This is a genomic window from Pseudactinotalea terrae (assembly GCF_009733845.1).
In the GTDB taxonomy this organism is placed as follows: domain Bacteria; phylum Actinomycetota; class Actinomycetes; order Actinomycetales; family Beutenbergiaceae; genus Pseudactinotalea; species Pseudactinotalea terrae.
This window is the reverse complement of record NZ_WNXZ01000002.1, coordinates 113047-228389: the sequence shown is the minus strand read 5'-3', so window position 1 is coordinate 228389 and position 115343 is coordinate 113047. Positions and strand designations below refer to the sequence as shown.

The window sequence follows — 115343 nt, the reverse complement described above, 5'->3', positions numbered from 1 at the left end:
GCACCCGCAGTCCGGGGTCCGGCTCGCTCACAAGCTACTCCTCGGTGTCCTCGCGGCGGATCGGCTCCCAGCGCGGGCGTATCCGCTGCGGGCTCTCGGGCTCGACAGGCTGCTCCCACGGGTTGAGCGGCCGTGGCTCGCCCGCCGGCCGGTGCACCGGGTCCGGGGCCGGCTGGGCGGGCGGGGTCGGCAGGACCGGCGGCGCCAACCGTGCCGGGTCGGGCTCCTGCTCACGAACGGGCTCGGGCTCGGGCTGCGGCATCGGCGCCGGAGTGGGCTCGGGGGTCGGCACCACCGGCTCCGGCGCGGGCGCGGGCGCCGGTTCGGGCTGGGGCAGGGGCCCGGGCTCGGGCTCGGGGATCGGCTCGGGCTGGGGCAGGGCCCCGGGCTCGGGCTCGGGGATCGGCTCGGGCTGGGGCAGGGGCAGGGGCCCGGGCTCGGGGATCGGCTCCGGCTCGGGTTCTGGGGTCGGCAGCGGCTCGGGCTGCGGGGTCGGCTCCGGGACCGGCTGCGGCACCCAGGGCGCAGGCTCCGGGATCGACGCCTGCTCGGGCTCGGCGAGGGCGACCGGCGTGCCGCCGGCGTTCCCGGTGTCGACGCGTGACGTCGAGAGGTCCTCCGCCTCCGGCTCGGCCTCCGCGGGCGCCGGGGCGGGGACCGGTGCGGGCTCCGGCAGTGCCCCACGCTGCTCGTACCAGTCCAGCGCCAGCCACCGCACTCCGTCGCGGTCCGGTGCGGTGTCGGCGAGCACGGCCACCGGACCGCCGCCGAGGCCGGGCAGGAACGCATCGGGGTCCATGTGGGACCACGGCACGAGCACGAACGCCCGCTCGTTGGCGCGGGGGTGCGGCAGGCTCAGCTCCGGATCGGGGCTGGACACCGAGCCATAGGTGATGATGTCGATGTCGAGGGTGCGTTCGCCCCAGCGCTGCTCGCGAACCCGCCCGTGCGCGTTCTCGATCTCGTGCGCGACGGCGAGCACCGCGCGCGGCGAGGCGCTCGTGCGCACGACCACCACGGTGTTGAGGAAGTCGGGCTGCGAGACGGCATCGGGCTGCAGCACGGCGGCGGTCTTCGCGAGCGGGGCCACGTCGACGACCTCGAGGATCGAGGTGGCTGCCAGGTCGTCGATCGCCTGGCGCAGCGTGGCGCGCACGTCGCCGACGTTCCCACCCAGGCCGAGCACGACCTCGACGGGCTCGTCGGGCTCGGCGTCGAGATCGGTCGGCCGGCCCTCCGGCTGCGGTTCGGGCTCGTGCACGGCAGCGACAGCCGCGGGAGCGGCCGGGGCCATGGCGGGCGCGGCTGCCACCACCGGCTCCTGCGCGGCGGGCGCGAGATCGGCCGTGGAGCGGTCGCGCACGATCGTGACCTGCACGTCGTCGAACGGCACGCCCACGGGCGCCTCCGGCTTGTGCACGGTCACCTCGACGCTCTGCACGGCTGCGCGTGCCAGCACGGCGTCGGCGATGCGGGCCGCGAGGGTCTCGACCAGGTTGACCGGCTCACCCTCGACGAGGCCGACCACGTCGGCGGCCACCTCGGCGTAGTTGACCGTCAGGTCGAGGTCGTCGCCCTCGGCAGCAGCGCGGGTGTCGACCGCCATGATGACGTCGACCTTGAACAGCTGGCCCGCGCGGCGCTCCTCGGGCAGCACACCGTGCCGCCCGACCCCGCCCAGACCGATCAGCCTGATGACGTCGTTCATGTCAGCTCTCCTGTCCCCGACCTGCTCGAGTTCGTACCGCCGCCGGAACCGGCACGCGCCGTGCGCACCGCGGTGGCGACCCGCACTGCGTCCACCGAGCCTGCCACGTCATGCACCCGCACCGCCCAGACACCACGCTCAGCCATCAGCGCCGAGACCGCCGCGGTGGCGCCGTCGCGGTACGTCGGCAGTGCCGGGACGCCGTCGTGCGCGAGCAGCTCACCGAGGAACCGCTTGCGGGAGGCACCCACCAGCACCCGGAAGTTCGCCGTCATCAGCGCCTCGACGTGCGCCAGCAGCTGCCAGTTGGCCTGCCCGTTCTTCGCGAACCCCAGCCCCGGGTCGAGCACGATCTGCTCGCGCCGCACGCCGGCGCCGAGGAAGGCGTCCACGCGCGCGGCCAGCTCCCGGGAGACCTCGGCCACGACGTCTCCGTAGGTGGCCCGCTGCCCCATCACGTCCGAGTGGCCGCGCCAGTGGCTGATGATGACGTCGCAGCCCCGCTCGGCGATCAGGCGCGGCATGTCGCGATCGGCGAGCCCGCCGGAGACGTCATTGATGCACCGGGCGCCGGCGTCGAGCACGTGCGCGGCGACCGAGGCCCGCATCGTGTCGACGCTGACCTCGGCACCCTCACCCGCCAGCCCGCGCACCACCGGCAGCACCCTGTCCAGCTCGACCGCCGCCTCGACACGCGTGGCGCCCGGCCGGGTGGACTCGCCACCGACATCGAGCATGTCCGCGCCTTGATCCAGCATGTGGCGCCCGTGCGCGATCGCGAGCTCAGGGTCGAGCCACTGACCGCCGTCGCTGAAGGAGTCCGGCGTGACGTTGACGATCCCCATCACCCTCGTGGCAACAGGGTCGACGGCGCTCACGGGTCAACCCTCTCACGCACGCGTGATCAGGCTCATCGCCTCGGCGCGCGTGGTGGGGTCGCGCAGCGAGCCACGCACGGCCGAGGTCACCGTGCGCGAGCCCGGCTTGCGGACCCCGCGCATCGACATGCACAGGTGCTCGCACTCGATCACGACGATGCCGCCACGGGCACCGAGCTGCTGCATCAGGGCGTCGGCCACCTGGGAGGTCAGGCGTTCCTGGACCTGGGGCCGCTTGGCGTAGACGTCGACGAGGCGCGCCAGCTTGCTCAGCCCGGTCACGCGACCGTCCTCGCCGGGGATGTAGCCCACGTGGGCGACGCCGTGGAACGGCAGCAGGTGGTGCTCGCACGTGGAGTAGACCTCGATGTCACGGACGAGCACGAGCTCGTTGTGCTCGATCTCGAAGAAGGTCTGCAGCACGTCCGCGGGTTCCTGCCCGAGGCCGGAGAACGCCTCCCGGTAGGCGCGCGCCACCCGGCGCGGAGTCTCGAGCAGCCCCTCCCGCTCCGGGTCCTCGCCGAGTGCGACAAGCAGCGCACGGACCGCCGCCATCGCCGCGTCCTCGTCGTACCCCAGCTGCCCGTTGACCTCGGACTCCTCGGACATCGGCGATCAGCCCTGGGAGTCGATCGGCTGGTCGGGCGGGGTCTCGCGCACCTCGGTGGCCGGGCTCTCGTCGTTCCCGGCGGCCGCGGCCTGGTCCTGCGGGAGCATCCGCGGCGCGCCGCTGGCGATCTCCTTCGGCGACTGCACCGGCGGGATCTCGCTCACCGTGCGGTGCACGCTGGAGAGCCAGACCGGCCGCGGTGGCCGCTTCTCGATGGGCCTGAAGACCTCAGCGATCTCCTCCTGGTTGAGCGTCTCTCGCTCCAGCAGCGCGAGCGCGAGGTCGTCGAGGACGTGCCGGTACTCGGTGAGGATCTCCCAGGCCTCGTCGTGGGCGGCGTCGACGAGGCGGCGCACCTCGTCGTCGACGACCCCGGCGACCTCCTCGGAGAACTCGCGCTGGTGCCCCATGTCCCGACCGAGGAACACCTCGCCATCGGCCTGGCCGATGCGCAGCGCACCGATGCGCTCGCTCATGCCGTACTCCTTGACCATCTTGCGCGCGGTCCCGGTGGCCTTCTCGATGTCGTTCGAGGCGCCGGTGCTCGGGTCGTGGAAGACGATCTCCTCGGCCACCCGGCCGCCCATCGCGTACGCGAGCTGGTCGAGCAGCTCGTTGCGGGTCACGGAGTACTTGTCCTCGGCGGGCATCACCATCGTGTAACCGAGCGCACGGCCGCGGGGAAGGATCGTCACCTTGGTGACGGGGTCGGTGTAGCGCAGCGCTGCCGCCACCAGGGCGTGACCGCCCTCGTGGTAGGCGGTGAGCTTGCGCTCCTTCTCGTTCATCACACGGGTGCGCTTCTGCGGACCGGCAATCACGCGGTCGATGGCCTCGTCGAGCGCGTAGTTGTCGATCTGGTCGCGTCCCATGCGGGCGGTCAGCAGCGCGGCCTCGTTGAGCACGTTCGCCAGGTCGGCACCGGTGAACCCCGGCGTGCGCTTGGCGACCATGTGGACGTCGATGTTCGGTGCCATCGGCTTGCCCTTGGCGTGCACCCGCAGGATCTCCTCGCGACCGCGCAGGTCGGGTGCCTCCACCGCCACCTGGCGGTCGAAGCGACCCGGGCGCAGCAGCGCCGGGTCGAGGATGTCGGGGCGGTTGGTGGCCGCGATCATGATGACGTTCTGGTTGCCGCCGAAGCCGTCCATCTCCACGAGGAGCTGGTTCAGCGTCTGCTCGCGCTCGTCGTGACCGCCGCCGAGCCCGGCGCCGCGGTGCCGACCGACGGCGTCGATCTCGTCCACGAAGATGATCGCCGGCGCGTTCGCCTTCGCCTGTTCGAACAGGTCGCGCACCCGGGAGGCACCGACACCGACGAACATCTCCACGAAGTCCGAACCGGAGATCGAGTAGAACGGCGCACCCGCCTCACCGGCGATCGCCTTGGCGAGCAGCGTCTTACCGGTTCCGGGGGGTCCGTACAGCAGCACGCCCTTGGGGATCTTGGCCCCGACGGCCTGGAACTTCGCGGGGTCCGAGAGGAAGTCCTTGATCTCGCCCAGCTCTTCGACCGCCTCGTCGACACCGGCGACGTCGGCGAACGTCACCTTGGGCATCTCCTTGGTGACCTGCTTGGCGCGCGACTTGCCGAAGTTCATCATCCGGTTGCCGCCGCCCTGCACGCGCGACATCAGGAACCAGAACAGACCACCGAGCAGCAGCACCGTCAGCAGCAGCGGCAGGATCGAGGACCAGATCGAGGGCTGCGGGACCACCGAGTTGTAGCCATCGGGCAACCGCTCGTCGGCGCGCGCGTCGGCGACCGCGTCGGCCACGTCGTCGGCCTGCGCAAAGGCGTAGTAGAACTGCACCACCTCGCCCTTGTCGACGTCGTCGACCGTGAGCGGCTCGCTCAGGCTGAGGGTGACCCGCTGGTAGCCGTCGTTGATCTCGACGGCCGTGAGGGTGTCGCCCTCCAGCAGCTCCATTCCGGTGGACGTGTCGATGGTCTGCGGTCCACCGCCGGCGAGCAGCCGAAAGCTGGTGAAGACGACCAGGAGCGCGATCGCCACCCAGATGAGTGGTCCGCGCAGCAGCTTCTTGACGTTCATGTCGATAGCGGCCCGGAGGGCGAGCCGGATCCTTCTTTCCTCGGTACCTAGGCGGTGACGCTATACGACCAACGCACGAACCACCGATTTGGTTCGCATCTGTTCGCCGTGAGCATCAACGCGTGTGTGCCGCGACTGCTCGAACGACGGCTCAGGAGGCGTAGACGTGCGGCGCGAGGGTACCGACGAAGGGGAGGGTCCGGTAGCGCTCGGCGTAGTCGAGGCCGTAGCCGACCACGAACTCGTTCGGGATGTCGAAGCCGACGTACTTGACGTCGACCGACACCTTGGCGGCGTCGGGCTTGCGCAGCATCGCGGCGATCTCGATGCTCTCCGCGCCACGCGAGCGCAGGTTCGAGACCAGCCACGACAGCGTGAGGCCCGAGTCGATGATGTCCTCGACGATCAGCACGTGCTTGCCGAGCAGGTCGGTGTCGAGGTCCTTGAGGATGCGCACGACGCCGGAGGACTTGGTGCCGGACCCGTAGGAGGACACCGCCATCCAGTCCATCTTCACCGACAGCTGGAGCTTGCGGGACAGGTCGGCCATCACCATGACCGCACCCTTGAGGACGCCGACGAGCAGGACCTCGCGGCCGGCGTAGTCGGCATCGATCTGGGCGGCCATCTCCTGCAGCCGGTCCTGGATCTGCTGCTCGGTGTAGAGGACCTTCTCGAGGTCGCTTCCCATCTCGCTGGCGTCCACGCCACGTTCCCCTCGGTTCGATCCGGTTCGCTCTAGCACCCTGCTGGCCCGACGAGCACAAGCCTGCCACAGTCGCGGCGGCCCTCGACCTCGCCCGGGAGCGCGACGGCGCCCTGGCCCCGCCAGCTCGTCACGAGCGCCTCGAGGGCGCGGACATGACTGTGTCGGAGCGCCACCGCGGGGGCTCCCGCCGCCAGCGCGGCGCGCCGCAGCACGCGGGTGCGCAACGCCTCGGGCTCGGCAGCGAGGCGCGCGATGTCCAGCTCGACGGCGGCGCTCGCCCCGGGATCGACGGCGCACCGCTGCCAGGCGTGCTCGGCGAGCGTGTCCAACAGGTCGGCGTCGGCACGCGCGAGGTGCGCCGTGCGCGCCAGCGCGGGCGCGGGGTCCCGCCCGAGCGCCTCCGCCAGTGCCACCAGCACCCGGTCGCGCACGGCGGCCCGAGGCACCGGCCCGCCGTCGGCGCGCTGCCACGGCCCGTCGGCGGCGTTGCTCGGGTCGTCGTCGACGCCCAGCCCGAGCACCCGGCAGGCGGCATGGGTGTCGCGGCGGCGAACGTCGAGCAGCGGCCGCCAGTAGCTGTCACGGACCTTCGCCATGGCGGCGAGCGAACGTGCTCCGCTGCCGCGGCCGGCGGCCAGCAGCACGGTCTCGGCCTGGTCGTCGAGGGTGTGGCCGAGGAGGATCCCAGCGGCTCCGGTCTCCTCGCGCGCGGCCGCGAGCAGGGCATAGCGGGCATCCCGCGCGGCGGTCTCGGTGGCCCGGTCCACGTGCGGCACCCGCCGGACCTGCACCGGGTCGAGCCCGAGGTCCGCGCAGCCGGCGGCGGCACGCTCGGCCACCGCGGCGCTGTCCGGGCGCAGCCCGTGGTCCACCACGACCGCACCGGCGCGCAGGGCCAGCCGCGGCGCCACGAACGCGGTCTGGCTCGCGAGCGCCACCGAGTCCGGGCCCCCGGAGCAGGCGACCAGCACGAGGTCACCCGCGGCGAGCGTGCCCTCGGCGAGCAACCGCTCGAGGAGGCCGCGGACCCCGGCACGCACCCGCGCGACGGCTGGATCGGGACCGACCAACGCCGTCCTCCCTAGCCGTGCACCCGGCGCACCCAGGCGGCCGGGTCGGCGATCTCTCCGGCGAGCGGGAGCTGCTCGGGGCCGGTCCAGACGGCGTTGAGACCCTCGTGCCCGACGGCGCCGGTGACGCCGCGCACGAACGCGGCGCCCTGGCGGTACTGCGCGAGCTTGGCATCCATGCCCAGCAGCCGGCGCATGAGGGTGTCGAGCAAGCCGTTGCCGTCTCGGCGGCGCTCGAAGGCACGCCGGATCTTCGCGACGGTCGGCACCACCGCCGGTCCCGCCTCGTCCATGACGACATCGGCGTGCCCCTCGAGCAGCGACATCACCGCGAGCACCCGCTCGAGCTGGACCTGCTCGGCCTCGGTGAGGACCGCGGACATGATCGGCCCGGCGGACGTGGCGTCGACAGGACCGCCCGCGAGCGCACGCGGCAGCGCCTCGAGCAGCGAGCGCAGCCGCCCGGACGCCTCGCTGGTCTGGGACATCGAGGAGGTGAGCGAGCTCATGTGCTCGCGAAGGTGGCCGGGCAGCCAGGGCGCGGCGCTGAACTGCACCGCGTGGGTCTGCTCGTGCAGGCACACCCAGAGCTGGAAGTCGGCGGGGTCGAACCCGAGCTCACGCTGGGTGTGCAGCACGTTGGGGGCGACCACGAGGAGCCGACCACCGCCGTCGGGCGTGGGGGTGAACGGGTCGAACTGGCCGAGCACCCGGCTCGCGAGCAGCGACAGCAGCACGCCGAGCTGCTCGCCTGCGAGCCGCGCCGAGCCGAAGCCGCCGAGCGGGGGCAGGTCGTCACCGATCATCGCGGCGAACATCGCGACGTTCGCCTCGGCCCAGCGTGCGCGGTCCACGACGTACGTCGGCAGCAGGGCAGCCCGCTGCGCAGCCTCGTGCAGGCCGGTGACGTCACCGACGATCGCCGGCGCCCGGCCCGCGGCCGCACGGATCTGCGCGACGAGCGCGGCCGCCTCCGCCCGCTCGACCACCGGCCCCGCCGGCGTCAGCGCAGCCGAGCGCCGGCGCGCGACGTCCCAGTCGATCTCGCCCGCACCCGCACCCGCCCGCTCCGCCACAGCCCCACCCTACGGACCCGCACTCGACACGAAACCGTGCACGTCCGCTCAGCAGCCGCAGGCGGCGATCTCGGCGATCCAGTCGTCGATGGCGTCGCGGGCCCCGACGACGCCGCCGGTCGGCACGTCACCGATGAGCACGGCGAAGGCGAGCAGGCGGCCGTCAGCGGTCGTCACGTAGCCCGAGAGGGAGGCGACCGCACGCAGCGTGCCGGTCTTGGCCGCCACCATGCCGGCGGCGGGAGCCTCCTCGAGGCGGGTCGACAGCGTGCCCTCGAGCCCGGCCACGGGCAGACCGCGCGCGACCGAGCCGAGCTCGGGCCGGCTCGCGATCGTGGTCAAGGTCTCGACGAGGGTGCGTGGCGAGATCCGGTTGGTCGAGGACAGCCCGGAGGTGTCGGCGAGGACGAGTCCGTCGACGGCGATGCCCTCGCCGCCCAGCACGGTCCCGACGGCGACCCCCGCCCCCTGGAAGCTCGGTTCCTCGCCCGCCTCGTGCGCGACGAGCCGTCCGAGCGCCTCGGACAGGATGTTCTCCGAGTGCTGCAGCATGTAGGCGACCAGATCGCTCAGCGGCGCCGAGGAGACCTCGGCGAGCTCGGTGGCGCCCTCGGTCGCGGTGGTGCTCGTCACGTCGCCCTCGACCGTGATCCCCGCCGCGACCAGCGCATCGACGAACGCAGCTGCTGCGGCGCCCGCGGGATCGAGCTCGCGCGCGCGGGCGCCGTCGACGCGGCCGATGTCGATCGCGATCGGCGCCATGTGCATCGCGTCCCCGGCGGCGAGGTCGATGTCGTCCCACCGGGGCGCCATGTCGGGCCCGGCGTAGTAGCTGACGTCGAGACCGACGCTCACCCGGGTGGTGCCCGCCGCCGTCAGCGCGGCCGCGGTGGCCTGGCCGAGGTCGGCGAGGCCCGCGTGCCCGACGATGGCCCCCGGGTCACCCGCGCCGGCGGCCATCGTGAGGTCGCCGCCCGCCACGAGCACGATCTGGCCCTCGCCGGTTGCCACGACGCTGGTGGTGAACCGGTGGTCGGCCCCCGCTGCCGCCACGGCGGCGGCCGCCGTCAGCAGCTTGGTGGTCGACGCGGGGACGTGGCCGGAATCGGCCGCGACCGCGTCGAGATCGGCGCCGGTGAGCACGTCCGTGACCAGCACACCGGCGGTACCCACCGACGGGTTCGCGAGCAGGCTCTCGCGCAGGTCGGCGAGGGCGTCAGGTCCCGGCTGCGGCGCGTCGGGGGTGTCGGCGACCGCCTCGGGAACCGCCGGCTGCGGCACCTGCGGCTGCGGGAACGGCGGGTCCGGCAGCCGCTCCGGCCGCAACGTGACCAGACCCGGGACGACGTCGTAGATGTCGCCGGCCGCGTACCCCCCGCCCAGCAGCACCACCAGCAGGGTCACGGGTAGGAGGACACGCGACCGCCGCCGTCGAGGAGTCTTCGCCACCTGGCGAGTATCACGCACGCTCATCGGTACGTCAGACTAGGGCGCGGAGCCAACAGGCACGACAGATCATGGAGGGCGCACGGTGGAGTTCGACGTCACGATCGAGATCCCGAAGGGGCAGCGCAACAAGTACGAGGTCGACCACGAGACCGGTCGGATCCGCCTCGACAGGATGCTGTTCACCTCGACCAGGTACCCCGACGACTACGGGTACATCGAGGGCACCCTCGGTGAGGACGGCGACCCGCTCGACGCGCTCGTGCTGCTCGAGGAGCCCACGTTCCCCGGTTGTCTGATCCGCTGCCGCGCGCTGGGCATGTTCCGGATGCGCGACGAGGCCGGCGGCGACGACAAGGTGCTGTGCGTGCCCAAGGGCGACCAGCGCGCGTCGTGGCGCTCGGACATCGACGACGTCTCCGAGTTCCACCGGCTCGAGATCCAGCACTTCTTCGAGGTCTACAAGGATCTCGAGCCCGGCAAGTCGGTCGAGGGCGCCCACTGGGTCGGCCGCGACGAGGCCGAGGCCGAGATCAAGCGCTCCTTCCAGCGCGCGATCGACACCGGTTACACCCACCCGCAGCCGCACATCGGCTGATGCGCACCGAGGTCGTCGACGCCTTCAGCGATGACGACCTCGACCGTGCCCGCTGGTCGCCGGCCTATCTGCCGGCCTGGGCCTCGCGCAACGAGAACGCCGCGCGGTACCGGATGACCGGCAGCAGCCTCGTGCTCGAGATCCCGCCCGGCCACGGGCGCTGGTGCCGCGACACCCATGAGCCGCCGCTGCGGACCTCGACGATCGCCTCGGGCGACTGGTCCGGCCCGCTGGGCAGTGACCGCGGGCCGCAGCCGTTCCGCACTGGGCTGCGGGTGCGCGAGGAGCAGCCGCGCTTCAGGGGGTGGCTGCTCGACGGCGGCCATCTCGAGATCCGCTGCCGGATGTCGCTCTCGCCGCGCTCGATGGCCGCGCTCTGGCTCGCGGGCTGGGACGAGGACCCGCAGGACTCCGGTGAGCTGTGCGTCGTCGAGGTGTTCGGCTCCGCGGTCGACCCGGGGCGGTCCGCCGAGATCGGTATCGGGATCAAGGCGCTGCGCGACCCCCGGCTGCGGGAGGACTTCGACGCCCCGCGGCTGGCGATCGATGTCGCAGACTGGCACACCTACCGGGTGGACTGGGATGCAGCCGAGGCCCGCTTCGCCGTCGACGGCACCACGGTGCGCACATGCGCGGACCCGCCGCGCTACCCGATGGTGGTGATGGTCGGGGTCTTCGACTTCCCCGACGGCACCGACACCACCCACACGCCGACCCTTGAGGTCGACCGCATCAGCGGTACGGCGCTCGCGTAGGTCACGGGCGAGCGGCGTAAGGCAGCACGTTGCTCCACCACATCGGCACGAGCTCGACGTTCTTGCCTTCCGACGGCGCGTGCAGCCGCATGCCGTTGCCGGCGTAGATCGCCACGTGGTAGATCCCGCTGGGGCTGCCGTTGTCCGAGTAGAAGATCAGGTCGCCCGGCTTCATCTGGCCGACCGGGACCAGGTCACCTGCGTAGTACTGCGCCCCGCTGGTGCGCGGGATCGAGATTCCGGCGTTCGCGTACGCCATCATCGTCAGCCCGGAGCAGTCGTAGCCGCTGGGGCCTGCGGCGCCCCAGATGTACGGCTTGCCGAGCTGCGTCCTCGCCCAGGCGAGCGCTGCGGCGTTCGCGCTGGTCGACGGCGGGGCGGGCGGCGGCGTGGTCACCGGCGGCTTGGTGGTGGTCGGCGGCGGGGTGGTCGGGGCCGGCGGTGCCGGAGCCTGGGTGGGGGCCGTCGTCGGGGCCGTCGTGGTCGGCGCCTGGGTCGGTGCCTGCGTGGTCGGCGCCTGGGTGGGCGCGGGGGTGGCCGGGGCCTCGGTGGCCTCCGGCGCCGCCGGGGTGTCAGCCGGCGCCTCGACGCCGAGCGCGGCCGCTGCGGCCTCGTTCTCGGCCTGGATCCGCGCGGCCTCGGCGGCCTCCTGGCGCTGCTGCTCCATCTCGACGCTGGTCTGCCGGAGGGCGGCCAGCTCGGCGATCAGGGCTCCTTGCCGGGCCTCGTTGGAACCGAGGATCGCGGCGGCATCGGCGGCGGCCTGGTCGGCGGCTGCGGAGGCCTCCTCGAGCCGGCCGGCGGCTTCCGCGCGTTCGGTCACGGCCTCGGCTGCGCGGTCGTTGGCCACGTCGGAGGCGACGACGGCGTCGGCGTACCGCTGCTCGGCCGCCGCGGTGCTGGTGCCGAGCACCTGGTAGGTGGTCGCCTCGGCGAGCGCGTCCTCGAGGCCGTCGGCCGACAGCAGCGAGCCGAGCTGCGCCAGGTCGCCTCCGGAGCGGTAGCTGGCCATCGCGAGCTCGGCCATCGCGGCGCTGGCGGCGTCGAGCTCGGTCTCGGCTGCGGCAACCTCGGCAGCGGCGTCGGTCTGCTCCCGCTCGGCGTCCTCGAGCGCCACGAGGGCCGCGTTGTAGCTCTCGGCCGCGATCTGCGCCTCGATCGTGGCGGCGTCGTAGGCCGCCCGGTTGGTGGCGAGCTCGGCCTCGAGCGCGGCGATCTGGGAAGCGGCGTCATCGGCAGCAGCATCGACGGCGGCGATGTCGTCGTCGGTAGGAACGGTCGGAGCTGCGAGCGCGCCGGAGGCGAAGAGGCTGAAACCCGCGGTGAGGGCCGCGGCCACACCGAGGGGGCCGAGAAGTCTGCGCCGCACGTCTTCCACCTCACACACATCGATCACGTCTGCACCGGCGTGTCGAGTTGACGCCGTGCATGCGGTCCACACCGTAATGCACAAATCACCCTCGCGACACACCGGTCACAAGATTCACATTCGTCCCACGACGTGCTAGTCGGAATGACACCGATGTCATTCAGCTCCCCACCAATTCCCCCCGAATTCGTGGCTGAGCGGCGAGTTCGGCGGGTATTCCCAGCGAACTCGGCGATCAGGGACGAACTCGGCACGGCGTGGCAGCCGGCTCGGATACGCACCTGAGCCCTGCGGCATCGGTGCGGCCGTCGGGGCGGGTCCCGCCGGCAGTGCCCAGGCGCTCCGTCGTCAGGTCTGCGGAGTCTCACCATGCAAGACATTCCGGTCCACGGGTGGTGAGCACCGCCGTCGAGCCATAACGTCAGCGACATGTTCCTCCGCCGAATGTGCCGCTGACGCGCACGTTCGGCATGCCCTGACGTTCTTCTCCGCGGTCGCGGGGACGTCGCAGCGCACGTGCGCACCGCCCATCAACCGGGTCGGCCAGTCAGCGCTACGTCTGCACTGCCGTCCACCAACCTGCAGGAGACAGACCATGAGCACTCCCTGGAACTTCGAGACCCGCCAGGTCCACGCCGGCCAGGCCCCCGACGCCGAGACCGGCGCGCGCGCCGTGCCGATCTACCAGACCACCTCGTTCGTGTTCAAGAACACCGACGAGGCGGCCGCCCGGTTCGCTCTCGCCGAGCTCGGCCCCATCTACACCCGCATCACCAACCCGACCCAGGCGGTCGTCGAGGACCGCATCGCCTCCCTCGAGGGCGGCGTCGGCGCGCTGCTGGTGTCCTCCGGCCAAGCGGCTGAGACGCTTGCGATCCTCAACATCGCCGAGGCAGGCGACCACGTGGTCGCCTCCCCCTCGCTGTACGGGGGCACCTACAACCTGCTGCACCACACGCTGCCGAAGCTCGGCATCACGACGACGTTCGTCGAGGACCCGAGCGACCCGGAGTCCTGGCGTGCGGCCGTGCAGCCGAACACGAAGCTCTTCTTCGGCGAGGTCATCCCCAACCCCAAGGGCGACATCCTCGACATCGAGGCCGTCGCGGCCGTGGCGCACGACGTCGGCGTGCCGCTGCTCGTCGACAACACGGTCGGCACGCCCTACCTGGTCCGCCCGCTCGAGTGGGGTGCCGACATCGTCATCCACTCCGCGACCAAGTACCTCGGCGGCCACGGCACCTCGATCGCCGGTGTGATCGTCGACGGCGGTTCCTTCGACTTCGCCGCCCACCCGGAGCGCTTCCCGAACTACAACACCCCAGACCCGAGCTACAACGGCCTGGTCTACGCCCGCGACCTCGGCGAGGGTGGCCTGTTCGGCGTCAACCTCTCCTTCATCCTCAAGGCGCGTGTGCAGCTGCTGCGCGACCTGGGCACCGCCGTCGCGCCGTTCAACGCGTTCCTCATCACGCAGGGTCTCGAGACGCTGTCGCTGCGCGTGGAGCGCCACGTAGAGAACGCCAAGAAGGTGGCCGAGTACCTCGAGAACCACCCGCAGGTGACTTCCGTCAACTACGCGAGCCTGCCCTCGAGCCCGTACTACGAGCTCGCGCAGAAGTACACGCCGAAAGGCTCGGGCGCGGTGCTCGCGTTCGAGATCGACGGCGGTCTGAGCGCCGGCAAGGCGTTCGTCGACGGCCTCGAGCTCCACTCGCTGGTGGCCAACATCGGTGACGTCCGCTCGCTCGTGATCCACCCCGCCTCGACCACGCACAGCCAGCTCACCCCGCAGCAGCAGGCCGCCAGCTCGGTGACCCCTGGTCTCGTGCGGCTCTCGGTGGGCATCGAGCACATCGACGACATCATCGCCGACCTCGACAAGGGCTTCGCGGCAGCGACCGCTGCCCTGGCCACGGCGGACTCCTCGACGACGGCAGTCGAGACGGCGTGACATCGTGCGGCCCGAGGTGACTACCGTGAGCTCTGTGAACCCGTCCTGGGACCGGACCCGTACCCCGCGCGCCGTCGTGCGGCCCGTGCGGCTCCCCGCCCGCCCGCGTCAGCCGATGGGGCCGATCCCGGCCTCCGGCGCCTGGCGCGAGGGTGACGAGCCGGGTCGGCGGATGTTCACTCACCTCGGGCCGCTGCATCTCGAGGCGGGCGGTCGGCTGCCGTCGGTCACGATGGCCTACCAGACCTGGGGCCAGCTCAACGCGGCCGGCGACAACGCGGTGCTGGTGCTGCACGCCCTCACCGGCGACAGCCACGTGACCGGCGACGCCGAGCCCGGGCACCCCACGGCCGGCTGGTGGAGCGACCTGGTGGGCCCGGGCCGCCCGATCGACACCCACCGGTACTTCGTGGTCGCTCCCAACGTGCTGGGCGGCTGTCAGGGCACCACCGGCCCCTCCTCGGCCGCCCCCGACGGGTCGCCGTGGGGCTCGCGCTTCCCCTACGTGACCGTGCGTGACCAGGTCGCGGCCGAGGCCGAGCTCGCCGACCGGCTCGGGATCGGCTCGTGGTCGCTCGTGATCGGCGCCTCGATGGGCGGGCACCGCGCGCTCGAGTGGGCCGCCGCGCACCCCTCCCGGGTCCGCAGGCTCGCGGCGATCGCGACGACGGCGCAGACCTCGGGCGACCAGATCGCCTGGGCGCACAGCCAGCTCGGCGCGATCCGCGCCGACGCCCGCTACCGCGGCGGCGACTACTACGGCGCCGCCGACGACGACGGGCCGCACCTCGGTCTCGGCATCGCCCGCCAGATCGCGCACACGACCTACCGCAGCGCCTCCGAGCTCGACGAGCGCTTCGGGCGACTGCCCCAGGGCGGTGAGGAGCCGCTGGGCGGCGGCGGCCGTTTCGCCGTGCAGTCCTACCTCGACCACCACGCCGGCAAGCTGTCGCGCCGCTTCGATGCCAACAGCTACGTGGTGCTCACCGAGTCGATGCTCACCCACGACCTCGGCCGCGATCGCGGCGGCGTCGCCTCCGCGCTCGCCGGCATCACGGCGAAGACCCTCGCTGTCGCCGTCGACAGCGACCGCCTGTTCCTGCCGGAGCAGTCCGAGCGGATCGCCGACGGCGTCCCTGACGGCCGGCTGCACGTGATCCGTTCGGCGTACGGCCACGACGGCTTCCTGATCGAGTTCGACCAGCTCGGTCCGCTCGTCACGGACTTCCTGGCTGAGGACCCGGAGACGGACCTCGATCCGGAGTACGTCATCTGACCGTGCTCGGACCCACCGCCACGATCAGTGGTCGACGAGCGCAACCCCGAGGGTGTCAGCGGCGTGCTGGAGGATCGCCTGCACGGCGAGGGTGTCGTCGAGCGGCATGATCTCCGACTCGGTGAGACCGGCGGCGAGGCAGCGGTTCACCTCGTCGACCTCGAGCGAGTACCCGGCCGAGGCCGGCGGGGCGAGGATCTCCTCCGGCTCCTGCCCGGGGCGGTGGAGCACGATGCGGTCGGGGTGGTGGAACCGCGGCGGGATGTCGATCCAGCCCTCGGTGCCGAGCACGCGAGCCGCGCCCGGGCTCTGGTAGAACGCAGCCCGCAACGTCGCGGAGCGACCGTCGCCGTACGAGAGCAGGTACGAGGACTCGCCATCGACGCCGGTCGAGATCAGCGAGCCGGTCACGAACACCTGGGTGGGGTTGCCGAGCACCATCTGGGCGAGGCTGACCACGTAGACGCCCAGGTCGAGGATCGTGCCGCCACCGAGGTCGAGCGAGAACAGCCGGTCCTCGGGGTCGAAGGGGCGGCCCGCGCCCAGATCTGCCTGCACACCGCGCACCTCCCCGATCGCGCCGTCGGCGATCAGCTCGCGCATCCGCACGATGGCCGGCTGGAAGCGGGTCCACATCGCCTCCATCGCGAACACCCCGCGCTCGCGCGCCAGCGACACGAGCCGCTCCGCGCCGGGCAGGGTCGCGGTGAACGCCTTCTCCATCAGCAGCGCCTTGCCGGCCTCGATCACCGCGGTGCCGTGCGCGAAGTGCCAGGTGTGCGGGGTGGCCACGTAGACGGCGTCCACCTCGTCGTCGGCCAGCAGCTCGGCGTAGGAGCCGTACACCCGCCCGATGCCGTACCGATCGGCGAACTCGCTCGCCCGCGTCAGCGAGCGCGATCCCACGGCGACGAGCTCGCCGTCGACCACGTGCGGGAAGTCCCGCGCCACGCTCTCGGCGATCCGACCAGGTCCCAGCACTGCCCAACGCACCATGATGCGAACCTATCGTTCAGGCGCGTGCGTCATCATGGGCACATGCCGACCCTGGACGCCGTGGTCAACGATCTGCGCGAGCAGTGGGACCTGCTGCGCGCCTGGCTCGAGGAGCTGCCCGATCCGAGGTCGGCCGAGCCCTCGACGTTGCCTCGCTGGAGCATCGCCGATCTGGTCGCGCACCTCGGCCGGGTGATGGACTCGATCAGTGCCCTGCAGCCGCTGCCCCCGGGCGACCACGACCCGCTGAGCCTCTCGGAGTACCTCGCCACCTACGCCGCCGCGGACCCCGGGTACTTCGACCAGATCACGCACGATCTCGCGGCCTCGATCGCCGACGATCCGCTCGAGCACCTCGACCGGATGGCCGAGGCGGCGTTCGCGCACATCGACGAGCTGCGCGAGGGAGCGCCCGACGACGCCCCGGTGCTCGCGCGGCGCGGCGCGATCGAGCTGCCCGACTTCCTCATGAGCCGCCTGATCGAGCTCGTGGTCCACGGCTACGACCTGGCCCCTGCACTGCCGCTTCCCACGCCGGTGGATCCCACCGCTCGCACCCTCGTGGCGGAAGCCCTCATCGAGGTCGCCCGGGAGCGCACCGGGTACGCGATCGAGGTCAACGACCCCACCGCGTGGATCGCGACCGCGACAGGCAGGCTCACCTGGGCGGCCGCCGTCGCCAAGGCAGCGGTGCAGCCGAGCGCGCTCTCCGACGGAACACCCGATCTGGGCCCGTCGTTGCCACTGCTGTGACCGACGACCTGCCACCGCTGCGGCTCCCCCGGGTCAAGAAGCCGAAGCGGCGAGCTCCCGAGAAGCCACTGCCCGAGCCCGAGCCCGAACCCACGCCCGAGCCCGACCTCGAGCAGCCCGAGTCCTCCCCGCCACCGCCCCCACCCGTGGGCCGGTGGGGGCGCGACATCCTCGGCGAGGACTTCCAGGCCCGGACCTTCCCGCAGCCCGACGACGACGAGGGCCCCGTCGTCACGACCCTGATCCGGCACCGCCCGGGAGGCGCCGCGCTGCCCCGCCGGCCCCGCTTCGCGGTGCTGTACGTGCACGGGTGGTCCGACTACTTCATCCAGACCGAGCTCGCCGAGTTCTGGACCGAGCGCGGGGCGGTGTTCTACGCGGTCGACCTGCGCAAGTCCGGCCGCTCGATCCGAGCCCACCAGACCCCCTGCTTCGTCGAGTCCCTCGGGGAGTACGACGGCGATCTCGACCTGGCCACGGACGTGATCCGTCACATCCACGGTGCCTCGGTGCCGATCGTGCTGGTCACGCACTCGCAGGGCGGGCTCACCACCGCGTTGTGGGCGAAGCGGCGGCCGGGCGCGGTCCGCGGGATCGTGATGAACTCGCCGTTCCTGGAGATGCACGGGTCGAGCCTGGCGAGGGCGATCAGCCACCCGGTGGTCACGCAGGTGGCGCGCCGACAGTCGCGGTGGCCGGTCCCGATCGCCGCGCCGGCGTTCTACGACCGCACGGTCAATGAGCACGAGGACGGCGAGTGGTACATCGAGCCCAGCTGGCGGCCGGTGCCCACGCACCCGATCCGCCCTGGCTGGGTCAACGCCGTCATGTCCGGCCACAAGGAGCTGCGGGCGGGGCTCGATCTCGACATCCCGATCCTCGTGCTGACCTCGCACCGCACCGTGATCGGTCCGAAGTGGCGTGAGGAGATGCGCACCGCGGACGTGGTCATCGACGTCAAGCAGGTCCGGCGCCGTGCGCCCGCCCTCAGCAGCACCGTGACGCTGGCGAAGATCCAGGACGCGATCCACGACGTGCTGCTCTCACCCCGCCCGGTGCGCGACCGGGCGTACGACCAGATCGACCACTGGTTCCGCGGCTACATCGAGCCAGATCTCTGAGCGTGGCTACGTGGCTGCGCGCGCCGGGAGGTCGGTGGCCATGAGCAGCTCGGCGAGCGTCACGCCGCTGGTGCCGGCGAGCTGCTCGGCCTGAGTGCGGCAGGAGAAGCCGTCGGCGAGCAGCACGGCGCCCTCGGGCGCCTCCCGCAGCGCGGTCAGCAAGCCGTTCTCGGCCACCGCGACACTGACGTCGTAGTGGCCCTTCTCCATGCCGAAGTTGCCCGCGAGCCCGCAGCAGCCAGAGATCGTGGTCACCGAGGCACCGGTGCGCTCGAGCAGCGCGAGATCGGGGCCGTAGCCCATCACCGCGTGCTGGTGGCAGTGCGGCTGCGCCACGACCGCGACACCCGTGAGGTCCGCCGTCGGGGTCCAGTCCGGCCCCGGTCCCAGCGGCGCCGGTGCGGTCAGCAGCTCGGCGAGCGTGTGCACGTTGCCGGCGAGTGCCCGGGCGCGCGGGTCGTCGCCGAGCAGCTCGACCAGGTCGCCGCGCAGCACCGCCGTGCAGCTCGGCTCGACCCCGACGATCGGGATCCCCCGCTCGACCCACGGCGTGAGGACGTCGAGCGTCTGCCGCAGCTTGGTGCGGGCGCCGTCGAGCTGGCCGGTCGAGATCCAGGTGAGACCGCAGCAGGCCTCCTGATCGGGCACCCGCACCGTGTACCCGGCGTCCTGCAGCAGCCGCACGGTGGCCTCGGCCCCCGCCGGCGACATCGTCTCGCTGAACGAGTCGACCCACAGCATCACCTCGCGCTGCTGCGGCGCGCTCGGCTGCGCGGGCTGGCCGCGGAACCAGCGGGAGAACCGCCGGGTCGCGAACCGCGGCACGCCGCGCCGCGTGTCCATGCCGCCGCCCGCGAGCACCAGCGTGCGCAGCGGCCCGACCGTGAGCAACGCGTTCGCGATCGCGGCAAGCCCGGGCACCGCAGTGACCAGCCTCGACCAGCGGGGCAGCCAGCCGAGCGCGTAGTGCGTGATCGGGCGCACCTTGCCGCTGTAGCGCTGGTGCAGCACCTCGGCCTTGTAGGTGGCCATGTCGACGCCGGCCGGGCAGTCGGCGCTGCACGCCTTGCAGGACAGGCACAGGTCCAACGACTCCTCGACCTCGGCCGAGTCCCAGCCGCTCACGAGCGAGCCGTTCGCGAGCTCCTGCAGCACCCTGGCGCGGCCGCGCGTGGAGTCCTTCTCGTCCTTGGTCGCCTGGAACGAGGGGCACATGAAGGAGCCCGCAGCCGCGCTCACGCGGCACTTGCCCACCCCGACGCACCGGTGCACGGCGGTGGTGAGGTCACCGCCGTCGTGCTCGTAGGCGAACCCGGTGCGGGTGAGCGGCAGCGGCGTGGCGTGCGGGCGGCGCAGGTTGGCCGCGACGCCGGAGGGCCGGACCACGACCTCGGGGTTGAGCGTGTCCGCGGGGTCGAACAGGCCCTTGACCTGCTCGAACAACGCGATCGAGGTGGCCGAGTACATGTACGGCAGCAGCTCGCTGCGCGCACGGCCGTCGCCGTGCTCCCCCGACAGCGAGCCGCCGTGGCTCGCGACCAGTCGAGCGGCGTCGTGCATGAAGTCGCGCAGGATCGTGGTGCCGCCGGGCCGGTGCAGCGGCAGGTCGATGCGCACGTGGATGCAGCCGTCGCCGAAGTGGCCGTACGGCAGCCCGTCGAGCTCGTACCGGTCCAGCAACGCGTTGAAGTCCCGCAGGTAGGCGCCGAGCCGTTCCGGCGGAACGGCAGCGTCCTCCCAGCCCGGCCATGCCTGGGCGCCCGAGGGCGTGCGCCCGGCCAGGCCTGCGCCGTCGGCACGGATCTGCCAGATCCTGGCCGCCTCGGGGCCTGCGGGGATGACCCTGACGGCGGTGGTGCCGGCATCCCTGACCAGCGCCTGAGCGTTGGCGTAGGCCTCCTCCTGGTCGGCACCGCCGACCTCGACCAGCAGCCAGCCGGCGCCCTCGGGCAGGTCCGGGATCGGCGTGGTCGCGTGCTGCCGCACCACGTCGAGGAGCCGGTCGTCCATGCCCTCGATCGCCAGCGGCTTGTGGGCCAGCATGGCGGGCACCGCATCCGCGGCGGATGGCATGTCGGGGTAGCCGAGCGCCACGATCGTGGGCGACCCGGGGATCGGCACGAGGTCGACCGTCGCCTCCAGCACCGTGACCAGGCTGCCCTCGGTGCCGACGAGGAACTTCGCGAGGTCGCGCCCGTTCTCGGGCAGCAGGTGCTCCATCGAGTATCCAGAGACCTGGCGGCCGAACCGGCCGAACTCGGTGCGGATCCCGGCGAGGTTCGCGGTCACGAGCTCGGCGAGGCCGGGGACCGCGGAGAGGTCGCCGCGGCCGGCGGTGAAGCGGCGGCCGGTGCCGTCGACCACCTCGAGGATGCGCGTGTTGTCGGCTGTGCGGCCGTAGGCCACCGCGTGCGGTCCGCACGCGTTGTTGCCGATCATGCCGCCGATCGTGCACCGGTTCTGCGTGGAGGGGTCGGGCCCGAATCGCAGCCCGTACGGCTTGGCCGCGGCCTGCAGCGTGCTCATCACCGTGCCGGGCTGCACGCGCGCCGTCCTGGCCTCGGGGTCGATCTCGAGCACCTTGTTCATGTGCCTCGAGAAGTCGATGACCACGCCCGGCCCGACGGCGTTGCCCGCCACCGAGGTTCCCCCGCCTCGCGAGGTCACCGGGCTCTGGTGGGACCGCGCCACCTCGAGCGCGGCCAGCACATCCTCGGCTGTGCGAGGGAACACGACCACCTCGGGCACCACGCGATAGTTGGAGGCGTCGGTGCTGTACTCGGCCCGCCGTCGGCTCGAGGCGTCGACCTCACCGCGGACGGCGGCCCTCAGATCGGTGAGCAGATCGGGCACGGACCCAACCTACCGAGGTCGGGAGTGCGCTCAGTCCCCCGAGGCCCCGAAGTCCAGGAACTCGTCGGTGACGGCGATGACCGACCAGGTCCCGCCGTCCTCGGAGGTCAGGCGCCAGGTGGGCAGCACGCCCACGGCACCACCGCCCAACGGGTACCCGGCGAGCACGAGGTCTGCGCCGGTGATCGTGTGCGTGGTGACCGCCCACGGCAGGGTGCCGCCCTCGGAGGGGGTCCACGTCCCGTGGTCCTGGCTCACGATCTGGGTGACCTGGCTGGTCACGAACGCACCGAAGCGTGAGTCGCCGAGCCGTGCCACCGCCTCGACCGGCGAGATCACCTCGTAGCTGCCGATCGAGGTCAGCGGCGCGAGCGGACCGGTGGCGGTGCTGACGCCGCCGGCCGTGACGACGACCGACCAGAGGTGCTGGCCCGCGGCGTCGCTGCCTGCCGGGTAGCCGTCGACGACGACCTCCCCGAGCGACGATGCGCCGATCACGAGCTCGAGCGTCTCGCTGTCCACCCCCACACTGGTGAGGAAGTCCCGCGCCGTGGCGATCGGGTCGTCCACGGCCTCGCAGGTGCCGAGGTCGTCGGGGTCCGAGACATCACCGCGGACATCGGCGCACGCGCCGGCGGTAACGGTGGGGTCGCTGTAGCCGAACGTCGCAGCGCCGTCGCCCTCGATCGCGACGCGACGGCCCTCACCATCGGCCACGACCCAGGCCGTGCCCTCCTGCACGGCGGTGCCGACGACGCCGAGGGCGTCGGCGAGCTGCTGCGCCTGCTCGGCCGTTGCCACGCCGGTCGCGTCGTAGGCGAACGCCTCCGCGGCGGTGCGCTCGTCCGTGAGCCCGGACGCCTCGAACGCGACCCTGCCCTCGGGCGCCCCGGCGGGGCCGCTCGAGCCGTCGCTGCCACCCATGACGCCCAGCTCGTCGGTCTGCTCGGTGGCCTCGCCCGCACCGCCGTCGTCGGCGATCCCTGTGTCGGCCTCGTCCCCCTCGGAGGCCACGAACGTGTCGACGTCCTCCGCCGCGCCGCCGGCGCTGTCGCCGCCGCCACCTCCCGCGCCGCCGGCACCGACCAGGTACCCGCTGACGCCCACGATCACCGACGCTGCCGCGCCGGCCACCCAGGACATCCGCCGCGACCGCCGAGCCCTCCGCTCGGCCAGCTCGTCGCGAGGTGCCGGGGTGGCCGGCGCAGAGCGCTCGGGATCCGCCTCCAGGCGGGTGTCGACGGCGCGGCGCAGCGCAGCGAGGTCGGTGGCATGCCCCTGTGCGGGGTCGGCAGCCAGCAACCTGCTGATGCTCTCGTCGTCACTCATCGTCATGTCCCTCCGGGAGCACCGCGGTGCCCGTTCCTTCGGTCATGTGTGGCGCGGCGAACCGTTGTTGCAGTGACATGCGCTACGCCTCCACCCTGTCGTCCCAGCCCTCGCGCAGCCGCGCGCGGGCCCGCGACAGCGCCGCCGCCGCCCCACCCCGACTGATCCCGAGCGCCTGGCCCAGCGCCTCGCCGTCGAGCCCCTCCCAGACGTGCAGGAGCAGCACGTGCCGGTCGCGGGGGCTCAGCTCGGCGAGCACGCGGCGGACAGCCTCGTCCTCGACGACGATGTCGGCCGGGTCGGAGGCGTACTCGCCGTCGGCGTCGTCGGGGAGCTCCTCGACCGGGATCGCGCGGCCCTTGCGGCGATAGTTGGCGAGCACGAAGCCCGCCGTGCGGTACAGCCAGGCGAGCTCGTGACCCTCGGGGAGGTCGTCGCGGCGCCGCCAGGCCGTGGCGAGCACGTCAGCAGCCAGGTCCTCGGCGTCGTCGTGCGGTGCGCGGCGCAGGAAGTAGCGGTGCACGGCCCGGGCGTGCTCGGCGAACAGCGCATCGAACCAGGCCTGGTCGCGGGGACCGGCCGGCACTGCGTCGTCGGCCATCGGCGCTCCGTTCCCAGGGTCCATCGATCTGAGGGCATGACGACGGCGCCCTACTCTGCTCTGTCGTCGCGGCCCCGATCGTTGCACGGGTTCGCCGTGATCCGTGGCTCCCTGAGCGGTTCGGCCAGTCCCCCGCAGAAGCGGTCAGTCCTTCTTGGCGATGTCCCAGTCGTTCTTGGCGTTCTTGGCAGCCGCGCTCGGGCCGCCCCGGTCCTCCGCCTGGTCGGCCTGACCGCGGTCCGCAGAATCGTCGTCGGACAGCTTGTCGACGGCGTCCTCGGCCTTGTCCCGCACCTCGTCGGCCTTGTCCTTGAACTGCTCACCCAGTCCCATCGGTGCCTCCTCGGATCGGTGCACGCGTCACTCGCGTGCGACCTCTCCGACCCTAACCCCGCGCCGTCGACAACGACGGGAAACCGGGGGGAACGACGACGGCCCGGTCCCGCGAAGGGGACCGGGCCGTGATCGAGCCGCCTCGGGGAATCGAACCCCGGACCTATTCATTACGAGTGAATCGCTCTGCCGACTGAGCTAAGGCGGCGCTGCCGGAGGGACCCGGCGACCGCCTACTGTACCCGGGCGGAGCGGGGTGGTCGAATCAGCAGCTCAACCCGTCATCGGGGACCGTTCCCTCCAGGAGGAAGGCGTCCACCGCCTCGTCGATGCAGGAGCCGTAGCCGTAGGCGGTGTGACCGTCGCCGTCGTAGCTGAGGAACACCCCGCTCTCCAGCTGATCGGCCATCGACACGGCCCATTCGTGCGGCGTGGCCGGGTCGCGGGTGGTGCCGATCACGAGGATCGGCGGGGTGCCGGGGGCCGTGATCGGGTCCCGGACGGCGCTGGACTGGAACGGCAGCGTGGCGCAGCCCACCTCGCCGTACCCCATGTAGGGGCCGAACAGGTCGTTGGCTGCCACGAGCGCGTCGGCGTTCGCGGTGATCTCGTCGCGGTCGAGCTCGACCGGGTAGTCGAGGCAGTCGATCAGGCGGAAGGCGCCCTCGTCCTCGGGGTAGTTCCCGTCGTCGTCGAGGTCGGCCGCGATGTCGGCCATCAGCAGCACCTGGCTGCCGTCGCCCTCGAGCGCCAGCCCGATCGCCTCGGTCAGGGTGGACCACCAGCCCGGGCTGTACATCGACGTGATGATCGCGCTCACCAGCTCGCTGTCGCTGACGGGCCGCTCGGCGTCGCCGCTGTCGATCGGGTTGGCGGCGAGCTCGTCCAGCAGCTCCACGGTGCGGTCCCACGCCTCGTCGACCGTGCCGGTGAACGGGCAGCTCGCACCCGCGAGGCAGTCCTCGAGGTAGGAGCGGTACGCGACCTCGAAGCCCTCGTTCTGACCGGCGGTGAGCTCGGCGAAGCTGAGAGCGGGGTCGACCGCGCCGTCGAGCACGAGCCGCCCCACGCGGGTGGGGAAGAGCTCGGCGTAGTGGGCACCCAGGAACGTGCCGTACGAGAAGCCGAAGTAGGTGAGCGTCTCCTGGCCGAGCGCGCCGCGCAGGATGTCGAGGTCCTTCGCCGCGCTCACGGTGTCGAGGAACTCCATCACCGGGCCGGTGTTCTCCAGGCACGCCTCGCCGTAGGCGGTCGCATCCGCGACGTACGCCTCCCAGCCCGCATCCGTGGTGAGGTCGTAGGAGGTCTCGTAGTACTCGTTGAGCTGCTCGGTGGTGTAGCAGCGCACGCCGTGGGACTCGCCTACGCCGCGCGGGTCGAAGCCGACGATGTCGTAGCCGTCGCGCAGCGTCCTGGAGAAGTAGGAGGTGGTGGACGTGACCATCTCGATGCCGGAGCCGCCCGGACCGCCCGGGTTGATGAACATCGTGCCGACGGCCTCGCCGTCGCCGGTGTGGTTGAAGCGCTTGACGGCGATCTCGATGGTCTCGCCGGTCGGGTCCTCGTAGTTCATCGGGACCTCGACCGTGGCGCAGTCGAAGCCGCTGCCGCACTCGGCCCACTCGACCTCTTGGGCGTAGAACTCCTCCAGCCCGGCAGGCGTGCTGCCGTCGAGGCTGACGCTGCCCGGCTGGATCATCGGCGCCGGCGCCGCGCAGCCGGCGATCAACGCCGCCGCGGCCACGAGCACAGCGGCGCCGGCCCCTCTCCTTGATCGCACTCGGCCAGTGTAGGGAGATGCGGGGCCGTTGGCCGACGGCGCAACGAGGGCAGGTCCGTCCGCGTGCCTCATCCTTGGGGCCGGAGGGCGATGAAGAGCGACTCGATCGCGAGCAGCGGTGCGATGGTGCCGAACTCGTCGAAGCGAGCGCGGGTGCGACCGATCGCCTGCATGCGGCGCAGCGACTGCTCGGGCGTGGACTCCGCCGCCAGCTCTCGGATCCGGGGCTCGGCGGCCATGTTGATGAGGTCGACGTCGCTGCCGAGCTGCGTCACGAGCACGTCCCGATAGAAGGACAGCAGGTCCACGAGGGCGCGATCGATCGTGTCGAGGAGCGAGCGGCGCGCCCGGCGCTTCTGGTCCTCCTCGAGCTGACGCACCTGCGAGCGCAGCGAGGGCGGCAGCCTGTCTCCCTCGGTGACGCCCAGGTTGCGCATCAGCTCGACGCGCTCCTCGGCGTCCCGCTCGGCGGTGGCGAGCTTGCTCTGCTCGGTGGCGGCCTCGACCAGCTCGCCCGCCGCGAGCACGGCATCTCCGACGCCGCGGATCCGCGTGGGGATCCCAAGCACCCGGTCGCGGTAGGCGCGGGCCTCGGGGCTGCGGGCCAGCCTGCTGGCGACACCGATGTGGCTCTGAGCGGCGTGCGCGCACTCGAGCGCGAGCCGGGGCTCGACGCCGTCGCGCTGGACCAGCAGGTCGGCGACGGCCTGCGGCTCCGGCACCCGGAGGTTGATCTGCCGGCAGCGGGAGCGGATCGTCGGGAGCATGTCCATCGGGCTCGGCGCGCACAGGAGCCAGACCGTGCGCGGCGGTGGTTCCTCGATCGCCTTGAGCAGCACGTTGGAGGTGCGCTCGGCGATGCGGTCGGCATCCTCGATGATGATGACGCGCCAGCGGCCGCGGGCCGGCGTGCGGTAGGCGGTCTCGACGAGGCTGCGTGCCTCGTCGATCGTGATGATCAGTCGCTCGGTCACGTGCACGGTGACGTCGGCGTGGGTGCCCGTGAACGCGGTACGTGCCTCGTGCGAGGTTCCCTCGGGATCATCTGGTGCCTGCAGCGCGGCCGCGAACGCGCGGGCCGCGACCGAGCGACCGGAGCCGGGCGGCCCGGTGATCAGCCAGGCGTGCGTCATCGTCTCCGGGCGGGCCGCCGCCGAGGTCAGCGTCGCCACCACGTCCTGCTGCCCGACGACGGCGTCCCACAGGCTCATGCGGTGCCTCGCCTTGCGAGGGCGGCGTCGACGTGGGTGCGGATCTCGGCGGCGATCTCCTCCACCGGCGCAGCGGCGTCGATGACCACGAAGCGGTCGGGATGCGCGGCGGCACGCTCGAGGAACGCCGCCCGGGTGCGGGCGTGGAACTCCGCGCCGGCGCGCTCCAGCCGGTCCGGTGCGCCCGTGAGGCGGGCGGGCAGATGAGCGGGATCGAGGTCGAGCAGCACCGTGATCTCCGGGAGGAGACCATCGACAGCCCAGAGGTTGAGCTCCTCGACGCGCTCCGCCGTCAGGCCTCTGCCGCCGCCCTGGTAGGCGACCGAGGAGTCGAGATAGCGATCCGTGAGCACGACGGCGTCACGCGCCAGCGCGGGCCGGATCACCTCGGCCACGTGGTGGGCCCGGTCGGTGGCGTAGAGCAGCGCCTCGGTGCGCTCGTCGACGTCCTCGCCGTGCAGCACGAGGTCGCGAAGCTGGTTCCCGAGCGCGGTGCCGCCGGGCTCCCGGGTGGTGACCACCTCGCGGCCCTGCTCGCGGAACCACTGGGCGAGGCGGGCGAGCTGGGTGGACTTGCCGGCGCCGTCGCCACCTTCGAAGGAGATGAAGAGCCCGGCCACCCGCCACACAGTAGCCGCAGCCGGGGACACCGCCACGGCCAGCCGGAGCGAGTGGGACGAACTCCACGCTCGACGCCGCTCCGACGGCTTCGCAAACGCTTGCGGCTCCATCGAGCGTGGAGTTCGTGCCAGGAGGTGGCCGTTAGGGTCTCGATCATGACGCCTGACCTCGGACCTGACCCCGCTGACGCACCGCCGCTGCGATGGGGCATCCTCGCCGCGGGCGGGATCGCGCGGAAGTTCGCCGCGGACGTGCCGGCGCACACGGCCTCGACCGTGGTGGCGGTCGGGTCGCGCGCGCTCGACCGCGCGGAGGCCTTCGCTGCCGCGAACGCTGTGGGACGCGCGCACGGCAGCTACGAGGAGCTGGTCGCCGACCCCGAGGTCGAGGCGGTCTACGTGGCCTCACCGCACTCCGAGCACCGCGACCACGCGCTGCTCGCGATCGAGGCGGGCAAGCATGTGCTGGTCGAGAAGTCGTTCACGCGCAACGCTGCGGAGGCACGCGAGGTGCTCGATGCCGCCCGCGAGCGCGGCGTGTTCGCGATGGAGGCGATGTGGAGCCGGTTCCTGCCGCACATGGTCGCGTTGCGCGACGTGATCGGCTCGGGCGCGATCGGTGAGCTGGTCGCGATGTACGCGAGCCACAGCCAGGCGATCTCGCACGTGCCGCGGATGGCGCGGCCCGAGCTCGCGGGCGGTGCGCTGCTCGATCTCGGGATCTACCCGGTGGCCTTCGCCTTCGACATCCTCGGCGAGCCGACCTCGGTGCACGCGACCGGCCAGCTGACCGAGGCCGGTGTCGATGCGACGCTCGCGATCACGTTCGGCTACGAGCGCGCTGTCGCGCAGCTGTCCTCGACCATGCTCGCCCGCGGGCACAACATCGCCGAGATCGCTGGCACCGCGGGCCGGATCACGGTCGACGCGACGTTCTTCGCGCCCGGCTCCTTCACGGTGCACCCGCACGAGGGCGAGCCGTGGCGCGTGGCGCCGGAGGTCGCCGGCGGGTTCCAGTACCAGGCCGCCGAGGTCGCGCGGCGGGTGCGCGCCGGCGAGCACGAGTCACCGCTGCGTCCGTGGGCGGAGATCATCGGCACCCAGACGGCGATGGATGAGATCCGCCGTCAGGTCGGGATGGTCCTACCCGGCGAGTGACCCAAAGTCGTGGCCAGATGCGCCGTTCCGGCCGCTGAGTTGCTCCCAGCGCGATCTGGCCACGAGTTTGTGTCAGGTGCGGTACCGCGCGCCCCTCGTGCGCACGCCGGTCAGCTCTTCTTCGTGGTCTTCTTCGCGGTGGTCCGCTTCGCTCCGCGAGCCGGACGCTTCGCCGGCCCCGCGGCGCGCTTCTCCGCGAGGAGCTCGTAGGCGCGCTCCTTGGTGAGGGTCTCCAGCGGGTCGGCCTTGCGGAGCGTGGCGTTGGTGGCGCCGTCGGTCACATAGGGGCCGAAGCGGCCGTCCTTGACGACCACGGGCTTGCCCGAGACCGGGTCCTCGCCGAACTCGGCCAGCGGCGGCCTCGCGGTGCCGGCGCCGCGCCCGCGCTTGGGCTGGGCGTAGATCTCCAGCGCCTGCTCGAGCGTGATGTCGAACAGCTGCTGCTCGGTCTCCAGGCTCCGGGAGTCGGTGCCCTTCTTGAGGTAGGGCCCGTACCGCCCGTTCTGCGCGGTGATCTCGACCTCCTTGGCCTCCTCACCCTCGCCCTCGGTGACGGTCCCGACGACGCGCGGCAGCGACAGCAGCTTCAGCGCGGTCTCGAGCTCGACCGTCTCGACCGACATGTCCTTGAACAACGACGCCGTGCGCGGCTTGGCCTTGGCAGCCTTGCCCTTGCCCTTCTTGGGCTTCTCGTCCTCGGCAGGCTCGGGCAGCACCTCGGTCACGTACGGGCCGAAGCGGCCGTTCTTGACGACGATCTCGTGCCCGGTGGCCGGGTCGGTGCCCAGCTGGCGGCCGTCGTCGCCGGTGGTGGCGGCCTCGGCCATGAGCTCACGTGCACGCTCAGGGGTCAGCTCGTCCGGCGCCAGGTCCTCGGGCACGCTCGCGCGCGCCGGGGTCCCCCCCTCGGCGGCTCCCTCGGGGAGCGGTACCTCCAGGTACGGCCCGTAGCGGCCCACCCGCAGCACGATGCCATCGCCCAGCGGGATCGAGTTGACCTCGCGGGCGTCGATGTCGCCGGCATCAGCGACCATGTCCTTCAGGCCTTCATCACCCTCGCGGCCGAAGTAGAACCCGGTCAGCCACTCGACCCGGTCGCGCTCGCCGTGGGCGATCGAGTCGAGATCGGCCTCCATGCCCGCGGTGAAGTCGTAGTCGACCAACCGGCCGTAGTTCTCCTCGAGCAGCCGGATCACGGCGAACGCCAGCCATGTCGGCACCAGGGCCTGACCGCGCCGGTCCACGTAACCGCGGTCGGTGATGGTCGAGATCGTGGAGGCGTACGTGCTCGGTCGCCCGATCCCCCGCTCCTCGAGAGCCTTCACCAGGCTCGCCTCGGTGTACCGGGGCGGCGGCGAGGTCTCGTGTCCCTCGGCGCTCAGCTCCTCGGCCGTCAGCGGTGCGCCCTCGGCGACATCCGGCAGCCGGGTCTCGGCCTCGGAGGCCTCGCCGTAACGCTCGACGTCGCGGCCCTCCTCGTACGCGGCCAGGAAGCCGCGGAAGGTAATCACGGTGCCCGAGGCGCCGAACTCGGCGTCGCGCCCGTCCGAGGCCGTCGCACCCAGCCGGATCGTCGCCGTCGAGCCCTTGGCATCAGCCATCTGCGAGGCGACGGTGCGCTTCCAGATCAGCTCGTAGAGCCTGAACTGGTCACCGGAGAGCTCGCCCGAGACCTGGCCGGGGGTGCGGAACGAGTCACCCGCGGGGCGGATCGCCTCGTGCGCCTCCTGCGCGCCCTTGGCCGCCTTGCCGTAGACACGCGCCTTCTCCGGGATGAAGTCAGCGCCGTACAGCTCGGTCGCCTGCCGGCGCGCGGCGGCGATCGCCTGGCTCGACAGCGCCGAGGAGTCGGTCCGCATGTACGTGATGTAGCCGTTCTCGTACAGCCCCTGCGCGGTGCGCATCGTCTGGTTCGAGCTCCAGCGCAGCTTGCGGGAGGCCTCCTGCTGCAGCGTGGAGGTGGTGAACGGCGCCGCCGGACGGCGGGTGTAGGGCTTCGTCTCGACCGACCGCACCGCGAACGGCGCGTTCTCCAGCGCAGCCACCAGCGCGGTCGCGGCGGGCTCGTCGAGTGCGACAGCGCCCTTCGCCTTGAGCGTGCCGTCGTCGGCGAAGTCCCGGCCCTGGGCGACCTTGACGCCGTCGAGGGTCATCAGGCGGGCGGGGAACGCAGGCGAGCCCTCGTGGCTGAACTGGCCGCGCAGGTCCCAGTAGGACGCCTTGCGGAACGCCATCCGCTCCCGCTCGCGATCCACGACCAGGCGCGTCGCGACCGACTGCACCCGCCCCGCGGAGAGGCCCTGCCGGACCTTGCGCCAGAGCACCGGGGAGATCTCGTAGCCGTAGAGGCGGTCGAGGATGCGGCGCGTCTCCTGCGCGTCGACGAGCCGGTCGTCGAGCTCGCGGGTGCTCTCCAGCGCCCGCTGGATCGCCTCCCTCGTGATCTCGTGGAACACCATCCGCTTGACCGGCACCTTGGGCTTGAGCGTCTCCAGCAGATGCCAGGCGATCGCCTCGCCCTCGCGGTCCTCATCCGTGGCGAGGTAGAGCTCGTCGGCGTCCTTGAGGAGCTTCTTGAGCTCGGCGACCTTCTTCTTCTTGTCCGGGTAGACGACGTAGTAGGGGTCGAAACCGCTGTCGACATCGACGGCGAACTTCTTGTACGGCCCCTTCTTCATCTCCGCGGGCAGCTCCGAGGGCTGCGGAAGGTCGCGGATGTGGCCGACGCTCGCCTCGACGTCGAAGTCCGACCCCAGGTAGCCGGCGATCGTGCGGGCCTTCGCTGGTGACTCGACGATGACGAGCTTGCGTCCTGCCACGCCCGACCTCCTTCCCGGTGCGCTGTGCGACCGGTGTGGTTGATTCCCGACGGCGGCGCTCCCCTACCGGATGTCGGTTCCGGTGCGCTCTCGGTGCCGGACTGTACCCGAGCCGCAGGGAGTTACCGACTTCCCTCAGAGCGGATCGGCCAGTGGGGGCTGGTGATGGGGGCGCAGCCGCAGCATCAACGCCGAGGTGAAGAAGGCGACCGCGGCGACCCCGAGGATCGACCCGAGGAACGCCACCTGGAAGCCCAGATCGGTGCTGATCGGTGCCCTGACGGCGGTCGCCGCCAGGGCGCCAACCCCCAGCCCCACGCTCAGCCAGCCGAGCGTGCTGAGGATCCGCAGCGGGACCTTCATCAGGGCGCGGGGCGGGTTCCCGGCGGCGGCGATCTCGCCGCTCGCGTGCGCGAGGCCGGCGAGCACGGCCTCGACGAGGAAGTACCAGAGCGTGGCGATCAGCATCGCGGCGACCACGTCGGAGCCGCGGTGCCAGGCGGTGGCCTCGGTCCCGATCATCGTGGAGATGCCGATCGCCGCAGCGAGCAGCGACCCGAGCACCGCGACCGGCGGACGCCACCGGACCGGCAGCACCAGCAGCGCGGTCGCGGCGACGGAGGCCGCCACGGTCGCGTGCCCGGAGGGGAAGGAGTTGAGCGCGACCTCCGAGACGTCGTCGAGCGGCCGGTTCAGCAGCTCCTTGAGCACCTGCGTGGTGAGGTTCGAGCCCACCAGCACCACGATGGCGGCGATCGCGATCGACCACCGCTTCTGGGCGAGCGCGATCAGCACGGCCACGATCACGACGATCACGAGCGCGGGCACCGTGACCACGCTGAGCAGGGTCCCGGTGATCCCCGAGAACGACTCGCGCGCATCCCTGGACCCGATCCGGGCCGCTTCCTCGACCAGCTGGCCGCGCGTGGTGTTGACGAACACCCGCCAGTCGATGACCACGAGGATCAGGCACACGATCGCCGCGAGAGCCGGGGCCAGCACGTGCGGCGGCACCAGGTGCTGCGTCCCGGGCCTGCTCGCCTCGCCACCCGCTCGCTCGACAGCCACGTCGCCCTCGTTCACGCCGACACCGTAACCGGTCCGGGCAGGGTCAGCTGACCGTCGACCAGCAGGTCGCGCACCGCAGGCAGCACGGATGCCCGGACGTCGCCGACAGGGGCGTCGAGCAGCACCGCGACACCGCCGGTGATCTGCCCGAGCGTGAGGTCGCCGTCGCAGGCGCCCACGACCGCGGCCAGCAGCGTGTCGGCCCGGACCACGCGCCCCAAGCCGCCGCCCTGGCGCAGCAGGATCACGCTGGGATCGGGCTCGCCCGGCAGGTGGTGGCGCTCCTCGGTGACATCCGCCGCGACCACCGGCGCCAGGTCGAGAACCGCGTCGTCGTCGAGCCCCGCGAGCAGGTCCATCACCCGCAGCGACTCGGCCACCCGCTCCCCGAGCGCCGGCCCGACCGGGCCGTCGAGCTCCTCGAGCCGGTGGGTACGGGTGCCGCCCGCGGCCCACGGCTTCCTCAGCACCACGTAGCCGAACCCGATGCCCGCGACCCGGCGGTCCTCGAAGTCCGCGAGCCACGCCTCGGCGGCCGCCTCCCACTCGGGCCGGTCGCGGTCGACCGAGATGCCCCCGTCGCGCAGCCAGGTCTCGGCGTAGTGCGCGGGGTCGAGGACCTCGCGCTGGATCACCCAGCCGTCGAGCCCGCTGGCGTCGAGCCAGGCCCGGACCCGTTCGGTCCACTTCTGCCCGCGCCTGATCTCCCAGTTCCCGAGCAGCTGCACCAGCCCGCCCGGGGCGAGCACCGAGGAGACCGAGGTGATGAGATCGCGCACGAGGTCGTCGCCGGAGCGGCCGCCGTCGCGATAGGTGTAGGTCTCCAGCTCGCCCGAGCGCGGCGTGATCACGAACGGCGGGTTCGAGACCACGAGATCGAACTGCTCCCCCGCGACAGGCTCGAGCATCGAGCCCTCGCGCCAGTCGATCTCGGTGCCGTTGAGGGCAGCGTTGAAGCGTGCGTAGGCGAGCGCGCGTGCGGAGATGTCGGTCGCCGTGACGGACCCCGTGTGCGAGGCGAGCGCGAGCGCCTGCACCCCGCAACCGGTACCGAGATCGAGCGCGCGGGAGACCGGTCCGCGGACCGTCAGCTCCGCCAGCGTGCGAGAGGCACCACCGAGCCCGAGGACATGGTCCGGCTCCACCGGCCTGGACGTCGTCGTGGAGTCCTGGTCGGAGGTCAGCCACCACGCTCGGCCACCGATGTCGATCGGGCGCAGGTCGACGGCGGCCCGCACCCGCTCGCCGTCGCTCACCACGAGCCCGAGGCGGGTGGCGCCCGCGACGCGCAGGCTCGGCAGAGCGGCCTCCGCCAGCGCGTGCGGGACCTCGTCGCCGAGCGTGAGCAGCCGCGCGAGGGTCGCCGCGGGATCCTCGCTGCGGCGTGCGGCGAGCAGCGCGGGCAGCCGGTTCTCCCGCTCCAGCGCAGCGACAGCCATCGGGCCGAAGGCCTCGGCGAGATGCTCGACGTCGTAGCGTGCGCTCTCGAGATCGGCTCGCAGCCGCTCGATCAGCGCGGGGTCGGTTCTCGGCGGCTCCACGGGGTCAGCCTAGGAGGCGCGATGTCTCACCGCGTCGCCGCACGGGCGGCCGCGGCGGCTCGCTCGACCCATCTCGGCTCGTCTCCGTAGCGCTGCGGGGGGATCAGGCGACCCGCGGCGGAGTCGGCGATGAACGTGGCGAGGCGATCCGCACGGGTCTGCTCCCGCTTGGCACTGGTGAGCCAGCCGACCACGAGCTTGCGGTACGACGGCGTGGCCTCCTGCCAGAACGCGCTCGCCGCGGGATCGGCCGCGAGCGCGGCCGCCTGCTCGGGCGTGAGCTCGGCAGGGGCGTTCTCGTAGGAGTAGATGCCGGACCGGGCGGCCGATCGCCGCTCGTAGGCCGCGATCCCCGCCGGCCGCATCTTGCCCTCGGCCTGCAGCCGCTCGACGTGAGCGATGTTGATCTTGCTCCAGCTGGAGGTCGGTTTGCGCGGTGTCCAGCGCTGCCGGCGGGAGTTCTCGTCGATGCGCTGGCTGACCGAGTCGATCCAGCCGAAGCACAGCGCCTCCGGCACGGCTTCCTCCCAGGTCAGCCCACGGTCCGGCACGTGCCTGCCGCGCAGACCCATCCAGAGCTCGCTCTCGGTCTCGTGGTTGGCCTCGAGCCACGCGCGGAACTCCTCGGGCCCGCTGAAGAACGTGGCCGGCCGCTCCTGGCTGCCACCGGGCTGCCCGATCGTCGCGCTCATGCGCACGAGGCTACGTGGAGCGTGCGACAGCGGATCGGACCACGTGGCTTCGGGCGTGCTCGACGGCGTCGGGCAGCTCCTCGACGAGGTGCCGGGGGTGTCGCAGCGCCGCGATCATGCCGGCGCGCACCGCGACAGGGAGGTGCCGCGCCTGCACGCCCTTGACCAGGACGGTCACGCCGCGGCGATCGAGGCCCGTGATCATCTCGCCGAGGATCTGCGCGGCAGTGGCGTCGAGCATCTGCAGCTGCGACATCCGCAGGATCACCACCTCGACACCCTCGATCGCCGAGACCCGCTCCAGCAACCGCTCGGCGGTGCCGAAGAACAGCACGCCCTCGATCCGGTACAGGGCGATCCGGTCGTCGCCGTCGACCACGGGGCCTGGCAGCTCCTCGCGGTGGATCCCGCTGGCGCGGCTGAGGTTGCGCAGCGCGAGCACGGCGGCCGCGGCGATCCCGATGACGACGGCGTAGATCAGGTCGACGCTGATGGTCACCACAGCGGTCAGCACGAACACCAGCGCGTCGGAGCGCGAGGTCTTCACGACCTGCCGCACGGTGCGCCAGGCGACCATCCGGGTGGCCGTCACCACCAGCACGCCGGCGAGCGCCGCCAGCGGGATCTGCTCGACGACGCTCGCGCCGACCAGGACGACCAGGAGCAGCAGCACCGCGTGGGTGATGGCGGCGAGCCGGCTGCGTGCACCGGAGCGCACGTTCACGGCGGTGCGCGCGATCGCTCCCGTCGCAGGCATCCCCCCGAACATGCCGGCGGCGATCGAGGCGAGCCCCTGCCCGACCAGCTCGCGGTCGGCGTCGTAAGGGCCCACGTCGGACATCGAGGAGGCCACCCGCGCCGAGAGCAGCGACTCGATCGCGGCCAGCGCGGCGACCGCCACGATCGGACCGGCGATCTCGCGCAGCAGCCCGAGCTCGATCACCGGCAGCACCGGGCTGGGCAGCCCGGCAGGCAGCTCACCGATCCGCGCGAGCGGCACGTCGGTCAGCACCGCCACGACCGTGGCGATGACGATCCCCACGATCGAGGCGGGGAACCTCGGCGCCACCTTGGGCGCCAGCACCATCACGACGGCGACGATCGCCACCATCAGCAGCGCAGCCGCCGTCTCGGGCCAGCCGATCCGTGGCAGGGCGAGCACCGCCGCCGCCACGGCGTTGGTGGACCCGGCGGCCTCCGTGCCGAGCGCGGCGGGAATCTGCTGGCTGAAGATGATCACCGCGATCCCGAGCGTGAAGCCCTCGATCACCGGCCACGGGATCAGCCCCACGGTGCGGCCGAGGCGCAGCACACCGGCGATCGCCACGAGCACGCCGGCCGCCAGGCACACGAGGGGCAGCACGCCCACGCCGTGGGTGGCGAGCAGCGGCGCGAGCACCACGACCATCGCGCCGGTCGGGCCCGAGACCTGCACGTGCGAGCCGCCGAAGATCGCGGCCACGACACCGGCGATGATCGCCGTCACGATCCCGCTCTCGGCACCGGCGCCGGCGCTGATGCCGAACGCGAGCGCGAGCGGGAGCGCCACGATGCCGACCGTCACACCCGCGAGCAGGTCGACGCCCCACGTGGTGCGGATCCCGCGGTAGTCGTCGCGGCCGGGCAGCAGGCTCCTGAGGTGCCCCGCCGCACCCGTGACGCTCATCGGGGCAGCTCGGTCAGGGCCGGGAGCGAGTCGGCCACCTCGAGCCGGTCCCGGTTGTCCTGCAGCACCGCCGCCAGCAACGAGCGAGCCACCCGCAACAGCTCGGCCACCTCGGGGTGGGCGAGGCGGTAGTACACGAGCGAGCCGCGCCGCTCGGCGGTGACCAGCAGGAACCGCCGCAGCACCCCGAGGTGCTGGGACAGGTTGGACGCCTCGAGGCCGGTCTCGGTGAGCAGGCCGGCGACCGAGACCTCCTCCGCGCCGCTCAGTATCTCCAGCACCCGGATGCGAGCCGGGTGCGCGAGGCCCTTGAAGAGGTTGGCCTTGACCTCGTACAGCGGTTTCGACGCGTCGGTGAGCACGCCACCCTTTCCGGACGGTGCTCGACGACAGGCGAGCGGTCTGCTGGTTTGACGGATCCATCATATCGCCAAGCCGCGGCGGTTCGATCCCCGGGCTGGCTTCGCAGCGGTTCTGCTTGGCCGCCGCCGCGGCGCCCCCTACGTTGTCCGCATGAACAACGTGCCGGCCGTGCCCGCGCAGGTCGACGAGATCGCCCCGGTCCCGCGCAAGGTGGTGCGTGCCTGGAGCATCTGGGACTTCGGGCAGCAGTCGTTCAACACCGTGATCCTGACGTTCGTGTTCAGCGTGTACGTGACCGGAACGGTTGCCGACAACGAGCTGCGCGGCACCCAGGTCTTCTCCAACACGCAGGCGTGGGCCGGCCTGGCGATCGCGCTGCTCGCACCAGCGATGGGCACGTTCGCCGACCGGTTGCGCAACTCCCGGCTGCTGCTGACGATCGCCACCCTCGCCACGATCGTGTGCATGGCGGGGCTGTGGTTCGTCAAGCCCGAGGACAGCTACCTGCTGCTCGGCTGCATCCTCATCGCCGTGGCGTCGGTGTTCTCCGAGCTCGCCGGCGTCTTCTACAACAGCATGCTGCTGCACATCTCGACGCCGAAGACCTACGGCCGGATCTCCGGCACCGCCTGGGGCCTGGGCTACATCGGCGGCGTGTTCGCACTGGTGGTGGCGCTGTTCGGGTTCATCCTCGACGGCGGGATGCTCGGCCTGCCCACCGACGGGGCACAGAACGTGCGTGGTGTCGCGCTCATGTGTGCGGGCTGGTTCCTCCTCTTCGGGCTGCCGCTGCTGATCCTGGCCCCGCAGGAGCCGCCCTCGCTCGCGACCGGCCGCTTCAACCTCCTCACCGCCTACCGCGATCTCGGCGTCCGGCTGGTGCACCTGTGGCGCTCCGAGCGCTCGCTGCTGCACTTCTTCCTCGCCTCGGCCGTCTACCGCGACGGCCTCGGCGCCGTGTTCACATTCGCGGGCGTGCTGGCCGCGAACGCCTACGGGTTCAGCCAGACGATGGTGATCATCTTCGGCCTCGCCGCCAACCTGATCGCCGGCATCGGCACCTGGTTCGCCGGCCGGCTCGACGACAAGTTCGGCCCCCGCCCGGTGATCGTGGCCTCGCTCGTCGTCATCCTCGTGATGGGCACGGCGATCATCGCCTCCGACGCCGACATCGTGTTCTGGGTGGGCGGCCTCGTGATCGCGAGCTGCGTGGGCCCGATCCAGTCGGCGTCGCGGTCGATGCTGGCACGCATGACGTCCGCCGAGACGGCGAGCGAGAACTTCGGCCTGTACGCCACCGCGGGCCGTGCCGTCAGCTTCCTGGCACCGGCCGCGTTCGCCTCGTTCGTGGCGATCACCGGGCAGGAGCGCCTCGGCATCATCGGGATCGTGATGGTGCTGGCGCTCGGCCTCGCCCTCTTCCTATCGATGCGGTTCACCGAGCAGGCCGAGGAGCGCCGCCGCGCTCAGGACCCGACGCTCGAACGACCCTGACCGCGCTCAGTCGGACTCCTTCGACGGCGGCGGCTCCTCCGCCACCCGGGCGTGCCTGAAGCCGGCGGCGAGCAGCGACACGGCGGTGATCAGGAACAGCACCGCCGAGACCAGCAGCATCGGCCCGAGCCCCACGCGGTCCGCGAGCAGGCCTGCCACGGGCGAGACGACCACCACGACCGCGCGGTTGAAGGACCGCATCGTGGTGTTGGTCCGCGCTTGCAGGTCGTCGGGCGTGAGCGACTGCCGGTAGGCCATCTCGTGGCTGTTGCTCAGCCCCATCGCGAACCCGTGCAGGGCCTGCCCCACCCCGAGCGCGACCGCCGCCGCGAGCGGGTTCGCGGCCAGCAGCAGCGCTGATGCGATCACCAGCACGCCGGCCACCGAGACGCTGTGCGAGACGATGATCGCGCCGCCTGTGCCGACCCGGATCCCGATCCGCCCGCTGGTCGTTGCCCCGACGAGCGCACCCACGCCCGCGGCGGCGGCGGCCAGGCCGAACGCCACGGTCGAGAGGCCGAGCTCACGGAGCGCGAACGGGGCCAGCACCACCCCGAGCACCGCGTTCGCCGCGAACCACAGGTGGGTCGCCAGCGCCAGCACCCGCAGCCCGGACTCGCGGTACACCCACTGCACACCGACGGCGATGTCCCGCCCCAGCGAGCGCAGCGCCTTCTCGCGGCGCGGGGCGGGCGGCGGCTCCTCGGTCGCCAGGGTCGCCACCGCGATCATCGAGGCGGCGTGCCCGAACGCCGAGACCACGAAGGTCAAGGGCGCACCGAGCAGACGGATGAGCACACCACCCAGCGCCGGTCCGCCGGTCTCGGCGACCGCCGCAGCGCCGTCGAGGCGGGCGTGCGCGGGCTGCAGGTGCTGCCGCGGCACCAGCCTGGTCACGAACGACTGCGAGGCCGCGTCGTTGGCCAGCGACGCCAGCCCATAGCAGGCGACCACCCCGAGCACGAGCGGCAGCGAGAGCGCTCCGGCCGCCCAAGCCGCCGGGATCGCCAGCAGCAGGAGCAGCCGGATCAGGTCCGTGACCACCATGACCGGCCGCCGTCGGACACGGTCGACAAGGGCTCCGACCAGGAGCCCGAAGGCCAGATAGGGCAACCACCGAGCAGAGCTGAGCAGACCGGTCTCGGTCGCTCCGCCGTCGAGATCGAGCACCACCAGGGTCTGCAGCGCAAGACCCGTGATGGCGGCGCCGAGGCCCGTGATCGCCTCACCGGTCCAGAAACGGCGAAAGCCTGGCGGCGGGAACGTCGTCGTGGTCGGCACCGGTCCACCCTGCCGCAACGAGAGCGGCGCCGCCGACCCGAGCGGGTCGACGGCGCCGGTTCGCAGGCGATCAGGCGTCGACGGCGTCCCGCTCGGCCTGCTCCTCGTTCTCGGCATCGGTCTTCGACGCACGCATGCGCGAGGCCACGATCGCCACGACCGCCACCGCGGCGGCGACCAGCGCGATGCCGATCCGCAGCACGTGGTTGCCGTCGATGCTGACAGCCACGATCGCCGGCGCGATCAGCACCGAGACCAGGTTCATCACCTTGATCAGCGGGTTGATCGCGGGGCCGGCCGTGTCCTTGAACGGGTCACCGATCGTGTCGCCGATGACGGCGGCCTCATGGGCGGGCGAGCCCTTGCCGCCGTGGTGGCCATCTTCGACGATCTTCTTCGCGTTGTCCCAGGAGCCACCGGAGTTCGCGAGGAACACGGCCATCAGCACACCGCAGGCGATCGCGCCCGCGAGGAACCCGGCGAGCGGCCCGACGCCGAGGCCGAAGCCGACGGCGATGGGAGCAAACGCGGCCAGCAGCCCCGGGGTGGCGAGCTCGCGGAGCGAGTCCTTCGTGCAGATGTCGACGACCTTGCCGTACTCCGGCCGGGTCTCGCCGGTCATGATGCCGGGGATCTCCCGGAACTGGCGGCGGACCTCGAGCACGATCGCACCGGCGGCGCGGGTCACGGCGTCGACCGCCAGACCCGAGAACAGGAACACCACCGAGGCGCCGATGATCACGCCGACGAGCGTCATCGGGGAGATGATCTCGTAGCTGAACAGAGCAGCGGTCAGGTCGCTCTCGGCGATCCGGTCGGCGGCCGAGCCGAGCGCGGTGATGACCGCATCGGCGTAGGAACCGAACAGCGCCGTGGCGGCAAGCACCGCGGTGGCGATCGCGATGCCCTTGGTGATCGCCTTGGTGGTGTTGCCGACGGCGTCGAGGTCGGTGAGGGTCTGCGCACCCTCCTCGTCGACGTCGCCGCTCATCTCGGCGATGCCCTGGGCGTTGTCGCTCACCGGGCCGAAGGTGTCCATCGCGACGATGACGCCGACCGTGGTGAGCAGCCCGCAGCCCGCGAGCGCGATGAGGAACAGCGAGAGCCACAGGTTGCCGCTGGCGATGAGGAACAGCCCGCACAGCGCGGCGCAGATCACGCCGGCGGTGTAGACGGCCGAGTGGAAGCCGACACCGATGCCCGAGAGCACCACGGTGGCCGCGCCGGTGCGGGTGGAGGCGGCGACCTGGATCGTGGGGCGCTTGTTGGTGTCGGTGAAGTAGCCGGTCAGCCACAGGATGACGCCGGCGAGGACCACGCCGATCAGGACCGCGAGCGCGGCGATGAGGCGGGGGTCGGTGGTCAGGCCGGTGAGGCTGACGATCTCGCTGCCGGGCGTGACGGACTCGAAGCTGCCGGGCAGGTAGACGAACGCGGCGATGCCGGCCAGCACGGCACCGACGATCGCGGAGATGTAGAAGCCGCGGTTGATCGCGGTCAGGCCGGACTCGGCGCCACGGACCTTCGTGATGACCACGCCGAGAACGGCGACCAGCGCGCCGATCGCGGTGACGATCAGCGGGAAGATCAGGCCCTGCTCGCCCATGGTGGCCTTGCCCAGGATGAGGGCGGCGACCAGCGTCACGGCGTAGGACTCGAAGAGGTCCGCGGCCATGCCGGCGCAGTCGCCCACGTTGTCGCCCACGTTGTCGGCGATGGTGGCGGCGTTGCGCGGGTCGTCCTCGGGGATGTGCTGCTCGACCTTGCCCACGAGGTCGGCACCGACGTCGGCGGCCTTGGTGAAGATGCCGCCGCCGACGCGCATGAACATCGCGAGCAGCGCGGCGCCGAAGCCGAAGCCCTCGAGGACCGCGGGGGCCTCGAACCCGAAACCGAGCACCACGGCCGCGGCGCCCAGCAGGCCGAGGCCCACGACGCCCATGCCGACCGCACCGCCGGTGCGGAAGGCGATGCGCGCGCCCTCGACCCGCCCGTTCGGCTTCATCGCGGCAGCGGCGACGCGCAGGTTGGCGCGGGTGGCGAGCCACATGCCCAGGTAGCCGATCGCGGCGGAGAACGCCGCGCCGAACAGGAAGGCGACCGAGCGGCCGATCCTGACCCCGCCGTCACCGGGTAGCAGGAACAGCAGACCGAAGACCAGGACGGCGAAGATCGCCAAGGTCTTGAACTGGCGGGTCAGGAAGGCGGACGCACCTTCCTGGATCGCGCCGGCGATCTCCTGCATCTTCGGGGTTCCGTCGTCGGCCGCGAGGACCTGGCGGCGCAGGATCGCTGCGATCACCAATGACGCGATGGCGATCAGACCAATGACCGCAACAGTGACAAGACTGCTCGTAGCGAGCGAGGGCATCCGTCCTCCATGACGTGTGCGTACCGGTGGCTGTCGGGGTCATCGGGTACGTCCCCCTGCCTGGTTGGGCAGTCTAGGCCAGGGCGGCCCTGGCGCCGACCATCTGTCCGAGCCGCGGGGTCACCGGCGCAGGAAGGCAGGGATGGCACCATGACGGCGTGAGCGGGGGCGTGCAGGAGGCTGTGCTGATCCTCGGCGCGGTCGCGTCGCTCGCCTTCCTGGTGGGCAGCACGATCGACGGTCTGACCCGATCCTCCTACAGCGTCATCCGGCACCCGGTGAGCGCGCTGGCTCTCGGCAGCCGCGGCTGGCTGCAGAACCTCAGCTTCGTGCTGTGCGGCGCCCTGATCGCCACCGGTGGCGCGGGTGTGTGGAGCACGTCGTGGCTGCTGGCTTCCGGGGTGATCGTGCTCGGCCTCGGGCTGCTCGCCTCCGGGATCTACCCGATGGACCCGGCGCGGGGGTACCCGCCCGGCACCCCCGAAGGCGATCCGCCGTCGCCCTCGCAACACCACGTCCGCCACGACCAGGCGGGCGCGGTCGTGTTCTTCACGATGCCGGTGCTCCCGCTGGTGGCTGCCCTGACGGCGGCTCTGCCCATCCCGTTCCGGTGGGCATCCGCCGCGGTCGCGGTGGCCGTCGCCGTCGGGGTCGGCGCGTTCAGCAAGGCGTGGGAGGCAGAGTCCCCGCGCGCGGGTCTGGTGCAGCGGCTGGCGCTCGCGGGCGGGCTCGGCTGGCTCGCCGCGCTGCTGCTCGTCGTTGCCGCCGAGACGCGTTGAGCGTCGCTGCTCAGGCGGGATCGTGGAAGCCGAACGCCAGGTACCCGGTGCCGCTGCCGAGGTGGGTCAGCGCGACGCGCTCGTGGGGCACGGTCGGCTCAGGCAGGTCGGTCAGCGGGAACCAGGCCAGCCCGGAGGCCTTCTCCGGCTCGAGCAGCCGGGGTTCGCCCGACCAGCTGCGAGCGCTGAAGAAGAAGTCGACCCGCTCGTCGATCGGGTCGGCCCCCTGGGTGCGGTGCATCGTCAGCTCGAAGGTGAGGTCGATGTCGGCGAGGCCGAGCTCCTCGGCGGCCTCACGGGCGGCCGCCGCGAACGCATCCTCGCCGCGCTCCACGTGCCCGGCCGCTGCCGCCGCCCAGAACCCGTCCATGTACCCCGTGTCGCGGCGGAGCTGCAGCAGCACCTCGGTCCCGCCTTCGCCCTCGCGGAGCAGGTAGACGTACGAGGCGGGAACGACGACGAACCGATCGAGCACCCGCTGAGCCTAGGCCCGATCGACCGCCCGCAATGCCCTTGGTCAGACCGCTCGGCCAGGCCTACGGTCAGCGCATGCGCACCGAGAAGCTCGACGCCACGGCCGACCGCACCCGATTCTCCGGGGTGGTCGCCGAGCTCGGCGGTGCCTCCGACATGGTGCGGCCCTACGGACTGGCGAACCGGTCGACCGGGACCCCCGTCACCGCCGACACCCGGTTCGCGCTCGCCTCGGGCTCGAAGGGCATGACGGCGCTCGTGATCGCCTCGCTCGTCGAGCAGGGTGCGATCACGCTCGAGACCCGGGCCCGCGAGCTCCTCGGCGAGGACCTGCCGCTGATCGACGACGCCGTCACCGTTCGGCACCTGCTCACGCACACCTCCGGCATCGGGGACTATCTCGACGAGGACACCTGGGAGGCCGCCGACCACGTGCTGGCGCGCCCGGTGCACGAGTACCTGACCACGTCGGACTTCCTGGGCGATCTCGAGGGGCATCAGCAGGCGTTCGCGCCCGGCGACCGGTTCACGTACTGCAACGGCGGCTTCGTGGTGCTGGCTCTGCTCGCCGAACGCGCGAGCGGGACCGGCTATCACGAGCTGGTGCGGACCCGTGTGCTTGAGCCGGCGGGCATGGTCGACTCCGGCTTCTTCCGGTCCGACCGGCTGCCCCAGCGCACCGCGATCGGATATCTCAGCGAGGACGAGGATGCGATCAGCAACGTCTTCCACCTCCCGATCCTCGGCTCCGGTGACGGCGGCATGTACACGACGGTCACCGACATCCACCGGTTCTGGACGGCGCTGCTCGCCGGCGCGATCATCTCGACCGACATGACCGAACAGATGGTCACGACCCAGGTCAAGGTGCCCGATGACGCCGACGACTACGGGTTGGGTTTCTGGCTGCGGCCCAGCGTTGAGGGTGATGTGGACCCCCAGCTGGTGGGCCAGGATGCCGGCGTCTCCTTCCTCAGCCGCCATGACCGCAGCGCCGGCGTGACCCGGACCGTGCTCTGCAGCACGACCGAGGGCGCGTGGGCGATGTGGGACGCGCTGCTGGACTAGTAGAACCAGCTGGGCGCGCCGCTCGGCCGGAAGAACAGCACGTGCGAGCAGCGCTGGCACACCCTCATGGTCAGCACGTGGTTGCTCATTCCCCACCGCGTCTCGATCTTGCCCTCTTCCTCGCTGAAGGTCGTGCCTCGGCACACGGGGCAGACCAGCTCACGGGCGGGCCCCGGATCTGCGGGCTCCGGCTGGTCCCGGTGGGGCTCGGGTGATCCCCACACGGGCATCTCGTCGGTCATGGCGGCCATCCTGCCAAGAGCCGGCACCGAGCCGCGCAGGCTCCACCCAACGATTGACCGCCCCCGGACGTCCTGACAGGTGAACAATCGACCTGTCGAGGAGGTGCTGTGCGCGACGACGACGTGCTCGCCGAGTTCGTCCGCGATCGGGGCGCGGCGCTGCTCAAGCACGCGACGCTGCTCACCGGCAGCCGCCGCGGCGCCGAGGACCTCGTGCAGGATGCGCTCGTCAAGGTGTTCGCGAGCCGTCACGGGCGCGTGCGGGACATCGACAGCCTCGAGGCGTACGTGCGTCGCACGATCCTGACGATCTTTCTCGACTCCTACCGGCGGCACCGCCGCTGGGTGAAGGTCCGCCACCTCCTGGTCGATCCCGACGAGGGCCGTTCCGACGACGAGGTGGCCGCCAGCCTCGACGTCACCGCAGCGCTGCGCACGCTGAGCCCCCGCGAGCGCGCCTGCGTGGTCCTTCGCTTCTACGAGGACCTCACGGTGCCGCAGATCGCCGCCGAGCTCGGGCTGGCGCAGGGCACCGTCAAGCGCTACCTCTCCGATGCCGGCCACGCCCTCGCCGCGGAGCTGCGCCCCTCGCCCACGACGCACGAGACCGAGGTACTGCCATGACCGACCTGCAGGCATTGCTCGCCCAGGCCGCCGACGATCTCGTCCCCGAGCGCGATCCGCTGGGCGGACATCTCGACGGCGTCCGTCGCCTCGTGCGCCGCCGGCGCGCCATCCGGAGGGTGCAGGCGGGTGCGGGTGCCGTGGTCGGCGTCGCCGCGATCGGCACGGCGACGCTGTGGACGCTGCCCGGCCCGGTCACCCCGGCGGTGCCGGCAGCGTGGTGCGGCGAGCCCGCGATCGAGGTGCTCCCGGCGCCGGGCGAGCTCGACGGCTTCGCCACCCTGCAAGTCAGCGATGGCATGTCGCTGACGATGCGGGCACAGCTCGAGAACCTGGGCGACGCCGAGGCCACCACGGCCGGTGAGGTCGTCCTGGTGGTCTCGCTGCAGGGCACGGGTGAGGTGATCGGCTACGCGGCGGTCGCGCCCGAGCCCGTGACGATCGCTCCGGGCACCGCCGGCGACGTGCTCGCGAGCGCGACCCTGGAGAGCTGCGCCCGGGCGGGGGTGACGGCGGGCGGCCCGCTTCCCGACGGCGTGTACGACCTCACCCTGACCGGCACCGCGACCGCCGCCGACGGGACCGAGCTGCCGTGGCGGGCGGCCACCAACGGGATCCGGGTCACCGACGGCCAGGTGGTGGACCCTCAGGCTGACGGCGAGCCCGACGGCGAAGCCACTCCCGCCGCCGCCTTCACCCCGATCTGCGGCGACATGATCCCGGCGGTGGCGGAGAACCCGATGTGGGCCTCGACGGCGGCGTCCGGGGCCGACCCTTTCCATGCGGGCGACCCTGACGAGCCCTACACCGACGGGCTGCCGTTGGACCTGACGATCGGGACCGTCTCGGACGCCCCGCTGTCCGGCGAGCTCAGCGCCGAGGTGGTCACGGTGCTCACCGACCTGAGCGGGAACGTGATCACGTGGTGGCGGGCGTCCGAGCACGGGCGCCCACTCGATCTCGGGCCCGCGCTCGACCTGGCGGCCGGCGGTGAGCAGGTGTTCGAGGGATTCGCCTGGTTCCCCGTGGTCGACTCGTGCGCGGGTGAGCCGACCCCGCTGACCGACGGCGACTACCGGCTGTTCACCTGGGCCGAGGTGGGCGTGCGCGCGGGCGAGGGCGACGCCCTGGAGACGTACCCGATGGTCGGGGCGCCGCTCGACGTCAGCGTCACCGACGGGGCGATGAGCATCGGCTAGCGCACCCGCACGGGGAGATCTGCCCACGCCGTCGGACCATGAAGTATCACCATCCGGACTAGCGTGGCTCACGCCTCGGAACCACGGGATGGGGACCCGGTATGCGGTGCTGCCGGGGGGCCTCACCGCCAGCACGGGTCCGACCGAGGAGATGCGGGAGGCGGTCGCACCAGGTGCGGCCGCCACCCGCTGTCGGTCCGAGCGCGCACAATGGAGATGTGGCAGCTGGAGCGGTGGAGGCGTCGGCCTCGGGGACCCTTGAGGCCCTGCTGACCGGCGAGCGCGAGCGTGACTGCCTCGTGCACCTCGAGCACCTGCCCGCGCGCAAGGCTGTGCCCGGAGCGTGGCCCGCGTGGGCGGATCAAGATCTGGTGGCGGGGTACCGCGCCCGTGGGGTCGGGCTGCCGTGGCGCCATCAGACCGAGGCGGCCGAGCACGCCTGGGCCGGGCGGCACGTGGTGATCGCGACCTCCACCGGGTCGGGCAAGTCGCTGCCGGCGTGGCTCGGCGCCGTGACGGCGATCCGCGCGACCCGGCCGGCAGCTCGGCTCTCGGAGCTGTCGCGGCGACCCACGGCGCTGTACCTGTCCCCCACCAAGGCGCTGGCCGCCGATCAGCTGCACGGGTTGCAGACCCTGCTCGACGCCGCCGCGATCCGCGATGTGCGGGCCACCACGGTCGACGGCGACACGAGCCTCGACGAGCGGGACTGGGCTCGCGACCACGCCGACATCGTGATGAGCAACCCGGACTTCCTGCACTTCTCGATGCTGCCGGGGCACCGCCGGTGGCAGCGGCTGCTGTTCGGGCTGCGGTTCGTGGTGGTCGATGAGTGCCACGCCTACCGCGGCGTGATGGGCGCGCACGTCTCGCTGGTGCTGCGGCGGCTGCTCCGGGTCGCCGAGCACTACGGCGGTCGGCCCACCGTGGTGCTCGCCTCGGCGACCACGGGCGACCCGGCGGCGACGGCGGCGCGGTTGCTCGGCGTGGAGCCGGGCGCGGTCGCGGCGGTCACCGAGGATGGTTCCCCGGCCGGCCGGCGCACGGTGGCGCTGTGGCAGCCGCCGCTCGCCGAGGGCCTCGAGGATCTCGAGGGCACCGACGACGACGCCCCGATCTCCGGCACCCCCGATGCCCCGCGCCGCTCGACCCTGAGCGAGGTCGCGGACCTGCTGGTCGACCTGGTGTCCACACGGCGGCGCACGCTCGCGTTCGTCCGATCGCGGCTCGGTGCGGAGGTGATCGCCGATCACGCGCGGAACCGCTTGCGGCCGCAGTGGCAGCCGCCGGGTTCCGCGTCGACAGCGCTGACGGCGCAGGGCGATGGTGCCCCTGCGGTGCCCGAGGGTGAGCCGCCTGTCGGGCCGCACTCCGTGGCTGCCTATCGCGGCGGCTACCTGCCGGAGGAGCGGCGCGACCTGGAACGCGCGCTGCGCACCGGTGAGCTGCTGGGACTGGCCTCCACCAACGCGCTCGAGCTGGGCGTGGACATCGCCGGGCTCGACGCCGTGCTGATCGCGGGCTGGCCGGGCACCCGGACCTCGTTGTGGCAGCAGATCGGCCGCGCGGGCCGCGCCGGCGCTGAGGGGCTCGCGGTGCTCGTCGCCTCGGACGACCCGCTGGACTCCTACCTGCTGCGGCACCCGGAGGCGATCTTCGGTGCGCCGGTCGAGGCCACGGCGTTCGACCCGGGCAACCCGTACGTGCTGGCCCCGCACCTGTGCGCGGCCGCCGGTGAGCTGCCGATCCGCGCCGAGGACCTGCCTCGCTTCGGGCTCACCGACGAGGTGCTGCTCGACGAGCTGGTCGCGCGCGGGCTGCTGCGCCGCCGCGGCCGCTGCTGGTACTGGAACTACGACCGACCGGAGACCCCGCAGAGCCTCACCGACCTGCGCGGCGGCGCCGACACCGTCATCTCGGTGGTCGAGGAGGACACCGGAAGCGTGGTCGGCACCGTCGACGGCGCACGAGCCGACGCCGTGGTCCACGAGGGCGCGATCTACACCCACCAGGGGCGCACGTTCCGAGTGACGCACTACGGCGACGACGTGGCCCTCGTGGTCGCCGAGCGCCCGCCGTTCCGCACCCGGGCCCGGTCGGAACGGCACGTGCGCATCCTCGGCGCGCAGGACCAGCAGGTGTGGGGCCCGATCACCTGGCACCGGGGATCGATCGAGGTGACCTCGCGCGTGATCGGGTACGACCGCCGTCGGCTGCCCGGGCTCGACCTGATGGGGTCGTACACGCTCGACCTGCCGGAGCGGGTGCTGCGCACGGCCGCGGTGTGGTGGACGGTCGAGACCGACGTGCTCGCCGACTCCGGCATCGGCCCGGACGAGCTGCCCGGCTCGCTGCACGCGGCTGAGCACGCCAGCATCGGGTTGCTGCCGCTCGTCGCCACGTGCGACCGGTGGGACATCGGCGGTCTCTCGACGGCGCTGCACGCGGACACCTTCATGCCCACCGTCTTCGTCTACGACGGCTACCCCGGCGGCGCCGGGTTCTCCGAGCGTGGCTTCGCGGCAGCGAGGTCGTGGATGCGCGCGACCCGCGACGCGGTGGCCTCCTGCCGGTGCCGCGACGGCTGCCCGGCGTGCGTGCAGTCGCCCAAGTGCGGCAACGGCAACAACCCGCTCAGCAAGGCCGGCGCACGCCGAGTCCTCGACCTGCTGCTTGCTCACGCCCCCGCCTGAGAGCCGTCAACACGATTCCGTCCACACCCCGGATTCCACACGATTCCGTACACGCCCAGGTGGTGGCAAGGTCTCGTCCTCGTCTGGTGGCCCAGGGGCAGCCGGGAGCCCCGACACACCGTGGCCGCCGGAGGCACTCATATGACCGGTCCTGCCCGCGACCCTCCCGTGGCGGTCGTGCGCCAACCCGTGAGCGGCACGACGGTGACCGTCGTGATGACGCTGACGAAACCCCCAGCCTCGACCGTGCAGCCAGCCGTCGCGGCCCCGTTGGCGGCGGCGACCCGGGCCGCGACCGCGCAGGGATCACCACCGGCCGGCCGCTGCGCCGCTTCGGCCGCGGCGATGGCGGCGAGGTCAGCCGCAGCCTGCGCTGTTCCGCGGGCGTGAGCCGCCCTGGCCAGCGCCACCACCCCGGTCGCGAGCACGAGCGCGACGACCACGACGGCGAGCAGCAGCACCGTGGCCGAGCCACGCTCGTGATCCGCGGCTGTCCGGGTGACGCTTGACGTGTCCTCTGCACGCACCCGGCACGTGCGCAGGACACGGCAGTGTCGAGAAGAGCTCACGTCTCCCCCGGTTCCACCGGGAGCGTGAACTCGGCCGAGGCCGTCAGCCCGGCACCGCCGAGCCAGCCGTTCGAGATCGTGCGGCTCACGGTCACGCTCACCCACCCGTTCGACTCCTCCACAGCCACCTGGGCCTCCTCGCCGGCGAGATCGGCGGCGATGGCGACCACGGCCGACGTGTCCTCCCCGAGAGCAGCGGCGCGGGCGGCGGCGCGGGCGGCATCGGTGCAGCGCACCTGCGCCACGGCGACCGAGCCGACGAGCAGCACGACCACCAGCGCGAGCACGACCGCCGGGAGACCGAGCGCGAGCTCGGCAGTGACCGAACCGCGGTCTCCGGGGCCGCGCCGCCTCCCAGCGGTCGCCATCTCAGCCGCCCACCGACAGGGCGCTCTGCACGATGCTCAGCAGCATCGAGCGCACCTGCTCGCTGCGCAGGATCACCAGCAGCAGGCCGGCGAAGCCGACCGCCGCGAGCGTGCCGATCGCGTACTCGGCGGTCGCCATCCCCGCCTCTCGACGTTCCTGCAGCACCCGCCACCGGGCACGCAGCCCACGTGCGGTGCGGCTGAGTCGGGTGTCCCTCATGCACAACCTCCTTCGTCCGTGCGGCGCGTGATTCGCACCGCGGGACATCGACCCTCGCGCGGGCGCACTCGGCACCGCCGAGAGGTCGACCCCCTGCTGTGGACACAGGTGCATCGACCCGCACCTGTGGACAACCGACAGCGGCCGCCTCGGTGGACGAGGCTCGTGAGGTGAGCGGGTGAGGGTCAGCGGATGACGAGGTTCGCCATGTCGACCACTGGGCGGTAGCCCAACCGCTCGTAGACGGCGTTCGAGGTGGGGTTCGCCTGGTCGGTGAACAGGCAGGCACGATGACCGTCGGCGAGGATCCGGCGCGAGATCTCGGCCACGGCGGCGCTGGCGTAGCCGCGCCCGCGGTGCTCCTTCGGGGTGTACACCGGAGCGATCCGACGCACGCCGAAGGACGGCGGGTTCACCCCGGTGAGGTGCACGGGCCGGTCGTCGCTGTCGGCCCACACCCACAGGCGCCCGTCGGCGATGCGCTCGAGGATGTCGTCGAGGCCAGGGAGCTCGCCGTGCTCGGTCCCAGGTTCACGGCCGGCCTGCTCATCGGCCTCGACCAGGAAAGCACCGATCCACTCCGCCAGCAGCTGCGCCTCCTCGGGATGAGGCGCCCGCAGCTGCCCGGGCGGTGCCCCGGGGACGTTCAGCTCGGCGAGCTCGAACAACCGGGTGTGCATGACGACGGTCGCATCGCCTCCTGCGAGCCCTGCTGCGGCCTCGGCCGTCAGGCGGGCTGCCGGCAGTGCGCCGTTCACTCCTCTGACCACCTCGCCCCGAGCGTGCAGCTCGCGTGCCAGCTCACGTGCCGCGCCGTCGGGCATCGGCAGCACGAACAGTGCGGCGATCGGCGCGGGGGCGGTCCGCATGGCCGCGCCGCAGACGTGCCCCGCCTCGTCGCGTGCGATCGCCCACCACGGCTCGTAGCCGAGGTCGGGGAGGTCGCCGCGCTCGTCGAGACGGCGGGCCATGCGCTCCGCGATCGTGGCGACCACCGTGTTGATCACGGGGTCCGCGGCGAGGTGCGCCGCTGCCTCCACCACGAACGAGCGTGGATCGGTGAAGAACGCGATCGTGTGTGCGCCGCCTGCCATGAACCGACGGTAGCGACCCGGGGCTCAAGCGGCAGAACGGCACGCACGTCACGCTCGTCGCCGCTCAAGGTTCCCCGCTGACTGCGCACATCCACGGTGAGCGCGCACCGTGCGGAGTGCGCACTCACCGTGGATGTGCGCACTCACGGGCGTGGTGCGTGCGAGGGGGCAGTGACGCCGCGTGAGCGTTGACGGCTATCCACCTCGCCAGCCAGCTCAGCCGCCCCAGAGCTCGAGGCCTGCGGCGAGCAGCACGGGCACCAGCCCGAGCAGCACGAACGCCGGCAGCAGGCACAGGCCGAGCGGCAGCACCAGCCGCACGCCCAGGCGGGCGGCGGCTTCGCGAGCGGTGGCCTGGCGGGTCCGCCGGATCGTCGCAGCGGCATGGGCGAGCAGCGGCTCGGGGTCGACGCCATCGACCCACGCGGGTTCCAGGGCGTCGGGGACCTCCGACCGCACCGGCCACGCAGCGCTCCAGGACGCGCCGAGCCGAAGCGCCCTCGCGGCGCGCAGGTATACCGCACCCTGCTGCGGCTCCAGCGCGCCGCCGACCGCCTCGATCGCGCCGACGACATCGATACCCGAGGACAGCGCTGCGCGCACGAGATCGAGCACGACGGCGCCGTCCACGGGATCACTGGTGGCAGCGCCGCCTCGCCCGTCGTCGCTACGTCGCCCGGAGCCTCCACGCCCAGCGCCGCCATGCCCGTCGGTGGACGCGGGCAGCGCTGCTCTCCGGGAGCTCACCCAGGGCAGTAAGGCAACGACGGCGAGCGCCACCAGCACCAGCAGGTCGCCGAGGTCCAGGTATCTCATCGGCCTGCCCGCTCCGCCCCGGCCACCAGCGCGCGGACCCAGCGGTGCCCGATGAGGAACAGCGCACCGCCACCCACCAGGCACAGCCCACCCACGCCCCCGCCCAGCAGCACCGCCACCGGGTCCGCACCCAGCACGGTGCCGAGCACGATCCCGCCGGCCGGCAACCACGCGAGCAACCGCGCCGTTGCCCGAGGCCCGGCGAGCGCCGTGGTGCGAAGCTCATCCGCTTCAGCTGCTTCCGCGATGCCGGCCACGACGACGTCGATCACCTCGGCCAGCGGCGCACCGGTGCGAGTCGCGAGCCGAGCAGCCGCCACAGCGGCGGCGACATCCCGCCCGCCACGATCATCGCGGCGGCGCCACCGCCGCAGCGCTCCCGCCGGTGCTCGCGGCCACGGGCCGAGGGCCGCGGCTGCCTCGCCCGCACCGGCCGCCCTCATCACCTCGGCCGCCCACGGCGGCGCCGGCTGCGGCAGCGAGCGCCGCCACGCCTCGGCCAGCTGGGTGCCCGCCCGCAACCGGGTGGCGACCTCCACCAGCACCCGGGTCACGTCGGGCCGGGGATGCCGCCGCACCACGGCGCGGCACCGTTCCACCAGCCGCGCCCACCGGCCCGTGCGGATGCGCGGCTGCGGCCGCCCGGACGCCGTGAGCACCCACGCCGCAGCCAGCAGCAGCGCCACGACGAGCAGCCGCATCAGCGCGCCCCTCGGTCGAGCACACCACCCAGCTGGTTCCACGCCGATGCGGTGACCAGCGCGTCGTGGGAACGCCGGAGCGCCGGCTCGCAGCGCATGCCGTCGACGCCGTCGGCGACCAGCACACCCACCTCCGCGAGCACCCGACGACCGCTGGCATCACGGCGCAGGTGGAGCACCGCGTCGATCGCAGCCCGCGCCTGCACGGCGACCGCGGCGGGAGTCAGTCCCGCGAGCGCACCGAGCGCCACCAGCCGCGCCGGCACGTCGTCGGAGGAGTTCGCGTGCACCGTGGCCCAACCGCCGTCGTGCCCGGTGTTGAGGGCTCCGAGCACCTCGCGCACCTCACCGCCGCGGCACTCACCGAGCACCAGCCGGTCCGGGCGCATCCGCATCGCGGTCCGTACGAGCACATCGAGTCCGATGCCGCCCACGCCCTGCACGTTCGGCCGCCGCACCTGCAGGTGCACCACGTGCGGGTGCGTCGGGGTCAGCTCGGCGGCCTCCTCGATGCACACGATCCGCTCGGTCGCCGGCACCAACGACAGCGCGCACGCCAGCAGGGACGTCTTCCCCGACCCGGTCGCCCCGCTCACCAGCACGTTCGCCCGCACCTCGACCAGTCGTTGCAGCACCTGCGCACCCACCTCGTCGAGGAAGCCGAGCCCCCGGAGATCGGCGACCGTGAAGGCCCGACGGCGCAACGTGCGCAGGCTGATGTGCGCCCCCTCGGCCGCCACGGGAGCGAGCACGGCGTGCAGCCGGGAGCCGTCGGGGAGCCGGCCGTCGACCACAGGCACGGCGTCGTCGAGCCGCTGCCCGGACAGCGTGGCCAGCCGCGCGGCGAGCGCTCGGGCATCCTCGACCACCACCTCGGTCCGTTCCAGCCCGGCACCACGGTCGACCCACACGCCGTGCCGCCCGTTGACGAGCACGTCGGTCACGCTCGGGTCCTCCAGCAACGGCTGCAGCGCGCCGGCCCCCATCAGCTCGGCGCGGGCGGCCCGGTCGAGCTGCAACCGGGCTCGGTCGCCCACCACCCCGGCGCCACGCACGGCGCGATCGAGCCCGGGCGTCTCGAGCAGCCGCGCCCGCACCTGCGCCAACGGCTCGGCGCTCACGGCGCCAGCCCGAGCAGCTCGAGGATCCGCCGGCTGGATCGCACCAGCGGGCCACGGCGGTGGTCGCCCGGCGCGACGCCACGCTCGAGTGCCGCCGGTAGCGATCGCTCGGGAGACATCGCGGCCAGCAGCGGCAGCCCGCAGCTGGCCGCCAGATCCTGCGGCTGCAGCCCGCCGGGCGCAGGCCCCCGCACCACGAGCCGCAGATCCAGTCCCGACAGCGAGCGAGCCAGCGCCTGCACGCCGGCGGCCGACTGCACGTCGCACACCGCGAGCGCCAGCACCACGTCGCACCAGCGGCCCGCGAGCCCGCCCGCGCGCGCCGCGGAGCGCGGCAGGTCGAGGACCACCACGTCGTGAGCATCTCCCAGCGCCGTCAGCGTCTCCTCCGAGACCGCCTGGCCCACCGATCGCAGGTCTCCCGAGAGCACCCGCACCCCGGACCAGCTCGGCAACCCGGCCGACAGCTCCTCGGGCGCATAGCCGCCCTGCTCCTGGCCGAGGTCGGCCCAGCGCAGGCCGGCCTCGTGCTCGCTCCCGATCAGCACCTCGAGCCCGCCGTGGTCGAGATCGGCGTCGACGAGCGCGACCGAGAGCCGTGCGTCGGCGCACGTCCGCGCGAGCACGGCCGCGAGACTCGATGCCCCGGCACCACCGCGCGCACCCACCACCCCGATCACGCGCGCCCGGCGGCTCACGCTGACCGCGCGGATCCTGGTGAGCAGCTCCTCAGCGGTATCGGGCAGGACCAGGCACGGTCCGCCGTCGGGCGCCTGCAGCCCGTGCTCCACCGCGACCCAGGCGAACCGCCGGCTGGGGCGGTGCCACTCGGGATCGGCGGCGCCCAGCTCGGCCACGCTGTCCAGCACGAGGCCCGCCTCCGGCAGCGCCGACCCGGGTGGATGCACCACCAACGGCTGCTCCGCCAGCACCGCGACCGAGCGCACCGCCTCGACCACCGCAGGATCCGAGGACCGCAGCGCGACTGCGACTCCTGACATCACCGACCCCTCTCCTCGTCCGACCACGCCAGCATGCGGCGAGCACGACGACGGCGGCGCGCATCACCGGAGGGTGCTGTGGACAGCGGTGCATCGGGGCGCATCTGTGGACAACTCAGATCGCGGCGCCGTTTGCTTCCCAAACCCCGCAAGAAGGAGTACACATGGAGGTACAACTTCATCACCGGCCGTGGGAACCCACGCGCGAACAGTCCACGAATAGGACTGGGCGAACGGCTAGTCCGTAGCGACCCATATCTCGTGCACGCTTGCTAACCCACGCCGGCCGAAGTCGACGACGGCGCCCGTGCGGCGCCGTCGTTGCGTGTACCCACCTACGGCGCGCCACCCGAGCCGCTGAGAGCGCGGCCGATACCGTGAGCGGGATTCCACGAGAGCTGGGAGTAACCGCATGAGCACCGACGAGCAGCGCAACGAGCCCGACGAGCGCTCGCCCCGGACCGGCGAGGCGCCGGTCGAGCACAACCCTGCGGACGAGAGCCCCGCCGTGGCCCAGACCCCGGCCGAGCAGGGGGTCGAGGAGCCGGCCGAGCAGCCCGCACCCCTCGAGTCCGAGGTGGCGCCCGGCACGGCGTACCCCGCCTCCCCCTCCCCCGCGGTCGACGAGACGCACATCGCGATGCCCGCCCACCGCAGCGACGACCCCTTCTCAGAGGTCGACGGCGGCGAGCCCGACGAGCGTGAGGCCGCCACCACGGCGTTCCCCACGCCCGAGGAGGACGCCGCGCTGCGTGACGAGCGTGCGCGCCGCTTCGGTCGCCCGAGCGCCGAGGGCGAGGCCACCCCGGCTGCTGCCGAGGAGGAGCCGACCAGCAGGATGCCGCTCGCCGCGGCCGGACCCGGCGCGGTCGCCGGCGTCGGCGCTGCAGGCGCCGCAGGCGCCGCCAGCACCTCTCGCTCGGGCAGCGAAGGATCCGGCGGCACCCAGACCATGCCGGCCACGACCACCACCACCGAGGGCGACGACGACCCGTTCAGCGAGTTCGACGAGGGCCCCTCCTCACGCGCGGCCGCGCACTGGTGGAGCATCCTCATCTCGCTCGTGTTCGTGCCGGTCGCCTGGTACCTCATCGCCGACGGCGGTGAGCGGATGGACTTCAACCTCACCAACGGTGGCGAGTTCAACTGGGCCGGTCCGGCCGAGCTCGCCGGTGGGGCGCTCTGCCTGTTCTTCGTGCTGCTCGCGGCCCGGTGGTCCTCGGTGGGCGCGATCCTCACGGGCATCATCGGCGCGGCGGCGGGCATCGCGTTCATCGTCTTCAACGCCGAGGCGATGGAGCTGGTCGCGGAGTACCAGGGCACCCTGGTGCAGGCGCTCGAGCAGCTGGGCCAGAACATCGTGGACCACCTCCTCGCCGACGCCCGCTCCGGCCGCCTCGCCATCTACGGCCTCGCCCTGATCATGGTCGGTGTCGTCTCGCACGGCGCCCGCCGTCAGGGCCGCCGTGAGGAGCGCCGCAAGGCGGCGATCGGCGCCTGATCACGAGCTGATGTCCCGCGCCTGACCAAGGCGCGGGACGCCGTCGGGCGTGTCGCCCCAGCACGTCCTAGGGTGGTCCCCGGACCAGCACCGCCGACGTCGTTGGAGTTTCGAGATGACCGACCAGACCTCACCCGCCCTCGAGAACCTGCTTCACGAAGAGCGTCGCTTCCCGCCCAGCGAGGAGTTCGCTGCGCAGGCGAACGCGAGCGCCGAGATCTACGAGGAGGCGGCCGCCGACAGGCTCGAGTTCTGGGCCACGCAGGCCCGCGAGCTGCTCACCTGGTCGACGCCGTTCACGCAGACCCTCGACTGGAGCAACCCGCCGTTCGCGCAGTGGTTCGCCGACGGCACCCTGAACGCCGCGTACAACGCGGTGGACCGGCACGTCGAGGCCGGCAACGGCGACCGGGTGGCCATCCACTTCGAGGGCGAGCCCGGTGACGTCCGCACGATCACCTACGCGGACCTGCAGCGCGAGGTCAGCAAGGCCGCCAACGCCCTCACCTCGCTCGGTATCGAGACCGGCGACCGGGTGGCGATCTACCTCCCGATGATCCCTGAGGCCGCCATCGCGATGCTCGCGTGCGCGCGCATCGGCGCCACCCACTCGGTCGTGTTCGGCGGCTTCTCCGCCGAGGCCCTCTACAGCCGCATCACCGACGCCGACGCCAAGCTCGTCATCACCGCCGATGGTGGCTACCGCCGCGGCAAGCCGAGCGCGCTCAAGCCCGCCGTGGACGAGGCGCTGACCAAGGGTGAGACCCCCGTGGAGCACGTCCTGGTCGTCAAGCGCACCGGTCAGGACGTGGAGTGGCACGAGGGCCGCGACCTCTGGTGGGAGGACGCCCTGGGCGGTGCTGCCGAGGTGCACGAGCCGGTGGGGCTGCCGGCAGAGCACCCGCTGTTCATCCTCTACACCTCCGGCACCACCGGGAAGCCGAAGGGCATCCTGCACACCACCGGCGGCTACCTCGCGCAGTCGGCGTTCACGCATAAGTACGTCTTCGACCTCAAGCCCGAGACCGACGTCTACTGGTGCACCGCCGACGTCGGCTGGGTCACCGGCCACAGCTACATCGTCTACGGCCCGCTGATCAACGGCGCCACCCAGGTCATGTACGAGGGCACGCCCGACACCCCGGACAAGGGCCGCTGGTGGGACATCGTGCAGAAGTACAAGGTCAGCATCCTGTACACGGCACCCACCGCGATCCGCACGGTGATGAAGTGGGGCGATTCGATCCCGGCCGGCTACGACCTGTCCTCGCTGCGCCTGCTCGGGTCCGTGGGTGAGCCCATCAACCCCGAGGCGTGGGTCTGGTACCGGCGCGTGATCGGCGGTGACAGGACCCCGGTCGTGGACACCTGGTGGCAGACCGAGACCGGCGCGATCATGATCTCCCCGCTGCCCGGTGTCACCGCGGCCAAGCCCGGCTCGGCGCAGGTCCCGCTGCCCGGCATCACCGCCGAGGTGTGGGACGACTCCGGCACGGCGGTCGGCCCCGGCGGCGGTGGCTACCTGGTGCTCAACGAGCCGTGGCCCGCGATGCTCCGCGGCATCTGGGGCGACCCGGAGCGGTTCAAGGAGACCTACTGGTCGCGCTTCCCCGGCACCTACTTCGCCGGCGACGGCGCGAAGCTCGACGAGGACGGCGACGTCTGGCTGCTCGGCCGGGTCGACGACGTCATGAACGTCTCGGGCCACCGCCTCTCGACGACGGAGATCGAGTCCGCGCTCGTCTCCCACCCGTACGTGGCCGAGGCCGCGGTGGTGGGCGCCTCCGACGACACCACCGGCCAGGCCGTGGTCGCGTTCGTGATCCTGCGTGGCGAGGTGGTCGAGCAGGCCGACGAGGAGGGCGAGGGCGGCGAGCTGGTCGCCGCGCTCCGCAACCACGTGGCCAAGGAGATCGGGCCGATCGCCAAGCCGCGCTCGATCCTCGTGGTCGCCGAGCTCCCGAAGACCCGCTCCGGCAAGATCATGCGCCGGCTGCTGCGCGACGTCGCCGAGCACCGGCAGGTCGGCGATGTCACCACGCTCGCCGACTCCAGCGTCATGGACCTGATCCAGGCCGGTCTCGCGGGCGGCTCCAGCACCGCGGACTGAACCACCTCGAGAACGAGAGCCCGACGACGGAGCGCACCTTCGCCGTCGGGCTCTCGTCTGCTTTGCTGGACCCGGGTGAGGATCCACCCAACGGATGACGTCCGGGAGATGGCGGGCCGGTAGCGTTGTCGGCCGTGACAGTCGACCCCGCGTTCGTGACGCCGCCCGGCGCATGGACCCACCGGATGGTCGCTGCCAACGGTGGCCGGTTCCACGTGGCCGTCACGGGGCCCGACGACCCCGACGCGCCGCTGGTCGTGCTGCTGCACGGGTTCCCGCAGTTCTGGTGGGCGTGGCGGCACCAGCTGGTGGCCCTCGGCGAGGCGGGGTATCGCGCCGCCGCGATGGACCTGCGCGGCTACGGCGCCTCGGACAAGCCGCCGCGCTCCTACGACCTGCCGGCGCTGGCCGCTGACGTGGCCGGCGTGATCCGCTCGCTCGGCGCCGACACCGCGGTGGTGGCCGGCCTGGGCCTCGGCGGGCAGGTGGCGTGGTCGCTGCCCTCGCTGGCGCCGCACGCCGTGCGAGCGATCGGCGTGCTCGGCGCCCCGCACCCGCACTTCCTCTACAGCCTGCGCCAGCGCGCGGTCCCGGCGGGCACGCTGGCCCGGATCGGGAAGTTCCAGATCCCCTGGTTCCCGGAGCGCTCGATCACGCACGGGGACCTGGTCGCGCGGTTGCTGCGCACCTGGTCGGCGCCGGGGTGGGAGGGCGCCGACATCGACCTCTACACGCAGGCTGCCCGGCTGCCGTTCGCCGCGCACAGCCAGATGGAGCAGCTGCGCTGGCTGGTGCGCTCGCGCCCGCGCCCGGACGGTATGCGGTACCGCGAGGCGCTCGAGCAGCCGGTGCAGGTCCCGGTGCTCTCGCTGCACGGGCGCCTCGACGGCAACCTGCCGCCACGGAGCTGCCGCCGCGACGGCGAGATGGTGCAGGGGCCCTATAGCCGGGTGGTGATCGACGGCGCCGGGCACTTCCTCCCCGAGGAGTCGCCCGAGCGGGTCACCGAGCTCCTGCAGGGCTGGCTGGCGGGACTTCCCGAGGCCTGAACGGCGCGCGCGTCAGAATCGCCTGCGCAGACCTGGCACACTGTGGCTTACCTCACAAGCCGTCCACAAGACAGGAGGCCCTCGGTATGGACGAGGCCGTCATTCGCAGCTCCCCGTTGTTCGCCGAGCTCAACGACGCCGGATATCTGGCGATCCGTGAACGAATGACGGAGCACACCTTCCGCCGTGGCGAGGAGATCTTCCACGAGGGCTCGCCGGGCGACAAGCTGTTCGTCCTCGGCGCCGGCAAGGTGAAGCTCGGTCACACCGCACCCGATGGTCGCGAGCACCTGCTCGCCATCCTCGGCCCCGGCGAGATCCTCGGTGAGGTCTCGCTCTACGACCCGGGCCCACGCACCGCGACCGCCACCGCGCTGGCGAAGACCTCGCTGGTCTCCTTGCAGCACACGGACCTGCTGCGGGTGCTCGATGCCCGCCCGGAGATCTCCCAGCACCTGCTGCGCTCGCTCGCGCAGCGGCTGCGCCGCACCAACGCGGCGATGTCCGACCTGATCTTCTCCGACGTGCCCGGCCGCGTGGCCAAGACGCTCCTCGACCTGGGTCAGCGTTTCGGGCAGCCTGCCGACGGCGGCCTGCGCGTCTCCCACGACCTCACGCAGGAGGAGCTCGCCCAGCTGGTGGGCGCCACCCGCGAGACGGTCAACAAGTCGCTCGCCGAGTTCAGCAACCGGGGCTGGCTCCAGCTCGACGGCCGCTCCGTGATCCTCCTCGACATCGAGAGGCTGCGGCGCCGGGGGCGCTGAGTCTGCTCGTACGACGACGGCGGCAGGGCCAGGCCCTGCCGCCGTCGTCGGTGTGCGGGGTCGCTCAGGCGACCTCGAAGGTGACCTCGACCTCGACGGGTGCGTCGAGCGGGAGGGCTGCCACGCCGACGGCGGAGCGGGCGTGGACGCCGGCGTCGCCGAAGATCTCCTGCAGCAGGTTGGATGCGCCGTTGATCACCGCGGGCTGCCCCGTGAACGTCCGGTCGGAGGCCACGAAGCCGACGACCTTGACCACGCGGGTCAGGTTGTCGACGCCACCCATGAGGGAAGCCGCAGCGGCGACCGCGTTGAGCGCGCACAGGCGCGCCAGACCGGCGGCGTCGGCCGGCGGGACAAGGTCCACGCCTTCCCCGACCTTCCCGGTCGAGGCGAGTGCGCCGTCGGACATCGGGAGCTGACCGGAGGTCATCACGAGGTTCCCCGTACGCACGGCGGGCACGTAGGAGGCGACCGGTGGGACGACGTCGGGAAGGATGATGCCCAGCTCGGCGAGGCGCTCGGAGACGCCCACCTCAGGCCTTCGGGCGCTTGAGGTAGGCGACCAGGCCGTTGCCGTCCGGGCCGGAGACGACCTGAACGAGCTCCCAGCCGTCGGCACCCCAGGTGTCGAGGATGGCCTTGGTGTTGTGGATCATCAGCGGGATCGTCGCGTACTCCCAAGTGGTCATACGGCGATCCTAGGGCGTGCGATCAGTTCACCGACTGCTCGTGGCGCGCCGGCTTGGGAACAGGCCAGCGCTGGGTGATCAGCTCGGTGATGTGGTCGCGGTCGAGATCGGCGAGCGTGGTGCGCCAGGACTCGACCGACGGCGCCCGGCGCAGCAACGCTCGGCGCTCACGTTCGGTCATGCCGCCCCAGACACCGAACTGGATGCGGTTGTCGAGCGCGTCGACCAGGCACTCCAGCCGGACGGGGCATCCGAAGCAGACCTCGCGCGCTTGCCGCTGTGCTGCTCCTTGGACGAACAGCTCGTCCGGGGATCGCCCGGCACAGGCCGCCCTGGCAGTCCAGCTCTCCTCGTACGTTGTCGTCATATCGACCTCCCGAGACGGGACCAGCGCCAGCTGGTCAACGGTGACCGCTTGATCCGAACCTAGACCGAACCACCAGGTTTACGCAAAGCCGACTTCTGGCGGCAGTCACAGAAGCGAGGAGAAACGGCGCAGAATCGAGCCGCCCTCGAGGTTTCGCCAGGTGCGTTCCGTATGATCCCGAGCATGTCTTCGCCCTCACGCGCGTCCGGGCGCTCCGTCAACGTCGCGCAACTCGTCTCGATGTTCCTCGCGTTCCTGCTTGTCGCGGGCGTCGCCGGCGTGCTCTCGGCAGGGTTCCTCATGCCGATGGTGGCTGCCATGGGAGCGACCACGCAGGCCGGCTACGACACCTTCCAGGATCTCGACACCGAGATCGGTGACATGACGATGTCCGAGCGGAGCGTGATCCGCTACAGCAACGGTGCTGTGATGGCGACGTTCTACGCCGAGGACCGCATCGTCGTCCCGCTCGAGGAGATCTCCCCGCACGTGCAGAACGCGGTGGTCGCGGTCGAGGACAAGCGCTTCTTCGAGCACGGCGCGATCGACCCCGAGGGCATGCTGCGCGCCGTGGTGTCCAACCTGAGCGGTGGCGACCTGCAGGGTGCCTCGACGCTCACGCAGCAGTACGTGAAGAACGTGCTGCTCGAGCAGGCCCGGATCGAGCAGGACGCGCAAGGCATGGCCGACGCGACCGCCCCGACGATCGGCCGCAAGCTGCGCGAGGCCAAGCTCGCGATCGCCCTCGAGCAGAGCTACACCAAGAACGAGATCCTCAACGGCTACCTGAACATCGCGCAGTTCGGGCCCTCCCAGTACGGCATCGAGGCCGCCGCGCGGTACTTCTTCTCCAAGAGCGCGATCGACCTCAACATCGGCGAGGCCGCGCTGCTCGCCGGCATCACGCAGTCTCCGGGCAGCTACAACCCGCTGGTCAACCCGGAGAACGCCTTCGACCGCCGCAACACCGTGCTCTACCTGATGGAGGACCAGGGCTACATCACGGCGGAGGAGTACGAGCAGTTCTCGGCGGTCCCGATCGCTGACATGCTCGCCGTCCAGCCGATCCCGCCCACGTGCGCCACCGCGGAGAAGTCGGCCTACTTCTGCGACTACGTGGTCAAGACGATCCTGACCGACCCGACCTTCGGCGAGGAGTACGAGGATCGCCGGCAGCTCCTGCTCCGCGGTGGTCTCGACATCACCACCACGCTCAACCCAGAGCTGCAGGACGAGGGCTTCGCCTCGCTCACGGCCGCGGTGCCGATCGACGACGAGTCGGGGATCTCGAACGCGATCTCCACGGTCGAGCCCGGGACCGGCCGCATCCTTGCGATGGTCCAGAACACGCCCTACGGCGAGGGCGGCGAGGAGGGCGACCCCGCCCGGACCACGAAGGTGAACTTCAACGCCGACGCCGAGTACGGCGGCTCCATCGGCTTCCAGACCGGTTCGACGTTCAAGGCGTTCGTGCTGGCCGCGTGGCTGGAGTCGGGGCGGTCGCTGTACGACATCGTCGACGGCGCACCGGGGCAGTCGTTCCCGAGGTCCAGCTGGAACTACGACGGGTGCACGAACTTCGCGGGGGGCGAGGCCTACGAACCTCGGAACATCGAGGGCATCGGCACCGGGCGCCTGCGGGTGCTCGACGCGACGATCCGGTCGGTCAACACGGCGTTCGTGAACATGGCGAACCAGCTCAACATGTGCGACCTCTACGACCTCACCCAGCGGCTCGGTCTGCACGTCGGCTCCGGCATCCACGCCGACTCCGAGCTGCCGCTCTACCCCTCGCCCTCTATGACGCTCGGGGCGAACAACATCGCTCCGCTGACGATGGCTGCCGCTTTCGCGACCTTCGCGGCCAACGGCACCTTCTGCACTCCGATCGCGATCGACAAGATCCTCGACGCCGATGGCAACGAGGTCGCCGTGCCCACGTCGCAGTGCAGCGAGGCGATCGAGCCCGAGGTCGCGGCGACCGTGACCTTCGCGCTGCAGAACGTCGTCGAGAGCAACGACCGGCAGGCCACGGGCCGGCAGGCGAGGATCTCCGGCTACGAGATCGCCGGCAAGACCGGCACCGCCAACAACGACTACGCGGCCTGGTTCATCGGCTACACCCCGCAGGTGGCCACCGCGGTCTGGAACGGGTTCTCCGAGGGCCAGATCCCGATGATGGACATCACCATCAACGGCCGGTACCACCGGCTGGTCTACGGAGGCGCCTTCGCTGCCCCGATCTGGCAGGGCTACATGAGCCAGGCGGTCGAGACGCTCGGGCTCACCCCCGAGAGCTTCCCGGACCCGAACGACGAGCTGGTCTTCGGCGAGCGCAAGTGGGTGCCGAACGTCGGCGGCATGAGCGTGGAGCAGGCCACGGCCGCGCTCGAGCGCGCCGGCTTCTCCGCGACGGTCGGCAGCTCCGAGGAGCACGACTCGATCCCCGAGGGCTCGGTGATCCGCACCCAGCCCGGCGCCGGCTCGCTGCAGACGCAGGGCAGCACGATCACGCTGATCACCTCCGACGGTCCCCCGCCGCCGCCCGAGCAGCCCTCCACCGAGCCGCCGAGCCCTGAGGATGGCGGAGATGGCGGAGATGGCGGCGGCGGCGGTGGTGGCGGTGGTGGCGGCGACGATGACGACGACGATCGCCCCGGCAACCCCAACCGTCCATGACTGGTCCGGTCACTGGTCGCTGCCTGATCACCGAGGAGTCCCGCTGAGCGCGCGCGGCTGGTTCACAGGGGTAGGTGCGCTCGCCATGGCGGGATCGGCAGGACTCACCTGGGCACTGGTGGAAGCACAGGCGTACACGCTCCGGGAGCTGCGCGTGCCGGTGCTCGCGCCGGGCTCGCGGGACCTGCGGGTGCTGCACATCTCCGACCTGCACCTGATGCCGAGTCAGCACCGCAAGGTGGCGTGGGTGCGGCAGCTCGCGGAGACCGAGCCCGACCTCGTGATCAACACCGGCGACAACCTTTCGCACCCCGCGTCGCTGCCCGTGCTCATGCGCGCACTCGGGCCGTTGCTGGACCTGCCCGGCGTGTTCGCGCTGGGCTCGAACGACTACTTCGGCCCCGAGCCACGCAACCCCGCACGCTACCTGCTGCCCGACGCCCGGGGTGAGGGCTCTCACCAGGGAGCACCGAACCTGCCGGGCCGCGAGCTGCAGGCGGCGTTCGTCGCGCGCGGCTGGTCCGACCTCGCCAACAAGCGGGCCGTGCTCGAGGTGGCGGGGCAGCAGCTGAGCTTCGTCGGAACCGCCGACGCCCACATGGATCGCGACAGGATCCCCCCGGTGCGCGATGGCGACAAGCCGGGCTCCGCCGTCGCCCATCTCGGCGTGACGCACGCGCCCTACCGGCGGGTGCTCGACGGTTTCCGTGCCGACGGCGCCGACATGACCTTCGCCGGCCACACCCACGGCGGCCAGCTGTGCCTGCCGATCGTGGGCGCTTTGACCACGAACTGCGACCTCGACACCGGCCGCGCGAAGGGCCTGCACGGCTGGCCGGGTGCCCGCCCCGACGAGGACTCGAGCTCGATGTGGCTGCACGTCAGCGCCGGTCTCGGCACCAACCCGTACACGCCGGTGCGCTTCTTCTGCCGCCCCGAGGCGACGCTGCTGACTCTCGTGGCCCGCTGATCCGGCGCACTCCGGAAGCGATCGTGGCCCCGGTCACACCTCGGTTTCAGCGTCTGCGAGTTTCCGGCTATCCTTGCCAGGCTGCTCCGGGGTGTGGCGCAGCTTGGTAGCGCGCTTCGTTCGGGACGAAGAGGCCGCAGGTTCAAATCCTGTCACCCCGACCATGCGAAACCGCCGGCTTGCCGGCGGTTTTTGCATGTCGGGTGACAGGGTGCTGGGAGGAGGAACGCCCAGCGAGGAACGAGCTGGTCGTGACGACGGCTCCTGTCACCCAACCGTTGCCGTGTCGTCAGCACGTACCTGGCACGTGTAGAAGACACGGCAGGCTCACCTCAGGGCTGCGGGCAGTGCGGACACCGTTGGCACGCTCCGGTCCAGCCGCGGTGCTGCAGGATCGCGGCGATCCAGGCCGCCGTCTGGCAAGACTGCCGGAACACCAAGCCGTAGGTCACGCGTGCGGTCGGCGCAACGGAGGTGGCGAGCTCGGCCAGGTCCCGAGCAGCGTCGTGGTCACGGGCCTGCTGCGAGCTGTGGAACACGAGGCCCGTCGAGCTCGACCACCAGCGAGTACCGGCCGTATCGCACGTCTTGATGCGTCATGGCGCCGGTGGCACTGGTGCCGTGCTGGGGCGACGGCTGCGGCAGGACGTGCGGGCGCTCTACGTGATCGCGAAAGCCTCGTTCGAGGACGGAGCAGATGCCGTCACGCACATCGGTGAGCATCTGCTCGATGAGCCGCCGCCCGCTGACCCGGCTCCTGGTCTGAAGTGCAGCGAGGATGCGTTCCGCCGTCGTCTCGCGGGACTGGACTACTCGCGCAAGGGCTGCGAACGCTGCCGCGACATCGCCGTCACGGATCCGCACGGACATCACGTCAACGGTTGCGTGCTCGACCCGGATTCGTGGCGATGATCGCTGCCACTGCACGCGCTGCTCCCGGTGCTCGTTCCTTCGCACCCGGACCCCGACGGGAACCTTCACCTTCCGTCCCGGCCCCACAACGATGGAGATCATGCCGACCGTCCCGCCCGGCAGCGCCGACTCGTCGGCGAGCGCAGCGGGCCACGCGGCGAGCACCGCCACCCAGTCGCGCTGGCGGCGCGTCATCGGTCCGGTGTGGTCGATGTAGACGCCGGGATGAACGCGGCGCAGCTCACGCCGCCGGACCATTCGTTCGATGTCGTGCCAGGACGCACCCGCTCGGTAGAGCTGTTGCAGCGTCACGACGCCGTCCTGAGCGCGGCGCAGCTCGCGCGCCGCGGCCCAGTCGAGATCGAACCGATGACTCACGCCGGCAGGGTGCCACCGGGGTCCTCGACCGCGCTCGACGCGGGGAGGGCTGCTTGTGGACAGGACGACACCGGCCCGGGTCTGTGGACAACCGTTGGCATGTCCTCAGCACGCATCAGGTACGTGCTGAGGACATGCCAAGCCCCGATCGCTGAGGCAACGCGTGAAAGTATGACGGGATGCCCATCCCGCCGTTCATCACCCAGCTGCGCGAGAAGGTCGGGACGGACCTGCTCTGGCTCACGGGTGTGACCGCCGTGGTGCTCGACGACGAGGGTCGCGTCCTCCTCGGGCACCGTGCCGACACCGAGAAGTGGGCGCTGGTCTCCGGCATCCTCGAGCCCGGTGAGGAGCCGGCGATCGCGATGGTGCGGGAGATCAAGGAGGAGACGGGCGTGGACGGCGTCGTCGATGCGCTTGCCGCGATCCAGGTGCAGGAGCCGATGGCCTACCCCAACGGGGACCGCGCCCAGTACCTGGACCTGCTTTTCCTCTGCCACGCGACGGGCGGCGAACCGCACGCAGCCGACGACGAGTCGCTCGCCGTCGGCTGGTTCTCCCCCGACGACCTCCCGGAAGGCACCGGGCACTACACGCAGGAGAGGCTTGCCGCTGTCGCCGAGTACCGCGCCAACCCCGCTGCAGGCCCACGCTTCACCCGCCCCGCCGCAACCCCGGAACCGCCCACCTCGTACGCGCAGGCCACCACGGTCCGCACCGCGACGCCCGCGGACGCCGCCACCGTCGGTGGCCTGCTGCACGACTTCAACGTCGAGTTCGAGTCCCCCACCCCGAGCGCCGCTGAGTTCACGCGCAGGTTCACCTCCCTGCTCGAGGGGCCGAACGTCGTCGTGCTGCTCGCCGAGCGTGAGAGCCGCGCCGTCGGCTTCGCCTACCTCACGCTGCGCCCCAGCCCGTACTACGACGGCCCGCTCGCGCAGCTCGAGGAGCTCTACGTGGTCCCCGCGCTGCGCGACCAAGGGATCGGCACCGCCCTGCTCACGACCGCCGTCGAGCGCTTCACCGCACAAGGCGTGGGTGAGATCCACATCAACGTCGACGAGATCGACACCGACACCCGTCGCTTCTACGAGCGGCACGGCTTCACCAACATCCAGCCCGGCGAGGACTACCGGATGCTCTGCTACCTCCGGGAGCTCGGCACGTGACCACCCCGCTCTGGTACGACCTCTTCCTCGACGTCCCCCGCGCCGGATGGCGGCGCTCGGTCGAGTTCTGGGCCGCCGCCACCGGGCTCACGCCGTCACCGGCACGCGGGGAGGGTGGCCAGTTCCTTACCCTGCTTCCCGACGGCGGCACCTCCTGCGTGCGCATGCAGGAGCTCGACGGCGATCCGCGGGTGCACCTCGACGTCGCCTCCCACGACCGCGCCGGGCTGCTGCAGCGTGCCCTGGACCTGGGCGCGACTCAGGCGTGGCAGTACCACGACGTGCCGGTGCTTCGCTCACCCGGCGGGCTGCTGCTGTGCCTCACGCTCGCCGAGCCGGAGCCGCTCCTGGTGCGGACCGGCGCGCCCGTGCTCGACCAGGTCTGCCTCGACATCCCGACGCGGCTGTGGGACGCCGAGGTCGCGTTCTGGCAGCAGCTCACCGCCAGGGACATCACCACCGGCCGCAGCGACCAGTTCGCCCGGCTCGTCGACCCCGACCCCGCCGGCGGGCTGCGGTTCCTGCTGCAGCGCCTGGGCGAGGACCAGCCGACGGTCTCCGCGCACGCCGATTTCGCCGTCGCTGACCGACCCGCCGAGGTGGCGCATCACTGCGCGCTCGGCGCCGAGCAGGTCGCCGAGCACCAGGCCTGGACGATCATGCGCGCGCCCGACGGGCACATCTACTGCCTCACCGACCGCGACCCCGCGACCGGCCACCCGCTCCCCTGAGCGAGGCAGCGATCAGCGCGGCGGCACCTCACGCCGCTCGGGCCCCACGTACTCGCTCAGCGGGCGGATCAGCGCGTTGGCCTCCAGCTGCTCCATGATGTGCGCCGTCCACCCGGTGACCCGGGAGGCGACGAAGAGCGGCGTGAAGGTCGGGGTGTCGAAACCCATCAGGTGGTAGGCGGGACCGGCCGGGTAGTCGAGGTTCGGCTTGATGCCCTTGGCCGACTCCATCGCCGACTCCAGGGCGGTGTACATCTCGCCGAGGTCGGGGCGCTCGTAGTGGGCCACGAGATCGTCGAGCACGGCCTTCATCGTCGGCACCCGGGAGTCCCCGTTCTTGTAGACCCGGTGCCCGAAGCCCATGATCTTCTTCTTGGTCGCGAGCGCGTCCTCGAGCCAGGCCTGCGCCCGATCGGCGGTCTCGATCTCGTCGAACGTGTGCATCACGGCCTCGTTCGCGCCGCCGTGCAGCGGGCCCTTCAGCGCCCCGATCGCGCCGGTCACGGCCGAGTACAGGTCCGACAGCGTGGAGGTGATCACCCGCGCCGTGAAGGTCGAGGCGTTGAAGGAGTGCTCGGCGTACAGGATCATCGAGACGTCGAACGCCTGCTCGACCGCCGCAGCGGGCTCCTCGCCGAACGTCATCCAGAGGAAGTTCGCCGAGTACCCCAGGTCCTCACACGGCTCCACGATCGGCTCGCCGCGGCGGCGCCGCTGGTCGTAGGCCACGATCGCCGGGAGCTGGGCGAACAGGTAGACCGCGCGACCCTCGTTGAGCCTGCGGTCCGTGATCCCGTCGGGCTGCAGCAGGGTGTCGTCGAACGTGCCCAGCTGACTCACGGCCGTGCGCACCACGTCCATCGGATGGGTCGTCGGCGGCAACGAGTCGATCAGCGTCTTCGTGCGGGCGTCGAGCGGCCGCAGCGAGCGCTCGAGGCGTTGCAGCTCGGCGAGCTCCTGCGCCGTCGGGAGCTCGCCGTGCCACAGCAGGTAGGCGACCTCCTCGAACGAGCGCTGCGCCGCGAGATCCTGCACGGGGTAGCCGCGGTACAGCAGCGAGTTGCTCTCGGGGTCGACCTTGCTGATCGCGGTGACGTCGACGACGACGCCCGCCAGCCCCTTCCTGATGTCCTCGCTCATGCTTCGTCTCCCTCCCCCGGCGTCTTCGCCGAGTACGTGAAAATCTCCGAGTCGAACGTGTTGTACCCCGCGTAGTCGATGACCTCGTACAGCCGCGCCCGGGTCTGCATCCGCGGCACCAGCCCCGCCTGGGTGCCGGCGTCCCGGATCTCCTCCAGGCCGCGCTCCACCTCACCCATCGCCAGCCGCAGCAAGGTGACCGGGTAGATGACGATGCGGACGCCGGCTGCGGCTAGCTGGTCAACAGTGAACAGCTCGGACTTGCCGAACTCGGTCATGTTCGCGAGCACCGGCACGTCGACGGCGTTGGCCACCATCTCGAACTCGCGCAGGTCGGCCATGGCCTCGGGGAAGATCGCGTCCGCCCCCGCGTCCACGAGCCGCTTCGCCCTCTCGACGGCGGCGCTCACCCCGTCGACCGCGCGCACGTCGGTGCGGGCCATGACGAGGAAATCGGGATCGCGGCGGGCGTTGACCGCGGCCCGGATGCGCTGCTCGGCGGTGCCGAGGTCGACCACGGCCTTGCCGTCGAGGTGGCCGCAGCGCTTGGGGTTGACCTGGTCCTCGATGTGACAGCCCGCCAGCCCGGCATCCTCGAGCACCTGCACGGTGCGGGCCACGTTCATCGGCTCGCCGAACCCGGTGTCGGCGTCCACGATCGCGGGCAGGTCGGTCACGCGCGCGATCTGCCCGGCGCGGCCCGCCACCTCGGTGAGCGTGGTGAGCCCGATGTCGGGCAGCCCGAGGTCGGCGGAGAGCACGGCCCCGGAGATGTAGACGCCCTCGAACCCCTTGTCCTCGATCAGCTGCGCCGAGAGCGGGTTGATCGCACCCGGGAACCGCAGCAGCTCACCGGAGGCCAGCCGCTCCCGCAGCCGCGCCCTCTTCTGGCTCGCGCTCGCGCCCGCGTGCAGCATCACCGCCCCCTCCTCACCCGCGCTCGTGGAACAAACTCCACGCTCGATGAGCCCAAGCAGACGCGGCAACCGCTTGCACCGCCGTCGAGCGTGGACTTTGTGCCGCCCATCAGAACAGTCCCGCAGGAGTCCGCACGGTCCCGAGCAGTCCTTGGCGCGCGGTGATCGTCAGCCCACCCAGCTCCTCGGGGCCGAGCTCGGGCAGCCGTTGCGCGACGTCGAGGAACCGCTCGATCTCCGCCGGCTCCAGCACCCCCTGCGCCAGCGTGCGGAACTTCTCCACGTACTGGGCCCGGGCGAACGGGCGGGCGCCGAGCGGGTGCGCATCGGCCATCGCGATCTCCTCGGTGATGGTGCGGCCGTCGGTGGTGGTGATCTCGATGCGGCCACCGAACGCCTTCTCGGCCGGGTCGGTCGAGTGGTACCGCCGCGTCCACTCGGGGTCCTCGGCGGTGGTGATCTTGCGCCACAGCTTGACCGTGTCCGGCCGCTGCGCGCGCTCTGGCGCGTAGGAGCGCTCGTGGTGCCACGCGCCGTCCTGCAGCGCCACCGCCACGATGTAGGGGATCGAGTGGTCGAGGGTCTCGCGGGTGGCGCTCGGGTCGTACTTCTGCGGATCGTTCGCGCCGGAACCGATCACGTAGTGGGTGTGGTGGCTGGTGTGGATCACGATCGACTCGATCCGATCCGGATCGGTGAGCTCGGGCCGCGTGCGGTGCAGCCGCCGGGCGAGGTCGATCAGCGCCTGGCTCTGATACTCCGCCGAGTGCTCCTTGGTGTAGGTCTCCAGGATCGCCCGCTTGGGCTCGCCGGGGGCGGGCAGCACGACGTCGTAGCTCGCCTCCGGGCCGTCGAGCAGCCACGCGATGACGCCGTCCTCGCCCTCGTAGATCGGCTCGGGCGAGCTCTGCCCGCGCATGGCCCGGTCGACCGCCTCCACCGCGACCTTGCCGGCGAACGCGGGGGCGTACGCCTTCCATGTCGAGATGCGGCCCTTGCGCGACTGCCGCGTGGCCGTGGTGGTGTGCAACGCCTGCCCGATCGCGGTGAAGATCACCGGCGTCGAGAGCCCCAGCAAGGTCCCGATCCCGGCGGCTGCACTGGGGCCGAGGTGGGCCACGTGGTCGATCTTGTGCTTGTGCAGGCTGATCGCCTTGACGAGGTCGACCTGGATCTCGTAGCCGGTCGCGATGCCGCGCAGCAGGTCCTTTCCGCTGCACGCCCGGTGCTGCGCGACCGCCAGGATCGGCGGGATGTTGTCTCCCGGGTGCGAGTAGTCGGCAGCGAGGAACGTGTCGTGGAAATCCAGCTCGCGCACCGCGACGCCGTTCGCCCACGCCGCCCACTCGGGGCTCACCCGCTGCCCGGGGTTGCGCCCGAACACGGTGGCGCCCGGTGTGTAGGGGTGCGTCAGCGCCTGCGCTCGAGCGGCGACCACCGGCGCCCGCAGCAGCGACGCCGCCGCCACCGCCGCGTTGTCGATGACGCGGTTGACGATCATGTCGACGACGTCGTCCTCCACCTCGACCGGGTCGGTCGCGAGCTCGGCGAGCCTCCACGCCAGCTGGTCGGTCTGCTCGAGGTTCTCCTCGCTGCGGTGCACGCGCAGGTGATGGGTGATCGGCACAGTTCTCCTTCGGTCGCTCCGCCCACCGTATTGCCGCTGCGGGATCTTCGCGGCCCCGTTCGGTCGTAGCCTGGGACCGTGCTCACCCGACGACTCTCGACGACGTTCCTCACCCTGCTCGCGGCCGTGCTCACGACGGCGGGGCTCGGGCTGGTCTGGGCCGGTCCGGCCCAGGCGCACAGCGAGCTGATCTCCTCCACTCCCGGGGACCGTGACGAGCTGTACGAGCCGCCGACACAGGTCGTTCTCGAGTTCAACGAGACCATCCAGGACATCGGCAACGAGATCGTCATCACGGGGCCCGATGGCACCGACATCGCCGAGGGCGACCCCCAGATTGAGGACAGGACGGTCACGCAAGCGCTGGTCGCCCCCGCATCCACCGGCCCGCTGGACATCGGCGGTGACTACACCGTGACGTGGCGGGTGGTGTCCGCCGACGGGCACCCCATCTCCGGCGCGTTCACCTTCGAGGTGCTGCTGAACACGTGGGACGACGTCATCGAGGAAACCACCACCGAGGAGACCACCCCGGAGGCCACCGAGACCTCGGTGGCGCCGTCGAGCATCGATGCCGAGGAGGACGACACCGAGACCGGGATGGGCGCGGCGCTCCCGATCGTCGTCGGCCTGGCGGCGCTCGCGCTCGTGGCGGTCGTCGTGCTCGTGGTCCGGCGCAGGCGCGCACGATGAGCGCCGGCTCGCGCTCCTGGCCGCGCCCACCGTGGGAGCAGCGGTTCCGCGCGGGCCGAGTCAGACTGCCGCGCTGGGCGGTCGACAACCCCGACCGCGCCGTCGTGGTGATGACCGACGAGGGGCGGCTGCAGGCGCACTCCTGGACGCCCTCGACGGGGCGGGCGATCGCCGCGACCGACCGGCCCCAGGGCACGAGCCTCGCCGAGATCGACCCGGCCGGGAACTGGGTGTGGTGGTTCGACGACAGCGACGGCGACGAGTACGGCGTCTGGCGCCGGCAGCCCTACGGGTCCACCCCCGGGTGGCGCGTCGAGACACCGATCGACCTCTCGGCCGCGTACCCGCGCGGGCTGCTGATCGGGCGCGACGGCACCGCCGTCATCGGGCGCGGCGACTCGCGCTACGGCACCCAGATCCACGCCGTCCCGGTGGGGCGGTCCTCGCACGGGACCGACGGCCCCACCCTGATCTATGCGCACGAGAGCTGGGCGGCGGCGCGGGCGCTGAGCCACGACGGGCGGCTGATCGCCGTCGAGCACAGCGAGCACGGCGACTCGCGGCACCCCTCGATCCGGATCTACCGGCGTGACGGCTGGCCGATCGCGGATCTCGACGACGGCGGCGACCGTGGGCTCTGGGCGCTGGGCTTCTCGCCGCGGGCCGGCGACCAGCGGCTGCTGGTCCGGCACGAGCGCAGCAGCTCGCCGCGCCTGCTGGTGTGGGACGTGGACCGGCTGATCCAGCGGCCGGTGGAGATCGGCGTCGAGGGCGAGATCGGCGATGCGTCCTGGTACCCGGACGGGCGGCACCTGCTGGTCGCGGTCGACTTCCACGCGCGCACGCGGCTGTTCCGGGTGGACCTGTTCTCGGGCTCGGTCGTGGGTGTCGGGCCGATGGAAGGCACCGCCGAGGACGCGATCGGGCGCCCCGACGGCGATGCCTGGGTGCTGCACTCCTCCGCCGCTCGGCCGCCGGCGGTGCTGTCGGCGCGGAGCGGCCGTGAGCTGCTGACGCCACCCGGCGGTGGTGCCCCCGCCTCGGTCGCGGTGCGCGACGTGTGGGCCGACGGCCCGGGCGGCCCGATCCACTCGTTGCTGCGGCTGCCGACGACCGGGAGCGCACCGTACCCGGTGGTGGTCAAGGTGCACGGCGGGCCGACCCTGCACGACTCCGACATGTTCTCGCCTGCCGCGGCCGCCTGGGTGGACCAGGGCTGGGCCGTGCTCGAGGTGAACTACCGCGGCTCGACCGGCTACGGGGTGGGCTGGCGTGACGCGCTCGAGGCGAAGGTGGGCTTCACCGAGCTGGCCGACGTGGCCGCCGTGCATGACCACCTGATCGCCGAGGGCACCGTGGACGCCGAGCGCTCGGTGCTGGTGGGCCGCTCCTGGGGCGGCTACCTCACGCTGCTGGGCCTGGGCACGCAGCCCGACCGCTGGGCCGCAGGCGTGGCCGGGGTGCCGATCGCGGACTACGTGGCCGCGTACGAGGACGAGATGGGCTCGCTGCAGGACTTCGACCGGGCGCTGTTCGGGGGCTCGCCGCAGGAGGTGCCCGACCGGTACCGGGAGTCGTCCCCGCTCACGTACGTGGACGCCGTCCAGGTCCCGGTGCTCATCAGCGCCGGCGAGAACGACCCGCGCTGCCCCTACCGGCAGATCCTCAACTACGTGGAAGCACTGCGGGCTCGCGGCGGGACCGTGGAGACGCACATCTACGACGCCGGTCACGCGAGCCAGGTCGACGACGAGCGCGTCACCCAGATGCGGCTCGAGCTCGACTTCGTCCGCCGGCACCTGCCGCTCTGAGGTGCCCACATCCATGAAGCGCGCTCGCGCCGTCATCAGCGTTCGCCGTGGTGAGATCTCCGAGACCCCGATCGAGCTGCCCGACCCGCTCCCGGCCGGGACGCCGCGGGCGCTCGTGCTGCGCGCGATGTGGCGGACCCGCCGGTTCACGCTGCCCGCGGCCGGCTCGGCCGTGGTGCACCAGGTGACCGAGGCGATGGTGCCGGTGATCATGGGCCGGGCGATCGACACTGCCGTGGTCGACGGCGATGTACGGGGCCTGCTGCTGTGGCTGGGTGTGCTCACGGTCAACTTCATCCTGCTCGCGCAGGTGGTCCGGTTCGGCAGCTGGTACGGGCAGATCGGTGCCGAGGCGATGCAGCACCAGCTGCGTACCCGTGTCACGGACCGGCTGCTGCACCCGCGTGCCCGCGCCGATCGGCTCCCCGGCAGCGCGCTGTCGCTCGCGACCAACGACGTGCGGCAGCTGACTCAGGCCACCGCGCTGATGATCTACCCGGTGGGCGAGGCCGCCGCCATCGTGGTCGGTGGCGCCCTGCTGCTGATGCAGTCGGTACCGCTCGGCGTCGCGGTGCTGGTGGGTGCGCCGGTGCTGCTGGTGCTGCTCGATGTGCTGGGCCGGCCGCTGCGACGCCGGGCCGAGAGCGAGGCTGCCGCGGTCGCCGACGCCGCGGGCTCGGCAGCGGACCTGCTGGCCGGGCACCGCGTGCTCGCCGGGGTCCAGGCGCAGGAGGTCGCGGCCGACCGGTACCAGTCGCTCTCGCGGCAGGCACTGCGGGCCACGATGCAGGCGCGTGCCCACCAGTCGGGCCTGACGGCCGGCCTGGGTGCGATCACGGGCCTGTTCATGGTCGGCGTCGCGGTGGCCGCCGGGCTGCTCGCGGTGCGGGGGGAGCTGACGATCGGTGGGCTGATCACGGTCGTGGGGCTCACGCAGCTGTTGCTCATCCCGATCACGGCGTTCGCGCGCAACGTGGCGCCGATCTGGTCCGCGGCGCAGGCGAGCGCCGCGCGACTGCTGGCGGTGCTGACCGACGGCCACACGGCGCGGACCACCGTGGCGCCGCACACGGCCACCGGCGCCCTCGGGGTCAGCATCGTGGGCGTCGACACCGATGGGGGCGGCACGCTCGACCTGGAGATCGCACCGGGTGAGCTCGTGGGCATCGCCGTCGACGGCGCAGCCGCTGTGGCGCTCGCCGAGACGCTCGCCGCGCGCCGACCGCTCGGCGACGGCGCCGCGGTCGTGGTCGGCGACGTCGCCGTGGACCCGGCAGCCCCCGAGGCGGCGCGAGCGCAGATGCTGGTGGCGCCGCACGAGGCGTCGTTGTTCGACGGCACGGTCGCGGCCAACCTGACCCTGCCGGGGCACCGGCCGGAGCTCGTGCAGGCCGCGCTGTCGGCAGCGGCGTGCGACGACGTGCTCCGCGTGCTGCCCGAGGGCCTGGACACCGTGGTCGGTGAGGGCGGGCTGCGGCTGTCGGGCGGGCAGCGGCAACGCGTGGCGCTCGCCCGCGCCCTGGTGATGGACGCCCCGGTGCTCGTGCTGCACGAGCCCACGACCGCCGTCGACTCCGTCACAGAGGCGCTGATCGCGGAGCGGCTGCCGCAGCTGCGGCAGGGCAGGACCACGGTGCTGCTCACGACCTCGCCGGCGCTGCTCGCCGCGTGCGACCGGGTCGTCGGTGCCCCCGCGCACGAGTCCGAGCAGGTGGCGCGGTGAGCGGGACCGAGGCTGTGCGGCCGTCGATCCCGGTCGCGACCGCACGCGAGGTGTGGCGGACCTGCCGCGGGCTGCTGCGCCCGCGCGGCGGGCTGGTGCTGCTGGTCGCGCTCGCCTTCGTGCTCGCCGCTGCGGCCGGGCTGGTGCTGCCGACGGCGCTGGGGCGGATCGTCGATCTCGCCACCTCGCCGGAGAGCACCGAGGCGGACGTCTGGTCGCTGGGTGCCTGGATGGCTGCGGGTGCGCTGGTGCAGGCGATCGCCACCGGTGCCGGGGCGATCGGGGCGGCGGCGCTCGTGGAACGCCTCCTTGCGGACCTGCGTGAACGCATGGTGGGGCGGGCGCTGCGGCTGCCGCGCCACGTCGTCGAGCGGGTGGGCACGGGTGACCTGACCTCGCGGGCGAGCGACGACGTCGCCCAGGTGGCGATCGGGCTGCCCAAGGCGATCCCGACGGTGGCCGCCTCCGCCTTCACGCTCGTGCTGACGGCGATCGCCCTCACGGCCCTGCACCCCCTGTTCGCCGTCGTGGTCCTCACGGTCGTGCCGATCCAGGTGCTGTCGTTGCGCTCGTACCTGCGCACAGCGCCGCCGCTGTACGCGGCCGAGCGTGCGGCGCTCGGGGTGCGCGCGCACCACGTGCTCGCGGCGCTCCGCGGGCTGCCGACCGTGCAGGCGTTCGGGCTCGGAACGCTGCACGCGGCGCGGATCGGTACGTCGTCGTGGGAGGTGGCGCGGATCTCGTTGCGGGCGCGCGCTGTCCTCAACACGTTCTTCGCGCGGCTCAACATGGCCGAGCTGGTCGGGATGGCGACGATCCTGGTGGTCGCGTTCCTGCTGGTGGGGCGCGGTTCGCTGACGATCGGTGGCGCGACCACCGCGATGCTGCTGTTCCTGCAGCTGTTCGGGCCGATGATGGGCCTGCTGCTGCTCATCGACGACCTGCAGTCGGCGCTCGCCTCGCTGGGGCGGATCGTGGGCGTCACGCAGATGGAGGCCGGCGACGACGACCAGCGCCGGGCGGGCGGCTCGGTGCCGGTGTCGGTGGAAGGGGTGGGGTTCGGCTATGACACCGTGCCGGTGCTGCACGAGGTCGATCTGCGGATCCGGTCCGGCGAGCGGGTAGCGGTGGTCGGGACCTCCGGTGCCGGCAAGTCCACGCTGGCGGCCCTCGTGGCCGGCGTGCACGCGCCGTGGTGGGGGCAGGTCGAGGTCAGCGACGGCGCCCGGGAGCGCACCGTGCTGATCAGCCAGGAGGTGCATGTGTTCGCCGGCACGGTGCGCGACAACATCACGCTGGCGCGGCCCGGGGCAGACGACGCCGAGATCAGGGCGGCGCTCGAGGCCGTCGGCGGGGCCGACGTCGTGGCCGGGCTGAGCGACGGGCTGGACACCGAGGTCGGGCCGCACGCGCACACGCTCACCGTCGCGCAGGCGCAGCTGGTGGCACTGGCCCGGGCGTACCTCGCCGACCCGGCGCTCGTGCTCCTCGACGAGGCGACAGCCGAGGCCGGATCGGCCCACGGTGCGATGCTCGACCGCGCCGCCGACGCGGTCATGTCGGACCGGGCGGCGCTGATCATCGCGCACCGGCTCGATCAGGCGGTCCGCGCGGACAGAGTGATCGTGATGGCGGAGGGGCGCGTGGTCGAGGAGGGCACGCACGCCGACCTCGTCACCGCCGGCGGCGCCTACGCCGACCTCTGGTCGGCCTGGCAGCGCCACCGCCCCTAGCGGCCCAGACGCCCTGCGCCCGCCGAGCAGGGGGTTCCGCCCTCCAGCACCCGCCGAGCAGGGGGTTCCGCCCTCCAGCACCCGCCGAGCAGGGGGTTCTGCCCGCTCACAGGGGTGATTGCGGGCAATACATCCTGTTCGGCACTGGCTGAGCGGCGAGTGCCCGGTACCGACGCGCCCGGCCGTGCCTCTGCGCCGTGGCTCAGGAACCCACGATCAACGAGCCACCAGGAGCTCGGCGATCTGGATCGTGTTGAGCGCGGCGCCCTTACGGAGGTTGTCGCTGGAGATGAACAGCGCGAGGCCCTTGCCGCCAGGGACGCCCGGGTCCGTGCGGATCCGACCGACGAAGGTCGGATCGGCGCCGGCGGCCTGCAGCGGCGTGGGCACGTCGGAGAGCTCGACGCCGACTGCCGCAGCCAGCACCTCACGCGCGCGATCCGGTGAGATCGGCCGCGAGAACTCGGCGTTGATCGACAGGCTGTGGCCCGTGAACACCGGGACCCGCACGCAGGTGCCAGAGACCCGAAGGTCGGGCAGGCCCAGGATCTTGCGGGACTCGTTGCGGAGCTTGCGGTCCTCGTCTGTCTCGCCCGAGCCGTCGTCGAGCAGGTTGCCCGCGAGGGGCACCACGTTGAACGCGATCGGGGCGACGTACTTGACGGGCTCGGGGAAGGTGACGGCGCCGCCGTCCTGCGCGAGCGCCTCGATGTCCTGCTCGACGGCGGAGCGCACCTGCCCGGCGAGCTCCTCCACGCCGGCGAGGCCGGACCCGGAGACGGCCTGGTAGGTGGACACGATGATCCGTTCGAGGCCCGCTTCGTCGTGCAGGGCCTTGAGGGCGGGCATCGCGGCCATGGTGGTGCAGTTCGGGTTGGCGATGATGCCCTTGCGGGCCTCGGCCACGGCACCCGGGTTGACCTCGCTCACCACGAGCGGGACGTCGGGGTCCATGCGCCATGCGGACGAGTTGTCGACGACGGTGGCGCCGGCTGCGGCGAACCGTGGCGCGTGCTCCTTCGACGTCCCGCCACCGGCGGAGAACAGGGCGATGTCGATCCCGGACAGGTCCGCCGTGGCGGTGTCCTCGACGACGATCTCGCCATCCTTCCAGGGCAGCGTGGTCCCGGCCGAGCGTGCGGAGGCGAAGAAGCGGACCTGGTCGGCGGGGAAGTTCCGATCGAGCAGGATCTGGCGCATCGCGGCGCCGACCTGACCGGTCGCACCGACGACCGCGAGAGTGATACCCATCGTTCGTTCCCTATCGCCCGGTGCCGCCGTAGACGACCGCCTCGACCTCGGCGGCGTCCAGCTCGAAGGCGGAGTGGATCCGTCGCACGGCCTCGTCGAGGTCCTCGAGACGCAGGATGACCGAGATCCGGATCTCCGACGTCGAGATCATCTCGATGTTGATGCCGGCGTCACGCAGCGCGCCGAAGAGCTTGGCGGAGACGCCCGGGTGCGACCGCATGCCGGCGCCGACCAGCGAGAGCTTGCCGACCGTGTCGTCGTAGAGCACCTCGGCGCCCTGGAGCTCGCCGTTGAGAGCGTTCAGGGCGGCCTTGGCGGCGTTGGCCTGCTCGAGCGGCAGACTGAAGGAGATGTCGGTCAGCCCGGTCTTGGCGGCCGAGACGTTCTGCACGATCATGTCGATGTTGCAGCCGGCAGCGGCGACCGCCTCGAAGATGCGCGCAGCGGTGCCCGGCACGTCGGGGACACCGACGATCGTGATCTTGCCCTGCGAGCGGTCGTGGGCGACGCCGGAGATCAGCGGGTGTTCCATGAAGCCATCCTCTGCTGGCTCGTCGGTGACGAGGGTGCCTTCGTTCGAGCTGAACGAGGAGCGGACGTGTATCGGGACCTTGTAGCGGCGCGCGTACTCGACGGCGCGCAGGTGCAGGATCTTCGCTCCGTGCGCCGCGAGCTCGAGCGTCTCTTCGGTGGTGATCCGGCTGATCTTGCGAGCAGCCGGGACGATGCGAGGGTCGGCGGTGAACAGCCCGTCGACGTCGGAGTAGATCTCGCAGACATCGGCCTTGAGCGCGGCCGCGAGCGCGACCGCCGTGGTGTCGGAGCCGCCACGGCCGAGCGTGGTGACATCGTTCGTGCTGGAGGTGACGCCCTGGAAGCCGGCCACGATCGCCACCGCGCCGTCGGAGAGCGTGGCCTGGATGCGGCTGGGGGTGACGTCGATGATGCGGGCGTTGCCGTGCGCGGTGTCGGTGATGACACCCGCCTGCTGGCCGGTGAACGCCTGGGCGTTGACGCCGAGCGCGTTGATCGCGATCGCGAGCAGCGCCATCGAGATCCGCTCCCCCGCGGTGAGCAGGATGTCGAGCTCACGCTGCGGCGGGGCGTCGGTGATCTGCCCGGCGAGGTCGAGGAGGTCGTCGGTGGTGTCGCCCATCGCGGAGACCACGACGACGACCTGGTGGCCCGCCGCCTTCGTCTCGACGATCCTGCGGGCCACGCGGCGGATGCTCTCGGCGTCAGCGACGCTCGAGCCGCCGAACTTCTGCACGATGAGGGACACGGGACATTTCTCGCAGGTCTGGCCGATAGTGACGTTCGAGTGTAGGTCCCGACCACCAGATGGACACCCTCGCGTCCGTATCTCGGACGCTGTCAGCGCACGCCTTGCAGGGTCACGAACCGGCCACGACATCCCACCCCAGCCGCACGATCAGCGCGGCCACGACCACCAGGAACGCCACGCGGACGAACCGATTCCCCTTCGCCACGGCCATCCGTGCGCCGATGTAGGCGCCCACGAGGTTCGCGCAGCCCACCACGAGGCCCACGCCCCAGACCACGTGCCCGGCCGGCACGAAGAACATCAGCGCACCGAAGTTCGTGGCGAAGTTCACGATCTTCGCGAGCGCCGAGGCGGGCAGGAACGCGTACCCGATGACCCCCACGAGCGCGAGCACGAGGAACGAGCCGGTGCCGGGGCCGAGCAGGCCGTCGTAGAGCCCGATCACCAGCCCCACGCCGGCAGCCGCCCCGTAGTGCCGGTTGCCCTCCCACCGCAGCTCGGTCAGGGCGCCGAGCGTGGGCTTGGCCAGCGTGTAGGCGAGCACGCCCACGAGCACCACGATGATGATCGGCCGTAGCGCCGACTCGGGGATGAACGCGGCGAGCGCCGCGCCGCCGATCGAGGCGATCAGCGCGGCGACCGCCATCGGTGCTGCTGTGCGGAGGTCCGGATGGATGCGCCGGTAGTAGGTCACCGAGCTCACGGACGTACCCATGATCGAGCCCACCTTGTTGGTGGCGATCGCCTGCACCGCCGTCATGTCGGGGAACAGCACGAGCAGCGCCGGCAGCTGGATCAGCCCACCGCCGCCCACGACCGCGTCGATCCATCCCGCCGCGAGCCCGGCCAGCACCAGGAGCAGCAGCAACGAGAGCGTGAGCTCGACGCTCCCGAACCCGGGCAGCGTGAACGATCCGTCGGCGAGCAGCACAACGCTTGTCCTACCACGCGCCCGGGGTCGGGCTCACTCCAGCGAGCTCTGGCCCTGAGGGCTCTCCGGGGTCGACGGCGTGCTCGGGTCCTCGGTCGGCTCCTGGCTGGGCGTCTCGCTCGGTTCCTCGGTGGGGGTCTCGGTGGGCTCCTCCGTGGGGATGTCCGACGGCGTCTCGCTGGGTTCGTCGGTCGGCTCACCCTCCTCGGTGGGCACCTCGGTCGGAGTCTCCGACGGCGACTGCCCGGGATCCTCGGACGCCTCCTCTGTCGGGTCCTCCGCCGGGATCTCGGCGGGTGGCTGGGGCAGCGGCTGCTGCTGCGCTTGGGCGCCCGTGCTGACCTGCGAGATCGTGGTGCCATCGCGCCCCGAGAGCGACTGCCCCGTGGCCAGCTCGAGTGCGGTGATCCCGAGTGCGGCGAGCACGAACATCGCGGCTGCGGCGGCGAGCACCGGCTTCCACCGGGGCCGCCGAGCGGGCAGCACCGGGCGGGCGTCCAGCACCGCCTGCCCGGGCACCCCGGGAGGCACGGCCGCAGCGGTGGGGAGCACCGCCGTCGAGCGCCGCATCACGAGTGTCGGTGACCTGAGCGCCACCGGCGCACGGGCGATCACCTGGCGGCCACGCTGCAGCGAGGCGGTGTAGACCGAGCCGGCCACGCCCGCCACGAGGCTTCCCACGGCGGCGCCGATCACGGTGCCGGAGACGCCGATGCGGCTGCCGATGAGCGCGGAGGTCATCGCCGCGAGGGCACCGGCGACGAGCTGCACGAACGAGAGCTCGATGACGCGGCGCCTGGGTGGCGCGGCGTCGTCGAGCTCGGCCTCGGTCTCGTTCTCGGGGCGGGTGAGGGTCTGCGTCATGGCTGCGGCATCTGTTCGGGGGCGGGGGGTCCGGACGCCGCTGGCCGAGCAGGTTCAACGGTAGGTCGGGGTTCACCATTCCCCCGCCTCGGTGCCGGGTGAGCGCCGCCACAGCAGGCCCGACACGCCGCGGTTTCACGGGATCTCCGCGGCGCACGCCAACCGTCTCCGCAGCTTGTGCGGTCGCCCGGCGCGGGGCGGGGCAGCGTGCCCGTGCGGGTCTGAGCTCGGCTCAGCTGATCTGGTCGCCCGGGTCGCCGCCGTAGAGGGCGTCGAACTCGGCCTCGGAGGCGGTGTCGTCGTCGACGTCGAGGCGCAGGTGCGCGATGAGCGTGAGCAGGGTGCGGGTGGCGCTGGCGGCCCGCTCGCCCCATGCGGACAGGTAGGAGAACTGCCACCACCACAGGGCCTCGGACGCGTGCCCGGCGCGGTGGTGACGCAGCCCGACGCCGAGCGCGTGCGCGATGTCGGCGAGGTCGTTGGACAGCGACCCGGTGGTGACCTCCGGGGAGACCAGCGGGTCGGCGACCTCCTGGTACTCGTCGATGCCGTCGAGGACGTTCGCCAGCGAGGTGCGCAGCGGTTCGGCGTTGTTGTCGGGGCCGTCGTCGGGCTCGAAGCGGTCGGCGGGGACGACGTCGACGATCGCGCCGAGCCGTGCGCCCGCGGCGCTCAGGTCGGAGACGGCGAGCAGCAGCAAGGGAATGGCGGCCTCGGGTGAGCTGCCTGCGGCGACCTCGCGCACAGTGGTGAGGTAGCGCTCGGCGACGGCGGCGGTGGTGGCGCCGAGGAGCGTGAGGTCGGCGTCGAGCTCGGGGGTGTCAGACATCGACGGTCCTTCTTCCTTCGAACGCCCTGCCCAGGGTGACCTCGTCGGCGTACTCGAGGTCGCCGCCGACGGGCAGGCCGGAGGCGAGCCGGGAGACGGTGAGCCCGAGCGGGCGCAGCATCCGGATCAGGTAGGTGGCCGTGGCCTCGCCCTCGACGTTGGGGTCGGTGGCGATGATGACCTCGGTAACCTCGCCGTCGGCGAGCCGGGTCATCAGCTCGCGGATGCGCAGGTCGTCGGGGCCGACGCCGTCGATCGGGTTGATGGCGCCGCCGAGCACGTGGTACCTGCCGCGGAACTCACGGGTGCGCTCGATCGCGACGACGTCCTTGGCTTCCTCGACGACGCAGAGCACGGCGCCGCTGCGGCGCGGGTCGCGGCAGATCCGGCACTGGGTGTCCTCGGAGATGTTGCCGCAGACCTCGCAGAACCGGACCTTCTCCTTGACGATGCGCAGCGCCTCGGAGAGGCGGCTGACATCGGCCGGGTCGGAGGCGAGGATGTGGAACGCGATCCGTTGCGCGCTCTTGGGTCCGACGCCGGGCAGCCGGCCGAGCTCTTCGACGAGGTCTTGCAGTGCACCGTCGAACATCAGGGGCGCTCCTCATCGATGTACTCGTCGATCACGGTCCCGCCCAGCATGCGCGACACGAGCGGGGCGCCCACCAGCCCCGAGTCCTCGAGGTTGGGGTCGGACTCGTGCGGCTCGTCGACGACCTGGCGGTGGCCCGCTGGGCGGGCTGCTGCCTGGGCGGCGGCGATGCGCTCCCGGGCGGAGGGCATGGGCGGCTCGGGCTCATCCGGCGGCTCGGCCGGCGGAGGTTCCTCTGCGGGTGGCGCACCCGCATCGTCCTCCCACGGCGGGCGCCGGTCCGGCCCCGAACGCTGCGGCTCCGGAGCGGTGGGGGCGCCGCTGTCGCGCGGGTTCTGCTGCGCGGGCTCCGGGCGGCGCCGCTCCTGGTGGGCCTCCTGGGGCGGCTCGACGGGGTGCGACGGCGGGGCGGGCTGGGCCTGGGCTGCGGGCTCGGGCTGCCGGGCGGGGCGAGCCCAGTCGGCTGCCGCCTCGGCGGCACGGTCGACCACGGGGGCTGCGCCGGCGCCGCTCGTGGCCCGCACCTCCCCCTCGACGACGGCCTCGATCCGTGCCTGCAGGCCGAGCGTCTCGGCGAGCGCGCGCTGCAGCGGCTCGGTGTGCGGGCCGTTGCGGAAGGTGGAGACCAGGCCGGAGCTGGGGAACCCGATCTTGAGGATCCCGCCGCTGAGCTCGACGACCTGGGCGTTCTGCGCCAGCGCCCAGGTGATGCGGCGGACCTGCGCGAGCGTGCTGAGCACCTCGGGCCAGCGGTGCCGGACCTGCTCGGTGCTGAGACCGTCGGTGGTTGCCGCGGCGGCCGGTGCTGGCTGCTGCGTTGCCGGGCGGGCGGCCTCTGGCGGCGCGGTGGCGGGCTCGGGCCCCTGCTCGGACGCTTCCGCGGAAGCGGCAGGGCGGGTGGGCGGCGCTTCCGCGGAAGCGGCAGGACGAGCGTGGGGCGCTTCCGCGGAAGCGGCAGGACGAGCGAGGGGCGCTTCCGCCGAAGCGGCCGGGTGCGGCTCGGGTGCGCGCACCGGCACGGGCTCGGACACCACGGGCTGGCTGGCAGCGACCGGCTCGGGAGCGGGAACGACGGCGATCGGCCTGCCGATCGCTGGGCCGGCGCCGCCGGCCTCCAAGCGCTCGAGGCGGGCGTTCACGCCGTCGACCCCGTCATCGGCGGCGGGGAGCAGGAGGCGACCGCAGAGGAGCTCGAGCTGCAGTCGCGGCGAGGTGGCGCCGACCATCTCGGTGAGGGCGAGGTTGGTGAGGTCGGCGGCCCGGGAGGCGTTGGCGAGGCCGAGGTGCTCGGCCTGCGTGCGCATGCGCTCGAGCTGGTCGGCGGGCACGGTCCGCAGCACCGAGCTGGCCTGCTCCCCCGCGGCGAGGACGACGATGAGATCGCGCAGCCGCTCGAGCAGGTCCTCGACGAATCGTCGCGGTGCATGGCCGGTGGAGATCACGCGATCGACGACCCGGAACAGGCTCGCGCCGTCGCGGGCTGCGAGAGCTTCGGCGGTGTCGTCGAGAAGGGTGGCGTGGGTGAACCCGAGCAGGGCGACGGCCCGCTCGTAGGTGACGCCCTCGTCGGAGGCGCCGGCGATCAGCTGGTCGAGCACGGACAGCGAGTCGCGGACCGAGCCGCCGCCCGCGCGGACCACGAGCGGGAGCACGCCGGAGGCGATCTGCACGCCCTCGGCCTCGGCGAGCGTGCCGAGGTAGCTGAGCAGCTGCTCGGGCGGCACGAGCCGGAAGGGATAGTGGTGAGTGCGGGAGCGGATCGTCCCGATGACCTTCTCGGGCTCGGTGGTGGCAAACACGAACTTGACGTGCTCGGGGGGCTCCTCGACGAGCTTGAGCAGGGCGTTGAAGCCCTGCGTGGTGACCATGTGGGCCTCGTCGATGATGAAGATCTTGTAGCGGTCGCGAGCCGGTGCGAAGGCCGCGCGCTCGCGGAGCTCACGGGCGTCGTCGACGCCACCGTGGGAGGCGGCGTCGAGCTCGACGACGTCGAGCGAGCCGGTCCCGCCGCGCGCCAGCTCGACGCACGAGTCACACGTGCCGCACGGGGTGTCGGTGGGGCCCTGCGCGCAGTTGAGGCAGCGGGCGAAGATGCGCGCCGAGGTGGTCTTGCCGCAGCCGCGCGGGCCGGAGAACAGGTAGGCGTGGGTGACGCGCCCGCCCTTGAGCGCCGCCATCAGGGGTTCGGTGACGTGCTCCTGCCCGATGACGTCGGCGAAGGAGTCCGGCCGGTAACGGCGGTACAACGCGGTGCTCACCTGGCCACTCTAGGCGGGGACACCGACACCGGTCAGCCGGGGTGGCCGTGGAGTGTGGACGGGCGCGGCCGGAGACGTGAAGACCCCTCGCGCACCCATCAGAGCTCACCTGCCCTTGCTGCCTTCCGGCCCTGGGGGAGTTCAGCGAGATGACGCCGCGCGAGGGGCTGGGAACCAGTCTAGGTGATGCTCGGCGGTGGTGGTCACGTGAGCGACGGGCGCCGCCGGCGCGGCCTGGCGAACCGGTGATGGCAGTCACGGCAAGACCGGTCTGGATCCGCGCTCTGACCATCCGGGTCGACGAACATGACGCATCCACCGAGCACGACCTCGCCCCGCTCGGCGGCCTCGAACAGCTCGGGGCCGGGCATCCCGTAGACGATCTCCACGACGTCGCCGCTCCCGCACTCCGGACACCTCGTGGGCATGCTGTTCCCTCCCGGCGCCGGCCCGCCCGACGCACCCGGTCACTCCACCACGGAGGTCTGACATGGCTCCGACGTCGGCGAGACCCTTCGCCGGCGTCGGGCTGGCGGTCGGTGTCATGCGCCACACACAGCGGCGTCCCAGTGCGCCGCCGCGGTCCGGTATCCTCGTCTGGCCCAGGAGGATTCGCCTAGTGGCCTATGGCGCACGCTTGGAAAGCGTGTTGGGTGCAAGCCCTCGGGGGTTCGAATCCCCCATCCTCCGCCAGCAGTCCTTGAGAACCCTTGAGAATCCGCCTTTTTCGGCTAGATTCCGCGGTTCCTGGACCTTTCCCTGATCAGCACCAGTGGGCACAGATCAGCAGGTTGTGACAGAATTTCTGTCACACAGCTGTCACAGACCGCGCGTGTGACAGCGTTCGCGGAAGGTCCAACGATGGCCACCGGAGCCCTGCCCCGAGGTATCACACGGTACCGAGACCGCTACCGAGTGCGCCTTGACGTCAACGGCGCCACCCACGCCCTGGGCGTCTTCGACACCCTCGGCGACGCCCGTGCCGCGCTCGACATCGCCAAGGGCGAGCGCGCCCGCGGCACCTTCGTGCCACCCGCCCAGATCCGAGCCGAGCAGCGCGCGGCACGGATCAAGGCCGAGACCGACGCCCTCACGCTCGGCGAGTGGGCCGAGCAGTGGCTGGAGGCCCTCGCGGCCAACCCGGACCGCTCCCCCTCGACCGTGATGTCCTACCGGTCGGTACTGCGCACCCACGTGCTGCCCGAGCTGGGCAGCACCCGCCTGGTCGACCTCACCCCGCAGCAGGTCGCCGCCCACCTCGTGGCGCTGCGCGCCAAGCCGTCGAAGCGCCATCCGGGCGCGCGAGCCAACGGTGTGGCACCGAACGCGGCGAGGGTGCTGCGCTCGTGCCTCAATGCCGCAGTCAGACGACCGGACATCGGCCTGGCGTCGTTCACGTTCCCGGAAGCGCCGTCACAGACTCAGGTCCGGCCGGCAGAGGAGGACGGCGACGTGGCGACGCCCGAGCAGGTCGCCGCGATGGCGGCGGCCATGCCGGAGCACCTGCGCGCGGCGGTGCTGCTGGCCGCCTGGTGCGCCCTGCGGCTGGGCGAGGTGCTCGGCCTGGAGCGCCGCGACCTGGAGTACCTGGACGACCCCGATAGAGCCGTGCTGCACGTCCGCCGGCAGTGGAACACCAAGGCCGGGCGACTGACGGACCCGAAGCGCGGCAGCAAGCGCAGCGTCGCGATCCCGGCGTCACTTCTACCGATCCTGAGCGAGCACGTCGAGACCCATGCGGCCCCGGGCCGAGACGGCCCGCTCTTCACTCCCCCAACCCGCCGCGGCCGTCGCATCTCGCAGACCGCGTTCGACAGGTATTGGCGGGACGCGCGGAAGTCGGCCGGCCGTGACTCCTTCCGCTTCCACAGCCTCCGCCACACCGGCCTGACCGAGTACGCCCGCCGGGGCGCCACCCTCGCCGACCTGCTCGAGCGGGGCGGGCACACGGACGTCTCGGTTGCGCTGAAGTACCAGCACGCGTCGGCGCAGCGCGACCGCGAATTGACAGCTCGGCTCGATGGGGTTTTGGTGATCGAGGCATCCGCAGGCGAAGTCTGACGAGGAGCCGCCCGGACACCCCGGCTTGTCGATCCACCTGCCGAGCGGGGCCTTCTGCCTTCCGCCCAGAATGACGCGGCCTCGACCGCCTTCCACTTCGACGGGCCACACAGAGATACGCGGTCTACATGTCGGACGGAATGGTGCGGGCTCCGGCGAGCGTCATCGCGACAACATGCCGCGGAGCGCCCTCGGCGTCGGTCATCTCGACGACCTGCGCCCAGTCGTTCACCGACCCCGCTGGTGTCTTCCTTGGTGTCTTCTTCAAGACGAGCAGGAACCCGACGCGGGGTTCGGCTGCTTGGTAGGTCGCGGCCTGGTTCACGTAGGACGTCTTGTCGGGCACGGGGTCCTCGGTCGAATCCTGCTTGAGTTCGACGTAGAGGTTGAAGCCGGGGAAGGAGAACCGCACGTCGACGCGACCGCCGCCGACGTGGCGGACTTCAGTGTCGACGCCGTGAAGGTAGCCGCTGCCGCGGACGAAGGTGCGCAGGTCGCGGGCAAGGTCTTCCTCGCTGGCGGCCGCGCTGAACAGGTACGGCGCTTCGCTGGGCCCTACTGCGGACCGGTCGAACAGGAACGACATCAGGAGCGCGGCGACGAGATCGACGGCGTCGGCAAGACCGTCTTGGCCGCGGTAGTCGGTCGATCCGTCGAGGTCGCTCCAGATGCGTTCGAGGGCTTGATTGACTGGCAGTGACGCGTTAGCGAGCTTAGTGCGGTGTCGGCGTCGCGCGGCTGACCAGAGGCGGTTCTCGACGTCTATGTCGGCCCTGTCGACCGCGTCGAGGGAGAGGGCGTCCTTGTCAGCCGGCAGCTCGGCGCCGGCCGTTGCTTTTGGGTGGTGCACGAGTGTTCCCGCTGCCAAGCGACGGGCGGCCACGTCGCGGATATCAATGGCTACCGGGAGGTCGGCGACCTCGTCGGCGGTCGCAATCCCGGCGTCGACTGCGGCTTCCATCTCTGCGACTCGTTGCCGCAGGACGTTGAACAGTCCGACCTCGTTGGCGAAACCGTCCTCGATCACCGGTGCAACCAGGACCTGGACGGCGCGGCCATCTTCGTCACGCCGCAGGCCGATGCACGAGCCGCTGGTCCGATATAGGTCCACGAGGTCGGCGATGACCGGAACAGCGTGTAGCCAGGATGGCTCGGCGAAGCTCTGCTGAGCGGCGGCAAGGCGGTCGGCGAGCAGCGTCCAGGCGGCCCGGGTGGCGCCGGTGACCTCGCCGGTCCAGTGCCCGCGGGAGTAACGCAGGTGCAGCAATTCCCGGACACCTTCGGCAAGGTCGGAGACAACCGTCGGATCGACGGTCTGGGTCTCGATGAGCCCCTGAAGGAGCCGGGCAATGTTGGCAGTGACGTGCGCGTCGGGCCGGTCGTCGTGAGTCAGGGCAGCTGCCAAGGCCACGAGGGCCTCGTCGATGTGACGCAGCGCCCTTTCGTGGTCGCCTGCGCGGAGAGCTTGGAGGAGCGCGACTCGCGCGAGCATGACGCCGGTGTCCGACGACGAGAACGACTCACGGTCGTCGCCCAGGTCGGCGATGCGGTGCGCGGTTGGTAGGAGGTAGTCAGCCTCTTGCCACTGCTCGAAGCACGCCTGAACCGCACGCATGGCTGCGCGACTGTACGTGGCCGGCCCCGTGCCATCGTAGGTGGCGAGAAGCGCGAACAGGTCCCAGCGGGAAGCCCAGCCGCCGAGGCGGAGCTGTGTGGCCACCTCGAGCGCGTCGGCGGCCCGAAGCACCTCCAGTCCCGTCGCGCTGGCGCCCGGCGGCGCCGCCTGGGCGAGCACTTCGATGCCAAGACGTTCGCCGGCAGCCTCGAGGAGGTCGGTCGAGGCGAGGAACAACTGGGTGGCGTCGGCGAACAGCACGGGGCTCGCTGTGGCGAGGATGGCGGCGGCCAGCGCGTGCGCCGCGGCGTTGTACTCGGCGGTTCGGGTGAAAGTGGAAGCGGCTGCGAGCTGTGCGGCCGTTGTAGTGACGTCGGGGGTGTTCGCCATCGTCGCAAGGGACGCGGTGAGCGACCCCAGGTCCAAGCCGCCCGCGTCGGGGTGCTCGTCATGGGTCGCCATGTGCGCTCCTCGTGCCCCTTGTGTCCACGTGGGCCCGGTGGTGTGCACCGGCCAGTTGATAGCCAGTCAACCATTCCGTCGCCTTCACCGTGCGGGCCCCGCGCCCGCAGACAGCGTGCCCGTTCTCGCCGGCCAGGCCAGGTGTTCGGCACGCATGCGTGCCCGCGGCGGTAACGTGGCTGTCGCCGCTCGCCTTGTGCAGCTACCAGACGAAGTTCGTGCCGCGTCCCAGTCGGCACCGGTCGTCGCCGAGCAGGGCAACGAGTTCCTCGGTGTGACGGGTCCCGATGAACACCTGGATGTCGGCTGCAGTGGCTTCGCGCTGAAGCGCCTCGAGCATCACGTCGAGGTCTTCGATGGGCACTTCCTCGGCTCCGGGGGAGTCAACGAACAAGAGTCCCGGATGGCGGCCGACGCCGCTGGCATGGCCCTGCTTGATGAGGGCAATGGCCGTCGCGAGCTTGAGGCGCAACTTTTCGCCACGTTCGCATGCCGAGTATGCATTGGTCTGCCCGCCCTGGTGGACCATCATCGTCGCGCCGCCACCCAGCTCGACCTGGGTCAGGTTCGACATGCCGAACTCACGCGCCAGCTGGGTGATGTCCTCGCCCAGGTCGGACAGCCACTGCCGCTGGTCCTCCTGGACCCAGCTCGTGGCAACCTTCTTCGCCGAGTTGAGGACGACGAGGTCCGCGGCGAGCACTTCGACGTGGCGCTGGTCCGGGCCAACCTGCGAGCTGTCTGGTGCGAGCGCAGCAGCCGCCCCCTCAGCGCGGGCAAGGTCGAGCTGGGCCTGCTGCCGTGCCGCGGCAGCCCCGGTCGCGGCACGGTTGGCCTCCAAGACCTGTCGCACTGCCATGCGGCGCTCGTCGAGCACCCCCAGTCGTGTCTCCAGCTCAGCAACGCGCCGCTCCGCCTCGTCGCGCGCTGACGCCAGCGCGTCCAGCGCGTCTGCCGGCCCTTCCGTGTCGCCGAAGTCCTCGTCCTCCTCGTCGTCGCCGCTGTCTGCGCCATCCTCACCGTGCCCTGGAGGAAGTTGGAGGTCGTTGACCAGGTGCTGGCGGTCCGCCTCCGACACGACGGTCGCGACCACGACGCGTTCGCCGTGGGCGGAGATGTCCAACGTCGAGGTGCACACAGAGCACTGATGTTGGTCACGTTCAGCGTCTCGTCGCTCCTTGGTGACCGGCCCGGCGCAACGGGGACACATGTGGGGTTGGAGCTGTTGGAAGAAGAACGACGCGTACGCGTCCTCGGCCTGCTGATTCCGGCGGGCCTGCTCCGTGTTGAACTGGGCGGTCGCCACCGACAAGCCCGACCGGGCGGCGAGCAGCCGGTGGTTGACGGTGGCCGTCTGGTTGTCCAGATTGGCGAGCTCCTCGACGGCCGCCCAGACCGCATCGAGGTCGTAATCAGTCGAGTTGGTCTGCTCAAGGGCCTTCTGTGCATTCGCGACCGCGTCCTCGGCACGCTGATGGGCCTCGTGCAACGCGGTGGCGTGCTTCTTCGTGGCGTCCTCGAGGCCGATGAGCTCGGCCTTCGCGACCGTCACCGCGGACGTCGCCTCGTTGCGGGCCGCAGCCCACTCCGCGCCGACGAACATCGACAGCAGCCGCGCCGGCAACCCAGCGAACTTCTGCTCACCGAGGAGCATGTCGAGGTTGTCGCCGCGGATGAGCAGCGCGCCGGCGTAGGTGGGCCACACGTGCTGGGTGCGACGCCCCTCTTGCGTCGCGGCGATCGCGGGCAGCCGCAACGCGGCCATCATCGCCGCACCCATGACGTCCTCGAACGTGTCGTCGCTGTCGAACGTGCCGATGATGGTGTCGATCCCACCCGAGGTCCTGGTCAGCTGACCGATGGGTCGGTCGGAGTTGGCGTGGTCGACATCGAACTTGACCTGATGGGCGACATTGTCGATTGAGAGCCCGACCTCGACGTGGTCCACCCAAGAGCGCACCTCGTTCTTCAAGTCGCAACGCCCCCTTAGCGCCCACATGAGGATGCGCAGCGTGCTCGACTTCCCGCGCAGGTTCTCGTCGCTCCCCACGCCGTACAGGCCCGTCCCGAGGTCCCAGTTGAACGTGAACGGAACCTCTTCGCGGTAGTCAGTGTCGACCGCGACGCCTGCGCTGGTGACACCGGTCAGGACCTTCGTCCCGCGGAACGCGAGCCTTGTGAACCGGAGGTGCGCGGGCGTCGGCTGTGACGCCGACGTGGACACCTGGTGCTTGACCAACACCGCCTCGACCTCTGCGAGACGGTCCGGGTTGCGGAGGTCGTCGGCGACGGCCTGACCAAGTCTGCTCACTGCTGCTCCAAGGCCTTGTCTGCGTTGCCGCCGGTTGTCTCAGGGGTCCCACTCGCTGCAGGCGAGGTCTGACTCAGCAGCGCGAGTCGTTGGGTGACCTGCTCGCTGATGGATCCGATGGTGGTGCCCCAGACCGCGTCGGCGTACTTATCCTGCAAGTACTGCCGTTCCTTCAGCTTGGTGCCACTGTCCGTGCCGGCTACCTGATGGACGACCTGCGCCTGCTGCGAGTACCAGCTCAACACGTCTGTGGCGGCGAGCTCGTCGGCCTTCTCCGCACCGAGCTCGGTGAGGAAGAACTGGTTGCGTAACGGCTTCGGAGCGAGGCCACGGCGTCGCACCAACCCCAATCCGTACGCCTGGAGGATGGCGAACGCATCGTCGACCTCTTCGTATGCGCCATAGAACCACTTCGGCATCGGGTAGTGGTGCCACGCGGGCTCCGGGTCCGTCAGGAGACCCTCCGCCACGGTTAGGTACCCGGCGTCCAGCATGCCCGCCTCGACTGCCGTCACGAGTTCGTCAGCGAGATAGTCCGGGTTGCGCAACCAGAAGTCGAGCGCCTGCAGGCGCCGCTCGCTGCGGATGACCTGCGCCATGCCTGCCGGGTCGCTGCCCCCCACAGGATCTCCGCACACCCGCAGCAACACCAGCAGCCGGATGGCGTGCTGGGTCCGGGTCGCCGCGTTCGGCGACGGTGGGCCAACGGTCAAGACCCTCCCCCTTCCGGCACCTTTGTGCTGTGCTTGTCGGCTCTCAGTCGACCGCTCAGGCTACGGGTAACACCCGCCGCGAGGCGGGGTTTTGCTCGCGGCGGACCTCCGACGCCGCCCGAAGCCGTCCGAAACCGAACGGGGCAGCACCCCTTCAATGCGTCTAGACCTGCAGGACATCCGAGCAGGGACACGCGCTGTCGAGACGCGGCGAAGATCGATCGCACGTGGCTTGTGCGAATGCCTCGCTGGGTTCGCCTCTACCCTCCTTTCCGTGCTGGCTCATCAACGGTCCGGAGGTTTCGCATGACCAGGTACGGCAGTCGGCCGAGGAATCGCGTCGCCTACGGTCACAAGGACCCGGAGGTGCTGCGGTCGGTTCTCTACGACCTCTGGAACGGCCGCTGCTACTGGTGCCACCGATCCAAGGACTTCACGGACATCCAGACCGACCACATCATCCCGAAGAGTTTGCGCGGACACAACCTGACTAACGCCCTCGACCGGGTCGGCAGGCCGCACTCCTTCGACCGAGACGCGCCCGAGAACCTCGCCCCTATCTGCGGTTTCTGCAACGGGCGAGGCGAGAAGGGCGACAACGACATGACCCACCTGCCGACCTGCGGTAGGGCACTGGACAAGGCCCGTGAGCGCGCCCCCGAGGTTGTGGAGCGCGTCCGCGCGTTCCGCTCACAGAAGGAACTCGCCAAGGCGTTCGTCGGGCTCAAATCCGCCGATCTCGATGACGCCAAGATCAGGACCGCGTTCGAGCAGAACATGCCCGCCGTCCTGCGCCGGCTCTCAGCTCGCGGGCTCGACGACTTTCCGCTCTTCCGGGTCCTCAGCATTGGGAACCGCCACGGCGAACTGTTCAGTGTGCCTCTGGAGTTGGAGGGCGAGTCGAAGCGAGCGGTGACGCTGCTCGAGGGCCTGATCTATCCCGACTATGGCCTCGCAGACGTACTGGACGGACCGCTCCTCGGCCTCTGGGAGCAGGTGCACACACACGCCCATTCGTCCTTTGAGGCGTTCGACGAGGACGGGCTGGGCCCGTGCAACTCGGGCCCGCCCGAGGCCAGCTACTTCAGGGCGGAGCTCCAGCGGGTCTCGTCGGCGAAGTTCGGCAACGGCTCCATCGAGTTCACCCTCGAGGGCGAGTTCGAGGCGCACCTGTCGGCCGGAATCGTGCGGGACGATCCCAGCGGGTGGGAGACCAGCACCGTGGAGGGCCAGGCAGACGGGACGGTAGAGGGCTCGTACTGCTTTACGGTCAGTTGGGACGGCGGCGCGACGAGCGACGACCCGGTGGTGAACTGGGGCGACGAGGACTACTGGTCCGACATCTGACGGTGATGCCCAGCCAGATTGTTCAACCGGCTGCGGGCCGAAGGCCAATCGCCTGCAGCTGGCGGAGTCAGCAGAATCTTGGATAAACCCAGGAACCGTTCCCGTCGCCACGGATGCCGTGCGCCGAAGCACTCCCGACCAGCAGCCGTTTAGCGAATGCGTGCACTTGCCCGCCGCGATCCGCGACCATCACGGGTACAGCGCCACCACGACGTCCTGCACCATGTCGTCAGCCGCCGACCAGCACATCGAGAGAGCCCCAGGGCGCAGCGTCGAGGCCCGAACGGTCAACCACTCGCGAAACGCCAGCGTCAGTCCGGATCGCGTCCTCTCGAGCTCGGTGTTCCACCCTGCGGACAACCCTGGCGCTGGATTGCGATGCGAGAACAGTGGCTGCGCCTCGTCCTGAGACGTCAGGATGCCTGTATGGGCCTGTTGTTTCTCTCTGCGCACGAGGGGCGTCTAGTACGGTTCGGTCGCGTCACGGATCCGACGTGGCGGCCGGTGTCGGGCTCCCTTGAGGACCTTGCCGACGACGCCGACTGGGAGGATGAGATCGAGGACCGTCCAGGTAAGCGCCTCGACCGGCTCCTGGACGAACGGGCCAGGCGAGCCGGTGGGCCGCCCATGTATCTCAACGTGAACAGCACATATTGGCGTTCTCGCACGCAGGCCCGAGTACTGCTGATCGCTTCGGACTCCGGCGTGATGAGCGTTATCGGCGTCGGCAACTGCACCACACAAGTGCGGCGAAGTTGGGCTGGCTCGGCGGTCGTCAAACTGACCGACCGGATTCCCTTTCCGGAGCCGGTGCCGTTGGTCACCATCGTGGAGACGACTACACCAACGATGCGGCATGTCGTGCAGCGCATGTTCAACGAAGAGGAGTCGCGGGTTATACCAGCCAAGAGCCTGCAGGCAATCGTTGACGCACTGCGCCCAATATTACCCGGGGTCGACCAGATCATGGCGGACCTTCCCGCGTTCCCGCGGCGCGGGAAGTTTCCCCTGAACCGGCTGGCTCGCCGCGACGCAAGCCAAACCGCCCTGCGACTCTTCGACCCTGGTTGGCGGAATCTAGAACCTGTGTCGACGCCACCGGCCCCGACGCCCCTCGCTCTTCGACTGGAGTCAGTCGCCAGCGCTCTGCAGCCAACCAGGCCGCCCCGAGAGAACGACGTCATAGCTGCAGAAACCGCTGGCTTCTTGGACTGGGACGCTGCCGGCCATGCGTTCAACGGATGGTTCCTGTTCCGCTCCGGCGAGCGGCAGTTGCTCGTGAAGAACATCAACTTCCAGCCCGAGGAACCGAAGACCGGCGCCGACCTCGTATACGTCCGCTCGGAACCGCACTCCGTGGTTCTCGTCCAGTACAAGCTGCTCCAGAGTGACAAGGGCAGCCACGAGTACTATTTCCGCGACGACGGCAGATTGGCTAGCCAGGTCGACGTGATGCTCAAATTCTCTGAGATGCACGCTGAGGCCTTGGAGATCGACCCCTTGAGGCCGACCGCAGCGGATGAGTACCGCATATCTCCCGACATTGGGTTCGTCAAGTTCGTCGAGCCGGTACAGCCGTCCCAGAACGGCGACCAGATGAGCATGCCCTCGGGCCGATACCACCCGGCACGCGGCGTTCTCCGCATGTTGGCCAACCCGACCAAGGGCCCCGGCGGTGGGGATCGGCATGTCGTGAGTCAGTGGCGCTCGCTGGACGGCGAGACATTCGCCAAACTCGTGCGCGATCAGTGGGTCGGATCGATCGGAGACGTCACGAGGAAGCTCTTCGAGATTCTGGAATTGGAGCCCGGCGGGCCGGTCTACCTCGCCGTTGAGGAGCCGCAGCGCTCGGCGTGAGGTCGCCCGCCGACCTGCCTTCCGGGTCTCCGGAGACGAGGAAACCAAGCCGCGTCGTTTCACCGCTTTGGCTCGGACAAGGGCGCTAGGGCCGGGGACCAGCGGGGATCTCCGGCCTTCAATGTCGCGTGACACGGGAGGGCGTCGGTCGCCGCACGACGACCTGCCCAGTGCCGCGCCCGGGTAGTCGCATAGACGCGACAGGCGAACGGGCCGTCGGCGCAGGGAGCGGCCGCTCCCCACCTTGCCCGCACCTAATCGGGGCCTGGACCGAACCGGCCGCGACCGCGGCAGCGCCTCGCGGCCACGCGCTCCGCTCTCCCCGAAGCTGCACGACCGACCACTTCCGCGTTTGACGACTACTCGAGCGCGACACACCTTTTGCACCACCTGTGAGAGGTCCCGTATCGATATCGACCTGTTCGCGCGGGGCCGTGCGTGTAGTGGGTGTGATGACGATCCACTCCCTGCACGCGGGCAACGGGTATGAGTACCTGACCCGGCAAGTCGCGAGCGGCGACGAGGTGCGGCGCGGGCAGTCGCTGAGCGACTACTACAACGCGCACGGCAACCCGCCGGGGCGGTGGGTCGGGAGCGGTACCCGAGCGATGGAGATCTCGGGGCAGGTCGACGCCCTGCAGATGCGCAGTCTGTTCGCCTTCGGTGCGCACCCGAACGACGAGGCGCGGGTGCTCGGTCGGCCGTTCCTGCGCCGTCGGGAACTGGAGGACGACCCTTACCTGATCGCGCTCGAGCAGGCCTTCACCGCATTCGCTTCTGCCCATGATCGCGCACCTCAGGCCGGCGTCGAGCGGGAGCGTATCCGGTGGCAGGTTGCCACCCAGATGGTGCGTCAGAGCCTCGGCGGGGAGCCGTCCAAGTCCGAGGTCGCCCGCTATCTAGCGCAGCGGTCCCCAGCCACTAGGGAGGGTGTGTCCGGCTTCGATCTCGTCTTCACACCGGCCAAGTCGGTGTCGGTGTTGTGGGCGCTCGCCGACGACGATGTGCGCGAGCAGATCAGTCAGGCGCACGCGCAGGCGTGGCAGCAGACTCTCGCCTGGATCGAGCAGGAAGCGGCCCTCACCCGTACGGGTCGTGGCGGGTTGAAGCAGATCAACACGATGGGGCTGACGGCAGCGGCGTTCGACCATCTGGACTCTCGTGCGGGCGACCCGAACCTGCACACGCATGTCGCGGTCTCGTCGAAGGTCATGGGCGTGGACGGCAAGTGGCGCAGCCTTGACGCTCGCGTGCTGTTCCGGCTGACCGTGGCTGCCTCGGAGCGGTACAACGCCCTGGTCGAGGAGCAGCTCGTGCAGCGTCTCGGCGTGCAGTTCGTGGCTACGCCTCGCCTCGGCAAGAAGGTTCCCGTGCGAGAGATCGACGGCGTCGGCGCCGACCTCGTGTCCTTGTTCTCGCAGCGGCGTGCTGCGATCACGGAGTCGTACGAAACGATGGCCGCCGAGTACCGAGCCACGCACGGACACGAGCCGCCGCGCACCGAGCAGTACCGCCTCGCACAGGCAGCGACCCTGGCGACCCGTACCGCCAAAGAGCCCAGCCGACCCCTGAACGAGAGAGTGCTCGACTGGCGAGCGCGCGCCGTCGAGATGCTCGGATCTTCTGAACGACTGCAGCAGCGACTCGCTTCAGCCCTGCACCGCCAACCGACGGAACCCACCCTCCTGCTGAACGAGCATCAACTCACACAGGAAGTTGCCATGCTGGTGCTACAGCTGCTCGGTCAACGGCGCGCCACCTGGACCCAGTTCCACGTCCTTGCCGAGGCAACGCGGGTGGTGCGCACGCTGCCCGCCGTCCAGCACAGCTCGTGGTCGGTCACCGACGCCGCGCACACGGTGATGGCAGCCTGCATGAAGGCCTCCATCCAGCTCACGCCGTCGGACCCCACACCCACCCCGACGCGCTTGTCCCGGACCAACGGGACCTCGATCTACGAGCAGCACGGGACCACGAAGTACACCTCGCGAGAGGTGCTCGACGCCGAGGCGGCACTCCTGTTTGCTGCACAGACGATCGGTGGTCCCACCGTGCGAGCGAGCACATTCGAGGCTGCAGCTGCTGACGTCCAGATCGACTCCCGACGACGCATGGACACGTACCAGCTCGATCTCGCGCGGCGCTTCGCGTGCAGCGGCCAACAGCTCGTCGCTGGCATCGGACCGGCCGGTGCCGGCAAGACGACGGCGATGCGCGCCTTCGTCGCTGCCGTCCACGGCGAGGGCGGCACGGTTGTCGCGCTGGGACCCTCCGCCGTCGCCGCCCATGTCCTGGGCGACGACCTGCTCGTGCCCGCTGAGACCCTGCACACCTTCATCGCCAGCCACGACCACGGCAACCGCGTACCGGAGCATCTGCACGTCGATGAGCGGACGGTGCTGCTGGTCGACGAGGCCGGGATGGCCGGCACGCTCGACCTGCGGAAGGTGCTGCAGATCGCCCAACGTGAAGGAGCGTCCGTGCGGCTGCTGGGCGACCCGAGCCAGCTGGGCGCCGTCGGAGCCGGCGGCGCGCTGAGGCTTATCGCCAACACCGTCGGGGCTGCCGAGCTTCGCGACGTCCACCGGTTCAGCACGCCCGGTGAGGATGCGGCCGGCCTCCTGGTTCGAGACGGCCGCACCGCGGGTCTGGACTTCTACGTCGATCACGGCCGTGTCCACTCGGGCACCCGCGACGCCGCGCTTGAGGATCTGCACGCTGCCTGGGTCGAGGACCTCGGCGATCGGCGCAGCTCCATCATGGTCGCCGCGACCAACGACGACGTCACCTACCTCAACGAGCGCGCACGTCAGCACCGCATCGCCAACGGTGAGATCGCCGACGACGGCGTCGCACTCGCTGACGGCATCGCTGCCGGGATTGGCGACGTCATCGTCACCCGTCACAACGACCGGCTGCTGCGCCACGGCAGCACCGACTACGTCAAGAATGGCGACCTCTGGACCGTCACCGGCACCCGCGACGACGGCGCACTCACCGTCCAGCACCGCGAACACCACACCCGCACCGTGCTGCCCGCCGCGTACGTGCGCGAGCACGTCCAGCTCGGGTACGCCACCACTGTGCACCGCTGCCAGGGCATGACGGTCGACGTCGCCCGCGTGCTCGTCGACGACTCGATGGCCCGCGAGCAGCTCTACACCGGCATCACGCGCGGCCGGGAGAGCAACCATCTGTACGTCGTCACCGAGGAACTGCTCGACGTCTCGCTGCACCACCAGCCGCAGCCCGATGCCGCGGCGCGCGACGTCCTCGAAGCCGTGCTCGGACGCGGCGACTCCGACGACGCCGCCCTCACGATGGCGGTAGTTGAGCGGGAGGCGTCGGCCTCGCTCGCGACACTCGTGCCCGCGTACGAAGACGCCTATGCGAGCGCGCTCGAGCCCGGGGCCGTCGCCAGGATGGGCGAGGCCATCCGACGCGCCTACCCGTCCGACCAAGCGCGCCGCATCCTGGCCGACGACGCATGGCCACACCTGGCAGGGCTTCTGTACCGCCACCAGCGAACCGGGACCGATGTGTCAGTGCTGCTCGATGAGCACCTCGAGCGCCTCGCCGGGGCGCGCTCACCCGCGGCGCTGCTCGCGTGGCAGCTCGACGAACCCGTGACGGACGGAGAAGGGCTGCCCTCCTGGATCACTCCCCCACCACCTGACGAGAGCCGCCCGCCGGGCGCGAGCGACGCCGTCGAGAATCTGGTGGGAACGACCGGCACACAGGATGCGGCGGTAGCCGCGTGGCTACGCGATCGAGCGCAACGAATCCGCAATCGCCTCGACGAGCTCACCCGACGAGCCGCCGAGCATCCACCGGTGTGGGCCGCGGCGCTCCCAGAGCCACCCGGCATCGACTCCCCGGACCGGCTGGTCTGGGACCACCACGTGCGCCAGATCGTCGCCTACCGCGACCGGTACAGCGTCGATGCCGACTCGCCCCTAGGAAAGCCAGTGCCCGCGGACAGCCCCATGGGTCGTGCGCGGGCATCCGCCGAGTCGGCGCTCACCGCGCTCGGCGCCGTCAATGACGCGCCCGACGTCGCTGAACGAGACCAGCTGCGGGAGATCGAGCGCCAGCAAGCGTTGGAGCAGACCGAGCTCAGCCTCGACGAGCTGCAGCAAGGCGCCCTCGATCCGCTCGAACCGATGCACCAACACTTGAGCATCTTTGGCGACGGTTCGGGGCCGGGGCTCGCCTAGAACGTCTGGTCAGTGCGAATATCAGCATGTTCGTCGCGAACACGTTGATATCGAAGCCGCAGCACGCATGGTGCGTAAATCGGAAGGCGGAGCCCATCCGCCGCCTGTACGCCATCCAGTGGCACGGCTCTCGTGGAGACTGGTTGGCATGCCGGCCGAGCTTCCGAACGCGACGATTCCAGTGATGCGAGCACGAGTCACTATGTACTCCGCTGATCGAGGCGGACGCCGCCTTCCGATCCCCCTTACCGACTCTCAGTACATGCCGCACCTAGTTGCGGAGGGCGGGAACGGCGAGTATCTCGGCGTCGTGTTCTGTGCGGAGGCAGGCATGGAACTCACAGCCGAGACTCCGGCCGAGTGCCGTCTGGGTCTGCTGTACCACCCGCGCGTCGACTACTCGCCACTGCTCCCCGGCCGGGCCTTCAAGATCGTCGAAGGTCCCAAGCCTGTTGGGGAGGGGATAGTCATCGACCCGCCAGCAGTCGGGCTCGCCACTTGCACGAACGCGAGCGCTTAGCGAGGCTCCGACACATTCCGATGCGGAGATGCCCGACGCAGCCCTTGGCTTGCTGCTGTGCGCTCAGGAACGTCGGGTTCCGCGTGATGCGCGAGGTCGCAACGCCGCGCTGGCAGGCCTGTTCTCTCGTTCGACGATCACGACCGGCTATCGACGTGAGTACCACCGATCCGCTCTCCGCGAAGCTGACCGCTCGCGAACATGCTCCGCAACCGCCGCGGGCTCACTCCAGGTGACCTGCGGCGTCAGCGATGGGCACGAGCGCCATGTGCAGTATTGCTCCGACGTCGGAGCAATACTGTCGATCACGGAGATCGGCGATGGCGTCAGATGCTGCGTGTGCGCGAGCGGCGGAGCACCCGGGTCTACTTCCTGGCCTTCTTCGTTGCCGAACCGGAGGGCTCCCTTACCGCCAGGCTGGCCAGCTCGCTACGAGCAACTCTAGAACGGCCCCTCGGGATCCCCGCCCCACGCCCTGTTCCCTCTGAGTTGCCCTCACATCTGCAGCCTGACGCCGCGGAGTGCTACGCAGCAGCCACGATCGGCACGGGCCGAACGCTAGACACGCCAGCTCACGCTCTTTGGCGTGGGCGAAGTGGTCGAGACCCCCGACAGCTCCGCGCGTGCCGAACTCGGCCCTCTGACTCCCTGAGGCGGCAGTATGGGCTGCGTGACGCCGACCCCCTGCACCGACTTGTCTGCGGCCGATTGGCTCACCAACAGCGATCTGCCGTGGGCGCAGTTGGTCACGCTCGGGCCAGCGGGCTTCCCTGCGTATGCGCGACTGCGTTTCATCCCTGACCCGGTATACGCCGGCCAGTCCGAGAACGACGTCGAGCTCGACGGCGATCACCCGTCGGAGCGAACCCCGCTGCATGACGCCCTGGCCCTGCTGACTCCTCACACAACGACGCCCAACGATTGGTACGTCGCCTACTGGGACGGCTGGGGTGCGGAGATGTTCCCTCCGCCGGTACTGAAGGCACCGATAGTGCGTGTACCTAACCGTGACTGCTTCCTGCTGCGCGGCCACGCGGCAAACCTGTTCGCTGCCAAGACCTGGCCCGGGTACCCCCACGTGACAATGCCGGGGCGGCCAGCCTTCGTGTGGCCCGCAGATCGCGCCTGGTGCGTCACGGCTGACGTCGACCCACACTGGGCCGGCATCGGAGCCGACCGCGCCGCGATCAACGAGATTCTGGAAGCCGCCCACCTCGATGCGGTTCCTGCATCGCCCGGCGAGGAGCAGCCGCATTACTGGTGAGCCCGGCTGATGGTGGGGACGTTCGCGCCAACAGCCACGTGCAGCCGCACTGCGCGTATGAACCTCGTGCTGACAGCGGCCGCGTCGAGATGATCACGTTGACCATGACCTCGCACACGGCCCGAACAGCATGCTCGAGCGACGCGTTAGGCCCTCGCGGCCAACACTTCGGGGGCGCTCCTGATCGGGGAGCAGGCCGCTCATCGGCGAGACCCAGCGCATCTCGATGGAGTCGCGGTCAACACCGGTCAGCACGCGTCCAAGCTTGAGCACGTCCCCTCTCGCACCACGCAGCCCCACCGCTGCACGTTCTTTCGGTGCGGCTCACCGCTCACCCCGTCGCGCAGCCCCGCATGTTGCCTTCAACCCTGGATATCCATCCCGACTGCGACACGCGCGACAGCTTCTGTAGGAGCCTGCGGTGCAACAGCCCAGAGCGCCGCTCCGAGCGGATCAGTTCAGGAGACGGCACGCCGGACCAGCTCGGGCTGGTGCAGGGTGACAGGCCAGCTGGCCTGCGCTTGCGCTTGCGCTTGCGCTTGCGCTTGCGCCGATCGCAGCATGCCCCGGGTAGCGGCTCAGGGCACTTCCGCGCCCTGCTGGCGGGCGACGTGGAGCAGGAGCCACCCCTGCGGCACCTGGCGCTCGACGTCGCCGTAAACGGCGCTGTAGTCCTCGCCGCTGCCCAGCAGCTCGGTCCGCTCGCCGTTGCCGGCGTCGTCGATCGGAGTGCCGGCGATCCCACGTAGACGGACCAAGGTGCTCACGTTCTTGATCGTCCCACTATGCCCGGACAGACGCCGGTGTCGACCCTCCCACAGTCCTCGTACTCATCTTCGAATGGGCCGGTGACAGGAGAGGTTAGACACCCCGACCGGGTGCCCATGCGTGAGGACGCTCTCACGCTACCTCTGGCTGCGCATGGGCTCCCGAACACCCGGCTTGATACCCCGATCCCGGTGCGAGTATGGGTCCCACGCGCTGGACTCGGGTGGGTGCAGCTGGCTCGACGGCCGGGCGACCGCCTACACGCCCGTCCCCGCGTCGGTGGAGTACGTCGACGAGACCGGCCGCACGGGCCAGGTCTGGGTGTGGGCCGGTGCCGTCACCCGAACGCCGGTCGGTGCCAGTCCGTGCAGGTCGAGCACCGTGTGGCTATCGGCCGGGCTGTCTAGACGCCTCGCTCATCGTGACCGTTTCCGGCTGGTCCGCCTTGGTCACGGGGCGATGTCGCGATCACTTAGATGGGTCATCAGGTCGACTGTTGCGAGGTACCACCAGAAGAGCCAGTCGAGGTAGGCGTCGTCGTAGTCGGAGCGCTGATCCGCGTTCTTGTGTCGAATGTCGAATTGGTTGGCGATCTGGAAGAGCGCACCCTCGTCCTTCGACAGCAGGTGCTCCTTGACCAGGGCGCGCTGATCTTCCAGTACCCGCGCCAGCATGGTGACGGCCGAGCGCTTATGGGTACGCGTCGCGCCACGATTTCGGAACGTCGCGATCGCGTGACTCACCTCGTCGACGGTCCCCTCTTTGGGCGCCACGGCCAGCTTGCCGAGCAGTTCCTCCCGTGGATCGTCGGTCGATCGCACGAGCCTGCCTACGTCCTCTCCGGAAGCGGCGAAGCGAAGACCAAGGCGCGTTCGTGCTAGCACCTCGTCGACTCGGTGCCGATAGATGGCCTGTCCGGTTGCAGTGATGTATTGACCGAAGTGCCTGCCGCACCCCGCGTAGAGGTGAACGCTCTCGACGACGCGCGGGCGTGCGATCAGGTCGTGAAGGACTTCGACGATCGACAGGAAGAGGGCGTCGCTATGGGTCAACCATTCGGCGGCGTCGAGGGGGTCTGCGCGTATCCCCAGCCGATCCTCGATCAAGTCAGCGGGCCTGTCGTAGTCCCGAGGGGCATCTACGCAGTCCCGTCCCCAGGCGTGGTCGAAGTAGCCGCGCTCCTCGAAATCGATCACGAGAGCGGCTATCCGTCGCTTCGCCCCGGACCAGTCCGGACCCTGATCGACCGGCGCAGCTGGGCCCAGACGCTGCATGTAATAGGCCGGAGCTGCTCCTTCCTCACGCAACTCGTCGGCCCGCCGCAGCAGCTCCCGCATCGTGGCGGCTTTCCTGGACTTCACGTGGAGTGGAGTGCTACCAACGAAGGCCTCCTCTAGCAGCAGCTCGACGGGTGTCACGTCGCCCGACAAATACCCTCGCGGGGACCGGCTGAGGGCCGTCGCCTCCGCGACGAATGCCGCCCTCGGCCAAGCCAGCGCATAGTCGCGGCTGGTCAGGTCGAGTGTGTTGCTGGTGCCCAGATCGAATAGGTCGTCATCCACGCCGTGGTGATGGGGCTCGAACCCAACCTGTCTCCCTGCTCGCATCCCAGAGGTAGCGAGCGAGCACCACACTTCTTGGCCTCAGCGTAGAGCGACCACGTCGCTTCCGAAACGATCGATGCTGGCCCGCATGGGCTGAGGGTGGCCGCGCGATCCATCGGGACCACCGTCACCGCCCAGACCCCCGTCTTAGTCGCGAGCCTCGGTCCACTCGTCGGGATCGTGCACCAAGAGGGACTCAACCTTCTTGGCGATCCAGTCGCTCGTCGAGGGCCTTGGCTTGCCAGCGATGCTGCACATCATTTGGTCATCTTCGAGGGACCACTTGATCACATCGGCCACGCTCCAGATTTCGTTCCTCAGTAGCGGCCTGTCAATCTCGTGGGGCACCGTGAAGGACCCATCTACCTCTAGGTCGACGTAGAAGCCCTGCTGCTTCGCCTTGTTGTCGGCTCTAGCGGTCTGCTTCAGATAGGTGATCAGGAACTCGGGGGCATGGGCTCTCACCAGTTCGATTTCCACAGGCTCGGTGCCGCCTGGCACCTCCATCATCGCGGTGCCGTACTCAGTGACCGCCATCAGCTTCGCGCTGTGTGCACGCCACAGTGAGTGCAGTTCAGAGACCTCGCGGTCCGTCTCGTCGGTGCCGTACCAAGCGGTCGCGAAGGCCTCGCGGACCCAGACCGCTTTGCCGACTTCTTCCAGGGCGAGGACGACGAGCGACTGGGCTCGTGGCGAGGGGAACAGTGCGTCCGCCTCAACGACGATCCGTGCAGCGTTGTCCAGAAGAGCCAGCCAGAGGGCGCGCGCGGCGGCCGGGGACATAGTCGCCATGTCAGCAGCCTAGGAGTTCGGACCCGCCTACGACGGATCAGCCAGGCGGGGCCGTCGTTCCGATAACGATCGTTTCCGGCACAGGCTGTCGGTTCAGTCGACACTGTATAGTTCACCGTATGCTGACCATTGCTACGCGTTTGGATGTGATGAACCGGTTGGGCCGGGCCTTGGCCGACCCAACGCGATCGCGGCTCCTCATGACTCTGCTCGAAGGGCCCGCCTATCCGGCTGAGCTGGCACGGCACCTCGGGCTGACGCGCTCGAACGTGTCAAACCACCTGGCGTGCTTGCGCGACTGCGGCATCGTGGTCGCCGAGCCCGAGGGCCGCCAAACGCGCTACGAGATCGCCGACCCACACTTAGCCCGAGCGCTCAACGCACTGGTCGATGTCACCCTCGCACTGAACGAGAACGCTCCCTGCATCGATTCTGCCTGCCCGGTCCCCGGATGCACCGGATGCACCGAGGCCGGGACTGACGCATGATCCTGTCCTCGGTCCTGCCGGCGATCGGCCTGTTCATTGCGACCAACATCGATGACATCATCGTGCTCTCGCTATTCTTCGCCCGCGGCGCGGGGCAACGTGGAACGACGGCCCGGATCGCCGCAGGCCAGTACGTAGGATTCGCCGGCATCCTGGGCGCCGCCGTGCTCGTTTCACTGGGCGCGGGGGCATTCCTTCCCGAGGAAGCCATCCCGTACTTCGGGCTCATACCCCTGGCCCTAGGACTGTGGGCCGCATGGCGGGCGTGGCGTGGGGACGACGACGATGACGATGACGATGACGATGACGCCAAGGTTGAGGGTAAGAACGTCGGTGTCTGGACTGTCGCCGCGGTCACTTTCGCCAACGGAGGAGACAACATCGGCGTCTACGTCCCGGTCTTCCTCAATGTCGGACCTGCGGCCGTGGTCGCCTACTGTGTCGTCTTCCTCCTGCTCATCGCGGTGCTCGTGATGCTGGCCAAGTTCATCGCCACCCGCCGACCGATCGCCGAAGTCCTCGAACGCTGGGAACACGTCCTGTTCCCTGTCGTCCTGATCGGCCTCGGCATCGTCATTCTGGTCAGTGGCGGAGCCTTCGGTCTCTAACAGTTCCTCGCTGCCCGGCTGCTGCGAGGAGCCGACCCGATGAGCGCCACGCGCTCCGAGGCTCGGCGAGCCACTTTGCACCGCCGAGTCCGACTGATCGTGGCCTTCACGATCAGCTACAACGTAATCGAAGCGACGTCGAGTCCCCTTTCGAGGTGCTCGAGGACCCCGCCGGGCAAGGCATCGAATCGGTGCGCCGATCCGCGATGAGATCCGCGGGCGGGTGCTGACGCTCCTGAACGAGCTCGGCGTTGCCCCCGACCCCCAGTTCACCACCTGATCCCGCCGGAGCGGAGGCAGGGTCCTGTCACAGACACCGGAGTAGTTGGCGCGCCCTCTCAGGAGTCGGTATGGAGCCGCAGTGCGACCCAGAGTCCGCAGCGCCTGCAGATGTAGGCGGGCTCGCTGCCGAGGGCGTGAAGGGATTTGCGCGTTCGGAACCGTCCGCAACAGGAGCACCGCAACGTCTTGCCATCATCCATCTCAGAGATGGTGCCACCTCTAGCCGGATCGGGGTGCGAAGTATGTGGATCAGAGGTAACGGCAAACGGCTCCGGGCGAGCAGGTTGCTGGGTCGGCTGCCGCGGCGTCGTCGCGCAGGTCGGCGACGGTCGTGCGCAGTTGCTGGAGTTGGGCAATCTGCTGGTCGAGGTCCTCGAGCCGGCTGGCGAGCAGATTGGTCACGTGTTGGCACGGTGCTTGGCCTCCGTCCCGGATCTGGAGCACCTGGCGGATCTGGGCGAGGGTCAGGCCGGCAGCTTGGCCGCGGCGGATGAAGTCCAGCCGGTCGAGCACTCCGACGTCGTAGTCCCTGTATCCGGCTGGGGTGCGCTCCGCCTGCGGTAGCAGCCCAGCGTCCTCGTAGAACCGTAGGGTCTTCGTCGTCGTCCCGGCCGCGAGGGCCACCTCACCGATTCGCATGCCCCTCAATCCTTTCCTGCTCCCTTGACCTTCCAGCGCACTGGAACGTTCATGCTATTCCCGACGACGGCGAAGGAAGAAGTGCATGACGGGCACGGACGCGGGGTACGACTTGGCGGTGATCGGGTCGGGCGGTGGCGCGTTCGCCGCGGCGATACGCGCCACGACTTTGGGTAAGCGAGTGGTGATGGTCGAGCGCAGCACCGTAGGCGGCACCTGCGTGAACACCGGATGTATACCGTCCAAGGCTTTGCTCGCGGCCGCCGAAGCTCGACGCGTCCCCCTCGACGCGGCCCGGTTCCCCGGCATCACCGCCACGGCGGGCCCGCTGGACATGCCTGCCCTGATAGCGGGCAAGGACGACCTAGTCGGATCCCTGCGGGCCGAGAAGTACCTCGACCTCGCCGCCGAGTACGGGTGGGACCTACGCCGCGGCTCGGCGAGTTTTAGCGGAACCTTCAGCCGCCCCGTTCTGCAGATCACGGCTCCCGACGGCTCTGCGACGGCCGTCGATGCCGAGCATTACCTCATCGCCACCGGCTCCGCTCCGTGGGCGCCGCCCATCGAGGGACTCGAGGACACCGGCTACCTCACGTCCACTACAGCCATGGAACTCGACCACGTACCCGACTCACTGCTGATCATCGGCGGCGGCTACGTGGCCCTCGAGCAGGCGCAGCTCTTCGCCCGTCTTGGCTCCCGCGTCACGATGGTGGTCCGCTCCCGTCTGGCCTCAGACGAGGAGCCTGAGGCCTCCCAGGCCCTCCTGGAGGTCTTCGCCGACGAAGGCATTCGCGTGATCTGCCAGGCAACGCCGAGCACTGTCCGCCGCGACGAGGCCAAAAGCGAAATCGTGGTCACCGCCGCGGTCGCTGGCACCACGCAGGAGTTGCGGGCCGCCAAACTGCTCGTCGCCACCGGCCGGCGAGCCGTCACCGACGGACTCGGGCTTGTCGCGGTGGGGGTGAAGACGGGCGACCTAGGCGAAGTCATCGTGGACAAACAATTGCGCACATCCAACCCGCGCATCTCGGCCGCAGGCGACGTCACGGGGCACCGGGACTTCGTCTACGTCGCCGCCGCCCACGGCGCCACCGCCGTCGACAACGCCTTCACTGGCGCGCACCGGGAGGTCGACTATCGTCACCTGCCCCGCGTTATCTTCACCAGCCCTGCCCTCGCCGCCGTCGGGATGACCGACCGGCAGGCCCGAGAGGCAGGCATTCGATGCCTGTGCCGCGTCCTGCCGCTGGAACACGTGCCGCGGGCCATCGTGAACAGGGACACCCGCGGGCTCATCAAGATCGTTGCCGACGTCGACACGGGCGCCATCGTCGGAATCACCGCTGTCGCCCAAGACGCCGGAGACCTCGCCGCCGCGGGTGTCTACATCCTTGAGGCCGGCATGACGGTTGACCAGGTAGCCAACCTCTGGAGCCCGTACCTGACCATGGCCGAAGGCCTCAAGCTCACCGCCCAGTCCTTCACCACCGACGTCACCAGACTCTCCTGCTGCGCCGCCTGACCTGTCGGTGCGCCACACCGTCGGACTCTCTGCCTGCCTGGCGTGCCAGGGTCGCGCCGCGGCATGCTGGCCTTCTTGAGGTCGAGTGCGACGGAGGAGACCGATGATGGAGGGACAGGTCAGCCGGCAATCGGTGCACGAAGAGTTAGAACGAGCCCGGGCGACCCTCCACCGTTTGGTGCGGGATGCTTCACCGCCGGCCCTGCGGCGGCGCACCGACGGAACCCGGTGGACCAACCGGCAGATGTTGTTCCACATGCTGCTGGGCTATTTCGTCGTCCGCACCCTGCTCCCACTGGTGCGCACCCTAGGCCGGTTGCCCGACCCGGTCAGCCGCGTGTTCGCCATGGTGTTGAACGCGGGAACTCGGCCGTTCCACGTCGTGAACTACCTCGGTGGGTGCGGTGGTGGCCTCCTCTTCCGAGACCGGCGGCTGTTGGCCCAAATGGACCGCACCATCACCGCGTTGCACCAGCGGTTGGACCGGGAAACTGACACGAGCCTGGCGCTGCGCATGCATTTCCCGAGGGGCTGGGACCCCTACTTCACCGAGACCATGAGCGTCACGGACGTGTATCACTACGGCACCCAGCACTTCGACCACCACCGCAAGCAACTCACGCTAGAACCCAGTGACATCGACACCCGGCCGAGTCACCCGCCAGGACTCGCTCGTCCACAGACGCCCACGAACGACGGCCGGCCAGCGTTGGAAGAGTGAACCGCCACCGACCACACCGCCTTGGAACCGGCAGGTATCTTCAACGTCGGCTGATCCCCCATCCAACATGCCCGCCACTGAGCATCGACAGAACCCCGCCATATAGCGGCCAAAGCCACATCGTTGAACCTGGCCTCCGCGACGAGGTCGTGCGGACCGGAAACGCTATGGCTACTGCCAGTACCGGGCTGCCATGTCGCACCGAGGACGCTCAGCTGGAGGATCTCCGATCCCCCGATGGGTTGGACGGCTCCGCTGCCGTCAAGGATTACCTCGTCGACCCACTCCGCCGCGAGTCCTAGCCGCCCCGGGGCACCACTGTCGGGCACGACCCTGTCGAACTCGACAACTACCCTCTCGAACCCGTCACACAGCGCGGACTCGAGCGAATCGAAGAGCAACCCGCCAGACCCATCGGTGTGCTGAATCTCTCCCGTCACGTCGGGCGGGAGGAAGTCGCTGCGGCCGGGATCCGCAATCTCGCACGGCGTGATCTGCGGTTCCCGCGACGGCGACGGGTCCGTGCAAGCCGCAACACTCCCCAGAAGCGCGATTGCCATCACGAATGTTGCCCTGCGATCCCTGCGCATGCACTCGACAGTACGGAGCGGACGTCCGCGAGGGCGCCTCAACTCGGCGGCGTGTCCGCGCGCTCACCCGACATCCGCAGGCTTCTCCGACACGGATGACGACGAGAGAACCGGCTTCACCCGGTCATCGCACTCCGCCAGGCGTCGAAGACGCGGTCGATCTCGGCTGGGTCAGCGAAAGTGTCGAACGCCGCCTTGGCTCGCTCGACACTCAGTGGGTCGCGCACCACGCCCGCTGTCCACGCAACGCTCTGCCCCTGCGGCGCCGCGCTCGACGTGACCGATCGTGGATGCGATCCCTGCTGCCCTACGCCACTCAGGTTTTCGTATACGCTAATGGGATGAGTGAACACCTCATACGCGGCAAGCCCGTCACTGATGATCAGATCCAGGCATGGGCCGACGAGGCCGAGACCGGCTACGCGCTTGCCGACCTCCCGAAACCGCGTCGGGGTCGCCCGCCGGTGGGCGAGGGCCCTGGAATGGTCGTCCCAGTGCGGCTCGACGCGGCGACCGTCGCGGCTCTGACCGCCCGTGCAGAGGCCGAGGGCATCGCTACGCGGTCGGATGCGATCCGGGCCGCCGTGCGTGCCTGGACGCACGTTGCCTGAACTGCACCGATCGGCTCGCTCGCATTTCCGTCGCGATCGGCTCGACGATGCCGCCGTCCTGTATGCCTCGTCGCACGTCCTGCAGTCGCGCCCCCTCGATGACGAGGATGACCCCAGACGCTGGCTCATGATCGGAGCCGATCCTGCAGGACGGCTCCTCGAACTCGTGACGTTGATATACGACGACGGCTACGAGCTGATCATCCACGCCATGAAGGCCCGCATCCAGTACCTCGATGACCTCGCGTGAGGACAACCTCGAAGAGAGGTCTGGACCGAAGCATCTCGCCAAGTCGTAGATCTCTGCGACGCACATCGCGTGTCGTCCGCGGGCGCCCGCTGTCGAGGTGAGGCCGTACGAATCGATGCTCAGCCGAGCTGGTCGGCGGGACGGAGCAGGACTTCGTGGATGGCGAGGTGCCGCGGCCGGGACAGCACGAAGGCGATGACCTCGGCAATCTCCTCGGGCTTGACAGTTGCCGCGTCGTAGCTCTTCTGTACGGCCCGGCGGGTCTGCTCGTGGGTGATGTGGAGGGGCAGCTCGGTGTCGACGACCCCGGGCTCGATGAGGGTGACGCGGACGCCGGGCAGCAGTTCCTGGCGCAGCGACTCGGACCATCCGTTGATGGCCCACTTGGTCGCGGCGTAGACGCCGTTGCCGGCGCGGGCGGTGCGGCCGGCGACCGAGGAGATATTGATCAGGTCGCCGCCGCCGTCCGTGAGCTGCTCAAGGAAGACCTCGGTGGCGGTGATCGCGCCGAGGAGGTTCGCCTCGACCATGGCGCGGTAATCCTGGTGTTGCGCGGAGGAGAACGGGCCGAGAAGCATGATGCCGGCGTTGTTGACCAGGACGTCGGCTCCGCCGAGCTCGTCCCGGACGCGTCGCGCTGCTGCCAGGAGGGAGTCTCGGTCGGTGACGTCGGCCTGGATCGCGATGGCCCCGTTGCCCAGCTCGGCGGCCAGGGCGTCGATGCGGTCGATTCGGCGGGCAAGGAGTGCGACACGGTAGCCGTCGGCGGCGAGGGCTCGGGCGGTGGCCGCACCGATCCCGCTGGATGCTCCGGTGACGACCGCGACTCGGCCGGTGCTCTGTTCGCTGGTCATGTTCAGGTCTCTCTCGCTGGGGTTCGATCGGCTCGCCTCAATGGCACCAGTGCAGCGCGTGCCGAGGAAGGCACTGGTAGTTCCACCTTCCATTCGACGGCTCTATGTCAGCCCGCTTTCGCGGAGCCAGGCGTCGACGTCGGCTCCTGCATCGTCGACGTCTTCTCCGCGGACGGCGAGGCCGTCCGCCACGTCGCTGCCGGGAAGGGAGTCGCGGTATTCCCGGTCGATGCCGCTCATGCCGGAGACGGCGTAGGTGACGAACGGCAGGATTCGCTTGCCTGCGAGGTCGACGCTCTCAACGAAGGTGGACATGATCATCGGTGCGCGGACGTTCCAGACAGGGCTGCCCAGCAGCACCGTGTCGTAGCCACCTGTGTCCGGGAGCTCATTCGCGATCGCGGGCCGCGCGTCCGCGTTCTGCTCGCGCTGATTGCGCTCCACGGTCGGGTCGTAGGCCTCCGGGTACGGATCGGCGGCGAGGATCTCAAACTCGTCGCAGTCAATTCGCTCGGTGATCGCCTGCGCGAGCCGCTTCGTGTTGCCGACCTCGAGGTCGCGGCGTCCTCCCTCCCAGTAGTTCTCGCCCGACCGGGAGAAGTAGACGATCAACGTGGTCGCAGGAGCCGAAGGCTGTGCATCAGGGGTCATGTCGGGGCTTGTCCGTTCCGGCGGCTGCGTCTGGCTGGTGGGCGCGTCCTGCGGCGCGCAGCCGACCAGAGCCGCCACCGCGGCCAGTCCCGTCGTGCCCACCAGAGTTCTTCGGCTTATCTCGATCACACTCCCAGTGCACCCCGCCTTCGCTACCTCTGGGAGGACGCGCTTATCCGTGCCCTGGCAGTTCCTCCCGCGGCGCGGCGGCGATCCGTAGCGTGGAGGGCATGAACCAGAGGGACGAGGTCGGCGACTTCCTGCGCACCAGGCGGGACCGGATCACGCCGGAGCAGGCGGGCATCCTTCCCGGCAGCCGTCGGCGGGTGCCGGGCCTGCGCCGCGAGGAGGTCGCCATGCTGGCCGGCGTCAGCGTCGAGTACTACGCGCGGATGGAGCGCGGCGACCTGCGTGGCGTCTCGCCCGAGGTCCTCAACAGCCTCGCGAGGACGCTGCGCCTGGACGAGGCGGAGACTGATCACCTGCACGCCCTGGCAGAGGACGCCCGCCCGCAGCCCGCCCGCCGCCGAAAGAAGGCCGAGCAGCCGTTCCGGCCGAGCCTTCAGCGGTTCATCGACGCCGTCGCGATGCCGGTGTGGGTGCGAGACCGGCGGATGGACTTCGTGGCCGGCAACGCGATGGGCCGCGCGCTGTACGCGCCGCTGCTGCAGGACCCGGCGAGCCGGGGCAACACGGCTCGCTTCGTCTTCTTCAGCCCTGCTGCCCGGATCTTCTTCCCGGACTGGGAGGAGAGCGCCGCCAGCATCGTCGCCTCGCTGCGCACCTACGCCGGACAGAACCCCCGGGACAAGCGCCTGACAGACCTGATCGGCGAGCTGGTCACCCGTAGCGACGACTTCCGAGTGCGGTGGGCCGCGCACGACGTGCGCCACCACCGCGCCGGCGTCAAGCGCATCTGCCACCCCGAGGTCGGCGACCTCGAGCTGGTGTACGAGGCGATGGACTTCCCGGCCAACCCCGAATGGTTCATGTTCGGCTACACCGCCGAGCCCGGGACCCCGAGCGAGGACCGGCTGACGCTGCTGGGCAGCCTCGCCGCCAGCCCCCAGACCGCAGAACACGAGGAGAGAGCATGACCATCATCCTGAACAATGGCGTCGAGATGCCCGACCTGGGCTTCGGCGTCTTCCAGACGCCGCCCGAGGAGACAGTCTCCTCCGTCGCCGAAGCGCTGCGCGTCGGATACCGCCTCATCGACACCGCCGCCTCGTACTTCAACGAGCGCGAGGTCGGGGAAGGCATCCGCGCATCGGGCGTGGACCGGTCGGAGGTTTTCGTCGAGACCAAGCTCTGGATCTCCGACTACGGCTACGACGAGGCGCTGCACTCCTTCGACAAGTCCGCGGGCAAGCTCGGCGTCGACCAGATCGACCTGCTCTTGCTGCACCAGCCGCTGACTGCAGATTTCGAGAAGACGATCGGCGCGTACAAGGCGCTGGAGAAGCTGCTCGCGGAAGGGAAGGTCCGCGCCATCGGCGTCAGCAACTTCATGCCCGACGTGCTGGAACGCCTGCTCGCCGAGACCGAGGTCGTCCCGGCCGTCAACCAGGTCGAGGTCCACCCGTACTTCTCCCAGCCCGAGGTGCAGAAGGCCGATGCCCAGCACGGCATCCTCACCCAGGCGTGGTCGCCCATGGGAGGCATCACCAGCTACCGCGGCGACTCCACCCGCTCCACGTTCGACGATCCGGTGCTCGGCGACATCGCCACCGCGCACGGCAAGACGGCGGCGCAGGTCATGCTCCGCTGGCACCTGCAGCAGGGACGCTCGGCGATCCCGAAGTCGGTCAATCCCGAGCGGATTGCCGCGAACTTCGACGTGTTCGACTTCGAGCTGACCGGCGACGAGCTGACCCGGATCGATGCCCTGGACACGGGTGTGCGCAGCGGTCCCGACCCCGACATCATCACCCTCGAGAACTTCCACCGCGACATCCCCGAGGCCTGAGCAGTCGCCTGCGCAGCCCCGACGGTGGGGTCAGTGAAGCGCCCCGCGTGCCACACGGCAGGCGGGGCGCTTCACGTTCAGGTGGTCAGCGGTCGATCCACTTCTGCATCTTCTCCGGGTAGCGCGGAGCCGTCGTGTCGATCAGGGCGGACTGCTCGGTCAGCTGCTCCAACTCGTCGCCGTTCAGCTCGACGGCAGCTGCGCCGACGTTCTCCTCCAGGCGGTGGATCTTCGTCGTCCCGGGGATCGGCACGATCCACGGCTGCTGGGCGAGCAACCAGGCCAGGGCGACCTGTGCAGGCGTGACGTCCTTGCGCTCGGCGATGGAGGTGGCTAGGTCGACGAGCTGTGCCCCGGCGGCGCGGCTCTGCTCGCTGTAGCGCGGCAGGGAGGCGCGGACATCGCCCTCGGCGAAGGAGGTCGAGCTGTCGACGGCGCCGGTGAGCAGTCCCTTGCCCAACGGGCTGAAGGGGACCAGGCCGATACCGAGCTCCTTCAGGGTCGGCAGGATCTCCGCCTCCGGTTCGCGCCACCACAGCGAGTACTCACTCTGCAGCGCGGCGACTGGTTGCACGGCGTGGGCGCGGCGGATCGTGGCCACGCCGGCCTCGGACAGGCCGAAGTGGCCGACCTTCCCGGCCTCGATCAGCTCCTTGACGGTCCCAGCGACGTCCTCGATCGGCACGTCGGGGTCGACGCGGTGCTGGTAGAGCAGGTCGATCTTCTCCACGCCGAGCCGCTGCAAGGAGGCGTCCACGGTCTGTCGGATGTATGCCGGCGTGCTGTTCAGGCCGGACTCTCGGGTGCCCTCGAAGTCGAAGCCGAACTTCGTGGCGATGGCGACCTGGTCGCGGACGGGTGCGAGGGCCTTGCCGACCAGCTCCTCGTTCAGGAAGGGTCCGTAGACCTGGGCGGTGTCGAAGAACGTCACGCCGAGGTCGACCGCGCGGCGGATCACCTCGATGCCGTGCTCGTCCTCGACCTTCATCCCGTATCCGTGGCTGAGCCCCATGCATCCGAATCCGATAGCTGCGGCTTCCAGACCGCCGGCTCCGAGCGTGCGCTTCTCCATGCTGCGTCTCCTTCTCGTGTTGTCTTCTTCGAGGCTAGGCGCGTCGATGCCGGTCTA

General features: G+C 70.9%; 100 protein-coding genes, 3 tRNA genes, 1 other RNA gene and 2 pseudogenes (1 of these 106 running past the window's edge). 42 read left to right on the top strand and 64 right to left on the bottom strand.

The window, feature by feature from the left end:
• The 9 genes from GPA03_RS08515 to dacB form a co-directional block, all read right to left on the bottom strand.
• Positions 1-31, bottom strand: partial view of a DUF3180 family protein gene (locus GPA03_RS08515; protein ID WP_156251569.1) — the start only. It extends 473 nt beyond the left edge of the window; only the first 31 of its 504 coding nucleotides appear in the window; it begins with the start codon at positions 29-31; its stop codon lies off the left edge, out of view.
• 3 nt (positions 32-34) lie between these two features.
• Positions 35-1708, bottom strand: coding sequence for a 2-amino-4-hydroxy-6-hydroxymethyldihydropteridine diphosphokinase (gene folK, locus GPA03_RS08510; protein ID WP_156251568.1), 1674 nt, complete (start codon positions 1706-1708; stop codon positions 35-37).
• The gene (folP, locus tag GPA03_RS08505) at positions 1705-2553 is read right to left on the bottom strand and encodes a dihydropteroate synthase (RefSeq protein ID WP_156251983.1); all 849 of its coding nucleotides are present in this window, start codon (positions 2551-2553) and stop codon (positions 1705-1707) included. The genes folK and folP overlap by 4 nt, the downstream gene beginning before the upstream one ends.
• Before the next feature lie 45 nt (positions 2554-2598).
• Positions 2599-3195, bottom strand: a complete 597-nt coding sequence (folE, locus tag GPA03_RS08500) for a GTP cyclohydrolase I FolE (RefSeq protein WP_156251567.1) — start codon at positions 3193-3195, stop codon at positions 2599-2601.
• 6 nt (positions 3196-3201) lie between these two features.
• Positions 3202-5250, bottom strand: coding sequence for an ATP-dependent zinc metalloprotease FtsH (ftsH, locus tag GPA03_RS08495; RefSeq protein WP_156251566.1), 2049 nt, complete (start codon positions 5248-5250; stop codon positions 3202-3204).
• A 151-nt stretch (positions 5251-5401) separates the two neighbouring features.
• Complete coding sequence (gene hpt, locus GPA03_RS08490) at positions 5402-5941, bottom strand: hypoxanthine phosphoribosyltransferase (RefSeq protein ID WP_421958414.1); 540 nt, start codon at positions 5939-5941, stop codon at positions 5402-5404.
• A gap of 47 nt (positions 5942-5988) precedes the next feature.
• The gene (tilS, locus tag GPA03_RS08485; RefSeq protein ID WP_156251564.1) at positions 5989-7029 is read right to left on the bottom strand and encodes a tRNA lysidine(34) synthetase TilS; all 1041 of its coding nucleotides are present in this window, start codon (positions 7027-7029) and stop codon (positions 5989-5991) included.
• An 11-nt stretch (positions 7030-7040) separates the two neighbouring features.
• On the bottom strand, positions 7041-8105 hold the full coding sequence (locus GPA03_RS08480) for a zinc-dependent metalloprotease (protein WP_156251563.1): 1065 nt from the start codon (positions 8103-8105) through the stop codon (positions 7041-7043).
• Between the two features lie 48 nt (positions 8106-8153).
• The gene (gene dacB, locus GPA03_RS08475; protein ID WP_162458307.1) at positions 8154-9509 is read right to left on the bottom strand and encodes a D-alanyl-D-alanine carboxypeptidase/D-alanyl-D-alanine endopeptidase; all 1356 of its coding nucleotides are present in this window, start codon (positions 9507-9509) and stop codon (positions 8154-8156) included.
• A gap of 127 nt (positions 9510-9636) precedes the next feature.
• Between dacB and GPA03_RS08470 the strand changes: the two genes are divergently transcribed.
• Entirely contained in the window at positions 9637-10149 is a 513-nt protein-coding gene (locus GPA03_RS08470) for an inorganic diphosphatase (protein ID WP_156251561.1), read from the top strand.
• Complete coding sequence (locus GPA03_RS08465) at positions 10149-10904, top strand: glycoside hydrolase family 16 protein (RefSeq protein ID WP_156251560.1); 756 nt, start codon at positions 10149-10151, stop codon at positions 10902-10904. The genes GPA03_RS08470 and GPA03_RS08465 overlap by 1 nt, the downstream gene beginning before the upstream one ends.
• Before the next feature lies 1 nt (position 10905).
• Here GPA03_RS08465 and GPA03_RS08460 read toward each other — a convergent pair whose 3' ends face one another.
• Entirely contained in the window at positions 10906-12273 is a 1368-nt protein-coding gene (locus tag GPA03_RS08460) for a C40 family peptidase (protein WP_156251559.1), read from the bottom strand.
• A 595-nt stretch (positions 12274-12868) separates the two neighbouring features.
• Between GPA03_RS08460 and GPA03_RS08455 the strand changes: the two genes are divergently transcribed.
• Both GPA03_RS08455 and metX read left to right on the top strand, forming a co-directional pair.
• Entirely contained in the window at positions 12869-14227 is a 1359-nt protein-coding gene (locus tag GPA03_RS08455) for a bifunctional o-acetylhomoserine/o-acetylserine sulfhydrylase (RefSeq protein WP_156251558.1), read from the top strand.
• 115 nt (positions 14228-14342) lie between these two features.
• On the top strand, positions 14343-15503 hold the full coding sequence (metX, locus tag GPA03_RS08450) for a homoserine O-acetyltransferase MetX (RefSeq protein WP_156251982.1): 1161 nt from the start codon (positions 14343-14345) through the stop codon (positions 15501-15503).
• A 24-nt stretch (positions 15504-15527) separates the two neighbouring features.
• Here the strand turns inward: metX and GPA03_RS08445 are convergent, their stop codons facing one another.
• Positions 15528-16499 (bottom strand): Gfo/Idh/MocA family protein, encoded by a 972-nt coding sequence (locus tag GPA03_RS08445; protein ID WP_156251557.1) that lies wholly within the window; start codon positions 16497-16499, stop codon positions 15528-15530.
• Between the two features lie 42 nt (positions 16500-16541).
• Here GPA03_RS08445 and GPA03_RS08440 point away from each other — a divergent pair, with 42 nt between their 5' ends.
• On the top strand, positions 16542-17252 hold the full coding sequence (locus GPA03_RS08440; RefSeq protein WP_156251556.1) for a maleylpyruvate isomerase N-terminal domain-containing protein: 711 nt from the start codon (positions 16542-16544) through the stop codon (positions 17250-17252).
• Positions 17249-18373, top strand: a complete 1125-nt coding sequence (locus tag GPA03_RS08435) for an alpha/beta hydrolase (protein ID WP_241681171.1) — start codon at positions 17249-17251, stop codon at positions 18371-18373. The genes GPA03_RS08440 and GPA03_RS08435 overlap by 4 nt, the downstream gene beginning before the upstream one ends.
• A gap of 6 nt (positions 18374-18379) precedes the next feature.
• Here the strand turns inward: GPA03_RS08435 and GPA03_RS08430 are convergent, their stop codons facing one another.
• From GPA03_RS08430 to tmk, 8 genes are all read right to left on the bottom strand, one after another.
• A complete protein-coding gene (locus tag GPA03_RS08430) occupies positions 18380-21226 on the bottom strand; it encodes an FAD-binding and (Fe-S)-binding domain-containing protein (RefSeq protein ID WP_156251555.1) in 2847 nt (948 codons plus the stop codon).
• A gap of 30 nt (positions 21227-21256) precedes the next feature.
• Positions 21257-22555 (bottom strand): hypothetical protein, encoded by a 1299-nt coding sequence (locus GPA03_RS08425; RefSeq protein WP_156251554.1) that lies wholly within the window; start codon positions 22553-22555, stop codon positions 21257-21259.
• Positions 22556-22637: 82 nt separating this feature from the next.
• Positions 22638-23156 carry an RNA polymerase sigma factor gene (locus tag GPA03_RS08420; protein WP_156251553.1) on the bottom strand — a complete coding sequence of 173 codons (519 nt, stop codon included), beginning with the start codon at positions 23154-23156 and terminating at the stop codon, positions 22638-22640.
• Between the two features lie 144 nt (positions 23157-23300).
• Positions 23301-23489: a hypothetical protein gene (locus GPA03_RS08415; RefSeq protein WP_156251552.1), complete on the bottom strand. Its 189-nt coding sequence runs from the start codon at positions 23487-23489 to the stop codon at positions 23301-23303.
• Between the two features lie 135 nt (positions 23490-23624).
• A tRNA-Thr gene (locus GPA03_RS08410) sits at positions 23625-23697 on the bottom strand.
• A gap of 57 nt (positions 23698-23754) precedes the next feature.
• The gene (locus GPA03_RS08405; RefSeq protein ID WP_162458306.1) at positions 23755-25269 is read right to left on the bottom strand and encodes an alpha/beta hydrolase; all 1515 of its coding nucleotides are present in this window, start codon (positions 25267-25269) and stop codon (positions 23755-23757) included.
• 68 nt (positions 25270-25337) lie between these two features.
• The gene (locus GPA03_RS08400; RefSeq protein WP_156251550.1) at positions 25338-26480 is read right to left on the bottom strand and encodes a DNA polymerase III subunit delta'; all 1143 of its coding nucleotides are present in this window, start codon (positions 26478-26480) and stop codon (positions 25338-25340) included.
• Positions 26477-27100 carry a dTMP kinase gene (gene tmk, locus GPA03_RS08395; RefSeq protein WP_421958408.1) on the bottom strand — a complete coding sequence of 208 codons (624 nt, stop codon included), beginning with the start codon at positions 27098-27100 and terminating at the stop codon, positions 26477-26479. Before tmk ends, GPA03_RS08400 begins: the two co-directional genes overlap by 4 nt.
• Before the next feature lie 156 nt (positions 27101-27256).
• On the opposite strand from tmk, the gene GPA03_RS08390 reads away from it, so the two are divergent.
• The gene (locus tag GPA03_RS08390; protein WP_156251548.1) at positions 27257-28258 is read left to right on the top strand and encodes a Gfo/Idh/MocA family protein; all 1002 of its coding nucleotides are present in this window, start codon (positions 27257-27259) and stop codon (positions 28256-28258) included.
• Between the two features lie 110 nt (positions 28259-28368).
• Here GPA03_RS08390 and topA read toward each other — a convergent pair whose 3' ends face one another.
• From topA to GPA03_RS08360, 6 genes are all read right to left on the bottom strand, one after another.
• The gene (topA, locus tag GPA03_RS08385; protein WP_156251547.1) at positions 28369-31077 is read right to left on the bottom strand and encodes a type I DNA topoisomerase; all 2709 of its coding nucleotides are present in this window, start codon (positions 31075-31077) and stop codon (positions 28369-28371) included.
• Positions 31078-31212: 135 nt separating this feature from the next.
• Positions 31213-32160, bottom strand: a complete 948-nt coding sequence (locus tag GPA03_RS08380; RefSeq protein ID WP_162458305.1) for a phosphatase PAP2 family protein — start codon at positions 32158-32160, stop codon at positions 31213-31215.
• Positions 32157-33686 carry a DUF7059 domain-containing protein gene (locus tag GPA03_RS08375; RefSeq protein ID WP_241681169.1) on the bottom strand — a complete coding sequence of 510 codons (1530 nt, stop codon included), beginning with the start codon at positions 33684-33686 and terminating at the stop codon, positions 32157-32159. Before GPA03_RS08375 ends, GPA03_RS08380 begins: the two co-directional genes overlap by 4 nt.
• A gap of 26 nt (positions 33687-33712) precedes the next feature.
• Complete coding sequence (locus tag GPA03_RS08370; RefSeq protein ID WP_156251545.1) at positions 33713-34378, bottom strand: YdeI/OmpD-associated family protein; 666 nt, start codon at positions 34376-34378, stop codon at positions 33713-33715.
• Positions 34379-34388: 10 nt separating this feature from the next.
• A complete protein-coding gene (locus tag GPA03_RS08365; protein WP_156251544.1) occupies positions 34389-36044 on the bottom strand; it encodes a SulP family inorganic anion transporter in 1656 nt (551 codons plus the stop codon).
• Positions 36041-36406 carry an ArsR/SmtB family transcription factor gene (locus GPA03_RS08360; protein ID WP_156251543.1) on the bottom strand — a complete coding sequence of 122 codons (366 nt, stop codon included), beginning with the start codon at positions 36404-36406 and terminating at the stop codon, positions 36041-36043. The genes GPA03_RS08365 and GPA03_RS08360 overlap by 4 nt, the downstream gene beginning before the upstream one ends.
• Before the next feature lie 151 nt (positions 36407-36557).
• On the opposite strand from GPA03_RS08360, the gene GPA03_RS08355 reads away from it, so the two are divergent.
• On the top strand, positions 36558-37901 hold the full coding sequence (locus GPA03_RS08355; protein ID WP_156251542.1) for an MFS transporter: 1344 nt from the start codon (positions 36558-36560) through the stop codon (positions 37899-37901).
• A 6-nt stretch (positions 37902-37907) separates the two neighbouring features.
• On the opposite strand, the gene GPA03_RS08350 is transcribed toward GPA03_RS08355, so the two are convergent.
• Both GPA03_RS08350 and GPA03_RS08345 read right to left on the bottom strand, forming a co-directional pair.
• Positions 37908-39182, bottom strand: coding sequence for an MFS transporter (locus GPA03_RS08350; RefSeq protein ID WP_241681167.1), 1275 nt, complete (start codon positions 39180-39182; stop codon positions 37908-37910).
• Between the two features lie 70 nt (positions 39183-39252).
• Positions 39253-41553, bottom strand: coding sequence for a sodium-translocating pyrophosphatase (locus GPA03_RS08345; RefSeq protein WP_156251540.1), 2301 nt, complete (start codon positions 41551-41553; stop codon positions 39253-39255).
• Between the two features lie 158 nt (positions 41554-41711).
• Between GPA03_RS08345 and GPA03_RS08340 the strand changes: the two genes are divergently transcribed.
• The gene (locus GPA03_RS08340; RefSeq protein ID WP_206673491.1) at positions 41712-42332 is read left to right on the top strand and encodes a DUF998 domain-containing protein; all 621 of its coding nucleotides are present in this window, start codon (positions 41712-41714) and stop codon (positions 42330-42332) included.
• A gap of 10 nt (positions 42333-42342) precedes the next feature.
• Here the strand turns inward: GPA03_RS08340 and GPA03_RS08335 are convergent, their stop codons facing one another.
• A complete protein-coding gene (locus GPA03_RS08335; protein ID WP_156251539.1) occupies positions 42343-42807 on the bottom strand; it encodes an NUDIX domain-containing protein in 465 nt (154 codons plus the stop codon).
• 74 nt (positions 42808-42881) lie between these two features.
• Here GPA03_RS08335 and GPA03_RS08330 point away from each other — a divergent pair, with 74 nt between their 5' ends.
• The gene (locus GPA03_RS08330; protein WP_156251538.1) at positions 42882-43874 is read left to right on the top strand and encodes a serine hydrolase domain-containing protein; all 993 of its coding nucleotides are present in this window, start codon (positions 42882-42884) and stop codon (positions 43872-43874) included.
• Here the strand turns inward: GPA03_RS08330 and GPA03_RS08325 are convergent.
• Positions 43871-44116 (bottom strand): hypothetical protein, encoded by a 246-nt coding sequence (locus GPA03_RS08325; RefSeq protein ID WP_156251537.1) that lies wholly within the window; start codon positions 44114-44116, stop codon positions 43871-43873. The two genes, GPA03_RS08330 and GPA03_RS08325, sit on opposite strands and share 4 nt — an antisense overlap.
• Positions 44117-44224: 108 nt before the next feature.
• On the opposite strand from GPA03_RS08325, the gene GPA03_RS08320 reads away from it, so the two are divergent.
• From GPA03_RS08320 to GPA03_RS08310, 3 genes are all read left to right on the top strand, one after another.
• The gene (locus GPA03_RS08320) at positions 44225-44740 is read left to right on the top strand and encodes a sigma-70 family RNA polymerase sigma factor (protein WP_156251536.1); all 516 of its coding nucleotides are present in this window, start codon (positions 44225-44227) and stop codon (positions 44738-44740) included.
• Positions 44737-45939 (top strand): hypothetical protein, encoded by a 1203-nt coding sequence (locus GPA03_RS08315; RefSeq protein WP_156251535.1) that lies wholly within the window; start codon positions 44737-44739, stop codon positions 45937-45939. Before GPA03_RS08320 ends, GPA03_RS08315 begins: the two co-directional genes overlap by 4 nt.
• A 218-nt stretch (positions 45940-46157) precedes the next feature.
• Complete coding sequence (locus GPA03_RS08310) at positions 46158-48632, top strand: DEAD/DEAH box helicase (protein ID WP_421958407.1); 2475 nt, start codon at positions 46158-46160, stop codon at positions 48630-48632.
• 137 nt (positions 48633-48769) lie between these two features.
• Here GPA03_RS08310 and GPA03_RS08305 read toward each other — a convergent pair whose 3' ends face one another.
• The 8 genes from GPA03_RS08305 to ssd form a co-directional block, all read right to left on the bottom strand.
• A complete protein-coding gene (locus GPA03_RS08305; protein WP_162458304.1) occupies positions 48770-49159 on the bottom strand; it encodes an Rv3654c family TadE-like protein in 390 nt (129 codons plus the stop codon).
• Positions 49160-49197: 38 nt separating this feature from the next.
• Positions 49198-49569, bottom strand: coding sequence for a TadE family type IV pilus minor pilin (locus GPA03_RS08300; RefSeq protein ID WP_156251532.1), 372 nt, complete (start codon positions 49567-49569; stop codon positions 49198-49200).
• Position 49570: 1 nt separating this feature from the next.
• On the bottom strand, positions 49571-49789 hold the full coding sequence (locus tag GPA03_RS08295) for a DUF4244 domain-containing protein (RefSeq protein WP_241681165.1): 219 nt from the start codon (positions 49787-49789) through the stop codon (positions 49571-49573).
• 185 nt (positions 49790-49974) lie between these two features.
• Positions 49975-50883, bottom strand: coding sequence for a GNAT family N-acetyltransferase (locus GPA03_RS08290; RefSeq protein ID WP_156251530.1), 909 nt, complete (start codon positions 50881-50883; stop codon positions 49975-49977).
• 216 nt (positions 50884-51099) lie between these two features.
• Positions 51100-51699 (bottom strand): type II secretion system F family protein, encoded by a 600-nt coding sequence (locus GPA03_RS08285; protein WP_156251529.1) that lies wholly within the window; start codon positions 51697-51699, stop codon positions 51100-51102.
• On the bottom strand, positions 51696-52400 hold the full coding sequence (locus GPA03_RS08280; RefSeq protein WP_156251528.1) for a type II secretion protein F: 705 nt from the start codon (positions 52398-52400) through the stop codon (positions 51696-51698). Before GPA03_RS08280 ends, GPA03_RS08285 begins: the two co-directional genes overlap by 4 nt.
• A complete protein-coding gene (locus GPA03_RS08275; protein WP_156251527.1) occupies positions 52400-53521 on the bottom strand; it encodes a TadA family conjugal transfer-associated ATPase in 1122 nt (373 codons plus the stop codon). Before GPA03_RS08275 ends, GPA03_RS08280 begins: the two co-directional genes overlap by 1 nt.
• On the bottom strand, positions 53518-54522 hold the full coding sequence (ssd, locus tag GPA03_RS08270) for a septum site-determining protein Ssd (RefSeq protein WP_156251526.1): 1005 nt from the start codon (positions 54520-54522) through the stop codon (positions 53518-53520). The genes GPA03_RS08275 and ssd overlap by 4 nt, the downstream gene beginning before the upstream one ends.
• A gap of 412 nt (positions 54523-54934) precedes the next feature.
• Between ssd and GPA03_RS08265 the strand changes: the two genes are divergently transcribed.
• The 4 genes from GPA03_RS08265 to GPA03_RS08250 all read left to right on the top strand — a co-directional run bounded on the left by GPA03_RS08265 (position 54935) and on the right by GPA03_RS08250 (position 59946).
• Positions 54935-56023, top strand: a complete 1089-nt coding sequence (locus GPA03_RS08265) for a hypothetical protein (protein ID WP_156251525.1) — start codon at positions 54935-54937, stop codon at positions 56021-56023.
• A gap of 115 nt (positions 56024-56138) precedes the next feature.
• Entirely contained in the window at positions 56139-58133 is a 1995-nt protein-coding gene (gene acs / locus GPA03_RS08260) for an acetate--CoA ligase (RefSeq protein WP_156251524.1), read from the top strand.
• A 134-nt stretch (positions 58134-58267) separates the two neighbouring features.
• Positions 58268-59182 (top strand): alpha/beta fold hydrolase, encoded by a 915-nt coding sequence (locus GPA03_RS08255; RefSeq protein WP_241681164.1) that lies wholly within the window; start codon positions 58268-58270, stop codon positions 59180-59182.
• Positions 59183-59268: 86 nt separating this feature from the next.
• Complete coding sequence (locus tag GPA03_RS08250) at positions 59269-59946, top strand: Crp/Fnr family transcriptional regulator (RefSeq protein ID WP_156251523.1); 678 nt, start codon at positions 59269-59271, stop codon at positions 59944-59946.
• 64 nt (positions 59947-60010) lie between these two features.
• Here the strand turns inward: GPA03_RS08250 and GPA03_RS08245 are convergent, their stop codons facing one another.
• From GPA03_RS08245 to GPA03_RS08240, 3 genes are read right to left on the bottom strand one after another with little or no spacing between them, the layout of a single operon-like run.
• Positions 60011-60478, bottom strand: coding sequence for a RidA family protein (locus GPA03_RS08245; protein WP_156251522.1), 468 nt, complete (start codon positions 60476-60478; stop codon positions 60011-60013).
• Position 60479: 1 nt separating this feature from the next.
• Positions 60480-60635, bottom strand: a complete 156-nt coding sequence (locus GPA03_RS22530; RefSeq protein WP_170296883.1) for a Sp36 family protein — start codon at positions 60633-60635, stop codon at positions 60480-60482.
• A gap of 22 nt (positions 60636-60657) precedes the next feature.
• A complete protein-coding gene (locus tag GPA03_RS08240; RefSeq protein ID WP_156251521.1) occupies positions 60658-61002 on the bottom strand; it encodes a WhiB family transcriptional regulator in 345 nt (114 codons plus the stop codon).
• Between the two features lie 183 nt (positions 61003-61185).
• Here GPA03_RS08240 and GPA03_RS08235 point away from each other — a divergent pair, with 183 nt between their 5' ends.
• From GPA03_RS08235 to GPA03_RS08225, 3 genes are all read left to right on the top strand, one after another.
• The gene (locus tag GPA03_RS08235; protein WP_162458303.1) at positions 61186-63681 is read left to right on the top strand and encodes a penicillin-binding protein; all 2496 of its coding nucleotides are present in this window, start codon (positions 61186-61188) and stop codon (positions 63679-63681) included.
• A gap of 85 nt (positions 63682-63766) precedes the next feature.
• Positions 63767-64651, top strand: coding sequence for a metallophosphoesterase (locus GPA03_RS08230; RefSeq protein WP_156251977.1), 885 nt, complete (start codon positions 63767-63769; stop codon positions 64649-64651).
• 87 nt (positions 64652-64738) lie between these two features.
• Positions 64739-64815 (top strand) — tRNA-Pro (locus GPA03_RS08225).
• 346 nt (positions 64816-65161) lie between these two features.
• Here GPA03_RS08225 and GPA03_RS08220 read toward each other — a convergent pair.
• On the bottom strand, positions 65162-65941 hold the full coding sequence (locus tag GPA03_RS08220; RefSeq protein WP_206673490.1) for a hypothetical protein: 780 nt from the start codon (positions 65939-65941) through the stop codon (positions 65162-65164).
• 179 nt (positions 65942-66120) lie between these two features.
• Between GPA03_RS08220 and GPA03_RS08215 the strand changes: the two are divergent.
• The 3 genes and pseudogenes from GPA03_RS08215 to GPA03_RS08205 form a co-directional block, all read left to right on the top strand.
• Positions 66121-66516, top strand: a pseudogene (locus tag GPA03_RS08215) (NUDIX hydrolase); the annotation flags it as partial.
• Between the two features lie 135 nt (positions 66517-66651).
• Positions 66652-67110 (top strand): annotated as a pseudogene (locus tag GPA03_RS08210) (N-acetyltransferase family protein); the annotation flags it as partial.
• Positions 67107-67841 (top strand): VOC family protein, encoded by a 735-nt coding sequence (locus tag GPA03_RS08205; protein WP_156251519.1) that lies wholly within the window; start codon positions 67107-67109, stop codon positions 67839-67841. The pseudogene GPA03_RS08210 and the gene GPA03_RS08205, both read left to right, overlap by 4 nt.
• Before the next feature lie 12 nt (positions 67842-67853).
• Here the strand turns inward: GPA03_RS08205 and GPA03_RS08200 are convergent, their stop codons facing one another.
• From GPA03_RS08200 to GPA03_RS08190, 3 genes are all read right to left on the bottom strand, one after another.
• Positions 67854-68981, bottom strand: coding sequence for a bifunctional 2-methylcitrate synthase/citrate synthase (locus tag GPA03_RS08200; RefSeq protein WP_156251518.1), 1128 nt, complete (start codon positions 68979-68981; stop codon positions 67854-67856).
• A complete protein-coding gene (gene prpB / locus GPA03_RS08195; RefSeq protein WP_156251975.1) occupies positions 68978-69898 on the bottom strand; it encodes a methylisocitrate lyase in 921 nt (306 codons plus the stop codon). The genes GPA03_RS08200 and prpB overlap by 4 nt, the downstream gene beginning before the upstream one ends.
• Before the next feature lie 109 nt (positions 69899-70007).
• Positions 70008-71525, bottom strand: a complete 1518-nt coding sequence (locus GPA03_RS08190) for an MmgE/PrpD family protein (protein WP_156251517.1) — start codon at positions 71523-71525, stop codon at positions 70008-70010.
• A gap of 78 nt (positions 71526-71603) precedes the next feature.
• Between GPA03_RS08190 and GPA03_RS08185 the strand changes: the two genes are divergently transcribed.
• The 4 genes from GPA03_RS08185 to GPA03_RS08170 are packed head-to-tail and all read left to right on the top strand — an operon-like array spanning position 71604 to position 77485.
• Entirely contained in the window at positions 71604-72218 is a 615-nt protein-coding gene (locus GPA03_RS08185) for a copper resistance CopC family protein (protein ID WP_156251516.1), read from the top strand.
• A complete protein-coding gene (locus GPA03_RS08180) occupies positions 72215-74029 on the top strand; it encodes a S9 family peptidase (RefSeq protein ID WP_156251515.1) in 1815 nt (604 codons plus the stop codon). The genes GPA03_RS08185 and GPA03_RS08180 overlap by 4 nt, the downstream gene beginning before the upstream one ends.
• 13 nt (positions 74030-74042) lie before the next feature.
• Positions 74043-75752, top strand: a complete 1710-nt coding sequence (locus GPA03_RS22565) for an ABC transporter transmembrane domain-containing protein (RefSeq protein WP_156251514.1) — start codon at positions 74043-74045, stop codon at positions 75750-75752.
• Complete coding sequence (locus GPA03_RS08170) at positions 75749-77485, top strand: ABC transporter ATP-binding protein (RefSeq protein WP_241681162.1); 1737 nt, start codon at positions 75749-75751, stop codon at positions 77483-77485. Before GPA03_RS22565 ends, GPA03_RS08170 begins: the two co-directional genes overlap by 4 nt.
• A 216-nt stretch (positions 77486-77701) precedes the next feature.
• On the opposite strand, the gene GPA03_RS08165 is transcribed toward GPA03_RS08170, so the two are convergent.
• The 9 genes from GPA03_RS08165 to GPA03_RS08125 all read right to left on the bottom strand — a co-directional run bounded on the left by GPA03_RS08165 (position 77702) and on the right by GPA03_RS08125 (position 85923).
• A complete protein-coding gene (locus GPA03_RS08165; RefSeq protein ID WP_156251513.1) occupies positions 77702-78736 on the bottom strand; it encodes an aspartate-semialdehyde dehydrogenase in 1035 nt (344 codons plus the stop codon).
• Positions 78737-78746: 10 nt separating this feature from the next.
• Positions 78747-80018 carry an aspartate kinase gene (locus GPA03_RS08160; RefSeq protein ID WP_156251512.1) on the bottom strand — a complete coding sequence of 424 codons (1272 nt, stop codon included), beginning with the start codon at positions 80016-80018 and terminating at the stop codon, positions 78747-78749.
• Positions 80019-80130: 112 nt separating this feature from the next.
• The gene (locus tag GPA03_RS08155; RefSeq protein WP_156251973.1) at positions 80131-80925 is read right to left on the bottom strand and encodes a sulfite exporter TauE/SafE family protein; all 795 of its coding nucleotides are present in this window, start codon (positions 80923-80925) and stop codon (positions 80131-80133) included.
• Between the two features lie 60 nt (positions 80926-80985).
• Complete coding sequence (locus GPA03_RS08150) at positions 80986-81816, bottom strand: hypothetical protein (RefSeq protein ID WP_156251511.1); 831 nt, start codon at positions 81814-81816, stop codon at positions 80986-80988.
• Between the two features lie 232 nt (positions 81817-82048).
• On the bottom strand, positions 82049-82645 hold the full coding sequence (locus GPA03_RS08145) for a DUF5063 domain-containing protein (protein ID WP_156251510.1): 597 nt from the start codon (positions 82643-82645) through the stop codon (positions 82049-82051).
• Positions 82638-83237, bottom strand: coding sequence for a recombination mediator RecR (gene recR, locus GPA03_RS08140; protein ID WP_156251509.1), 600 nt, complete (start codon positions 83235-83237; stop codon positions 82638-82640). Before recR ends, GPA03_RS08145 begins: the two co-directional genes overlap by 8 nt.
• Positions 83237-85495 (bottom strand): DNA polymerase III subunit gamma and tau, encoded by a 2259-nt coding sequence (locus tag GPA03_RS08135; protein ID WP_156251508.1) that lies wholly within the window; start codon positions 85493-85495, stop codon positions 83237-83239. The genes recR and GPA03_RS08135 overlap by 1 nt, the downstream gene beginning before the upstream one ends.
• Before the next feature lie 75 nt (positions 85496-85570).
• An RNA gene (ffs, locus tag GPA03_RS08130) (signal recognition particle sRNA small type) lies at positions 85571-85667 on the bottom strand.
• Between the two features lie 31 nt (positions 85668-85698).
• Entirely contained in the window at positions 85699-85923 is a 225-nt protein-coding gene (locus GPA03_RS08125) for a hypothetical protein (RefSeq protein WP_156251507.1), read from the bottom strand.
• A 177-nt stretch (positions 85924-86100) separates the two neighbouring features.
• On the opposite strand from GPA03_RS08125, the gene GPA03_RS08120 reads away from it, so the two are divergent.
• Together GPA03_RS08120 and GPA03_RS08115 are read left to right on the top strand one after the other, a co-directional pair.
• Positions 86101-86188: transfer RNA gene (locus GPA03_RS08120), tRNA-Ser, on the top strand.
• A 168-nt stretch (positions 86189-86356) separates the two neighbouring features.
• On the top strand, positions 86357-87556 hold the full coding sequence (locus GPA03_RS08115; protein ID WP_156251506.1) for a tyrosine-type recombinase/integrase: 1200 nt from the start codon (positions 86357-86359) through the stop codon (positions 87554-87556).
• Between the two features lie 124 nt (positions 87557-87680).
• Here GPA03_RS08115 and GPA03_RS08110 read toward each other — a convergent pair whose 3' ends face one another.
• The 3 genes from GPA03_RS08110 to GPA03_RS08100 all read right to left on the bottom strand — a co-directional run bounded on the left by GPA03_RS08110 (position 87681) and on the right by GPA03_RS08100 (position 92543).
• The gene (locus GPA03_RS08110) at positions 87681-89633 is read right to left on the bottom strand and encodes a hypothetical protein (RefSeq protein ID WP_156251505.1); all 1953 of its coding nucleotides are present in this window, start codon (positions 89631-89633) and stop codon (positions 87681-87683) included.
• Between the two features lie 202 nt (positions 89634-89835).
• On the bottom strand, positions 89836-91683 hold the full coding sequence (locus GPA03_RS08105; RefSeq protein WP_206673489.1) for a hypothetical protein: 1848 nt from the start codon (positions 91681-91683) through the stop codon (positions 89836-89838).
• A 257-nt stretch (positions 91684-91940) separates the two neighbouring features.
• Positions 91941-92543, bottom strand: coding sequence for a hypothetical protein (locus GPA03_RS08100; protein ID WP_156251503.1), 603 nt, complete (start codon positions 92541-92543; stop codon positions 91941-91943).
• A gap of 420 nt (positions 92544-92963) precedes the next feature.
• Between GPA03_RS08100 and GPA03_RS08095 the strand changes: the two genes are divergently transcribed.
• The 5 genes from GPA03_RS08095 to GPA03_RS08075 all read left to right on the top strand — a co-directional run bounded on the left by GPA03_RS08095 (position 92964) and on the right by GPA03_RS08075 (position 101862).
• Entirely contained in the window at positions 92964-94004 is a 1041-nt protein-coding gene (locus GPA03_RS08095; RefSeq protein ID WP_156251502.1) for an HNH endonuclease, read from the top strand.
• 426 nt (positions 94005-94430) lie between these two features.
• Entirely contained in the window at positions 94431-95861 is a 1431-nt protein-coding gene (locus GPA03_RS08090; protein WP_156251501.1) for a hypothetical protein, read from the top strand.
• Positions 95862-96313: 452 nt separating this feature from the next.
• Positions 96314-100078 carry a MobF family relaxase gene (gene mobF / locus GPA03_RS08085; protein ID WP_156251500.1) on the top strand — a complete coding sequence of 1255 codons (3765 nt, stop codon included), beginning with the start codon at positions 96314-96316 and terminating at the stop codon, positions 100076-100078.
• 148 nt (positions 100079-100226) lie between these two features.
• Positions 100227-100598, top strand: coding sequence for a hypothetical protein (locus GPA03_RS08080; protein WP_162458302.1), 372 nt, complete (start codon positions 100227-100229; stop codon positions 100596-100598).
• Between the two features lie 670 nt (positions 100599-101268).
• The gene (locus GPA03_RS08075; protein ID WP_156251498.1) at positions 101269-101862 is read left to right on the top strand and encodes a hypothetical protein; all 594 of its coding nucleotides are present in this window, start codon (positions 101269-101271) and stop codon (positions 101860-101862) included.
• Between the two features lie 578 nt (positions 101863-102440).
• Here GPA03_RS08075 and GPA03_RS08070 read toward each other — a convergent pair.
• The 3 genes from GPA03_RS08070 to GPA03_RS08060 all read right to left on the bottom strand — a co-directional run bounded on the left by GPA03_RS08070 (position 102441) and on the right by GPA03_RS08060 (position 105026).
• Positions 102441-102629: a hypothetical protein gene (locus GPA03_RS08070; protein ID WP_156251497.1), complete on the bottom strand. Its 189-nt coding sequence runs from the start codon at positions 102627-102629 to the stop codon at positions 102441-102443.
• Between the two features lie 450 nt (positions 102630-103079).
• Entirely contained in the window at positions 103080-104192 is a 1113-nt protein-coding gene (locus tag GPA03_RS08065; RefSeq protein ID WP_156251496.1) for a hypothetical protein, read from the bottom strand.
• A 189-nt stretch (positions 104193-104381) separates the two neighbouring features.
• Positions 104382-105026, bottom strand: coding sequence for an AbiV family abortive infection protein (locus GPA03_RS08060; RefSeq protein WP_156251495.1), 645 nt, complete (start codon positions 105024-105026; stop codon positions 104382-104384).
• 119 nt (positions 105027-105145) lie between these two features.
• On the opposite strand from GPA03_RS08060, the gene cmtR reads away from it, so the two are divergent.
• Positions 105146-105514, top strand: a complete 369-nt coding sequence (cmtR, locus tag GPA03_RS08055) for a Cd(II)/Pb(II)-sensing metalloregulatory transcriptional regulator CmtR (protein WP_156251494.1) — start codon at positions 105146-105148, stop codon at positions 105512-105514.
• Entirely contained in the window at positions 105511-106122 is a 612-nt protein-coding gene (locus GPA03_RS08050; protein ID WP_156251493.1) for a cadmium resistance transporter, read from the top strand. The genes cmtR and GPA03_RS08050 overlap by 4 nt, the downstream gene beginning before the upstream one ends.
• A 531-nt stretch (positions 106123-106653) precedes the next feature.
• On the opposite strand, the gene GPA03_RS08045 is transcribed toward GPA03_RS08050, so the two are convergent.
• Positions 106654-107043: a heavy metal-responsive transcriptional regulator gene (locus GPA03_RS08045; protein WP_156251492.1), complete on the bottom strand. Its 390-nt coding sequence runs from the start codon at positions 107041-107043 to the stop codon at positions 106654-106656.
• Positions 107044-107128: 85 nt separating this feature from the next.
• Here GPA03_RS08045 and merA point away from each other — a divergent pair, with 85 nt between their 5' ends.
• Positions 107129-108568, top strand: a complete 1440-nt coding sequence (merA, locus tag GPA03_RS08040; RefSeq protein WP_156251491.1) for a mercury(II) reductase — start codon at positions 107129-107131, stop codon at positions 108566-108568.
• 106 nt (positions 108569-108674) lie between these two features.
• The gene (locus GPA03_RS08035; protein WP_156251490.1) at positions 108675-109289 is read left to right on the top strand and encodes a DinB family protein; all 615 of its coding nucleotides are present in this window, start codon (positions 108675-108677) and stop codon (positions 109287-109289) included.
• Here GPA03_RS08035 and GPA03_RS23140 read toward each other — a convergent pair.
• Positions 109223-109849: an AMIN-like domain-containing (lipo)protein gene (locus GPA03_RS23140; protein ID WP_421958413.1), complete on the bottom strand. Its 627-nt coding sequence runs from the start codon at positions 109847-109849 to the stop codon at positions 109223-109225. The two genes, GPA03_RS08035 and GPA03_RS23140, sit on opposite strands and share 67 nt — an antisense overlap.
• Positions 109850-110220: 371 nt before the next feature.
• Here GPA03_RS23140 and GPA03_RS08030 point away from each other — a divergent pair, with 371 nt between their 5' ends.
• Positions 110221-110490, top strand: coding sequence for a ribbon-helix-helix domain-containing protein (locus tag GPA03_RS08030; RefSeq protein ID WP_156251489.1), 270 nt, complete (start codon positions 110221-110223; stop codon positions 110488-110490).
• On the top strand, positions 110483-110740 hold the full coding sequence (locus tag GPA03_RS22520) for a toxin (RefSeq protein ID WP_206673487.1): 258 nt from the start codon (positions 110483-110485) through the stop codon (positions 110738-110740). Before GPA03_RS08030 ends, GPA03_RS22520 begins: the two co-directional genes overlap by 8 nt.
• A 119-nt stretch (positions 110741-110859) precedes the next feature.
• Here GPA03_RS22520 and GPA03_RS08020 read toward each other — a convergent pair whose 3' ends face one another.
• A complete protein-coding gene (locus GPA03_RS08020) occupies positions 110860-111594 on the bottom strand; it encodes an SDR family oxidoreductase (protein WP_156251488.1) in 735 nt (244 codons plus the stop codon).
• 102 nt (positions 111595-111696) lie between these two features.
• Positions 111697-112374 carry a flavodoxin gene (locus GPA03_RS08015; RefSeq protein WP_241681161.1) on the bottom strand — a complete coding sequence of 226 codons (678 nt, stop codon included), beginning with the start codon at positions 112372-112374 and terminating at the stop codon, positions 111697-111699.
• A 101-nt stretch (positions 112375-112475) separates the two neighbouring features.
• On the opposite strand from GPA03_RS08015, the gene GPA03_RS08010 reads away from it, so the two are divergent.
• Both GPA03_RS08010 and GPA03_RS08005 read left to right on the top strand, forming a co-directional pair.
• The gene (locus GPA03_RS08010) at positions 112476-113342 is read left to right on the top strand and encodes a helix-turn-helix domain-containing protein (protein WP_156251487.1); all 867 of its coding nucleotides are present in this window, start codon (positions 112476-112478) and stop codon (positions 113340-113342) included.
• Positions 113339-114214, top strand: a complete 876-nt coding sequence (locus GPA03_RS08005; RefSeq protein WP_156251486.1) for an aldo/keto reductase — start codon at positions 113339-113341, stop codon at positions 114212-114214. Before GPA03_RS08010 ends, GPA03_RS08005 begins: the two co-directional genes overlap by 4 nt.
• Before the next feature lie 85 nt (positions 114215-114299).
• On the opposite strand, the gene GPA03_RS08000 is transcribed toward GPA03_RS08005, so the two are convergent.
• The gene (locus GPA03_RS08000; protein ID WP_156251485.1) at positions 114300-115286 is read right to left on the bottom strand and encodes an aldo/keto reductase; all 987 of its coding nucleotides are present in this window, start codon (positions 115284-115286) and stop codon (positions 114300-114302) included.
• Positions 115287-115343 lie beyond the last annotated feature (57 nt).

Excerpts from the sequence above, each read along its gene's own strand:
- GPA03_RS08400 (WP_156251550.1), bottom strand. The coding sequence starts at position 26,480 with ATGAGCCTGTGGGACGCCGTCGTCGGGCAGCAGGACGTGGTGGCGACG.
- prpB (WP_156251975.1), bottom strand. The coding sequence starts at position 69,898 with ATGCTGCACGCGGGCGCGAGCGCGAGCCAGAAGAGGGCGCGGCTGCGG.
- GPA03_RS08365 (WP_156251544.1), bottom strand. The coding sequence starts at position 36,044 with ATGAGCGTCACGGGTGCGGCGGGGCACCTCAGGAGCCTGCTGCCCGGC.
- GPA03_RS08050 (WP_156251493.1), top strand. The coding sequence starts at position 105,511 with ATGATCCTGTCCTCGGTCCTGCCGGCGATCGGCCTGTTCATTGCGACC.
- GPA03_RS08325 (WP_156251537.1), bottom strand. The coding sequence starts at position 44,116 with ATGACCGACGAGATGCCCGTGTGGGGATCACCCGAGCCCCACCGGGAC.
- GPA03_RS08165 (WP_156251513.1), bottom strand. The coding sequence starts at position 78,736 with ATGGGTATCACTCTCGCGGTCGTCGGTGCGACCGGTCAGGTCGGCGCC.
- GPA03_RS08285 (WP_156251529.1), bottom strand. The coding sequence starts at position 51,699 with ATGAGATACCTGGACCTCGGCGACCTGCTGGTGCTGGTGGCGCTCGCC.
- GPA03_RS08090 (WP_156251501.1), top strand. The coding sequence starts at position 94,431 with ATGGGCCTGTTGTTTCTCTCTGCGCACGAGGGGCGTCTAGTACGGTTC.
- GPA03_RS08440 (WP_156251556.1), top strand. The coding sequence starts at position 16,542 with ATGCCGACCCTGGACGCCGTGGTCAACGATCTGCGCGAGCAGTGGGAC.
- GPA03_RS08370 (WP_156251545.1), bottom strand. The coding sequence starts at position 34,378 with ATGAGCGCGACGATCGGGCAGCCCGGTGGCAGCCAGGAGCGGCCGGCC.
- GPA03_RS08445 (WP_156251557.1), bottom strand. The coding sequence starts at position 16,499 with ATGGTGCGTTGGGCAGTGCTGGGACCTGGTCGGATCGCCGAGAGCGTG.
- hpt (WP_421958414.1), bottom strand. The coding sequence starts at position 5,941 with ATGGGAAGCGACCTCGAGAAGGTCCTCTACACCGAGCAGCAGATCCAG.
- GPA03_RS08005 (WP_156251486.1), top strand. The coding sequence starts at position 113,339 with ATGACCATCATCCTGAACAATGGCGTCGAGATGCCCGACCTGGGCTTC.
- GPA03_RS08290 (WP_156251530.1), bottom strand. The coding sequence starts at position 50,883 with ATGGCAGGCGGCGCACACACGATCGCGTTCTTCACCGATCCACGCTCG.
- ftsH (WP_156251566.1), bottom strand. The coding sequence starts at position 5,250 with ATGAACGTCAAGAAGCTGCTGCGCGGACCACTCATCTGGGTGGCGATC.
- GPA03_RS08390 (WP_156251548.1), top strand. The coding sequence starts at position 27,257 with ATGACGCCTGACCTCGGACCTGACCCCGCTGACGCACCGCCGCTGCGA.
- GPA03_RS08280 (WP_156251528.1), bottom strand. The coding sequence starts at position 52,400 with ATGCGGCTGCTCGTCGTGGCGCTGCTGCTGGCTGCGGCGTGGGTGCTC.
- GPA03_RS08425 (WP_156251554.1), bottom strand. The coding sequence starts at position 22,555 with ATGAGTGACGACGAGAGCATCAGCAGGTTGCTGGCTGCCGACCCCGCA.
- GPA03_RS08180 (WP_156251515.1), top strand. The coding sequence starts at position 72,215 with ATGAGCGCCGGCTCGCGCTCCTGGCCGCGCCCACCGTGGGAGCAGCGG.
- GPA03_RS08000 (WP_156251485.1), bottom strand. The coding sequence starts at position 115,286 with ATGGAGAAGCGCACGCTCGGAGCCGGCGGTCTGGAAGCCGCAGCTATC.
- GPA03_RS22565 (WP_156251514.1), top strand. The coding sequence starts at position 74,043 with ATGAAGCGCGCTCGCGCCGTCATCAGCGTTCGCCGTGGTGAGATCTCC.
- GPA03_RS08035 (WP_156251490.1), top strand. The coding sequence starts at position 108,675 with ATGGAGGGACAGGTCAGCCGGCAATCGGTGCACGAAGAGTTAGAACGA.
- GPA03_RS08455 (WP_156251558.1), top strand. The coding sequence starts at position 12,869 with ATGAGCACTCCCTGGAACTTCGAGACCCGCCAGGTCCACGCCGGCCAG.
- GPA03_RS08250 (WP_156251523.1), top strand. The coding sequence starts at position 59,269 with ATGGACGAGGCCGTCATTCGCAGCTCCCCGTTGTTCGCCGAGCTCAAC.
- GPA03_RS08145 (WP_156251510.1), bottom strand. The coding sequence starts at position 82,645 with ATGTCTGACACCCCCGAGCTCGACGCCGACCTCACGCTCCTCGGCGCC.
- GPA03_RS08110 (WP_156251505.1), bottom strand. The coding sequence starts at position 89,633 with ATGGCGACCCATGACGAGCACCCCGACGCGGGCGGCTTGGACCTGGGG.
- GPA03_RS08330 (WP_156251538.1), top strand. The coding sequence starts at position 42,882 with ATGCGCACCGAGAAGCTCGACGCCACGGCCGACCGCACCCGATTCTCC.
- GPA03_RS08240 (WP_156251521.1), bottom strand. The coding sequence starts at position 61,002 with ATGACGACAACGTACGAGGAGAGCTGGACTGCCAGGGCGGCCTGTGCC.
- GPA03_RS08355 (WP_156251542.1), top strand. The coding sequence starts at position 36,558 with ATGAACAACGTGCCGGCCGTGCCCGCGCAGGTCGACGAGATCGCCCCG.
- GPA03_RS08345 (WP_156251540.1), bottom strand. The coding sequence starts at position 41,553 with ATGCCCTCGCTCGCTACGAGCAGTCTTGTCACTGTTGCGGTCATTGGT.
- folK (WP_156251568.1), bottom strand. The coding sequence starts at position 1,708 with ATGAACGACGTCATCAGGCTGATCGGTCTGGGCGGGGTCGGGCGGCAC.
- GPA03_RS08020 (WP_156251488.1), bottom strand. The coding sequence starts at position 111,594 with ATGACCAGCGAACAGAGCACCGGCCGAGTCGCGGTCGTCACCGGAGCA.
- GPA03_RS08030 (WP_156251489.1), top strand. The coding sequence starts at position 110,221 with ATGAGTGAACACCTCATACGCGGCAAGCCCGTCACTGATGATCAGATC.
- GPA03_RS08125 (WP_156251507.1), bottom strand. The coding sequence starts at position 85,923 with ATGCCCACGAGGTGTCCGGAGTGCGGGAGCGGCGACGTCGTGGAGATC.
- GPA03_RS08095 (WP_156251502.1), top strand. The coding sequence starts at position 92,964 with ATGACCAGGTACGGCAGTCGGCCGAGGAATCGCGTCGCCTACGGTCAC.
- GPA03_RS08200 (WP_156251518.1), bottom strand. The coding sequence starts at position 68,981 with ATGAGCGAGGACATCAGGAAGGGGCTGGCGGGCGTCGTCGTCGACGTC.
- metX (WP_156251982.1), top strand. The coding sequence starts at position 14,343 with ATGGGGCCGATCCCGGCCTCCGGCGCCTGGCGCGAGGGTGACGAGCCG.
- GPA03_RS08300 (WP_156251532.1), bottom strand. The coding sequence starts at position 49,569 with ATGGCGACCGCTGGGAGGCGGCGCGGCCCCGGAGACCGCGGTTCGGTC.
- GPA03_RS08045 (WP_156251492.1), bottom strand. The coding sequence starts at position 107,043 with ATGCGAATCGGTGAGGTGGCCCTCGCGGCCGGGACGACGACGAAGACC.
- GPA03_RS08420 (WP_156251553.1), bottom strand. The coding sequence starts at position 23,156 with ATGGCCGACGACGCAGTGCCGGCCGGTCCCCGCGACCAGGCCTGGTTC.
- GPA03_RS08415 (WP_156251552.1), bottom strand. The coding sequence starts at position 23,489 with ATGGGACTGGGTGAGCAGTTCAAGGACAAGGCCGACGAGGTGCGGGAC.
- GPA03_RS08060 (WP_156251495.1), bottom strand. The coding sequence starts at position 105,026 with ATGGCGACTATGTCCCCGGCCGCCGCGCGCGCCCTCTGGCTGGCTCTT.
- mobF (WP_156251500.1), top strand. The coding sequence starts at position 96,314 with ATGACGATCCACTCCCTGCACGCGGGCAACGGGTATGAGTACCTGACC.
- merA (WP_156251491.1), top strand. The coding sequence starts at position 107,129 with ATGACGGGCACGGACGCGGGGTACGACTTGGCGGTGATCGGGTCGGGC.
- GPA03_RS08115 (WP_156251506.1), top strand. The coding sequence starts at position 86,357 with ATGGCCACCGGAGCCCTGCCCCGAGGTATCACACGGTACCGAGACCGC.
- ssd (WP_156251526.1), bottom strand. The coding sequence starts at position 54,522 with ATGTCAGGAGTCGCAGTCGCGCTGCGGTCCTCGGATCCTGCGGTGGTC.
- GPA03_RS22530 (WP_170296883.1), bottom strand. The coding sequence starts at position 60,635 with ATGACCACTTGGGAGTACGCGACGATCCCGCTGATGATCCACAACACC.
- GPA03_RS08265 (WP_156251525.1), top strand. The coding sequence starts at position 54,935 with ATGAGCACCGACGAGCAGCGCAACGAGCCCGACGAGCGCTCGCCCCGG.
- acs (WP_156251524.1), top strand. The coding sequence starts at position 56,139 with ATGACCGACCAGACCTCACCCGCCCTCGAGAACCTGCTTCACGAAGAG.
- recR (WP_156251509.1), bottom strand. The coding sequence starts at position 83,237 with ATGTTCGACGGTGCACTGCAAGACCTCGTCGAAGAGCTCGGCCGGCTG.
- GPA03_RS08295 (WP_241681165.1), bottom strand. The coding sequence starts at position 49,789 with ATGAGGGACACCCGACTCAGCCGCACCGCACGTGGGCTGCGTGCCCGG.
- GPA03_RS08315 (WP_156251535.1), top strand. The coding sequence starts at position 44,737 with ATGACCGACCTGCAGGCATTGCTCGCCCAGGCCGCCGACGATCTCGTC.
- GPA03_RS08100 (WP_156251503.1), bottom strand. The coding sequence starts at position 92,543 with ATGGCGCAGGTCATCCGCAGCGAGCGGCGCCTGCAGGCGCTCGACTTC.
- GPA03_RS08235 (WP_162458303.1), top strand. The coding sequence starts at position 61,186 with ATGTCTTCGCCCTCACGCGCGTCCGGGCGCTCCGTCAACGTCGCGCAA.
- cmtR (WP_156251494.1), top strand. The coding sequence starts at position 105,146 with ATGCTGACCATTGCTACGCGTTTGGATGTGATGAACCGGTTGGGCCGG.
- GPA03_RS08010 (WP_156251487.1), top strand. The coding sequence starts at position 112,476 with ATGAACCAGAGGGACGAGGTCGGCGACTTCCTGCGCACCAGGCGGGAC.
- GPA03_RS08465 (WP_156251560.1), top strand. The coding sequence starts at position 10,149 with ATGCGCACCGAGGTCGTCGACGCCTTCAGCGATGACGACCTCGACCGT.
- GPA03_RS08150 (WP_156251511.1), bottom strand. The coding sequence starts at position 81,816 with ATGACGCAGACCCTCACCCGCCCCGAGAACGAGACCGAGGCCGAGCTC.
- GPA03_RS08080 (WP_162458302.1), top strand. The coding sequence starts at position 100,227 with ATGCCGGCCGAGCTTCCGAACGCGACGATTCCAGTGATGCGAGCACGA.
- folP (WP_156251983.1), bottom strand. The coding sequence starts at position 2,553 with ATGGGGATCGTCAACGTCACGCCGGACTCCTTCAGCGACGGCGGTCAG.
- folE (WP_156251567.1), bottom strand. The coding sequence starts at position 3,195 with ATGTCCGAGGAGTCCGAGGTCAACGGGCAGCTGGGGTACGACGAGGAC.
- GPA03_RS23140 (WP_421958413.1), bottom strand. The coding sequence starts at position 109,849 with ATGGCAATCGCGCTTCTGGGGAGTGTTGCGGCTTGCACGGACCCGTCG.
- GPA03_RS08230 (WP_156251977.1), top strand. The coding sequence starts at position 63,767 with ATGGCGGGATCGGCAGGACTCACCTGGGCACTGGTGGAAGCACAGGCG.